Raw genomic sequence first — 115,343 nt, forward strand, 5'->3', positions numbered from 1 at the left:
CCCAAGTAAACGCTACGAGTCAGGGGTACGGCCGTGACGAATCACTCTTCCTGCTCATCGGTTGGTTCCAACGGGACCCTCGAAACCTCAATATTCTCGTAATCTTTCTCCGAGGAGAGCACGTCTAGTCTTCGGGTTTCTGCAGTTGCGGCGTGGAACGCGTCGAAAGGCGTCATTCCCTCGTCGTAGTAGTTTACGGCTTTGAGAACCACCTGCTTCTCCTCCTCGTCACGGACGGGAACTAATTCGAGCAGATTGGCCACGAGCGGAACGTAATCGAACTCGTAACGTTCCCGAGCGAGGACGAGTTCGAGATACGAGAACGCCGACGTTTCGACTTCGTGTTCGTCAAGCGCGGCTTCTGCCGACTCCTGTAGCCAATCGGTGTCTTTCGCGAGGGCAAGAAGAAAGTCCGTTTCGACGTACACCGTCATCTACCGCCCTCACTCCGAGCTTCCGCCTTCGCTTCGTCCTCGATATCCTCTCGTATCTCTTCGACAGAAGCATCACGGAGCTCACCTGCCGCTGCGCGGACAGCCGCGAGCGGGTCGTCTGCGACCGGAATGAGTTCGATTCTATCCTCGTAGGTCACGATGTGGTACCGTTCCCCGTACTTTTCTCGCACCTCTTTGGGGATGTAGAGGCGGCCCTGTTTGTCCGTCTCTGCTGACATAGATTAGAATTTGGTGGCATAGATGAAATATCTTTCCACCAAATCCAATATAATACCATTCGATGAAGGCGTCCGGCTGGTCTGTAGTGTGATGAACGGCCTTGTTGAAACCCTCACCCGGTGATAGGTTTCAGTAGTCCTGCCGAATACAGAGCGCTTACACAGCAAGTCGCTGATTGATAGGAACCGACTTATTCCCCACTTGTTGCAGTCCACGTCGCACTCGCCTCGACTGCGTTTTCGAATGTGAGTTGCGTCACTTCTGGAGGGGTATCCTCTCCACCTGCCGGGAGAAACTGGAACCGTATATCATCTCCTGTCGAGCCGAGTTGGGCGATGAGCATGACTATCTCACCCTGCTCAGCGGTGACAAACGCACGACGAACGACCGTCGTCCCGGCAGCGACATCAATATCAAGGGAGGCATCGTATTCATCTAACTTCGTCTCGACCGATACTGGGACAGCGTTGTTCCCTGTGTTCTTAATGACGAGTGTTCCCCCCGGATACTCGGGCTCTTGATTACTCCCCGGAAGGATTCCCGTGCAGCCTGATACTGATACGGCACCGAGACATCCCCCGATTGCACGTAGATATCGCCGTCTCTGCATACTCATGCTTCCGAACCGGCTGGTAAAATGTCTTCATCCACAACGATTACTGTTCGTTGGGTATCTCTCACCGATTCAACCGGTCTTTCTATCCAGACTCGAATCTACCGAAGCCGCTGTGTTGGATAGATTCTCTGTACCTTGCACGCCGATATTGTCGAGCGTTGAGGGTTTCAACAGAGCCAGATGAACGTATTCGTCCCGTTGGCAAACAATAGAGGACCACGCGGGGATTGCATAAGTGACTCCTTTGATTTTCTCTCTCAGCCACTCCGGTCGAAATGCTTAGCGGTCGGTGAGACGGGTTTCGAGGCGGTCGAGAATTCCCCAGAGCAACGGAACTGGCTGGAGGCTGTCGAAAGAGACCGCCTCGTACTCGTATTCATTGCCCGCGGAGAGACGTTCTTGATAGTGTGCCCATCCATCTACGTGCGGATTCGGCTCGTGGTGCCACCCACAGTCGAAGTTCGAGCTTTCGCTGTAATGAAAGGCGAACTCTGGGTCTGCGTCGGCAGTCTCGCCCGCGTACCACCGAAGGGTGAGTGTTCCCTCGTCCGCTTCGCTTCCGAGAATAGCCGGGTCAAGTGTCGCAACCACACGGATGAATTGGCCGGGGGGTTCCCCACTCGCATGTTGGACGGCAGGATGCCGCTCAATCGTGCGTCTGAGTTCAAGTAGAACCGTGTGCGATGCCTGTCCGGGGTCGTAGCCGCCGTCGAACGCGAACATCCGGTCAGGCAGGTGCCGGGGTACTTCCAGCGTAGTCAGAATAGTGTTCGATAGCGTCCTCTACAAGCTGGAGACGATACGCGAGGATGTCCCAGTCGTTCGCCGTCTGGCGCATCTCTCGCGTTGTCTCGGCGGTATCGGTATGTGCCGCCTGCTTGCGAAGGTCACTCGGTGAATCTGCGTCATACTCAGTCTGCCACTCCTCGACCTGCTCCTGTAGGTCGCCACGCAGTTCGAGAAGGTCGTCGCGGGTCCGGTTGTCGAGGAGGTCGCGGAGGGCTTGCATTCGCGTGTAGAGCGGGTCGGGCTCGTACTGGGTTGCGGTTCCTCCGGTAGTGGTTCGGAGAACGTTCATCTCGACGAGGCGCTGGAGATGGTCGCGCGCAGTATTTCCCGCGACGTGGGCCTGCTCTGCAATCCAGTCAGCCGGCTTGGGCTCGGAAACTGTAATGGCGACTGCGCGCACGCGGTCAAAGGCGCTCTGGTGCTCTTTCCAGAGTTCGGCCCCTGATTCATCGGTCATACGTAGCGGTTGACGCTGGACCACAATAATTCTATGGAGAAAACAAACTATTGAACAGGAACGACGGCAGAAGTGACGAGCTGACCGCGGGAGAGGCTGACGCGTTCTCCAGAAAGTCAAGCGTCAGTGGTTTTATTATGAACTACGGTAATCTTGACTCTAGTAAATCGCACGACGGAGGAGATGGGGATGACGTGGCATAATGAACTCTACTCCGAAATGGGAGAAGGGTTTAAATACACCTCGTCGCCGTCTGTTGACTCCTAGTGCCGCTTCAGCCCTGAACTGCTAGATTTTTCTCCTCAGCGCACCTCTTAGGAGTATCAGACGTGTTCTGAAGTCCATCATGCCACGAACCAAACAGTACGTTGTCGATCTGTCTGCCGATGAACGAGCTGAACTCGAAGCGATGCTAGCGGCTGGAACGCACAAAACACGCGTTCTCACGCGTGCACGGTGTCTCTTGCACGCCGATGACGGCTTGACTGACAAGCAGGTCAGTCAAGCCGTCGGCTGTCACCCCGGCACGGTTGGACGCATTCGGAAACGGTACGTGGAGGACGGCCTTGCGGCGATTAATCGCCGCGAGGCCGACCGTGTCTACGAGCGTAAACTCGATGGGCGCGAAGAAGCTCACCTCATCGCATTGGCCTGTAGCGACCCACCAGAAGGACGCTCTCGCTGGTCGCTTCACCTTCTAGCCGAACACCTCGTTGCCCTCAACGAGATCGACGTCGAGTCGATCTCTCACGAAACCGTCCGACAGGTGCTAAAAAAACACGGCTACACCCTCACCGATCAGAATCGTGGGTGATCAAACCCGAACACAACGCCGCGTTTGTCTGTCGGATGGAAGACCTCCTCGACCTCTACCACGAACCGTACGACCCAGTTCGTCCTGTCGTCTGCTTCGACGAGAGTAACAAAGCGCTTCACAAGCACGTCCGTGACCCGCTCCCGGCCCGTCCGGGAGCGGTCGCTCGGTACGACTACACCTACGAACGAAACGGCACACGGAACCTCTTCATGATGAGTGAACCGCTCGTTGGCTGGCGACACGTCGAGGTGACAAAACGCCGTCGCAAGCAAGAATTCGTCCAGCAGATGCAGACACTTTCCGATGAGCACTACCCGGATGCCGAGTGCATCCGGGTGGTGCTCGACAACCTCGATACGCACAAAGCCTACGCGTTCTACGAATTTCTCCCACCGAAGGAAGCACGCCGTCTGCTTGGGAAGCTAGAGTTCCATTTCACGCCCAAACACGGTAGCTGGCTCAACATGGCCGAAATAGAGTTCAGCGCACTCACTACCGAATGCCTCGATCGTCGTATTCCCGACGCAGCGACCCTCCGTGCGGAGGTAGCTGCGTGGGAGCGCACTCGAAATGAGGATAACTCGGCCATCGACTGGCAGTTCACCACCGAGGACGCACGTATCAAACTCCGTCAGCTATATCCAACAAATCACGCTTGAAGCGGCACTAGGTGTTATGCGGCAGGATGGGCGCTGCAGCAGATGACCAAGCTGCCTCCACCGAAGAAGTCGCCAGCATGATTGACCAGGTTGCAGATGCCGCGGAACAAGTAAGTGGTGAATCCGGGAACGTTTCTGCAGCCGCCCAAGAGCAGGCATCCTCGCTCACACAAATTGCACAGAACACGCAGACGCTTGCCGACCAAGCAGAGGAACTCCAAGGGCTGCTCTCGGGGTTCACGATTGGAGAAGCAGCGGCTGAGTCATCAGTGCACACATCCAAAACGGGTGCGATGGTGTCAACAGATGGTGGTATCCATCGCTAGACTGCAGATATTCATACGTCGACAGTTACAGCAACGGTAAGACAGACTTGATGAGTTCGCAAGCGTCGTCTCGCACGACCTGCGGAGCCGACTCTATGTCGCACAGGGACGGCCGATGCTCGTGGCCGAAGCGTGTGAGACTGCACATACGGAGCACTGTTGAAGTACTCGGTCGAATCAGGAGAGTATCGAAGATATGCTGACGCTTGCGCGACAAGGCGAGACAGTGGGCGAGACAACACGGGTTGCAGGCCCTAATTTCGTCGAGAGTTGCTGGGAGTTATCGGGAGCTGACAGCGCCACAGTCGAACTCGTTGATTCGTTCGATCTGTTCGGTGACCGGTCACGGCTCCGGTACGTCTTTGAGAACCTCCTTCGAAACACGGTCGAGCACGGCCCTGACGACGTCACTGTCCATGTCGGCCGGACCGGTGAGGGCCTCTACGTAGAGGACGAGGGACTGAGTATTCCCATAGACAAGCACGAGACCGTGTACCAGCCAAGTCACTCTTCGGCGTCCGGCGGGACAGGGTTTGGACTCAGTATTGTCCGCCGGATCGCTGAGGCACACGAGTCGGACGTGGACATCACCGAGCGTTCTGCTGGCGGTTCCTGATTCGAGTTCGGTGGCGTTCGGCTCGAACCCCGGTCGGATGACGCTGAGTTAGCGGCTCACGAGTGAACGCAGAAGCCGCTGCTCTACGGGTACGACACCACCAGCCGGCCAGTCAGCGCCGTTCGTCGCTCGACTGGTCCGTCGTGTCGCGGTAGAGCCACAGGTTCGCCGCGCCCTTGGGGAGCGTGTATGGGATATAATCGCGCTCGAGGGTCCGACCGTCTGCCAGCTGGAACCGCTCACCGTGCACAGGTTCTCGTCGGTCGAGGAGCTCCTCGATCCGGTCGACGAACCGGTCGGGGTCGGCGAAGAGGCCCTGCAATTCCGCGGCCGCCTGCGCACAATCGCGACCGATGAGGTCGTCACACGAGGCAGGCACACCGAACAGGCCACAGAGCGCGTCGTTCGCCACGATGATCTCCCGGTCGATGTTCTCGACGAGGACGCCGGTCGACAGTTCGTCGACGACCGTCTCCAGTACCGTGGCCGTCCGTGCGGCGTGTCGCTCGCGGCGTTTCCGCCCGGTGATGTCACGCCCGAAGCCGGCGATTCGTGTGACGGTCCCGCTGCCGTCGGCGATCGGGGTGGCCTGCACCCACACCCACCGGTGTGTCCCCTCGGCGGGTGTGACCCGGTACTCGATGTCGACCCGTTTGCCGTCCGAGGCGGTGGCCATCGCCGCCTCGACGTCGTTCCGATCCGCCGGATGGACTTGGTCGAGAAAGCTCCGTGGGTCGTCGAACAGGTCGTCGACAGGGTATCCCCAGATGTCCTCGTACGCGGAGTTGATGTAGAGCAATTCCTCCCAGTCGCTGTCGAACATCCAGAGCAGGTCCGACGTCGCCTCGGTCAGGTCTCGAAGCCGTGACTCGACTTCGGCGACCTGCGTCTCGGCACGGTATTGCGAAACCGCGTTCTGGACGCGGTTGGCCAGCAACTCATACTGCTCCGTGCCGAGCCCCTTCTGGAGGTAATCGGTGACGCCGGCGGAGATCGCGTCGCTCGCGACGTCCTCGCTCCCCTTCCCCGTGTACAGAATGAACGGCAGATCGGGGTGTCGGGTCCGGACCGTCCGGAGAAACTCGATGCCGTTCTGCCCGGGCATGTCGAAGTCCGAGACGACGCAGTCAAACGCCGCGAGGTCGAACGCCTCGAGTGCCTGCGTCGGGCTCGTCGCCGTCTCGATACCAATCTGATCGGACTCCCCTTGGAGAAACGTCGCGGTCAGATCGGTGAACGCGGGGTCGTCGTCGACGTGGAGGATCCGAGTCCGGCAGTCGGCCTGTCGGCGCTGGACGGTGATCCTCACGGTCGCTCCAGGGGTGTGCGGTGGGGTCGCATGCCGACCAGTGCGCGGGTGTCGGCACTCGACCGAGCGCCTGCTCCCCGCGCCGCGCCGGTGGAGCACCCTATCTGGCGGTCGCTCACTCCCACTCGAACCCGGTGGAACGTAGGCACGGGACTGTCACTCGTCGTCGCGCCGAGTCCGACCCGTGCAATCATTAGATCTCTTCGTCCATGCCTGCTGTTCTCATGCTATGCGTATCAGAATTGTCCGTCCGTATTGAATTCATGCCTCATTATCTTCACAGATAACTACAACCCCGATCACCGAGGGTCTCGCCCGGGTGGAGTGAAATCGAAGCGCACACCCCCGGACGCGCTCTCCGCGAGGCCGACCGACCAGCCGTGTGCGCCGGCGAGGTCGGTCACGATCGCCAGCCCGAACCCCGTGCCGTCGGGACTCGACGTGTAGCCGTACTCGAAGACCTCCTCACGTTTCTCCGGCGGGATCCCGGGACCGTCGTCTGCCACGTAGAACCCCGGTTGGTCCGTCAGTGGCCCGACGGTGACGCTCACGTCGTCGGGACCGTGTTCGACCGCGTTGCGAAAGAGGTTCTCGAACAGTTGCGTGAGCAGGCTCTCGTCGCCCTCGACCGTCGGGAGTCCTTCGTCGACGTGCACCGCCGCGTCCTTCGTCTCGACGTAGCTCCACGCGTCGCGAGCGACCGCACACAGCGCACAGTCGGTCGGGTCCTCGATCTCGGTGCCCGCCTTCGACAGGGTCAGCAGGTCGTCGACGAGCGCCTCCATCCGATCGAGCGCCGACGCCGTCTTCTCGAAGTACGCGGGCTCTCCCATCTCTTCGGCGAGTTCAAGATAGCCGTTCGCGACGCCGAGTGGGTTTCGCAGGTCGTGGGAGACGATACTGGCGAACTTCTCGAGGCGATCGTTCTGTGCTTCGAGCGCCCGCTCGCGGTCACGGAGGAGTGCCGTCCCTTCCGCGCGGGACAGCGCACCGGACAGCGCTTCGGCGAGGAGTTCCAGGACGGTCGTGTCGATCTCGTCGAAGTCGGCTGCATCGAGTTCGGAGACACCGATCACGCCGTGGGTTCCGAGCGGGATGGTCAGTGGCGTCTCCCTCGCCGCTGGGTCAACCGTCCCGCCGTCCGGAGATGTCTGTTTCCGAGCTACCTCGCCGGTCGACGTGTTTCGCGCGAACGCCGAGAGCGGGCCGGCCTCGGCCGCTCGTTCGTACGTCGTCACCGCTCGGGTGGTCGCCTCGTCTTGGGACGTGTCGGTAGCCCGTTGTGCGGGACCCTGCAGCTGGATCCGGCAGAAGTCCACCCCGACGACGTCGATCGCTGCGTCGACACCGATCCGGGCTGCTTCGGCCGCATCCGATACATCGATCAGTTGACTCGTGTACTGCTGAAGCTGTTCCAGCTTTCGCCTGTGCTTCTCGAATGGGGTGATATCAGCAGCGATCCCCGCGAGCTGCACGACCCTTCCGTCAGTGTCCCGGATCGGGTAGACCTGCGACCGAAGCCACCGCGTGCCGCGCTTGGGGTGCCGGACACGGAACTGCTGTACCTGTGGCCAGTCCGCATCCCCCGTCATTTGTCGCTCGATGTCTGTTTCCATCGCCTCGACATCGTCCGGGTGAATCTTGTCGAGCCACGCTTCCGGGTTCCGGCGCAGTTCGTGTTCAGAGACGCCGTAGAGGTCCTCGGCGGCAGAGTTCACGAACAACACTTCCGAGTAGTCCGGCCGCACGAGAAAAAAGCCCTGATCGACGTTCTTGGTGAACGTCTCGAACTGCTGTCGCGCCCGTCGCAACTCTCGTTCCCGGCGTTTCTGCTCGGTGATGTCTTGCATCACACCCCGCAGCACGGTGTTCGAGTCGTTGTTCACTACCGGATTGCCCCACGCCCGAACGTCTCTGACGTCGCCATCGACCCGGACGACGCGGAGGTCGAGTTTGTACGGGTCTCCCGTTTCGAGCGCTTGTTCGACGGCAGCAGTGATCGTGTCCCTGTCGTCGGGGTGGTAGAACTCGATCCCGTCGGTCAGCGTCGGCTCATCGCTCGGCTCGACGCCGTGGATGCGTCGGACGCCGCTGGACCAGTAGAGGTCGTCCGCCGCCGGATCGTACTCCCAGATCCCGATGTCGGCGAGGTCCTGCACGCGCTCGAAGAGGAAGCTCTGTCGCTCGAGTTCGGTGCGCCGCGTTTCCCGCGTGAGTTCCGCACCGATCAGTTCGGCCATGAGTTCCACGAGCGTGCGTTCGAACTCGTCGAACGGCTTGTCGCGGGCGCTCGGGCTCGAGAAGTTGAGCGTCCCAAACCGTTTCCCGTCGACGGTGAGGGGCACGCCAACGTACGCCTCTAGCTCGAACTCTTGATACGCGGGGTGTGAGCTCTTGCCGGCGTCGATCGCGTCAACGAACGAGCTGACGGTGTCCGTCCTGATCACCTCGTCACAGTACGTCGTAGACAGGGCGAACCGGTCGCCGGGTTCGATCGGTGCGTCCGGCGCGTACGCGCTGTCGACGGTGTACGTGTCGTCTTCGATCGCCGCGACCAGCCCGATGTCGAGGTCCAGCGTCTCACACCCGAGTTCGAGAAGCGACTCGACGCGCTCGTCGCTCGAGAGCGTCTCGTCGGCGACCACGGTCTGGACCTCTCGGAGCCGGTCGCGTTCGCGTTCGAGTTGCTGCTGGACCGCGTGTTGGTCAGTGACGTCCCGTGCCACGACGAGCACGTCCTGGTCCTCGCCGTTCTCCAGGGGTGCCAGCCGAACGTCGTACCACCGTCGATCCAGTTGCGTGTCGAGACTGAGCCGGAGGTCAAAGTCATACAACCCGGTCGCACCGCCGTCGCCCTCAATCTCTCTGCGTGTCTCTTTGACCGCTTGAGTGAACTCCGTCGCGTCGGCGGCAGAAACCATCCCTTCGACGAGAGTACCGAGCGACTCATCTTCGACTCGCGCCGCGGTGCGCCGGCCCAAGGCTCTGGCGGCGGCGGTGTTCGCGAACCGCACGGTGAGTGTGTCGTCGACGACGAACACCGCATCGTGCACGCTCTGGAGCACTGCCTCGTGTCGCTCGAGTTCCTGTTGTCGGTCTCGTTCACTGCTGATTTCTCGAGAAAAGACGGTGAGCCCGTCGGTGTCCGGGAAGGCGCGGGCACGTACCCAGGAGTCGAACGGCTTGCCGAGCCGTTTCTCGAACGAGACGGGGAATCCGGTCTCCATCGCAGTCCGGTACTTCTCTTCAATATCCGTTCCGACGATCGCGGGGAACTCCTCCCAGAGCGTGTTCCCGACCACGGCGTCGGGGTCACGACCGACGCGCTCGGCCATGGCCCTGTTCATGTACTCGATACGCCACTCCCTGTCGACCGCGTACACAGCGTCGGTTGTCCGTTCGATCGTCTGTCGAAATCGCGTTTCGAGTCGCCTCGTGTGCCGTCGTTCGCGCACGTCCCTGACCTGTGCCCGGAGACGATCGGCGAGAAGCGCCACCCCGTCGTCGGGCGTCTCATACGGGACGTAGCCGGAAACGCCCGCTCGGATGGCGCTTCGCGCCGTCTCGTCGCAACCGCTGTCGGTGAACAGCAGCACCGGAAGCGTCTCGTCGCGTTCTCTGATCGACGCGACGAGGTCGACGCCGGTCCGGTCCGGAAGTTCACTGGCAGTGACGACGCAGTCGACTCGCTCGGACGCGACCCGTTCGACGACGTCTTCGGCACGGCTCTCGGAGACGATATTGATGTCGCTGTCCCGTTCGAACTGGGACCGCAACGCCTCTTCGATCGCCGGCTCACCGCCCACGCACAGAACCCGTGCCGGTGCGTCTCGTTCGTCGACCGGTCCACGCATATCACCAGACTCCACGCAAAATCAGAAAATAAGCGTTTCCTGATATATTCAGAAGTGATAGCCATACCGTCGAATAACCGATACATACGGCTGGGCGTGACCTCCCGTCGGTGAGCCAGAGAACTCGTCACGTCCCGCGCTCCGGGTCGGCGGGAACGCGGCGACCGACGCGCGGAACCACCGTGAGGCGTGGCTCGCGACCGTCGAGTGTTCGCTGGCCGGGATTCGGCGAGGCGAACAGCGACTCCTGCTCACCAATATCCACCTTGCCGTCACTCGTCTGCGGCCGATCGTCGATGAAGCTCTCGCTCGTGGGCATATCAAGTCGAGTCGATCGCTGATGGCCCACCTCGATGCTGTGATCGGTGAGCGTGGTCTCGACCGCACCCGTCTCGACCTCCAGTCCCCCCGTCCCGAAGACTGCCTGACGATGGACCGAGAGACCGAGTCGTGAATGGTCGTCTGCCGGTTCGTGATCGGACGGCCGTGAATCGTCGGTGGGCATGAGGTCCCGAGGAAACTGGCGTTGCAGAACCGCCAGCTCCCTCGCCCCATTCGAGGCGGTAAATTTCGTCTGCCAGCAGTGACCTCCTGGAGTCGTTCTCCCATTTCGACTCGCCCTAGGCTGGCGGTCACAGGTCGGTCCTCGCGAACGCGCCTCCTCGGGGACCGTCTCCCTTGATGTACTGTCCCTCGAGGTGAACCTCCAGCGCGTCCGGTCGTCCACCGGTGAACTGCCCGGTCACGGTGTAGGGGGTGAGCCACGGCCCTCGTGCTTCGTCGTTGTCGTTCGTTCGGCACGCGTCGTTGGGAGCGGCTTCGACGTACACCTCGGCCGTTCGGTCGTCGACGAGGACGTGAGCGAGCGCGAATCCATCACAGTCCCACTCGAGGTGGCCTCGCCCGTCGACGGTGAATCGGTCGTCGGCGACGGTAATCGAGAGTTCGTCGGGCTCTGTCCCGAGGAAATCTCGAGTCCGGTCCGTCCCCACCGTGAGGGTCACCTCAGTCAATCCCAGTCCGTCAGCAGGATCGTCGACCCAGGGATGATCGTTGGTCGGGGGGCTGTCGACGGGGCCGTCGATAACGTCGACGCTGCGTTCCGACGGCTCTCGGCTGGTCTCCATCGCTGCCTGCCGTTGGCGATGAATCGACAGGGTTCGGGCCGGAGGTATCGGCAGTGTGGGCGTTCGGATCTTCGAGGACAGGTGTCTCGTCGAGGTCTTCGTCGAGCCGATCCGGGGTGATTGCGGGCTGATCGAGGGCGTCCTGGAACGGATCATCCGTTGCGCTCCGTTCGAACTGCGCGCGCTCGTCGCTCCTTACGTCAGTCCTCTCGTCGCTCGCTCGATCAGTTTGAGTTTCAGGACCAGCTGCTTCCGAGCCGTCCGAGTCCGGCGATAAGACGGAGTCCGCAGCAGTCTCTTGATTATCGCCCTCTGTTGGCGACTCGGAGGGTGCTTCGGAACGGTCCTCGAGGAGCGGGAGGGTCGCCGACTGCCAGGTCTCGCCGACGAGCCGAGCTCGCCGTACAGATGCGGTCTTGTCGTGGCTGTGGGTGACGTCGTCGCGTTCGGCGCTCCGGATCGCGAGGGCATTCCTTGCCAACCTCTGGAGCGCTTCCTGAACAGTATCGAAGCCCGTGGCATCCGCCTCCGACGCGAAGACGATCCGCTTGTCGTCTTCATCGAGGAGTACCTCCGTGATGCCCGTTGGATAGATCGACCATTCGTAGAGCGCGCTCGTCACGGCGTCCCAGAAGGAGAACCGAACCCGCTCTCCGTCGGGAATGTCATCGGGAACTTGCGAATGGATCCGGCGGGTGAGTTCGAGGCGAATCTCGGCGTTGTCACTGAAGTTCGCTCCTTCAACGGCTTCCTGTTCGATGGCTCCATCCTCGATGATGTTGACGAGATCGTGGACCTGCTGGCGATAGTCGGGATCGATCTCGGTTTCGAGGAGTTCTGCGATGGGGCCGATAGCCGTCTTGAGGATATGGAGCAGTTCGTGAAAGGCGAGCCCGAACTGGTGGGCGTGGTCGGCCGTCAGTTGATCGTTCACCGGGATCCTGTCTAGCGGCGCCGGTTCGGTCGTCACGAGAACGAGGAACTCGGCGTCGACGTTCTCGAGGAGCTGTTCGGCCTGCTGCCGCTCGAATTCAGTTGCATCGCTGGCCACGAGCGCATCGGGATTGGCAGGAAGGACCGCAGCGGTTTCGACAGCTGGCGTGAGAACGACCTCGACATCGATTCCCGGTGGCAGATGACCACGAATGAATGCACAGTCGCTCTGTTCGTCCAGATGACGTCCGCACTTGAGCAGCCACGTCATGGGCGAATTTCTGTGCTGTAGCTCCGATGGATGAAGTGGTGTCGAACGTGGTGATACACGAGAAGGCTACGCGCTTCTCGTTCATTTCCGAGTGATAAACTCCTCCGAAGAACGTAGCTCTCACCAAACCGAGCGAAATTATATCAGTCATGTATTATAACGGCCCGTGCAAGATGGAAGGCGCGTATCTCGCACGCCAGTTCTAGCAGCGTTCAGATAGGTTAGCCAGACCGTGCAAGATACAGCGCACCAATCTGGTGCTGAACTCCATAATATCTCATAGCAGATGGAATTCTACCACCGGAAACCGAACTTATCAGTTGACGATTTGGTTGCAAGCGACTTCGCACGAGACCGTCCTGAATCACCCCTCCGACAACGCAGATAACTCGGACCGATCCCACCGCGCAACTCCGTACTCCACTCAATCCTCCACTGATTCATCCCTTTCGTGGACCCAGACCGTCGAAATTCGGGTCCCATCAACGGCTGTGACCTCAAGGATGTAGCCCGCGACCTCGACGTGATCGCCACGTTGTGGCGCACGGTTGAGTTTTTCGAGTACCAGTCCACCAATTGTTTCGACCTCTTCACTTACGAATTTTGCTTCAAACGTGTCGTTGACCTTCGACAATGGGACGCCACCGTCAACGTCGTACCCATCATCGTCACGTCGGCGAATCGAGTGCTCGCGTTCGTCCACATCAAACTCATCTCGGAGGTCTCCGACGAGTGCCTCGACGACGTCTTCGACAGTCGCAATCCCCTCGAACGTTCCCCACTCGTCGATGACTGCGGCCATTTGCTGTTGATCATCTCTGAACTGTCTCAGTAGGTCGTCCAGTGCCATCGTCTCGGGAGCGATGACAATATCACGGGCGATGTCGCTTACTAACTCAGCATCTCCATCCTCCACCTCCGCCCGTAGCACGTCCTTGAGGTCAACGAATCCGATCACTTGGTCGCCATCGTCGGCATCGAGAACTGGATAGCGCGTATGACCCGCCTCGAGGATGATTGACTGGAGGTCAGAAAGCGAGGTATCAGCTGGAACGCTCACCACATCCGGTCGTGGAACCATTACCTCCCGCACCACGATGTCGTCGAGATCAAACACCCGCTCAATCATCGTCACTTCCGCAACGTCGATATCTCCTTCCTCGCCAGATCGAGTCAGTACTCGAAGGAGCTCCCGCTCGCCGAGCGTTTCATCCGTTTCAGAAGCGGGTGGCACGCCGAGTGCTCGCGTGAATGCATTGGCAGCTCCATTGAAGACGACGATGCCCGGATAGAGAATGTAATAGAAGATCTTCATTGGTGGGGCGAGGAACAGAGAGAGCCGCTCGGTTTGGGCGATTGCGAGTGTCTTCGGCGCGAGTTCACCGAAGACGACGTGGAGGAACGTGATGAAACTAAAGCCGATTGCAAAGGCGACGAGGTGGATGAGACCGCCAGGGAGAATCGGTGCCAGCACGGGTTCGATGAGCGACGCCACAGCTGGTTCGCCGACCCACCCTAACCCAAGAGAGGCGATGGTGATACCGAGTTGCGTCGTCGCAAGATAGTCATCGAGATTCACCATCACTTCTTGGAGTGTCCCCGCGCCGGGGCGTCCTTCCTCAGCAAGTTGTTCGACCGATGTCCCTCGTATCCGTACAAAGGCGAACTCTGCAGCGACAAAAAAGCCGTTGAGTACCACAAGAGCCAACGCTATGACGACCTGCGCCAGCGAGAGCACGACGTTTACCATCGGTGGCATTGGAAGCTACGGCTGCTTGATTGTTGGGTGTCCAGATTTCGGAATCTCGTTTCATTACTCAAAATGGTTAAATAATTTCAAACCAATATGTATTATTGTACCTATCGAACCCGTGTTGTAGATTTCCTGACAAAGGCTGTTCTGTGGAACATCTGCTGAATATACGCTCTGTATCTTGCACGGCAGTCCGTGACAATATTAGTAGGCTGATAGTTGGTTTGCCAGGTTAGGCAAGAGCCTCGGAAACAATTACAGATAGTCGTTTAGCGTCTCGTAGGTATCGTCGAGATACTGATTCGGCTCGGCGACTGCCCACATCTCGTTCTTCACCGCGGCCTTCGGGGAGGCGCCGTCCTCAACGTGCTCACAGAGAATCGTCAGATTTCGCGTCGAGAGTGTGGGCCAGTTCTCGTTCTGCCGGGTCTGGTGGGCGAACTGGACGATTTTCCGGAGTGTCCCCCGGTCCACGACCTCGTGACTGGTGTTCACCTGTGCATCCAGCGTCGCGACCTCCTCGTCGACGTCCTGAATGTAGGGCTGTTTGAGCGCTCGGAACCGACCACGTGTGGCCGAGTTCATCGGCTCGGAATCCCGGTACTCACGGGTCGGCGGGTTCATCGTGATCACAATTCGCGTCGACGGATGGGGTTCGACCAACTCGCCGTGAGCCTTCACGAGGAGCTTTCCCTCGTTGAGCAAGCGATGAAGCGACATCGCGGCGCCGGCTCGCATCACGGGGAATTCGTTGAGCACCAGCACCGACCCATTCAGCAGCGCTTGCTTGGCCGGGCCGTTCCGAGGCGCGATCAACCCGTCTTCAGTGGGCGTGAGCGGTCCGAAGAGGTCCTCCGTGTGGGTTGCCTCGTCACAGTCCACCGAGACGTAACCACGGTTCGTCCGGTGACACAGGTACTTAACGAGGTAGTTCTTCCCGGAGCCGCGTGGGCCAACCAAACGGACCGGAACCAGCCCACGGGCCAGTTTCTTCGCAAGCAGTTCACCTAGTGGAAGCTGGAGCCGCGGCTCCGTCGGAACCGCTGGTGGAACCACTTCCCCCGACACATCGACTGGCAGGGCATCGTCACCCGCCTCGGGATGGGTCGCAGCCTTCGGGACGTCAGGGTGATCGGGTTCGTCGAGGACGTGCAACCCGGTCGGCACCGGGTCCTGTTCGTTCCGTCCGATGTCCGAGACGTACTGGGCCTCGACAGCGTCCGGCTCGAGCCCCTCGGATCGATAACGGGGTTCGCCGACAGGTTCGGTGGCGGTGGTGATGTCGAGGATCCTGGCCGTCCCTCGGCCCGTCGTCGCGTCAACCCGACGACCGTATCGGACGTCAGCACTCCTGGCAAGCCACACGCCAACCGGGACGTGCCGGGGTGCCGCCTGGATGATGGCCTCCGCGCGGCTCTCGGTCAGTGTCCCGGTTAACCCGGCGAGGTCGTTGACGTCGGCGTCCGCGAGATCGGTGAACGTCGCGTAGCCGGCGTCACGGAGCGCGGTCGCGATGCTCTCGGTGACGACCTCGAGAGCCTGAAAGTCAGCAGTACCCGTCGCGTCAGCAGGGCCGCCGAAGGCCTCGGTGATCACAGCCGGCTCCGGTCCCTGTGGCGAAACCCCGACGATGGTCGTACTCCCACGGGACCCCCTGTCGAGACTGAAAATCCCCTCGGCAGCACCAGCATTGATGAGGTCGGCGGCTTCCTGGTCGCCGATGTCGACGTAGTCGCTGACCCGGAAGGTGACCCGTTCGAGCGGGACACTACCCCTCTCGCGCTTGAGCAGGCGATGGACGAGGTGCGACAGGACCAGGAGCGGTTCGGGGCGATCGACATCTGGATCTGGATCGGATGTAGACATGAATATGAGACGGAACCTGCGTGGGAATCCCGCCACCCGATTGTGGGTCGATAAATCAGCGGCGGACTGAGAATCCAGACAGAACACTCGATGAGGACCGCCCGGTCGACCTGAGTGGTTATGATGCGAGACGCGTTAGTAGCGCACAGAGGACACCAACGACTCATGGCTGGAACTGGGTCACAATCGAATTCGGATGGGACGATGCCGGAGATTGTGAAGACGGACGATATCCTGGGCGGAGACTCCCGAATCGAAGGGCACCGCATCGGCGTATATCACGTCTACCAGCGCTACGTCGACGGAGACGACACGCCGGAGGAGATCGCCACAAGTTACGATATCTCAGTCGTTGAGGTCCATGCCGCGCTCGCATACGCGTTCAGCCACCCCGAGGAGATGCGCGCCATTGAGGCTCGAAACCAGCCGATGTACGAAGAAAAGGCGGCGAACCGGCTCGTTCCTGACGAGACTGACTGAGAGTTCTCATCTAGAGCGGTAACTCAGCCCTCAAGCAGGGTTCCTTCCCGAGTTGAGCGGCTTGAGTGAGTCTGCACGATAGGCAGTCCGCCACAGTTTGAGCACTGCACGAGCCACTAGAAGGTCGGGTGACTGTTGGATACAGGACTCCTCGACATCGTTTGGGTCGGACGATGCATCTGGCGGCGGGTGGTAGTGCGCTAGTCCGGTGACGTGAACATAGTCGCCACCGTGAGGGTGTTTTCCCCAGCGGAGGTTGACGTTCAGCGTGTCCGTATAGTGGAATTTGTAGTCGTCTTGGACCGTCCACTGGATATCAAGGCGACAGGAGTCGGCACCACAGAGACCGTCGTCAAACCGTACTTCGAGCGTGGTGGGATTGAGAAAATCGTCTAACGTCGCCGTTGCAAGGGGTTCCTCGTCGTTGAAAATGTCACGGATGACGAGGAGTGCGGGTCTGTCGATGGCACCTCGAAGCGAGTGACGTTCACCCGAGTCACGGGGTCCGTTCATACGCTACGGTGTGGAGGTGTTCTCTTCGAGATGCGACGAGTCTCCGCCGACGAACCGTTCTGCGTTCGCGATAGAGAGCGCGGCGTTGGCGAACGCGAGGTTGCGCCGCGTTGTCTGCCACTCTTGGAGTGTGTCTGAGTCGATCTCGCGTTCGTGCTCCGACGCTTCAGAGAGGGTTTGGTTCGTTTGCTCGACCATCAGTTCCTCAGGCGATTCGACGCCGTACTCCGTCTGGAACTCACTGATGGTCTCACGCATGGCAGCGATACGGTTCACGAGTTCATCGACAGAGACGTGAGAGAGAATGTCCGCCGCCTGTTCCATGACGAGCGACTCCGGCGATCGACGATAGTACGTCCCGCCATGGTCTCCCGTCGACGTGGCGACGAACCCCTCCTCGGCGAGTGCCGTGAGATGTTTCCGAGCAGTCTTCGGTGACGTGCGTGCATCCGCTGCGACCGTCTCGGCCGAGCGTGGGGTATACTCGCGGCTAATGACTTCACGGACACGTTCATACGGCGTCGTCTCGGCCTCCCATTCCTCGCCGACTGCCTCGTTAACATCGTCGAATGTTCCGGGAGCGGCGGAGTCTGTCATATATCCGACCACGATTTGGAGTAGTATAGACTTTTGGCACGGTAATATACTACTTATCTCTCGCGAAGTAGCTGAAGTGAACGCGGATAGGTGTGAAGACCTACAGAGATTGTACTGCACGGCTCAGTCGAGGTCATCTAGGCGACGTTGAATCCGGTTATGGAGTTGCTGGGCTTGCCCGTCGGAGAGATCTGCTTCCGTATCGACCTCGATGCCCGGAACGTCGACGATGTCTTCCAGCACATCAGTCAGCCGTGGGAGAAAGTCGACGGGCAAAGCTGGGGGAATCCGTAGTGACAGCTCCCGATTGAGCACCCCATACGCCAGCCGGAACTTCCCACAGTCGACCCGAGCCGCCTCGGCGATCTCGTCGAGAAAGCGGGGCAGTCGGCGGCGGCGACACGCCGCGTACACCGCGGCGCTCGCCATCGATTCGAGGGACCGACCGCGAATCAGATCTGCCGACTGTGCCTCGCGAAACAGCTGACCAGCCTCCGCCTGTATGCTCTCGCCCACGCCCAGCGCCCCACCAATCCGACGGATCTCACCGAGACCATGCGCGAGGTTCTGGTCGGCCTTGCTCTCGAAGCGAGCCCGTCGGTTCCACCGGCGGAGTCGACGCAGGCGGGCCCGGGTCGCAGCCGGGAGTTCGCGACCGTGGCCGTCTCGGAATTGGCCTATCTCGGCAGAGACTCCCCAGTCGTGACGCATAGGGGGTCACTGGGCCGCCGACTCGACGCCGCTCTGCTTCGTCGTAGGGCGTCCACTCCGGGCCGTGGTCCAAGCCGGCATCCTCCACAATCAGACCGCAGTCGGGACAGTACGTCTCGGTGTCGTCGCTGACGAGCTGTACACCGTCACATTCTGGACAGCAGTCAGACGTGTTCGCCGGCGTTTCGTCGACGGCGTCGACGTGATGACGGGAATCGGTACACTGGTCGGTCGAGACAGTCGCGTAGCTGGGCGAATTGAGGGACATCTGGGAAAACAGCCCGGTGAGGGCCGAGGATTGGTCGTCAGTCAGTTAGTCGGGAGCGTGGTCGACGAGATCTGGCGGGAACGGTGGGTCGAACGTATCGTGGAAGGCGAGACAGACCCGGTCCTGCCAGGCAGCGTATTCGTCTGGCGGTGTCTGCTCGAATCGCTTCACGCCGATGCCGGACTCACGAGCGAAGGCCTCGAGATCGATCGCCTCGATGCTCGTAATGGCCCCCGGCGATGGTGTCGGCGTGGCTGCTGCTAGCGGTCGCTCGATCCAGCCGTCGAAACAGCCGTCGGTCGAACTAATCACCACGACACCGTCGGTCGCACCGACAAACAGCCGCGTAGTGATCCGGGCGAGGTTGCGATACAACCCGGGCGGGATGACGAGCACCAACTGGTCGGTATCGATTGTCTCGACCCGACCGTGCTCGATGACGCGCCCGTCGACCCGCCAGCGCTGGTGGTCGTCAAGCCAGCCACCGGTCTGGAGTCGGCCAACAGCGGTCTCCAGACACGCGAGGGTTCGGTACCGGATGTAGCCGGTCACTGTCGCATAGAAGCTCACTGCATCCTCCAAGAGTACTCCCGAGTGCCGCGGCTTACGCGCCCCTCGAACGAGGCAGGTCGGCTAGCCGAGCTGCGACTCGCCGTCGGCCGTTTAGTAGTGGACATCAGCGGGCACCACCCAGAGCGAATCGGTGTCTCGGTCCTCGACGTAGCGGTCGACCGCACTCCGGGAACGGAGCCCGGCACCGTGCTCGTCGTAGATCCAGACTGACGGCCCAGCGAACTGTCCGATAGCAGTCGTACCGGGCGAGGTCGACATCGTCCATCACCTCGGCCGGATCGAGCCTGTTGAGTTTCTCATGAAGCGTCCCAACAGTTTCGACGAACCACGTCGTCTGTGCCTCGATCGCATCGTCCAGCAGTTGTTCACCGGTCTCGGACGACAGCCGATAAGCGGAATCGAGCCCGCCATAGCGTGGGTGGTCGCGATACCGGGCGGTCGATTCGTCGAGCGTCTTGTAGTAGTCGAAGGCAGTACTCGCACCCTCACTGATCCCGATCAGTCGGTCGAGGGCGAGTCGAGCGACGCCGACCGCCTCGGTCGCGTCGGTTGCAGGGACGAGTACGCGTATGAGCATGTGCATGGTCGCCGTTCCTCGCCCCCCTTCGGGGCAAATAAACCGGAGCCCTCAGGAGAGGCGGTCGATCTGCACGGAGAGATACCCCTTGAGATCAGCCACTGTGGACTCGGAGACTGTCGACGCGCCGAAGTCGCTCCGAGATCCATGCCGAAGCTCGTCGCTCTCGAGGATCTCGACGCCACGTTCGAGTTGTGCGCGGAGCGCATCCGTATCCCCTCGGTGGAGATGTGGCGTCACCGCATCGAGATCGATCTCCTCGGCAATGGCGAGGACGTCACGGAGGTCGGTTTCGCGACCGCTGTGAAGTTTGGCAGCGACGAGGACTGCTCCATCGACCACGCGAGCGGTGGTCGTCGCGGTGCCACCGCTAATCTCCTGCTGAGCGCTGTGCTTGTGGAGATAGTCGAACGACCACTGCGCCTCTGTCTGTCGGCACCCGAGGCCGTTTACAAGGAGGTCAAACCCGATCGGTTGCTGTGGAGACAGTCGCTTCTCGTATTCGACCACTTCCGTATCGTAGACCCACTTCTTCGCGTGGCTATCGGTTTCCTCGAAGTCACGGGTTTCGAGGAACTCGACGAGCGCGTCTTTCTCCTCGGGCAGGACGACGATATCGAGATCCGTCGAGAACCGCGTGTTAAATGCTGAAACCGCGTAGCCACCGACGAGGACGTATTCGAGGTCGCTCTCGTTGAGTTCTTCGAGGAGTTCGATCAACGCGGTACTGCGGTCGTCGAAGCTCACGAGTGAACCCGCTCCGACTCGCGGTAGGCCACGTCGAGATCGAGGTCGTCGTACATGCGATCGAGCATCGACAGCGCCGACTTGAATCGCGAACTCGGGTGTCCGCTGTCGCTCCACAAATTCCACGTCAATCCACTCGGTAGGTTTGCTGAGGCGGTTGATTTCGGTCATAGAACATTCGAACTTCGACCGCCTCGTTCCTAACTTAACACGGCCGTCGCCCGAGCGTGTGGCTGATTGCGAGCGAGAATCGCCCGGAGGGTACGTCCCCCGTCCATCGGAAAGCCGGGGAGGAGATTGAACGCAGCGAGCACGATATTGAGAACGGTGAGATAGCCGAAGACGAAGCGGACGGGGTCCAGACTCGACGGTAGTGAGACGAACGCGACGTAGGAGCCAATACCGATGAGGACGCTCACGATTGGCCCGGCGATAGCAATCACCAGCTCGTGTCGCCAGTCTTCAGGGAATTCGGTGAAGCTCGCCACGCCGCCGAGCAACCAGAGGGTAATCGAATCGATCTCGTACCCGTACCGCAGTGCGACCAGCGAGGGGCCGAACTCGTGTAGGAGTACGCCGACAAAGAGTCCCAGAGCTGATGCCAGTGCAAGTATCCACGGGAGGTATCCGCTCGTCAGTTGCTCGGAGTCGATCGTTGCGGCAAATGTCTCGTTGATCACGAGCACCAATTCGGTGACGTCCCAGGCGATGAACGCAGCGAACAAGGGGAGGACGATCAGAAAGGTCCAGTTGAGCCTGATCGGGATCCCGAACGCCGAACCGATCCGAAACCCTCGCATACGTGAGTGATTGCGGTGGAATTGGTTAAAGAGCGTCTGTTGACAGAACGACCTGTGTCGGTGAGTTCGGGAATGTTGCTCTCGCCGCTTATCAAGGGTTCTGGTCAGGGATGCATCTATGACTATCTTGCCGAGTAGAGGACATCCCTACCTCTGGACAGCACCGAAACCATATCATCCGACGCTGAGTGGTCCTACTTCATGGGACCCCTCGGCTGGATTATTGGATCGACGGTTTTGATCAGCCTCCTCGCGTGGCTTGGGATCTTGACGCTCTTTCTGAATGACGAACTGTTGGATCAGATCCTACTGGTGCTCGTCGCGCTTGCCGCCGGTGGACTGATCGGGGGCGCATTCCTCCATCTCCTCCCTCGCGCCATTCAAGAGTACGGGACGACGGACACGCTGCCCCTGTTTCTGTCCCTAATCGTTGGCTTCTGTCTCTTCTATGTTCTCGAACAGTTCATTCACTGGCATCATCACCACACGGCAGTACAGGAGCACGAACCTGTGTCATATCTCGTGCTGATCTCGGATACGATTCATAACTTCATCGATGGGTTGGTCGTCGCCGGTGCGTTTCTCCTCGGTATTGACGTCGGCATTGTGACGGCAGCTGCGATCGCTCTCCACGAGATCCCTCAAGAGATCGGTGATTTCGGAGTGCTCGTCTACGGCGGATTCGACCGCATGCAGGCCCTCGTATTGAATTATCTGACGCAGGCTACCGTCATCCTCGGCGGAATCGTGGGGTACTATCTTGCCGGCGTTATCGAAGGAACGCCGGTACTGCTCCTTCCATTTGCAGCCGGGAATTTCATTTACATCGCCAGTTCCGACCTGATTCCCGAGATCAAAGAGGAGGAGGACGTTCGGAGAGCCGCCATCTATTTTATGATGTTCCTGACTGGTGTAGTGCTCATGCTGGGAATCAAGCTTTTCCGCCGAGGGGTCAGCTAACTGGCTGGGACCATTCGTTCAGGGGTGGCTGGATTTCCATCATATGAGATTGTGAGTTCGGTATTTTATCGACGGACGAGAAGAGAGTCACATGTCCGAGGGAATCATCGATACCGCCAGGCAGGTCGGGGGCGACCTGATCGTGATGGGAACGGAACGACGGTCGGAGGAGTACCGACGGATGCTCGGCAGTGTCAGCGAGCGCGTCGTCCGATTGAGTCCTGTCCCTGTTCACCTCGTCAAAGTCCACGCTGATAGCGACGCTGGAATCTCGATTCGAGAGGCGACGGCAACTGATGGTGACGCGATCCGGACGATCGCCAAGCGTTCGATGAACACGTCGCACAGTGCTTTTCTTACCGAGACGGAAATCGACGAGTCTATGCAGCTGACCTCTCGGACGTGTACTCGACGGTTCTGCAAACAGCGGTCATGCGAATCGAGCAGAACGTCAAAGGACTCTCCAAACTCAAGAATAATGGCTACGGTGTCGGCCAACTCAAGTGGAAGCCACCACGCGAGTTCCGCAGTTTCACCTACAGTCAGTCTGGCTTCAAGCTCGGCAAGAAGGGCGGTCAGACTGTGCTGTCTCTCTCGAAACTCGCGGACATCCCGATACGACTCCACCGCGCTATCCCCGACGACGCCAAACTCAAACAGGTCACACTCAAGAAGGAACCGACAGGCGAGTGGTTCGCCACCTTCGGGGTCCAAATGGACCATGAACCGCCCGCGAAACCCGAGAACCCCGAGAAGTGCGTCGGTATCGACGTGGGGATTCTCACGTACGCCCACGACACCGACGGCACGGCGGTTGGGTCGCTCGACCTCTCCGACGAGCGCGAACGCTTGGAGCGTGAGCAACGGAACTTTTCGCGGAAGCAACACGGGTCGAACAACTACGAGACGCAACGACGGTGCGTAGCGGAGTGTCACGCCGACCTCCGTCGAAAGCGCCGGGACTTCCTGCACAAGTTGTCGAACCACTACGCGAGAGAGTACGACCTCGTGGCGGTCGAAGAGCTGAACGTGAAGGGGGATGATGGAATCGCCATCGAACAGCCGCAAGACGGCATCTGCGGCGTGGCGAACGTTTCTCTCGGTGCTCGAATACAAGTGCAAGCGCGAGGGGACGCATTTCGTAGCGGTCAACCCGAGAGGGACGACCAAGGAGTGCGCGTCCTGCGGCGTCTCGACGGAGAAGCCGTTGTGGGTCCGTGAACACTCCTGTCCGGCCTGTGGGTTTGAGGCGGACAGGGACGCGAACGCGGCGTGGAACATTCTTTCTCGCGGCCTCGAAGACGTAGGAGTGGGATACCCCGAAGCAACGCCTGTGGTGACTGTGCTTCCTGTGGATACCTCGGTGTCTGCAAAGCGCGTCGTCGAAGCAGGAAGCCCCACCCTCAAGCAGTCTGCGTCAGCAGACGAGTAGGGTGGGGTAGTTCACACTGCAAGGCCTCTCCTACAAGCTCGGAATGCGTTGAGCGATCTCCAGTACTCGTAAGGGGAGACCGCGCGAACGAATACCATGCCCAAGTCCGAACCCTTCGAACGATACACCGAGCGATACGAAGGCTGGTTCGACACACACGAAGCCGCCTATCAGTCCGAAGTCGAGGCGCTCCAGCGACTAATTCCGCAGCCAGGCTTCGGGATCGAGATCGGTGTCGGAAGCGCTCGGTTCGCGGCCCCGCTCGGGATGCAAGTGGGGCTCGATCCTGCTGGCGACATGCTGGTTCGCGCTCGCGAGCGAGGGATCGACGTCGTCAAAGGCGTCGCCGAATCCCTCCCGTTTAGAAACGGGACATTCTGCGGTGTTGAATAGCGATCTAATCTGTCGATATCGCTGCTTTAGAAGGGTGAAGCCGAGGAATTCGATTCTGACTTATGGAAGTCGACCTCCTCGACTTCGTTGAACGGTGTCGTCACCTAGCCAAACAAGCTTTAGGAAAGCACGCGGGCGAGCCCGCCAGCGGCGGGTTCGCCCGCTGGATCCACGTCGTTCTACACTGCTTTTGGCTCGAAGAGGGCCATAGCTACCGTGAAACGCCGAATCGGCTGGAGTACATGGCTGAGATACGTGATGTACTCGGGCTTGATCGGGACGATCTGCCCGAGTTCAGCACGGTCTACAAGTCGTTCGATCGGTTCAAGATGTGGGTGTGGCGGGCGTTGCTGCGCGTTTCAGCGCAGCAACACCCGCACTCTGGGCACGCGGCTCTCGACAGCACATTTTTCGACCGACGCTCAGCCTCGTCGTACTACCGCCAACGATCCGGCAGCACCGTCCAGACACCATCCGTGTTCGGTTAAGACGTTGAATCGGGTGACTGCGCTCCACTGACGAAGCTATCGATGTAGACCGCGTGGGGAGAGAATGTGTTCAAGACGCTCTCCCCGAACCTCATACGACGGCGGCTCACTTCCCTGTTTCCAGCAGCGGTTATCGAAGACATCGCGCGCGAGCGCGATGTCGTCCAACGCCACCGGACAATCGACATCACGATGCTCGTCTGGACGCTCATCATGGGCTTCGCCGTCGACGGCGAAGCCCGCACTATCGCCGGGTTTCAGCGGGCTTACTCCGCAGCGACCAACCAGACTGTTGCCCGCTCCAGTTTTTACGACCGGTTCACACCAGCACTTGCGACACTGTTGAGCGACCTCCTCGAGCACGCTCTCGAGGAGGTCGCGGTTCCCCACACGATCGCTCCCCAGTTCGAGTTGTTTCGTGAGGTGTTGATCGCCGATGCAACCGTCTTCCGGTTGCATCGGCTCCTCAGCGAGTTTCCGGCGACTCACGCGGATCAGTCCGGCGCGAAGCTTCACCTCGTCCATAACGCGACGACACAGACGATCGAGCAGTTCCAGCTCACCGACGAATGCACCCACGAGAGCAGCCAGCTCCGCACGGGGAGCTGGCTGCGAGGCCGGTTGGTGCTGTTCGATCTCGGGTTCTACAATTTCCGTCGGTTCGCGTTGATCGAGGAAAACGGTGGGTTCTTCCTGACACGGCTGAAGTCGAACGCGAACCCGTTGATCGTCGGAGAACGGCGGAAATGGCGCGGGCGCGCCATTTCCTTGCCAGGACGTCGCCTCCAGGACGTCCTGAGTGACCTCACACGGGAGATAATCGATGTGACCGTGGAGATCTCGTTCAAGCGGCGAGCATACGCTGGGAAGGAGTCAACCGATTCGATGGAGGTTCGCGTCGTCGGTGTCCGCAACGAGGACACCGACGACTACCATCTGTACGTCACAAATCTCCCCGACGCGTTCACTCCGAGGCAGATCGCGGCCCTGTACGGGTTGCGGTGGGAAGTGGAGTTGCTGTTCCGGGAACTGAAGTCGCTGTATGGGCTGGAGAAGTTCCAGACGAGTGATCCAGCGATCGTCCACCTGTTGGTGGTGGCGGCTCTGCTGACACTGACGGTCAGCAGAGCCTTGCTCGGCGTGTTTCAAGAGCTGTTTCCAGAGACGGTGTTCCCCCGTGAGCGCTGGGCGAAGACCTTCCGGTCTTTCGCCCAGCTCATCCTCGAAGATCTGGCACAGTCGCTCGGACATCCACCGCCGAATCTGTCGGAGCTGATGTTTCGTGACGCCCGCCAACCAGAGAAATCGCGGCTCTTACTCAGCGAACGAGTGGCTGAGGCCTTCATGAGGCGATCCAATGCTTAACCGAACACCGATGCACCACAGTCCGGACACTGGCGCTCATCCATTGGTCTCAGCTCAGTATTGATACCAATTCATAAAAGGCCACATTCGGAATGTCACGCTTGGAAACACTGGGTGGGACCGAGCTTGGTCGACGTTTTTGAGTAGTCTGACGGACCCGGGAGTGCGAAATCCTCCGTGCCGATGGAACTGCAAGTCAGCTGTGACCGGATTGCACGGAGCTGTTTCTGAGATTGGAACAGTGGTCTGTGGTTGATACACTGGCCCTCCTATCACTACGGTATGACTCGGAGCCAACAGTTCGATACGGCAGAAGCTGGCGGCTGGTCACTAGCGAACCGTCTCTTCGGCGTCGGGTTTCGTCGTGAGACCTACGCGAACTTGGCGTATCTGCTCGCCCGGTTTCCGCTTGGCATCGCTTACTTCACGGTCTTGATAACCGGTCTTAGTCTGGGGGTGGGCCTGGTTCCGATGGTCGTCGGAATCCCGATACTGGCCGGTGTTCTCGCGCTTGGCGGCTGCATCGGGGTAGTCGAAGCGGAGCTCTTGACCCGACTCCGCGGGCGTGACGTGTCCGTCACCCTCGCCGACCCTCACGAACTGTCCATAACGGAGTATCTGAAAACCGTCGCAACCACCCCCCGCAACTACCTGCTTGTCGCGTTCGGGTTTGCGTCGTTTGTCGTCGGTATTCCATTGTTCGTTGCCATTACGGTCGTGTTTTCGATTGGGTTCACGCTCGCAGCCACACCCTTCCTCTACTGGATCCCTGGTGTCGAATACGAGTTCACAGGCCTCCGTGGTACCATTGAGATCGGGATGTTATCCGTCGACACCGGGTCTGTGGTCGGAGCCAGCATCAATACGCTTCCAGAGGCGCTGGCCGCGTCAGCGGTCGGTGTCGTCGTCTGTCTCGCAGGCCTGCACGCAGTCAACCTGAGCGCTTGGCTCCTCGCCGAGCTGACTGAGCGCCTACTCATGTTCCTGTCGGAGTGATCGTTCCCTGTCTTCATTTGGGACCGGTCTGTCGCCACACACGGCGGACTAACGTCATAGGTGCTCGACAGCTCGCTCGGCGAACACTCCGACGAGCGCGATGCTCCCGCCGATGACCGTGTAGAGCGCCAGGATCGCACTGATTCCGTAGCCTTGGAGATATCCGATGCTCGATAGCCAGAGCATCGCGAGAACGCCGCTCAGACCCCGGTGATGACCGGCGTCAGTTCCTCCGGTGAGGTGTTCACGTCCTCACAGACGAGTCGCCCGGGCAAAATAATTTGAGCACTCTACGTTCGTCAATCCTGATGCTGAAGCACCGTTTCGACAGCGTCATCCTGCAACCATACTCTAGCGGCCCCAATCGGAAGGACATACGCGACTAGAACGACAGGCCCCGATACTGTGTCGGGGAGGACAAACGCAGCTGTCAACACGACAACAGTGGTGGGTACAATCACGTACACGGCGATGATGACGAACGTAGCGACCGGTCGAAGGCCGAGTTCGAGTGCCTCTGCTGGCGATCGGTCTCGATACGAGTGATCGACGAGGAACTCGCGCCAGACGCGTAGTAGTTGTGAGACACAGATAGCGAGTATCACGAGGCCGGCCGTCGGAGAGAGCAACGACGATATGCTCCGATCCACGACTGATACAAACATAGCAACAAAAAACAAGAAGAAAACGGTGTACGCAAACATGTTATTCACGATCAGACCGATATTTCGCGGATATATCGGCGGGAGAATTGGAACCGGTTGCACTGGGCTCGTTTCTTCACGCCACTTGTCAGCGTTGTGATCTTCCACCGGCTGTGCTGCAAACAGTGCGGCGATCGCGAATAGAACAGCGACAACGACGATTTCACTCAGATAAATGAATATTAGCTCAACAACATCCCACTCGAGAAATAGGATCCCGATAGTAAGCAGTAGATGCATACCGATCGGCGAAAGGTAATCGGGAGGGATCCCAAGCCGTTCAGCTATCTCCGTTTCAGGCCTCCTCAACATAACTGCCCTGTCGTTCAGATAGCGACGCCGTACTGTTCATTTCGCTCGACGACGACGAACCCTTGAGCTTCGAGCGCTTCGTCCCGGTACCGTTTTGCAACGATCCGTTGAGGAATGCGCCGCAGGCCGAATCGCCGATCCGCCGTGTACTCGTACTTTACGACGGTCCCATCGCCCCGCTTGTCGACGGTGACGACGTACGTCGACCACGGCTGGCCGCCCACCGTGAGTTCCAACTCGATCCGACGGCCGCCCTCCGGCGTCCGATCCGTCCGTGTATCGACGGTCACCTCGACCGACCGCAAGCCGAACAGATACGAGAGCCGGTACGTGACCGTCCCGTCTCCAGTAAGGATCTCGTCAGTAATCCCCCATTGAAACACGAGGATCGGCGGTGTCGGTCCCGTGAACGACTCGGCGACGGATTCGGCGTCCTCGTCGGTTCGGAGACGGACGGTTCCGCGTGATTCGATAATCGGGGCCCGTGCGACGACGATCAGCAGTACCCCGACGACGACTGCGGGTACCAGCGATGTCGCAACGAACGTGCCGAGGAATCCAGCCGCGGCGAGCACGACGATCAGCGCACTCAGCGGTCGTTCACGTCTGAGATATCGCTTCGCAATGGCGAGTGCCTCCCGTGGCCGGTCGACGGGTCGTGTGGAGGGCATCGACAAATCATCAGTGTGGCGGTCAGTTAGTGGTGTTGGAAGCTTCTTCGCTGATTTGACCACCCGCATCGATCCGTGTGAATCCCCGGGCACTGACGAGTCGCGTCCACGGATGCCGGCGGAGAGCGCTACGCCGACTGGAATCGGCGTGAGACGTAGAGTAGAACAGCTCCGAACGTCGCAGTCACGACCGCCTCCGGAGTGACGACGGGCGGACAGAACTCCCCGGCCGTGCAAACCCGTAAACTGCCGACTATCTCGGTAACGATGAGAAACGCCCCACCGAGTAGCAGTATCGCCCGGGAGAGCCGGTCTAGATACGCTCGGAGTCGAGAGACGACGTCTGTACTCACACGATGTCGCTACACGGCTACGACACTTCAAGATTAGCGGCCGGTTGCACTCTCCGAGCAGCGACGACCACGCTGAAGTCGTCACGGCTCGTCACGGATGGGATCTGAGCAGTTCACCGGCACGTTCGGGGTCTGGAACGAACGCGATCGACGATCTCGGTTTCCGGGCGGACTCGCCGTCCCTGGAGTTGGAAATCCGATCGAAAAACACCGTTCCGGCGTCCAGCCAGAGCGGGCTACCGAACAGCCCGCGCTCGACCGAGACGTTCCGGACGCCGTCGTATGATACCGACCACTGTAGTCGTCCGAGGTATCGGTCGTACGCTACCAGCTTAGACTCGTAAAATTTGTACTCGACGGCTCTGTTGAAATCCTCAGAGAGTTACAGATTCCCCCGGTAGTCTGACTGGATGCAGACCCTCCCGAAGTCGCGGTTGCTCCGGTTTGTTGAGCAGGCGTATCACTTGGCTCGTCGAGCTGTCGATCGCTACTCTTCGAAGTTCTCGAAACGACGGTACACACTCCACCAGCACATCGTCCTGCTCTGTCTCAAGGTGCGGAAGAATACAACGTACCGAACCCTGCTTGACGAGCTGATCGAGATGCCTCGCATTCGGAGCGCCATCGACCTTGAGGAACTCCCGTCGCACTCAACGTTGTGTAAAGCGTTCAATCGACTCGATATGGCTGTCTGGCGTGTCCTCCTCAACCTCTCGATCACACTCCTCCCGACTAACGGTGTCGTCGGGATCGACGCCTCGGGATTTGACCATAGTCACGCTTCGAAGCACTACACGAAGCGAACGAAGTTGACGATTCAGCAGTTGAAAGTCACACTGCTGGCTCTGTTGAAATCCTCAGAGAGTTACATGTTCGTCCTGTAATTCCATGAGATGAAGACCCTCCCGAAGTCGCAGATTCTGCGTTTTACTGAGAAGGCGATCCATCTGGCACGCCGAGCAGTCTCTCGATACTCCTCGAAATTCTCTAAACACCGCTATACACTTCCGCAGCACGTTGTTCTACTGTGTCTCAAAGTTCGGAAGAATACGACCTACCGTGGACTGCTTGACGAGTTAATCGAGATGCCACGTATTCGTCGAGCTCTTGGATTAGCTGAACTACCTACGCCGTCAACGCTCTGTAAGGCGTTCAATCGGCTTGATATGGCTGTCTGGCGTGTTATATTGATTCTCTCAGCGACGCTACTTCCGACAAACGGTGTCGTTGGAGTCGATGCGTCAGGTTTCGACCGGAGTCATGCCTCGAAACACTACACGAAACGGGCTGAGCTTACGATTCAGCAGCTCAAAGTGACACTGCTGGTCGATACGAAAGTGAACGCAATTCTCGATCTACACGTAACAACGACACGAAAACACGATAGTCAGATCGCTCCATCGTTGATCAAACGCAACCCCGAGACCATCGATATTCTGCTCGGTGACAAAGGGTACGACGATCAAAAAATCAGACGACTTGCCCGTCACCACGAGGTTCGGCCACTCATTAAGCACCGTGAGTTCACATCACTCCACAAGGCATGGAACGCACGCTTAGACGCTGATCTCTATGGCCAGAGAAGTCAATCAGAGACAGTCAACTCAACGCTCAAACGAAAGTACGGTGCGTTCGTTCGCTCACGACGGTGGTGGAAGCAGTTCCGGGAACTCACTATCGCTTGTCTCGTTCATAATCTTGACCAGTCGCTCTGAGCGGTCTATACAGGGTATTCATCAAGTGCTTTGGTGTGCTTCCCCACGAGCTATTAAATTGTCGCTCATGTGTAGCAGATTGTTGATTTCAGAGAGTCGCTTCGACAGCGTGCTTGAGTGCTTGTCGACCGGGTTTTCTGAAGAGTTCGCTGCGTAGCTGGAAGGCGCGAAGATACTGTGTCAACTTGTCTTTCGAGATACCTCGATGGGGCGAGAGCCACCGTCGCGCCAGCGACGCGTGGCTCTCGCAGGTGTTCACGTGAACGTCTCCATCCGCGTATTCGCCGTCACCGTGGACGACGTATTCGCGGTCGAACTCGTCGTCGTCCTCTAGTGGGTCGTATGCCCGAAATCCATCGGTGTAGACGGTCAGCGACTCCTCCTCGTGTTCTTCAAGGAGGAGTCGCACCGTCGATTCGTCGGCGGATTTCGCGGGAACGACGTATCGCTGTCCAGTTCCACGGTCAACGAGTGTGAAGATCGGCGGCTTGTCTTGATCGTACCTTCCGCGTCCGCGTTGTGAGAGTCCACGCGAGCGCGACTCTTGGTCGCGCTCGCGGCCTTTCAGTCCGGCAGAGACGTACAGTTCGTCGATCTCAACCGGTCCAACAAGTCGAGACGAGGCGCGTCGAGCGCTCTGGTAAAGCGCTCGACGCGCCGATGCATCGTCTTGTAGGTCACTCCGATCTCTCGCTGAAGTTGCCGGAGACTCGTGTTGAATCGCAAGAACGCGTAGATCGAGAACAACCACTTGCGGAGCGCAACCTTCGAGTGAGCGAAGATTGTGCCCGTCTTATCGTTGAACGTGCGGTCGCAATCCTTACACAGATAGCGTTGAAACGCCCCATAGCTGCCGTTTCTGACCGTCCGGTCAGAACGGCAGCGAGGGCAAGAAACACCGTCACGCCAGCGAACCTGCTGTAACAGGTCCGCTGCGAGCGATTCCGAGCTAAACACATCGAGCGGAATCATTCGTGTCGGACACCGCTACGCGGTGTCCTTGCTCTCTTCGATTCCAGAGCGACAGCTGAACGCTATCAACAATCTCCTACTGAAGAGCGTAAATTGTAAGGTTATAGAGGATATTACTCTGAATCCCGAAGTAAAAGATAAATAACGATTACTAACAGCATCACATCAAGACCTACAATAACCGTCAGGGGTGTCCCGAATCCCCACTGCCACGCCCACTTGCTTTCACGCGATTTTGTATCCGTATACATCCATCGTCCGACAGTTGCCCAGAGAAACAGTAGCGCTATAACAACCAACAATTCGTTCTGTGCCACAACAACTCCCGGAAGGATCTCGTAGGTCGTTATCTGTATGATGGAGGGCCAGAGAGGCATACTGTAAATTAATTACACTGTATTTATAAAATACCTGTTAATTGAGCTGGTAATCTGCAGTTTTCATCGACCGGCTGTTTCAGAAGAGATTATGTCTGAAGAATAGGATTTCAACAGAGCCACACTGCTCGTGGACACGGAAGCGAATGCGATTCTTGATCTGCATGTGACGACGACCAGAAAACACGACTCACAAATCGCGCCGTCGCTCATCAAGCGGAATACCGGTGAGTAGCGATTCTCCTCGGTGACAAGGGATACGACGACCAGAAGATTCGCTCGTTAACTCGTAAAGAAGGGGGTCGTCCGCTCATCAAGCACCGCGAATTTTCTTCGCTCCACAAGGCATGGAACGCCCGGCTGGACACTGACCTCTACGGTCAACGTAGTCAGAACGAGACTGTGAACTCTCGGCTGAAACGGAAATATGGTGCATTCGTCCGCTCACGACACTGGTGGAAGCAATTCCGTGAACTCGTTGTCAGCTGTCTCACTCACAACATCGACAAGGCGCTCTAAACAGCGAATATCTACAAACGGTGAAGCGAAATGGACGGTAACATTTATCACGCTATCCGAATACTTCACTGCGATGTGATTCGTCCCGGCTGTACATTCGGATCGTGGTTTGGAAGTACCGCGACACAGTCCGAGCGGTCGGCCACGGAACGGACCCACTCCAGGGAGGTCCGTGCTGCTTCTCGGTCGGTTGTCAGACCAGGAATGGTCCCGTCTTGGAGTGACTGCTTTCCGTAGATGACGTCACTTGTCAGGAGAACCCAGCCCTCGGCTGTCCGTGCCAGAATCGCAATCTGTCCCTCGTCGTGGCCCGGTGTCCAGATCAACTGTACTGCCCCGTCACCGAAAAGATCGTGTGAGCGGCCGAACGGACCGAGACCATTCTCCTCGAACCCAAATGGTGCGAACTCGATTCCGTCCCACATGTGGCCGGCGAGGAACCGATTCTGCGAAAACCGGCTCGTTGCATCAGCTAATGCTCGCTCGCTCACGAGAATTTCTGGCGCATCTCGAACCAAGTCGAGTCCGCTGACGTGGTCTGAGTGCATGTGTGTGATAACGACAGAGGCGAGGTCTGCCGGTGTGAGTTCCCTAGCGGCCAACTGCTCAGTCACTGCTTCACCGTCGGGAAGTCGGGCGTCGAACATCGACGAGAGTACCCTGCCGAGATGACCGCGTTCGTCGGTTCGAACGTCGGTATGCCATCCAGTGTCAACCAGTACTGGACCTTCCGGGTGCGAGATCAAGTACGCCGACACCGGCACCCGGACCCGATTCGAGTCCGACCGAAACCAGCCCGTTTCCGGGGCCGGATGCCAGGTCTGTTCCTCGTATGCGAGTGCGCGGTCGATGGCTACTGATCCAGTGTGTAGGACGTCGACAGTCACGGTCGTCTGGTCGTGTTCAGTACTGGGAACTGCTGCCGCCTCTGGGATTGGTTCCATACGCTTTCCTATGAACCGACGTGTCATAAAATAGTCAGTACATCTACATGTAGCCACTACAGCTGCCAGTAGCGACAATACCATTATATTGGTTCGAGCAAGTAAGGAGGATATGGCCCACGAGCATCCGGAGTACGATCCGGCGGACCGTGTCGCCGAGGATGCCGAGTTGGCCGAGTTTTTCGACTTACTCGGTCGGCCACATACGACGGCGATCCTCCGTCGCTTCGCCTGTGAAGCCGGGCCGTGGCGCTACTCGGAGCTACAGGAGACACTCGATATCTCTCCGACGACGCTCTCGAACCGGCTGGCCGCACTCACTGAGGCTGGCATCATCGACCGTGAGTCGTACGACGAGATTCCACCGCGGGTCGAGTACTCGACTACGGCAAAGGGCGAAGCGCTTCGCCCGCCGTTCGAGGAACTGTTGGTCTGGATCGACAGCTACGACTGACCTATCTGGCGGGCCGTAGGTGGTTATTCAGATCGGTGGATCTAGTGCGTATGGTAGCTGTACGCACGGTAGAGCTATCCGAGGACGAACAATCACACTTCATTTGGATGGGACGGATTGATTGCGTATTGATCGGGCTCCCTCACTATCTCATCGACCCTACACAATTCGCGCTGTGTATTAATCACGGCTGGCGAAACCTGTCACCGATAGAGGGTTTCAACAAGGCCTTCGGATTCGTCATGCTGCATGACGAACTCGCTCAAGACCGAGCGTGTCTCCTGAGACAACAAAATCTAAAATACATAGATTTCGTACTACAAGTATGCCCACACTCACCGACCACGGCGGCACACCCTCAACTGAGGAAGCCAGTCCGAGGTCACTAGATGATCTCGACGGCTTACTCGCCGCCACAACGTTGCTCCAGAATTCGCGGCTGGCCCGCGAGTACGTGTATCTCTGCTACTACGGCCCGACGACGATTCAGGAACTCATCGAGGAACTCGAGATCGCTCGTGCGACTGCGTACGACGACGTCGAACGACTGGAACGGCTCGGCGTCGTCGACCGCGACGAATCGACGCGCCCACATCGACTCACAGCGGCACCGTTCGCGTTTGTCGACGGGCGCGACGTCGCGATCACACCGACACTGATCCACGCTGTCGCGCTCACCGAGTTCGACGACGACGCCGCATATTTCCACGACCGGCACGGACTGGGCACGCTCACAACTGCGGTCCAAGCGGCAGCGAAGTACTACGCGGGGGAACTCACGCAGCGGATGGCCGCGACAGAGATGGGCGTCCAGCCCGCCGAAGGGATGGCCGTTATCTACGCTCTCCGCCCGGTTCTCGAGGCTGGCCGAGAACACGATCCGTACTTCGAGCAGCTGATCTCGTGCGCTCCGGACGCACTAGTCTTCGATGGAGAGTGACGAACTCGGTCCCGGGGACGCCATCCTCGTCGATACGAACCTGTTCGTCGCTGTCGGTGGGGTAACCATCCGAAGTTCCAGAAACTTCGAGACTTTGCTGAGCGTGGACAACTCACGCTACTGGTTCCACAGCGAGTCAAACAGGAACTGAGTACGATGCACATCGCAGACCGGGTGGAGCGAGCAGTAGACGATGGGTGGGCAGAACTCATCGATCCGCCATCCCCGACGGACCCCGATGCAGTCGCAGCGATGGATTTCGTTCGTCGTGATATTGCGCGTCGGACGGGGAAGGAAGAGCATCGGGTCGAGAAGGCCGATACGGTGTTCGCGGGGCTGGCAATCGAGTTGTTGCGCGAGGGGAACCCACGAGTGGCTATTCTTACCGACGACCGGGTCGCTGCGGCGGCAATCGAGCGAGCGGTCGAACAGCAAGGGTACGACGAGTCAGTACTCGTGTTACGACGCGACGACATCGTCAACGGCGATGATGATGTCCGCGTCATTTGAATACCGTCCTGACGAATGGTGCATCCCAGGGACAAGGATTACACCTGATTCAAGTATCGTCTCCGTTGTTCCATTTTGTCGCGTTCTGTTCGCCGGTCGTAGTGTTCATTTAGAACCGCCATGGAGACGTTCGCTCTCGCACTGACGACCGGTTCGGGCACGTCCGAGTTCAACCAATGAGTAATCGCTCCGCGGCGGACAGTGGAGACACCGAAGACGGACATCCGAACGCTTGGCTCCGATCGGTTGTTGCCTCGCATTCGGATACTTCTCGGTCATGAGGACAGCTGGTGAACACGCAAGGACGTGTGATCGAATACACGTAGGCCTGTATAGTGGTGAGATGCGCTCGCCCCTTCGCAATAGAAAGCAGGGGGTGCTGACCATACTTGTCGACAGTATCTGGGCGTCGGTCCGCAATCCACGCATCCAGCACCGAACACGTCTCTGCTGAGAGGGCAATAAATCGCTCTCCATCGAATTTGTTCTTGATCGGGGTTTCAGTCTCCGGACGGTGGCGAACATCCAGTGACATCTCCTCAGCATCGTAATCAGCTACATCTAATGCATGAACTGCACCCCTCCGAAGCAAAGCGTGCCACATGAGAAGAAACGTCACGTGCAGCTCAGACGCATATTCGTCGGTCGAGAGATAATCGAGGATTCCGTCTGCGACTTCCGAGTCGATCATCACATCCCGTGAATTCTCACCGTCGGCCAGACTTGGAGAGACGACCTTCGACCAGAGGTCTGTGGGAACCGCGTCGATGGTTCCGCACCACCGGATGAATACTCGCAACGTGTCCATCTGTGATTTCTCGGATGGTGGCGCGAGGTCGCCATCTGCACGACGCCACAATCGGTACCGGTGCAGCGTCCGTCCGGTCAGTTCGTTCAGGTTGTCGATTCTCTGCTCGTCGCACCACCGAACAAAATGTCCTAAGCGAGAAGAATGGGCGTATTGGGTCGCGTTTGCTAGTTCGGGGTCGAGTTCGAGACCCCCTCTCCAAGCGGTTCCGGCCGAACGCTTATCCGAGGTTCCCGCTTACTTCGACACATGAGCACAGGCCGAGAGATTCGGCTCATCGAAGAAGACGACGGGTGGTCCGCCGTCGACGTCGAGACGAACGTCGCCAGCGGAGGCGACACTCGCGAGGAGGCGCTCGAGAACCTCGACGACGCGGTCGCGCTCCACCGCGGCGAAAAGGGTCGCCCCGTCACCGACGACGACCTCCGCGAGTGGGGAATCGACCCCGATGATGTCTCCGACGAGGTTTCGACGCCGGACGCTCCCTGGTTCGACGACGAGGCTGAATGACGCGGCGACAGTTCACGGGAGAGGAGGTCGCAAAGGTTCTCATCGGGATGGGCTACACGCCGGTTGACCGCACCGGGAGCCACCTGAAGCTCCGATACGAACATCCGAAGACTGGCGAAATCAGAAACGTCACCATCCCGCTCGGTGGCGAAATCCGAACTGGAACGCTCCGAAACATCGCCACACAGTGTGGCGCGAAGGATTTCGACTCCTGGTGCCGGTGGATCGACGAACATCGCTGACTCACTCGTCCCTCACGAGCGGCTGAAGCGTGTCGACGAGGTTCGGTACCCCTCCGTCGCGGACGAGCCGAGCTAAGACAGGAGCGACACAGGTCACACAGCTCGGTATCCGAAAGACAACGACCCGTATCGCATCTCTTCGGCCTCAACCGAACGCTCCTCGTGGTATCGGAAGTATCGGAAAGGGCACGGTTCTGATTAAGTAGCCTCGCACGACAGTGTGCAGGTGTGATCCAAGACGCCCGTGTGTTGCAGCCGGAGTTCATCCCGAAGGAGGTCGCACACCGGGATGCAGAGGTCAACCACCTCTCACGGGCACTCGACCCTCTCACAGACGGTGATCCAGCCGAAACACCGCTCTTGCTCGGTCCCTCGGGAACCGGGAAAACCTGCATCGCCCGCTTTACTGTCGACCGCCTCCGAGAGGCGATGCTCGAAGTCCAACACCAGTACGTGAACTGCTGGCAGGATTACACCCGCTTTCGCCTGCTGTACCGTCTCCTCGACGGAATCGGCCAGACGCTCGACGTCCACCGGCGCTCGACACCCAAGGACGAACTCCTCGACCGGCTCCACGCGTACGACGGGAAACCGTACGTCGTCATCCTCGACGAGGTGGATCAACTGGAGTCGACCGACGTGCTGTACGATCTCCACCGCATCCGTGGCGTCCATCCGATCCTCATCGCGAACCGCGAGCGTGACCTGTTCTCCCAGCTCGACGACCGGGTTCGCAGTCGCCTCCAGAGCTCCGTCCGAATTCGATTCGACAAGTACGGCGTCGACGAACTGGTTGCGATCCTCTCCGATCGCGTTCACTGGGGACTTGACGAGGACGTGGTCGACGAGGCGTGTCTACGGTACATCGCCGACGCCGCAGCAGGCGACGCGCGCGTCTCGATCGGGATCTTGCGAGCGGCCGCACGGGAAGCACAGGGACACGGACTCGACCACATCCCGATGGACATCGTCGAAGAGGCAGTCCCCGAGGGCAAATCTGAGCTGAAACGGAAGGATCTGGAGAAACTGACGCCCCACCAGCGGACGGTGTACGAGATCATCGCCGAATCCGAAGAAGTGAGTCCCGGGACGCTGTACGACGAGTACCGCGAACGGGTCGATGATCCGAAGACCAAGCGCACGGTCCGAAACTACTGCTCGAAGCTCGAACAGTACAACCTCATTCGCGCCGAGGGCCAGAAGCGGGGGCGACGATATCGACTCGCCCCACGAGCGCCCGACCCATCAAACTGAACTTATGCGAGCCTGCGTGGCCGAGTTCTACCCGATTACTCGCGGAGGCCAGCAAGCGCTGATCGAGCGGCATCGGGTCTCATCGGCTCGTTATAGATCGGAGAGCCTGGCTCCATGTGTGCACCTTCTTCGAGCGACCCGACATCGATTGGTGCGAAGCCGATCTCCTCGATGAGTCTCGCGACGGTCGCCTTCGCATCGGTATCGTCGCCTGCGATGAACAGAACCAGTCGCTCTTCGAGCGGTGCATCCGGGTTCGCGTCGTCCCGAAGAGTCTCATAATACATCGTAGTCAACTACCCCACCCTACTTCGCTCACCCTGGCGGGTTCGCTCGTGGAGGGTGGGGCTTGTCCATGAACTCGGCCTCGAACCCGTCTGGGTGGGCGGTGAACCCGCCGCTCAGCGTCACTGTTCCGGACTTCAGGGCAAGCTGACTGTTGCCCGTCCGCCGAGACGACTGTTGGCCCCGACGGACATACCGCATTCCGATGTTCTTCGCCGCGTTGTAGTCTGCGTTCGCTTCCGACCCGCACTTCACGCACTGGAAGTCATTGCGAGTTGGGCGATTCTCGTCTGCGGTAAATCCACACGCGGCGCACCGCTTCGACGTGTACGCCGACCCCACCTGTTTCACCGCGATGCCTTCCGGTTTGGCTTTATACTCAACTTGCTCGTAGAGCGTTCGGAACGCCCACTTGTGTCCCCACGACGCACCCGTGCGGTCGCGGATGTGGGTCAAGTCCTCGAACGCAATCACGTCGCACTCATAACGGCGTGCTTCGTTCACGATGGCGTTCGACGCTCGGTGGAGTACGTCGCGGATGTATCGCAGTTCTCGGCCACTCGACTGTTCGAGCGTTCGGTGAGCGCTTCGTGTGCCGGTCTGTTGGAGCCCGGCGCGAACTGTCTCGAACTCGCGGAGGTTGTGGGTCAACTCCCGCCCGCTGACGAATGAGGCGGTGCTGGTGACGGCGAGGTTCTCCATGCCGAGATCGACCCCGAGGACCGTTCCGTCCTCGGCGGTGTTCCGTTCGGTATCGGTCTTGGGTCGGCGGAAGCCGATATGTAAAAAGTAGTCGCCGTCGCGGGCAGTGAGCGTGCTTTCGGTGACGCTCCATTCGGCGGAGTCGAGATACTGCCGTTGGTAGCCATCGTCGGCGTCGGGCAGCGCAAGGTCACATCGGACGCGACTCTCCGTGGTGGAGAGGGACACCGTGTCGTCGTCGAACAGCGTCATGGTCCGCGTATCGTATTTCACGGTCGGTGCGGTGAAGGTCGGCTTGCTGACTTTCTTGCCGTTGGACCGGTGTTCGAGACAGCCAGTGATGGCCTCTGCGGCCTGGTGAGTGGCGAGAATCGTGTGCTGACTCCCGAGGCCGGTGTGTTCGCGCACGTCGTCGTAGGCGAGGGGCTGGACGTCGCTTTTCGCGTTGCACCTGCCCCACGCCATGTCGGTGGCGAGTTGGCACCCGCGTTTCCACTCGGAAATGGTCTCCTCGAGCAACTCGCGTTGCTCACCGTCTACCGAGAGGCGGGTTATTGCTGTCCGACGCACGTAGTCATCCGCCACAGTTTCAACGTAGATACGTGGCGATATGTAGATTAGTGGTTGTAGCCAATACGAACGCGCTCCTCCCCTCCCTACTCACTCGCTTCGCTCGTTCGCTGAGGAAGGGGACTCCGCGCTACCGCTTCAGTTGAATTGAATATCGTGTTCACCGGAAGCGTCGAGAACTGGACCCGGGACGAACTGGAGGAACTCGTTGAGCGCCACAGCGGTGACGCGACGGATAGCGTCTCCGGCAACACCGATTACCTCGTGGTCGGCGAGAATCCCGGCGAGACGAAACAGGAGGACGCCGAGACTAATGACGTCTCAGAACTCGACCCAGACGAATTCTTCGACTTGCTTGCGGATCGAGGCGTCGACCTCGAACGGGAGAACAGTTCATGATCCCAGAGCCAGATTCACGTTCTGCTGTCACTCGACCGTCGTCGATCTATTGGGCAATTAACGATCTCCTCGGGCACCACGTTCGACGTAATTCGTGGGAGAACCCCGACCTCGAGACACGATTACTTACCTGACGACTGCGATAGTCGGTGCAAGGAGGATCAGTTCGGGATGAAGAACCAGGAGATCGCCACTACGCTCCGCGAGATCGCGGATTTCCTCGAAATCCAGGAGGTCGAGTACAAGCCGCGCGCCTATCGGACGGCCGCACGGAATCTCGAGTCACTCTCGGAAGACATCGAAGACATCTACGAGCGCGGGGAACTCGAAGAGATCGAAGGCGTCGGGGAGTCGATCAGCGAGAAGATCGCGGAGTACCTCGAAACTGGGGAACTGGAGTACTACGAGGATCTCAAAGCGGACCTTCCCGTCGACATCGAGGCGATCACGAGCGTCGAGGGCGTCGGTCCAAAGACGGCCAAGAAACTGTACCTAGAACTCGATGTCCAGACGCTCGACGATCTCGAACACGCTGCCGAGGAGGGAGAGATTGCCGACCTCGAAGGGTTCGGCGAGAAGTCACAGCAGAACATCCTCGATCACATCGATCGGGCGAAAGAAAGCCAGGAGCGGATGCTTCTCGGTCGAGCGTTCCCGATCGCCCGGGACGTCGAAAGCCGGCTTCACGACGCCGACGCCTTCGACCAAGTGGACATCGTGGGCTCGTTCCGACGGCGTCGACCCACCGTCGGCGATATCGACATCCTAGCGACCGCGTCCGATCCGAAGACAGCGATGGAGCGCTTCTGCACGCACGACGACGTCAAGGAGGTCCTCTCTCGAGGCGAGACGAAGTCGTCGGTCGTCGTCTCTGGTGACCTCCAGATGGATCTTCGGATCGTCGACGAGACGGAATACGGCGCGGCACTCGTCTATTTCACCGGCTCGAAGGACCACAACATCACGCTCAGGAATCAGGCGATCGACCGCGACTGGAAGCTCAACGAATACGGTCTCTTCGACGTCAGTGACGTCGACGACGGAGAGGGCGAACGGCGCGCTGGCGAGCGTCTCGCCGGGGAAACAGAGGACGATGTCTACGACACGCTGGACCTCGACTGGATTCCGCCAGAACTCCGCGAGGACACGGGTGAGGTCGACGCGGCGGCCGCGGGAGACCTCCCGAATCTGATCGAACTGGACGAGGTTCGCGGTGACTTACAGCTGCACACCGACTACTCCGACGGCTCTCATAGCGTCCGCGAGATGGCCGAGGCCGCAGCCGAGCGAGACCTCGAATACATCCTCGTTACCGATCACGGGCCGCATGCGCCGATTCCCAGCACACTCGATCAAGATTCATTCGAGGAACAGCACGCGGACATCGAAACGGTGAACGACGACCTCGACATCACGGTTCTCAAGGGAATCGAGGCCGAAATCACCGACTCGGGATTGGAACTGTCTGACGACTGGTACGAGCACTGTGATCTGATTGTTGCGGGGATGCACAGCGATCCCTCCGATCCAACCGAGCGGGTGGTCACTGCGCTGCAGGATTTCCCCGTCGACATCTTTGCACACCCCTCGAACCGGTTGATCAACGAGCGAGAGCCGCTGGATCTCGATATGGAGACGGTGATGGAAACGGCTGCCGAGGAGGACGTCGCGATCGAGATCAACGCCCAGCCCGAACGGCTGGACCTCGATTGGGCGTCCGTCAAAGAATATCGCGATACTGTTTCGTACGTCGTCAGTACGGACGCGCACACGACCGGCGAACTGGATTTCATGCATCTCGGGGTCTCGCAGGCCCGTCGCGGATGGTGTGAGGCGGGGAACGTCCTGAATGCGCGCTCACACGACGATCTACTGCCGTTTTTCGAAGCGTGATCAGGGGAGAGTTGAGAAATCTGGGTCGCTACTTTGAACCGCATCGCCGACGTTGTCGGATTCGCTCATGATTCAGTCTTCTTTCGTTCGCCAGACAGTTAGTCTTCTTATCGTTTTGGAAAGACCCAGATCTGTTTTAAACGATATAAGCGTCATTCCACCGGTCGGTGACCCATGGTAATTCACCGATCAGATGAGATATCGGCTGGAGACAATCCCTCCATCTATATTGATTGCGAGAACCACGTCAAAAGTCGCGGGTGATTAACCTCGACCCGCATAATATCTAGTATCAGTACTTCACGAAACTTCCTCGGCTAACCACCTCTGAAGCTTAAGTTCCGTGTCGAATCGACTCCACTATCGATCTTGACGAGGGGGTCACCGGAAGATCAAGAGAAGATCGTCGCTGTCGGCGGCGATCCGCCGCCGACGCGACAGCCTTGCCACTCACCGCAGGGGCGTACTCGATCGGTCGTTACCGGACGAACCGGTCGTCCGGCGGTCGGTTTGCGGGGACGGCCCGACGCGTCGCGAGGGCCGTCCACGCTGCCCGTCGGATCATGTTGGTGAACTCCTTATACGACCACTCCCAGAGGCGACGCCCGCCTCGGCGGGGCGTCGCCACATACTCCCAGTGCAGATACCGCCACACGTTCTGTACAGCAAACTCACTACGACGTACAGCAGCCCGTACCGCCGGATCCTGTGTCGTAGTCGTCGCAATCGTTTGCTCGGAGAGTCGGTAGCTGGCCTCGATACCGAAAGCGTTTCGCGTAGTGGTATCGAGCGTCCGCGAGGAGAATTGATGAACGGCGCGTCAGCGGCGTAGCCGTGACGCGCCACGCCATGTTCGTCGTATCGTCCGTTCTGGTAGTACAGTCGATGTAGACGGGAAACTCGACGGTCCAGCTGTGACCGTCGAGTTTCGCCGTCATGTGTCGGTGAATCACGCGACTCCAGCCCTCGGAGAGTTCTTGCTTGATCGACTGACCCCACCGGATAATCGGGATGACGTACGCGTGGTTGTGCGCCTGCAGCAGCGTGAGACACTTGCTGTCGTAGAATTCTCGATCGAGGTAGACGGCCTTGACGCCGAGGTCAAGGCCGTCAAGGATACCGAGAAACTCGGCGAGGACGCTGCTGGCGGTGTCGCCGTCGACAAGACGGCGCACCGCCAGCGTGTGTAGCGTTTGTTCTTCACGCGTGCGTACAGCGTCGCGTACGCGTGGAATGCGGTTGTTCCACGCTTGGCTTCCGAGTGGTAGAGGCCCTCTGTGCCGTCTTCGTCACCGTAGTAGGGACGCAGGTGGAGGTCAGCGACGACCTCCACCTGCTTGGGAAGGGCATCGAGAATATCTCGCTGGAGGAGTGTGTTTCCGACTCGTTCGAGCTGTTCCAGCTCGAACTTCGTCCGAAGATGATAGAGGACGGCGTTGGCACGAGGGGAGTTAGCACTATTCTCACAAAGTGTCGAGATTGAGGTCCCGTCGGCGCACGCGCCGACGAGGACCTCACAGATCTCTTCCGACGTTATCTGAGCGTTCTCACCGAGAGTGATCGAAACTTCCTCGTCAAGGGTGTTGACGAGGAAGTTAAGAATCTGGTCCTCATGGAGTCTACTGTCTGCTTGCTGGGTTCTAAGCACACCTTCCGCAAGCAGACGTCTCAACTAACCGGCTTCGTGAAGTACTGAGTATGTTCAGGATCGGAGCACACGTTTCCATCTCCGATGGACTCGAGGCGGCCGTCGAACAGGAAGTCGAAGTGGGCGGAAACTGTGGGCAGATTTTCGTCGGATCCCCTCGGGGATGGGCGACCAGCGAGATTGACGAGACGGAGGCCGAAGCATTTCGAGACGCTGCTGACGAACAGGACGTCGGTCCGTGGATCGTCCACGGCACATATCTCATCAACCTCGCGACGCCGAAAGATGACCTCGCGAGCAAGTCTATCGACTGTGTTCAGGACGAACTCGATGTGGCGGCGAAGCTGGACATCCCGTACTACGTGTTCCATCCCGGAGCGCATACCGGCGCCGGCGAGGAGACCGGCATCGGGAATGTCGGTGAGCGACTGTCCGATGTCGACGTTCCGAACAACGTGACACTTCTGCTGGAGAACACAGCCGGAAAGGGCACCACTGTCGGCAAGCGACTCGAAGACCTCAATGACATGGTGGAGACATCAGCCTACGAGTACGGTGATCTCGGGATCTGCCTCGATACGTGCCACCTCTTCGCTGCGGGGTACGACTTCACCGACGAAGCAGCGATGGACGATCTCGTTGAGGAGGTCGATTCGACCGTCGGCATCGAGAACGTGCAGTATCTCCACCTCAACGACTCGAAACATCCGCTCGGCTCCGAGAAAGACGAGCACGAGCACATCGGCGAGGGAGAAATCGGTGAGGCGGGCTTTCGCCAGTTCGTCAACCATGACGCACTTCGCGAGAAGCCGATGGTTCTCGAGACGCCCGAAGACGAGAAGGGATACGCGTGGAATATAGAGAAGGTGACGGAACTCCGAACAGACGACTGAGGGGAACCTACATCCGTCTTTAGTTAGGAGACGAACCGCGTGACAGTAGCGGCTTATCGAGGCTACTTTTCGGAAGGAGTGAGGAGGAGAAGTCTGTGCACAACTCTCCGTCCTCACCTCGAATTATGCGTCGACTCACTACGCTTTTTCCATCTGAGTTCCTCGAAGAGCACGCCGAGGAACTCGGCGTGGTCGAACGCAACAGGAAAACACAGATGCCCGCCCTCGTGTGGTCGTTCGTGTTCGGCTTCGCCGCAGGCGAGAGCCGAACACTCGCTGGATTCCGTCGCAGCTACAACGCTACCGCCGATGAACCGCTCTCTCCCGGCGGATTCCATCAGCGGTTGACGCCGACGTTTGCGGAGTATCTGCGCGACCTCGTCGAGCACGGCCTCGACGAGGTCGCTGTTCCCGACGCTGTTGACGCTGATATCGACCGATTCAGGGACGTGATGATCGCTGATGGAACGGTGTTGCGGTTGCACGAGTTTCTCTCTGATGAGTTCCAAGCCCGTCACGAGGAGCAGGCTGGAGCGAAGCTCCACCTGCTCCACAACGCCACCGATGAGACGATTGAACGGATCGACGTGACAGACGAGAAAACGCACGACAGCACGCTGTTCAAGACAGGTTCGTGGCTACAAGGACGGCTGGTGTTGCTTGATCTGGCGTACTTCAAGTACCGCCGGTTCGCGTTGATCGACGAGAATGACGGCTACTTCGTGAGTCGGCTGAAGAAGAGCGCGAACCCGGTGATAACGGAGGAATTACGGGAATGGCGCGGGCGCGCCATTCCCTTGGAGGGCAAGCAGATCCACGATGTAGTCGATGATCTCTCGCGGAAGTATATCGACGTAGAGGTCGAAGCGGAGTTCAAGCGAGGCCAGTACGAGGGAACGCGCTCGCTGGATACGAAGCAATTCCGCGTCGTCGGCGTCCGCGATGAGGACGCCGACGACTACCATCTGTACATCACGAATCTGCCGCGAGATGAGTTCTTCCCAGAGGATCTAGCAACGTTGTATCGGTGTCGTTGGGAAGTAGAAACCCTGTTTCGTGAACTGAAGACGCAGTACGAGTTGGACGAGTTCGACACAAGCGACCCGGATGTAGTGAAAATTCTGCTGTATGCGGCGTTGCTGTCACTGCTGGTGAGCCGTGAGCTGTTGGATCTGGTTACCGAGCAGGCTGACGACGAGATCGTGTTTCCACCGGAACGCTGGGCGGCGACCTTCCGGTCGCACGCCCAGCTTATCCTCCACGAACTTGGTGAGTATCTCGGCTACTCGCCACCGCCGTTGCTGGAGCGGCTGATCGAGGATGCCCAGAAGATCCACCAGCAACGAACGATACTCCAAGAGACGCTCGCTACCGCTACGCAACCGAGGTGTGAGGTCTAACTAAAGACGAATGGGGGAACCTATTTGCGAACGTGTCACTGGAGAATACTCTAATATTTTCAGAGTATGAGGTGTGAGACCATGTCTTAATACAACACACAACATGCCTAGACGTATGGGATCACTCGATAGTGTCGCTGAAACCGTCCTCCACCGGCGGTATCTGCAACAGGACGAGGAGGGAACCGTGATCGAAACGCCGGACGAGATGTTTCATCGTGTCGCGTCAAATCTCGCGAGGGCCGAGGCGCAGTTCGGTGGTGATGTCGAAACGACTGAAGAGCGGTTTTACGAGGCGATCAGCAATCTCGATTTTCTCCCGAATTCGCCGACGCTAATGAACGCTGGAACCGAGCTCCAGCAACTCGCCGCCTGCTTCGTCCTGCCGGTCGAGGACTCGATTGAGTCGATTTTCACAGCCGTCAAGCAAACGGCGCTCATCCACCAGAGCGGCGGTGGCACCGGGTTTTCGTTTTCGCGTCTCCGTCCCGAGGGCGACATCGTGAAGAAAACCGGCGGTGTCGCGTCGGGCCCGGTGAGCTTCATGAAAATCTTCGATGCGGCGACCGAGCAGATCAAGCAAGGAGGACGCCGCCGCGGCGCCAATATGGGCGTGCTCGACGTTATTCATCCCGATATCGAGAAGTTCATCGCTGTCAAGTCGGACGATGACAACGATGACGTACTGCGGAATTTCAACCTCTCAGTGGCGACGACCGCCGAGTTCTGGGAGGCCTACGCGTCCGATGACTCCTACGAGATCATAAATCCAAGAACGGGCGCGGTTGTTCGACGAGCGGACCCTGACGCTATTCTCGATCAAATTTCCGAGGCAGCGTGGGAGGCCGGTGATCCGGGGATGTTGTTCCTCGATACGATCAACGAACACAATCCGACACCCCAGCTCGGGCGGATCGAAGCGACGAACCCCTGTGGCGAAGTGCCCGAACTCCCCTACGAGGCGTGTATCCTCGGATCGATTAACCTCGGCCACCACACGGACGGCGAGGAAGTCGACTGGGAGAAGCTCCGCGAGACTGTCCACCTCGCCGTGCGCTTTCTCGACAACGCCATCGAGATGTCGGAGTTTCCTGTTCCCGAGATCGAGGAAATGGTGACCAAAACGCGCAGACTGGGCCTCGGCGTGATGGGGTTTCAGGACATGCTCGTCGACCTCCGAATCCCCTACTTCTCCGAGGACACCGTCGAGTTCGCGGACGAGTTGATGACGTTCATCCACGAGGAATCGTGGGCGGCGTCTCGGCAACTGGCGGACGAACGCGAGCCGTTCCCGGCGTGGGAAGACTCGATCCGGGAGGGGCCGATGCGGAACGCAACCACCACGACGATCGCCCCCACGGGGTCGATTTCACTCATCGCGGACTGTTCGGCCAGTATCGAACCCATCTACAACGTGGCCTACACGAAACAAGTGATGGGCGGGCTGGAAATCATCAACGACCGCTTCGTCGACATTGCGACGGATCGAGGCTTCTACTCTGACGAACTCATCGAGGACCTCCACGGTCGAACTACGATCCAAGACGTCGAGGAGATTCCTGACGACGTGAAGCTGCTATTCCAGACAGCCCACGATGTCCCTGCCGACCACCACCTCCGGGTGCAAGCGGCGTTCCAAGAACACGTCGATAACGCGGTGAGCAAGACCGTGAACCTGCCCCAATCCGCATCCGTCGACGACGTCAAAGAGATTTTTCTGTCCGCCCATGATCTCGACCTCAAAGGCATCACTGTCTTCCGAAGTGGGGCGAAATCCGAACAGGTGCTCGGTGAAAGCCCGCTCAAAGAAGAGTGCGTGGGCGAATGTGACTACGTTGCACCTCGCCAGGAGTAGTGAGAAGAAGCCACGTTTTCTCTGGTGGAGGAACGGAGCTGTCACCATCCGTGGCTCCCGAGTCGACTCACAAAGCGACTCGATTGGGTCGGATGACGCCTCGGAGTGCGTTCGGAACACCATATAACGATCTCGTCTCACCGAGCGAAGGTATAGGCTGCTGGCACCTGTGATGTCTCACTATGGGTGACGTGAATCTCGATCGCGCAATCGATCGTATGGTCGCGTTTCTCAGCGACCAGTTGGAGGAGGCCGGGAGTGAAGGATACGTCCTCGGAGTCAGGGGCGGACTCGACTCGGCAGTGGGAGCCACGCTCGCCGTCGAGGCGGTCGGGAGCGATGCCGTCACAGGCTTGATTCTGCCAGGTGCGCCGAGCGACGACGATAATATCTATCGTGCCAGTCGTCGAAGGATTCCAAGAGCAGACGCCGTATAACGCGGAGCAGCTGGCAACGGGGAACGCTCGTGCTCGAACCAGGATGGTTTTCGAGTACATGGAGGCGAATGTGAACGACCTCCTCGTACTGGGAACCACGAACAAAAGTGAGCTGCTGCTGGGCTACTTCACAAAGTATGGGGACGGGAGAGTGGACCTGCGGCCGATGGCTGACCTGTACAATGACGATCCCGCGTGCGGTCCTCCTCTCTATCGGTATCACGACGCTCCTGTACGTACTGGTTGGATTATCGGCGGTTGCGCTAGTTGACTGGCGCGTCCTGGACCGTTCGGCGTCGCCACTGGCAGAGGTTGCCCGGATCGGTTGGGGACCACTCGGGTCAACAGTGCTCGGTGCAATCGCTCTCTTCTCGACCACAAACACTGGGCCTTGTTTAGACGGTTAGACTCGGTCAGCCTGAGGAGTATCTCACTGGTATCGCCATACTAGTAGCTTCGGAGAAGTACCAAATCTACTAGAGACTGAAGCGGGACGGATTGGGTGTGCAAAGGCTCTGTTGAAACCCTCTGTATCTCACACGGTAGTATTGTCAGCTACTAAGGATTTCAATATAGCCAGGGAGGTCCTCTCGTTACGCTGAGGGCTGAAACGGTCTGGTAGTACGGTACTCGACTGTCTTTAACCAACAACAGCTGGAATTTTGGGGTCCGTTGTTGGTTAATAGACTGTATTTCGTTCTCACATACGCCGTCCAACCGGAGTGTATGTAAGTATGATATATTGTGGCGAAAATGGTCTGAAAACGCCGTCGTCTCGCTCGCGAAGCAACGTAGCCGGACGATCTGATTAAGATGATTTCGGTACCACTGGGCGCTGCGTAACCGCTTCTCCGACTTCCCTCGCCGATAAAGCTATGTCACCGCCAGTCAGATTACGGTCATGTTAGATTTCGAAAATATATCCGAGGGCGGGCGGGTTCTGACCGACAGTGGCCTCGGCCGCAGGATCAACACGCGCGAACGCGACCGTACAGGGGTGGTGGGGCAGAAGGGGAGGCGGAAATGAGTGGAACAGTCGACGTGAGCACGCTCCCACTCGTTCTCGCGGGACCACTGCTCCGGCGTGTTGAGCCGACGAGCGTCGCAGTCTGGGTCGCCTTGCGGGAGCCACGGACGCTCACTCTCACTGTCTCGGACGGAACGAACTCGGTCCTTCAGGGCAACCCCCAGACGACGGTTCAGGTCGGCGAGCATCTCCACGTCGGTGTCATCACCGCCACGACCACCGTCAGTGGACCTCTCGACCACGGGACGGTCTACGAGTACGAGATCGCGTTCGGGAACGGACAGACGCTCTCCACCGCGAACGTGCTGACAGGCGGCCTCGAATCGATTACGTATAATGAACAGGCCGGCCCGACGTTCTCGCTGCCACCGCCGGATCCGAACGACCTCCGACTCGTCCACTCCTCGTGTCGGAAGCCACACGGCGAGGGATTCGACGCGCTGCCGGCGGTCGACAAGATGATTGAATCGACGGCCCACGATGCCACCGCGCGGCCACACCAGCTGTTCCTCACCGGCGACCAGATATACGCCGACGATGTCGCCGATTCGTTACTCGCCCATCTCATCCCGCTCGGGTCGGCACTCCTCGGTAAGACGGAACGGTTCGAGACCGCAGACGGCCAGCAGACGATCGCCGACTTGCAACCGGGACAGCGTGCGACCGTTGCCGAACGTGACTGTGGGTTCAGTTCCGGCGAATCGAAGAGTCACCTCTTCGGGCTGGCAGAGTACTACGCGATGTACCTCGCGTGTTTCTCCGAGACGACGTGGCCGACGACAGTTCCCACGCCGGAGGACGTCCTACCGGAGGAGTACGCGACTGCGATGCGGTTCATCCGCGAACTCGGCGACCCCTCGGCGTTCACCGACCCAGATGACTGGATTGAGAACGTCGGCCACATCGGCCACGTGCGGGAGCAACTGCAGAACGCGGGTCGATATGGTGACATGGTGTCATTCAGCACCGCCGCCTCAGAACTCGAAGAGTTCGCGGAGGCGAGACAGCGTGTCGAGCAGTTCGGGGCCGACCTTCCGAACGTCCGTCGGGCGCTCGCCAACGTCCCGACGTACATGATATTCGACGACCACGAAGTGACCGACGACTGGTTTCTCAACGGTGCTTGGACCGAGCGGGTGCTCGGGAAATCGATGGGCAAGCAGGTCATCCAGAACGGTCTCGTCTCGTACGCCGTCTGTCAGGCCTGGGGGAACACCCCCGAGCAGTTTGCGGCCGGAACCCGTGGCCGCACGTTACTCGACACCGTGACTGTCGACGGGAGTACTGCCGACCTCGATATCGACAGGGACGGGCTCGACGCCCTCCTCGACATCCCCTCGGTCGGCGGGGAGTCGTTGACCTGGCCGGCGGACCCGCTCGAGTGGCACTACTCGCTCTCGGGAACCGCCGACGGCAACGGCGACCTGGGCCACGAGGCACTGGTCCTGAACACCCGGACGAGGCGAGGGTTCGACCCGGACGACGGGCTGGCGCCACCGGAGATTGTCAGTGCGGCGGCGCTCCAAACACAGCTTCCGGACGCCGCCGCGACTGCGAAGGTGACCGTTGTCATCTCGGCCGTGCCGGTGTGGAACCCACCGGTCGTGGATTTCGCTCAGGACCTCGCGTATTATCTCGGTGGGGCGGAGGCGGCAGACTACGAGCACTGGCGCCTTCAGCATGCCGCGAGAGAGCGACTCATCTCACGGTTAGCCCTGCGACGTCAGGCGCTCGCTGACTCCCCAGCGAGGTCACGCGTAATCTCACTCTCGGGAGATGTCCACTACGGGTTCGGCACCCGCGTTCAGTACTGGGCAGAAAAACCGTACGAAGCAGCCGATCAAGCGGTCACTGACCTCGTTGTCGCCGCGTTCACGGCCAGTGCCGCGAAGAACCAGGACTTGAAAACCTCGCTCCTCAACTCCTTCGGCTATCAGGCCGCGTGGATACTCCTCTACCCGTTCGTCTTCCTCATCGAAGGTGCGGTTAACCTGATACCCGACGTCGACATCGACGTTCCGAAACGAGAGGCACTGCTGCTCGCATACCCCCTCGCAAAGCTCCTGGACGGGATGCCCGAAGAGGTCGTCTTCGGCTGGAACGAACGCCCGGAGCAACTCCGGCGATTTCTGCGTACGACTACCGAGGACCCCACGACGACACAGTTTAGCATGGATATCGGGACGTGGGAACTCGCACCAGCTCCGGAGCCCGACTGGCGCTACCGGGTCGATTACGTCGATGGCGCGACGTACTACGACGAGAGCGAGACGCCGGAGACCGGTGTTGATGACTTTGCGATTCCGGAACACGACGGCACGGACCCACAGACCCGCGAGAAGGCGATGGCGACCTACTACGAAGCGGTCGACTGGTGGCGGCAGTGGGTGTACAACGAGGACCCCGGGCCATCGGACCGGAGCGGCGAGTACGGTCACGGCGCCGAGATTGTCGGCGTGAACAACGTCGGCGAGATCGTCTTCGAGTGGGGGACGACAGACAAGCGGGCGATTCAGGCGCTCTGGTGGCGACTCGCGAACGACGAGGACCCTGACAAGCCCTTCCCATTCCCGTTCCCGCTGAGCAAGTACGTCGTCTCGCTCGAATACGACGATAGCGACCACCCGCGGCCGACGGCAGTGGTGGAGTCGTGAGTCCCGAGACAACGGCCCTCGAGGAGTTCCTCGCGCCGCTCAAACAGGCCATCGAGAGCGAACACGCACGCCATCGACTGTTCGGGACTATCGGCTGGGATGTCGAGGCGCTCCCGCAAGCGACAGTCGTGGAGGCGCTCGAGGCGGTCGTGACGGCCGCCGAGGACCTCGCCGGGTTCATCGAGGACCCACCGGATTCGCTCGGGGAGTTCCTCGACGCGCTTGAGGCGGCGTCGACGCTCGTCGACGCGATGGCCGGTCTGGAGGAGGCGCTCGACGACACTGCGGGCGTCCCCGTGGAGATATACGCGGCTTTCGGCGAAGACCTCTTCACCCTCCTCGTCGTCGGCTTCCTCCGGACACACCACCCTGTGGCGCTCCAGGTGGCCACGTTCCTGACGCTTCTCCGGCCCGCGACGCCGGCGACCCGCCCGACGCTCACGCTCGACGATGGGACCGTCGTCCGGTACGCCTCACCCGCTCTCGATTTCGACTTCGGCCACGTCGTCGACCTCCTCACCGACCCCGTAGACACGCTCAAAGCCGAGTACGGACTCACCGGGTCACTGGACGAACCCGACCTGCGAGAGCGACTCACCGAGGAGATACTTCCGATGCTCACCGCACTGTTCTACGCGACGGGGATGCCGGTCGAGTACGGCCCCGGATCGACTACCGAGGACCTCGAGCTCCCGTTCGCCGACCGTGGGACGGACCTGGGCTGGGTTCGTGTCCGGTTCGAGGCCGGTGAGGCCGAGTTCTCTGTTCGCGTCCACGTCCTCTTCGACGACGCCGACGGAGTCACGCTCGTGGTCGTTCCGAACGGGAGTACCGACGTCCCGATGCAGGTCGGACGGTGGGCGTTCACCATCGCGGCCGATTCGGACGGCGGAGCGCTCGCCATCGATACGGGAGGCGGCTCCGACGCCGTCACGTTCGACGGTGCCGACGGTCATCTGAACGTCTCGCTCACCGCCGTCAGACTCCCTGACGACTCCGGTGCCGCGTTCCGTGTCGGTGGTCGTGAGGGGACGCGACTGGAGGTTGGCCGTCTCGAAGTCGACGGCACCGCCGACATCAGCTCGACACAGGAGTACGGTGTCATGGCCCGTGCACGGGAGTCGACGTTCGCGCTCGAACCCGGTGACGGCGACAGTTTCCTGCGCAAGGTGTTCCCGGAGGGAATGGCGACTGACTTCGACCTCGGCCTCGGCTGGTCGACGAGTCGCGGTGTCCATCTGGAGGGGAGCGGCGCCTTAGAGTTAGAGCTCCCACTACACGTCTCGCTTGGGGAGTTCCTGTCGATGGACGGGCTGTCCGTCGGTGTGCTGCCCGGCGGGACCGGCGAGACCGACCCAGGCACTGACGGTCGGCGGGTGCCTGTCTACATTGGGACGACGGCGAGCGCCCAACTGGGTCCCATCGCGGCGACAATCGAAGGGGTCGGGCTCGAGGTATCGCTCTCGTTCCCCGAGGACGGGGACGGAAACCTCGGGCCTATCCACGCGGACATCGGATTCAAACCACCCAACGGGGTCGGCCTCGCGGTCGATGCGAGTGCCGTCGTCGGCGGAGGGTATCTCTACTTCGACCACGAACAGCAACGGTACGCTGGCGTTCTGACGCTCACCGTCGGGAGTCTCACCCTCAATGCCGTCGGGCTCTTGACGACGCAGCTCCCGGACGGCTCGGATGGGTTCTCCCTGCTGATCATCATCACCGGTGAGTTCCCACCACTGCAGCTCGGATTCGGGTTCACGCTGAACGCAGTTGGCGGACTCTTAGGGATCAATCGCGGAGCGCGTGTCGACCCACTCCGTGCTGGTGTGAAGGACAACAGCATCAAGTCGGTGCTGTTCCCTGACGACCCGATTCGGAACGCCCCGACGCTCATCAGCGACCTCCGTCGGTTCTTCCCACCCACACCGGACCAGCACGTCTTCGGCCCGATGGCCGAGCTTGGGTGGGGGACGCCGACCATCGTTCGCGCCCAGCTCGGGCTGTTGCTCGAACTTCCGTCGCCGGTCAGGTTACTGATACTCGGTCGGATACAGGCGGCGCTCCCAACACCGGAGGCGCCGCTTCTGTTGCTCCAGATGAACGCCCTCGGCGTGATTAACTTCGATGAGGGGACGGCGTCTGTCGACGCCAGCCTGTACGACTCTCGGGTCGTCGCCTACACCCTCACCGGCGACATGGCGATGCGGACCAACTGGGGTGACGACCCCGGGTTCGGGCTGGCTGTCGGCGGGTTCCACCCGAAGTTCCAGCCGCCACCGGAGTTTCCCCCGCTCGCACGGGTGGCTGTCGCGTTGGCGAGCGGCGACAACCCACGACTCCGGATGGAAGGCTACTTCGCACTGACGAGCAACACCGTCCAGGTCGGTGCGGCAGTCGACGCCTACGCCAAGGCCGCCGGGTTCTCGGTCAGCGGCCATCTCGGCTTCGACGCCCTCTTCCAGTTCGACCCGTTCAGATTCCTAATCGATTTCGCTGCCCACGTCAGGGTTCGGGGGATGGGGCTCTCGCTCGGGCTCGGCCTTGAAGGCTCGCTCGAAGGCCCGTCCCCATGGCGAGTCAAGGGGAAGGCGTACATCGACCTCTTCCTCTTCAGCGCGACCGTCAAAGTGAACGCGACCATCGGCAGCGCGGCGTCGTCGCCCGGTATCCCCCCGGCGGAGGTGTTCACCGAGTTCCGTGCCGCACTCAGCGAGCCGGGCAACTGGAGTGCACAGCTCCCCCGCGGCGGTGACTCACTCGTCACGCTCCGCGAGGTTGCGGCCGAGGAGACGCAGCTGTTGGCCCATCCGCTTGGCGACATCGAGGTGGTCCAGCGGGTGGTGCCGCTCGACGTCGCTATCGAGCGATACGGAAACGCCGAGCCCGCCGACTACGATACGTTCCGTGTCGGCGATATCACCGTTGCCGGCCAGACAATCGACGACGAGCGTCACGAACTCGACGCTCAGTTCGCCCCCGCACAGTTCTTCGACATGACCAACGCCGAGAAGCTCTCTGCGCCATCGTTCGAGCGGTTCGCGGCCGGTTATCGGGTGAGCACCGGCGCGCTGGCGTTCGGTGGGAAACCGACCGCGACGAACGAGTCGCTCGGTGACCAAATCGTCGAAGCGACCCTCGAGTACGAGAGCGTCTACGTCGACGAAGAGGAGAACGACGTCCCGTTCTACACGTTCATCTCACCTCGCGTCGTGACCGCACTCAGCGAGGTGAGTGCCGTCGCCACGAGCGACGCTCGGACGACAGGGTCGGTGAAGTTCACCGGGGGGACGAGCGATGCGGTCTCCGTTGAGGACACTGGCTACACCGTCGTCACAACCGACTCGTTCGAACACGTCTCCGCGACCGGTGTCGACGCCTCGGGAACCACCTACACACAGGCGAAACAGGCGCGCGACGCGTATCTCGCCGAGATCCCTGACGCCGACGTCCAGGTCGTCACAGCACACGAACTGGCCGGGGCCGACGGAGGTGGCTCGTGAGCCAGCGAGCCGAGTACCGGTTCGTCCCCTGGCTTCGACGCGGGTTCATCCCGTCGACGACGGACCCGCTCGATGGCCCGATAGCGGATCCGAGTCAGTTTGCCGTCCGTCTGACACCGGAGGCAGAGCGCAACGGGACCACGAGTCCTGAGACCCCGGAAACGGTCGACATCCGGATGTACGGCCCGGGAGACGTGCTCGGCTTCGACCATCGACAGGTCGTGCGAACCGAGCCTGAACCGCAGACACCGGAGTTCACCCCGAACTACTTCCCGATGGTCGAGTTCGACACGCCGACGCTTCCGTGGCTGTTCAGCCCGGCCAAGGCGACGGCCGAGGGGAAGCTCCGCCCCTGGATGACGCTCGTCGTCGTTCGCGAGCAGGACGGCGTCTCCCTGACGACTGGGACTCGGCGTGAGACACCCGTACTCGAAATCGCGGGTGACGCCGACCCCGCCGCGGAACTGCCGGACCTCTCGGAGTCGTGGGCGTGGGCGCACGTCCAGGTCGTCGGCGACCCGAGTTCGGGCGCAACTGAGGCGACCTGGTTGACCGACGAGCTAGCGCGTGACTCCGTCAGGACGCTCTCCAGGCTGGTCGCCCCACGCCGGCTCCAACCGGACACGTCGTACCTCGCGTGCGTCGTCCCGACGTTCGAACCGGGACGACGCGCGGGCCTCGGCCTGGAGCCGTATCCGAACACGGGCGACGACGAGACGGAAACCGGTTCCGTCACCCCGGCGTGGGAGATAGACGCTGCCCCCTCGTCCATCCAGCTTCCCGTCTACTTCTCCTGGCGGTTCTCGACCGGGCCAGCGGGGGATTTCGAGGCGCTCGTCCGTCGCCTCGACGCGGAACAGCTGACGTCAGTCGGCTTCCGCGACATCGATGCCACCGACCCCGGGCCCCCGGAGCTGTTCGATTACAGCCCGACAGACGTCCGAGTCGAGGGCGCGCTGCGAGCGATTGGTCTCGATCAGGTTCCCTACCCGAGTCAGAACCGCAGCGACCTGGCTGGCATCCTCGGTCAGGTCGACGAGTCGGCGACCCCTCCGACGTTCGGCCCGCCGGTGTACGGGGAGAGACACGCCGGTGTTCCGTTACCGTCCGTCGACGCGCGGACCGACGCCGGTGCGGTTCCGTGGCTTCGGGAACTGAACGTCGACCCGAGACACCGAATCGCCGGCGGCTACGGGACGCAGGTGGTCCAGCACGAACAGGAGGCGCTGATGCGGTCGGCCTGGGAGCAAGTGGGTGACGTCAGACGGGCGAACGAACTGCTCGCCCGGGCACAGTTGGCCCGCGCGGCGTCGGCCGGAATCCACGACGACCTCACGGCACTGTCACCGGCTGACTTGCTGACGGTCACCGGCCCGATGCACGCTCGCGTCAGCGACGAGGAGACGGTCCACGCGACTGTCGAGGCGAGCCGTGTCCCCCGCGGCGTGCTCTCGCTCTCGTTCCGCCGACTATCACGGCCTGGTGGCCCCCTTGGGAAGCGACTTCGACGAGCCGCAGGCGGAACGAACCCGCTTGCTCCGGCGTCGGTACTCGAAACCTTCGACCGGCCCGACGACCATCCAGGAGGCCCCTTCCTCGTCGAGTCGGAGAGCCCGCCGAATGGGACCGTCGTCATCGAACCTGGAACCAAGCGGCGCCCGGAGGTCACGGAACTCTGTACGGCTCTCGGCGACGCCATCTCCAAATCGGGCGGCCCCTGGCCACCGGCGTGGGCCCCAGAGCTCGAGGGACGTGACTTGCGTCAGAGACTAAATGGCTGGTGTGCGACTGCCGCCCGGTCGCGCGAACAGCTCCACGCGGCGCTCAAGCAACACGACACCGACAGTCTCGATAAGCGCTACCAGGCCGTTTTCGACCGGCTCCGTGACGCTCACCGCTGTCTCTGTGAGGACGGGCTGGAAACTCTCGAGGCGGCCCTCGACGAGAGCGACCCACGAGGAGAAGTCGCTGCGCTCGCGAGACTCATCGAGTGCTATCGCGACTACGAGACGGCACTCTCGGATCTGGACTACCTGCTCACCCTGACCGAGATGCAGGAGCAGGAACCGGTCGGTGAGGCCTTCGAAGCGCTCGAAGAGGTGCTGTCGGAGCTGGCCACCCTCCTCAGACGCCGGGCACTCACGCATCTCGACGAGGACTTCTGCCAGGTTTCGCTCGACCGATTCCGAGCCGTCGAGGAGCGCCCAGATATCAAGGAGGCACGTCTCACCGCGCTCAGAAACGTCTGCCGACTGCTGTGCGGTGACGAGGAGTCGGGAACGCCGGGGCTCGTCGCAGAGTTGCTCGTGTGGGTGCGGTCCAGTGGGTCGTCCGCGCACCGACTCTCGAGCGTCCTGTTCCGGGAACTCGTACGGATACTCACAGTCGTGGCTGACCTGCTTTCTCGTCTCGAGGCGTCGGTTGAGACGTCGGCTGACGACGGCGAGACGCGAAACGTCGTGCGAGCGCTCCGGTCGATTTGTGCCGACCTCGAACTGCTCGTCACGTTCCTCACCGCCGTGATTGGGGCTCCGGAAGACCCCGTGGCAGCCCGACATCGGTCGATAGTCTGTGACCCACGGCCACCGTTCCCGTCGGCTAGGCCCGATGCCAGACTCGGTGACCCCACCCTTGTCGAACCACTCTCCCCGCTCGCCGACCTCGTCTCCGGGGCTACCGACCCGGAGATGACCGTGACCGCAAGAGTCGCCGGCCGAATCAACGCCGTCGACCCGGACCGAACCGACGGTGACCCCCTCGACGTCATCATGGCCGCTCCGGAGTTCCCACAGCCGATGTACGAATCACTCCGTGACCTTGACGTCGAACACTTCCTCCCAGGGGTGGCTGACGTGCCACCTGACAGCATCGGCCTCCTGGAGACCAACCCCGAGTTCGTCGCGGCACACCTCGTTGGGCTGAACCACGAGATGGCCCGCGAACTCAACTGGCGAGAGTACCCCACGGATCGGCGAGGGACTTACTTCAAGCGGTTCTGGGACCGCCGTGGCGCCGTCCCGCCCAAAACAGGAAGTGACCTCGATGACATCGACGACATCCACACCTGGGGTATCGGCGACGACGCAACCGCGCTCGGCGATGACCTCCTCGGTGGGGGCGAAACCAGCGACGCTGTCGTGTTGCTCCGTGGCGAGCTACTCCGTCGCTATCCGAACACCATCGTCTACGCGGTGGGCGCTGAGATGGTCGATGGTACGCGAACGCCACTTCTCTCACCGGACAGCCCGACGCCAGAACCCGGGACACAGGGCGTCCGGTATCCGGTTTTCAGAGGGACGATTGACCCGGATATCACGTTCCTGGGATTCGACCGCACGGCCGAGCAGTTCAGAGACGGAGACGAGGATGCATCGGCGGGCTACTTTATCGTCATCGAAGAGCCCCCGGGCGAACCCCGTCTCGGCCTAGATACGGTCGTCGAGAACGGCCACGAAGACGGTCCGTTCGCGTGGGACGACCTGACGTGGACGGACGTCGCCCCCGGTGGCGACCCGGACGCGCTCTCGTACGTCCCGGTTCCGGCGACAGGCCCGCCCGGGGTCGACTCGCCCCCGATGACACCATTCGAATGGGGAAAGAACGGCGCCCACATGGCCGGGATTACCTGGCAACAGCCGTTCAGAATCGCGTTTCACGCGACTGACCTCCTCCCGGAGGACACCTGATATGCAACCGACACCGACAGCAGCCACCCGATGTAACACGGCCGAACCGTCAGCAAGTCAATCGAACCGACGCGGCGGAACGATTCCTGCCGAGAACGGGAGCGCACTGTGAGCGCGAGTACCCACCGGAGTGCGGTCCGCGAGGCCCGCGAACTCCGGGCGCGTCTGGAGGCCCAACGGCTCGATGCGACCGCCGCGTTCGAGCGGACCGAGGGGGCCGTCGCGTCGATTCGACGCGGGACTGGAAGTACCGACGGAACCGGAGCGACCACCGGCCTGGTCGACGCGTTCGAACCGCTCGAACGAGGAGCGTTCGAAGCCGCGGTCGAGTCGCTGTCGACACTCAGCGACGCGTACCGACCGAGTGCGATGGAGTCGGCGCGTGGGAAGGCACTCACTGCGTACGAGAAGCGCCCGATGCGCCGACGGCACGGGAGGAGACGGGGGAGAGTGCCATCGGAGCGCCGACAAGACGACAGGCAGTTCAGACAGGCGTTCGGCCGTATGGTCGATTTGTTCGGCGAGCGGCTTTCGGCTCAGGCTGAGACACGTCTCGAACTGCTCGTTCGACTCTACCGCACCACGACGGACGACCCCCGCTTCGAACAGACGCTCAAAGAGATCGATGAGGCCTACACGGCGGTGTTCACGGACGCCCTCGACGAACCGCTTGCGCGGGTTCGCGACCTGTTTGGTGACGAGGCTACAGGCGCCGAACCCGCCATCGAACGCTTCGAAACCGCATACCACGCCGACGATTCGGTCGACGCAGCCGAAGCGCTTGCTGACCTCACGGCTACCTTCGAGTCGGTCGTCCGGTCCGTCCTCGATGCTTGGCGGGCCGAGTTCGTCACGGCTATCGACGAGACCGATACCGTCGCTGTCGAGGCAGGATTCGACCGCCTCAGAGACCGACTTCGAGGGGCGAACAGCCGCCTCGAAGACGCCGAGAGACGACTCACGGAGGCGCTCGAACGATACGTCGAGCTGCTCCCGACTGACCCTGACGCGGTCCTGTCGGAACTCTCCGAAGCCGACCCGGTCGTCCTGTTCCCAGTTCAACTCGAGACCCGCTTTGAACGCGACGCCAGCGGTGACGTCTCGGCGTTACAGATTCGAGTGTACCCCGACGATATCCACGTCGAGAGCCACGAGCGGACGCTCACCGACGCCGAGCGCGTCCTCGGCGTCCGGTTCTGGGCACACTGCTGGTGGGCGTGCCACGAGACAGACGGTGAGAGCGTCGCACAGTTCGTCCCGGAATCGGGGGTTGTCGCGGATGCGTTCGCCGAATTCGACCTCGGGGTGCTCCCGAATGCCGCTGCCTCCCGGTACGACGCGGTGAAAGAGCGCGCCTGGAGCAACCTGGTCGACCGGCTCGGCACCGAACGAGCCGGATGGGTGAAGACAGCGACGGCACCGCCTGCCGGCGTCACATCGGTCCTGCTCGACGGGCCGGTCCCACCGGCCGAGGTTCCGGCTGTCGACTTCGAGATGCTCGGTGAGGACGTCGTCTCGAGTCCCGGCTCCTGGACGCAGGTCCCGCGAGCGCGACTCCTCCCGGACCGCTGGGTTGTCTCTGTGACGACAGAAACCGAACGCCGGACCGTAGTTGGGGCGACGATTCCAGAACCCCTCCCGCTAGGTCCCGACCCCGACCCCGTCGGGGCGGCTGTCGGCGACACGGAGACCGACCCGGCGACAGACACCGGCGGCCTCCACGACGACGACGGCGCCAAGTGGCTCGTCGACTTCGAACGGGCCAGGGCAGTCGGGATGGGTGTCGAACTCCCGATAATCGCCGCCGACGTTCCGTCTGAGGGGCTCGACGTTGTGGTCGTCGGCGTGAAGACGTCGATAGACGACGCGGAGAGTGCCGAGGCGCTCCGTGACCTCTTCGAGGACCACCACTACACGGACGGGTTGTCGATGCTCGCGTCGGGCACACCGACGAACGCGACAGCGGACGGGTCGCCGCCGTTCGCTACGAGCGACGACGCGACGGCGGCGCTCCCGGTCGAGTGTGGCCGGTCGCTCCTCGAGACGGAGTCGACCACGACAGCCCTCGATGGGGCAGTCGTTCCGGACGGAGCGCGACTCGCTCGCTTGCTCGCTATCGATGCCGACAGACTGAGTGGCGACACTGAAGCACACGTCTTCGCCCACGTCGACGGCGCCGGCGGGACGGCAGACGCCGATGCGCTCCACATGAACACCGCGCTGTGGTCCGCCACGTGGGGGACGTACGTGCCGAACATGCTGTTCCCGCGCGGGTGGGTTGGAAACGACTTCGGCGACTACGACACCGCCCTCGACTGGCTGGGCGGCTTCCGCGAGCACTTCCTCGAATACGTTCGCGCCGACGGGCCGTTTCCGACGCTCCGTGTTGGGCGGCAGCCGTACGGCGTTCTCCCGACGACGGCGCTTGGCGCGTGGAGTGACGCACCGATGACGCCGACACCGGAGCCGTTCCCCGGCCCAGAAGGTGGGTACGACTCGCGGCAGACGAGATATCCGGTTGTGACAGACACGCTCCGGGACATCCTCTTCGAGGACGGGCAGTTCGACGCCGGACTCCTCCCGTTCTGGGAGGCCTCCGTCGGTGGCGTCCCCCACGTCGAGGACGGGACGACCGGGTCGCTACTGGAGCTGTTGAGTATGAGCGCGACCGCGTACGGCTATCGCGGCCACAACCTGTTCAGCGTGCGGGGGCTCTGGCACTCGCTGACTGGGACGCCGACGCCACCACCTGACCAGTTCGCGACCGCCATTGGAAATCTCCTGTCGAGCCTCGAGAGCGGCGTCGCGGTCGAACTGATGACGGCGTTCGGCGTCGACGTGACGAAGGTCCCACGCATCGTCTCACTGCTCTACGGCCCGCCGAACCCCCGACATTACGGGGCGACGACAGGGCCGCTCGAACCGCTCGTCGGCCCCGAGATGGATGCGTGGTTCAGTCGCTTGCAAAACGGGGCAGTCTCGATCCTCTCGGGACTCCCGAGTGACGAGTCACCGCTTGAGGGACTCGACTTCGAGCTGAAACACTCGTTTTCCGAAGATCTCACGCGTCTCTACGGTTCTCTCTTCTACCAGTCCAGTCCCTCGTTGCTCGGGAAGCTCCTCACGTACGCGACGCTTCAGGAGTACGCCCTCGCCAGGGTCCGCCTGGAGAGCCGGTTCCGTCGAGAGACGACGGATGAACTCGGTCGCGATACGATGGCCCCGCTCTGGCGACTCCTCCCTGAGCCCGATGTGTACACCGACACCGAGGAGAGCCTTCTGGACAGACTCGACGACGAAGTCCCGCCGTTACTGGCACGGCATCCGGAACTCAGAGTCGACGACGAGGAGGCCAAAGAGAGAGACGTGGACTACCACGAGGCCCTCGAGGTTGCGAAGGCGGTGACCGACCCGGCGCTGGAGGTCGACGCCACGTTCCGCGAGTTCATGACCGCGCTCGCTTACTTCGAAGGCAGGGGCGCCGACCAGTCGACGCTCACTCACCTCTTCACCGGCACACTCGACCTCGCCACTCACCGTGTCGATGCGTGGGCGACATCGCTCGCGACACGTCGTCTCGACGAGATCAGAACGGCACAGGAACAGACGGGCGAAAATCCGGGCGTCCACATCGGTGGGTACGGAACGGTCACGGGACTCAGACCCGACGAGAAGGACTCGCTCGGCTACCTCCACGCGCCCTCGCTCTCGCAGGCGACGACCGGGGCCGTTCTCCGGAGCGGTTCCCTCTCCACCGACGGTGAGCGGCGCTCGATGCTCGACCTCGATCTCTCGGCCGAACGGGTTCGAAAGGCGACGACACTGTTCGACGGACTGCGGACCGGCCAGTCGCTCGGTGCCCTGCTCGGCTATCGGTTCGAGCGCGCACTCCACGAGCGTGGTCTCGACGTCTACGTCCCCGAGTTCCGCCGGCTTGAACCAGGGGTCGCCGGCAAACTCGATCGGTCGGGCGACGAACCAGACACCGAGCGGACTGCCGACACGGTCGACGGGGTGGCACTCGTTCGGCGTGCGGAAGGGTCCGGACAGTGGGCAGACATCTCCGCCAGCGACCGCATTCCGTGGGGGGAGGCCGTCGATTCTACGGTCTCTGAATCGACCCCCTTACCGCCGCGCCCAGGGCCGACAACCGACGAGGGAGACGCCGACCCCGACTACCTCGGTCTCAGCCAGGCGCTCGACGAACTCGTCGACATCGTCGACAGCGTTCGAGATGTCCTCGTCGCGGAGAGTGTCCACGGTCTCGTCACGGGCCGCCCGATGCAGGGAGGGGCCTCCCTCGACGCGCTCGCACGCGGCGAGGCTCCGCCCCAAGTGACGTTCACCCAGACACCGCGAAGCGGTGTTGGCATCACCCACCGCCTGCTGGTCCTGTTCGACGACCCGTCCACCCTCAGTGACGGCGATAATCCGACGACTCCATGGCCGGAGACGGCCCGGGCGGCCGCCGAACCGACGTTGAACGCCTGGTTCGCCACGCTCCTGCCGGACCCTGACACGACCGTCTGTCTGTGTGAGGTGGACCGAAACGATGGGACGCCGCCGACACCGCTCGTGATCACGCTCGGGGAACTAGCCGTGGCTCCGATGGACCTCCTCGTCACGGACGAGGCCGTGACCACGACGCAGCGCTCGGCGCTCGAAGAACGGATTCGCCACCGTGTGAGTCGCGCCCGGGGGTTGAGTGGCGACCACGAACTCCGCCTCCGATTCGACCGCCCGACGGCGTGGATTGAGACCTACTCCGCAGCGTCGTTCGAGCGGGCGGACCCCGCCCAGACAGTGCCAGACCTCACAGCCGCGACCGACCTCGGATCAGTGCTGGAACTCGTCCGCGTCGGGCACGAACTGGTCGCTGGCGGGCGGGCAGCCGATGCGACCGACCTGACGCTTCCGACCGCCGAGACGGAACACGGCGGCGTGGACGCGGCGGCGTTGCGCGCCCGGGCCGACACCGCGACTGCCCAGCTGTCCACGGTGACAACCGACCTCGACGAACCGTTGGAGTTCCTCCGGCCTCGCCGCCCGGACGAGGAGCCGGGAGACGGAAGGGCCACGCCCGAAGCGGAGCAGACGCCCGTCCCGACGGAGCCGAGTACGGTAGAGCGACTCGACGTGGTTGCCGACGCCCTGGGCGCGGTATCTACGCGGCTCGGAACGCTGGCAGATTCGAACGCACCCACCGCGGCGACGGTGTATGGCTCCGTCTCAGAGGTGGCGACAGCACTCGCGGGCGTCGACGAGGGGCACCTCTACGACGCCATCGACGAACTCGCCGGCGCGCTCGCGGGCCCCCTCGCGGTGTTCGCCACCGTCGGCGACCGGGTCGAACTCGAAGCGGTCGCCGGCCAGACGGTCTCAGGCGCGACCGTCGCCACAGAGGGGACGACACTCCGTATCCGACTGGGGGGGACCGACACGGAACTCCTGCGGACGGAGACGGCAACGGTAGCGGTCGATGGTACGTTCCAAGCCACGTTCGACCTGTCTGCCGTTCCGGTGGGGACGGCAGTCGACGTCTCCATCGAGACGGCGACCGAGACGCTCACGGCGGCCGACGGCGTCGTCGTCGACGCCATCACCGGGACGCTGTCGACACCGGCGCTCAGCCCGCCAAAAACGGAGCCTCTGGAGGCGTACCGTCGCCCGATGGCGACGCTGGTCGCGGTGGAGTCCGAACTTGCCACACTCGCGTCAGCGCTCGAAGCTGTCGACACCACGGCCTTGCGGTCGACGCTTGACGCACAGCCGTGGGCTGACCTCGCCACGAGGCCCGGCTGGCAGAACGACTGGTCGACCGACACGCCAGTCAGAGTCGAGACAACGCTCGAACTCGTCGACGCACGGCTGCCCGGGTTCGGCACACCGGAGACGACGAGCGACCCCTGGAACTCCCTCGTGGCGCTGGTCGACGTGCTGCCGGCCGAGGTGAACCTCGTCGAACTGTCGGCAAACGAGCGAGCCGAAATGGCGGCTCACCTCTCCGATGCGGTGGACGGGGACGACCGAGCGACGTGGACGGCTGCCGTCTCGACGCTCGATGCGGCGCTCGAAGCCGACGCCGCGTCGCTCGCGACGGGCATCGACGAGGGACCCGCGTCGATTGTGGCTGCCGGGTTCGCCCTCGTCGAAGCGGTCCGTGGCGCACTTGTCGACGCAGCGGCGTTCCTCGAGGACGGCCTGCCGGTCTCGGCGAACGGGGCCGCGACGGGTGGTGAACGGAAGGCACTCGTCAGGCAAGCCGTCTCGGTTGCCCAGACGCTGACGAGTCGGAGTGAGGCCGCAACGGATGCCGCCAGCGACGTGACCCCCGACACACAGCTCGCACGTCTCACCACGATATTCGGTGAGTCGTTCCCAGTACTTCCACCGTTCGAGACCGCGAACACGGCTGAACTCGACTTGGCGCTGACCGAGAGCCACCACCAGGTCCTTCGGGGTGACGACCCACTGGCGGCTGAGACGTGGGTCGACCGAGTTGGTCGCGTCCGCGATGCGCCCGCGACACTCGGGACTCTCCTGACATACGGGGACGCCGTCGGGACGACCGGCGGTGTCGGTGCGTCCCGATATCGGCTCGGCCAGCTGCCGTACGAGCCGACCGCGACGTGGATTGGCCTCGAATCAGCGACCGAGCGCCACCTCGGTGGGCGACTCTCTCTCGTCGTCCATCCGGCGCTCGGGACCGACGGAGACCCGTACGCCGGGCTGTTCGTCGACGAGTGGGTCGAAGTGATTCCGGAACCCCAGGAGACGACCGGCGTCGCGTTCAACTACGACAGCCCCGGGAACCGGCCGCCGCAGTCCGTTCTGGTGGCGGTTCCGCCCAACGACGCCGGCTGGTCGATTGGAACATTGGAGGAGACGGTCGTCGAGACGATGTCGCTCGCCCACTCTCGGATGGTCGATTCGGACGCTCTCGGTGAGTTGGGACACTTCCTCCCCGCGTTGACGTACGCACAACCCGACGACGCACCCGGGAGTCCGGAACGGGTCGCAGTCTCGTTCGACGACTTGATCGTTCCGGAGGCTGGCGCCGACGAGGGAGGTGAGTGAGATGCGCTCGCCCACCTCGTGGACCAGACTCGAACCACGGACCAGGGACCGTGAACTCAGCGAGGCGCTTCGTGCCCCCGTCCGTGACCCGCTGTGGCTGCTCGGCCGACAGTGGCAACTCGGCGAGTTCGCCGGCGAGGACGCCGGAACCCCGGTCCGGACAACGATGTCGATTCGACACCACCACCTCACGCGGTATCGACTCGGCGACGGAGCCGTAGAGCGGTATCAGACGGGAGGCCCGACACCATCCCCGCCCCTAGAGGCACTCGTCGAACGGCAGCAGGTCCGGCCGCCGGCAGCAGAGTCGCTCGATGAGGGGCGAGACATCAAGCTCGCTGCCGAGGCTGGCCAGCGGTTCATCGCCCTCCTCGCCGACGAAGGCATCGGGGCTGAGCCGACCGACTTCGCGGAGAGCGACCTGGGTGAGTATACCGACGTCGGCGTGACCGATCTCCTGCTGGACCCCGACCCGTCGACGCTCCGGGGCGACCCTGCGAGCGAGCGGTATCTCGCCGTGGTCGCCGGTCGGGTACTCGACGGCGACGCGCTGTATCGTGTCGTCCAGAAGGCGCTGCCAGCGGCGAGTGGGAGTGCCGACCCCACCGTTCCACTACCGGAGCCGACGCCAGGGCCAGTCGACGACCAGGCGTACCGACGAGCGTTCGAGCGCTTCCGTGACTGGTATGCGGACTGCTACAGCGAGCCCGAACCGTCGGCCGATGGCTGGGATGACGACCGCTTGGAACACCGGTTCGAGGTCGGAGTCGGTGACGCCACCGACGGCTTCGTGTTCGGCGCCGAGGAGTACCGTGGCGGTCGTCTCGACTGGTACGCCTTCGACCACGAGCCGACAGCGTCGCTGGCGGTTCCGCCGGAACTCCTGCTCGAGTCGGACGTCCTGCGTGACCTCCTCGAACGCTCCGGGTCACTGGCAGACCTCCTCGACAGCCCCCTCCCAACGGACGGGGGGTCTGACTCGATTGCGGCCGACGGAGACGGTGTCGAGACGAGTCTGGAAGATGCGACGACGGACGGCGGGACAACCGAAACGACGACCACAACGGAGGTGACAGTCGACACGACGCCGACGCGGCTCCGGTACAAGGGGATGCCCGCTCCCCGTTGGTGGGAACTCGAAGACGGCGCGGTCAACTTAGACCTCATCGACGCCGCCCCGGAGGACCTCTCACGGCTCCTCTTGCTCGAATATGGGGTCCTCTACGGCAACGACTGGTTCCAACTCCCGATCAACACCCCTGTCGGAACGTTCACCACAGTCGAGGAGATGCGCGTGACGGACTCGTTCGGCACCGAAACGGTCGTGGGGCACACCTCGGAGGCGACCACCGCAGAGACCGAGACAGACGCCGACACCGACGAGTCAGCCCCCTGGCGACTCTTCGAGTTCGAGACGTCGACCGGCCACGGGCTCCTCTTGCCGCCGGTCGTCGCGGGACTGCTCGAGAGCGACCCGGTCGAGGAGGTCCAGTTCGTCCGCGACGAACTCGTCAACGTCGCCTGGGCTCTCGAAGAACACGTCGAAGGCCCGCTCGGGCGACCGATTGATAGACACGAACTCGACCAGGAACGGGATGCTGAGCGTGGCGACGACCAGTTTGGACTCCCTGTCGCGTCGGTCGCAGACGTCGAGTACACGCTCGCAACGGACGTTCCGGACTACTGGCTTCCCCTGCTCCCCGTTCAGGGCCCGGATTCGCAGGTCGAACTCCGACTCGCGGAGTTGCTCGATGGCTCCGGCCGGACGAGTGAGTCGTGGGGACGACTGTTGGATGCCGACCTTTCGGTGCCTGAAGAGGAAATCCCACGCTCGGGGACGGCCGTCAGGCGGAGCTACCAGCTGGCACGATGGGTCGACGGCTCGACCCACCTCTGGAGCGGTCGTCGGACGGACCCCGGACGCGGAGAGGGGACGAGCGGGCTGAGGTTCGACATCACAGCGGATCGTGAGGGTCACTCGAACGGTGTCAGTCGAGCGGCGAGCGCAAGCGACGATGCTCCGGTCGCGGTCGTCTCGCTGCAGTCCCGCCCGCCAATGACTGTCCCGGACCGGCTGAACGAGGAGTACCTGGTCCTCCAGAACGTGAGCGGGCGCCCCCTAAACGTGACCGACTGGACACTCACGGACACAGCGAACCACAGCTACACGTTCGGACAGCGCACGCTGGCTCCGGCCGATATCGTCGTTGTTCGCTCCGGGTTGGGTCCGACCGACGACAGCGTCGTCCATCTGGACTCGCCGGGACCCATCTGGAACGACACTGCCGACGAGGTCCGGCTCTACGACGAGCGCGGCATGCTCGTACTCTCACAGTCGTACCCCGACCTCTCCGGTGTCGTCCCCGACAGTCCGGTCGCGGTCGAGCCAACACACGTCGATGCCAGCGGTGACGACCACGACTCGCTCGCGGACGAGTACATCAGCATCCAGAACACCACCGACCCGGACGGCGGCGAGACGGTCGATCTGTCCGGATGGGTTGTCCGCGACATCGCGGACCACCGGTACGTCTTCCCCGACGATTCCCACTCGGAACTCGCGCCCGGGAGCCGGATTCGACTCAGAACCGGCTCTGGAGTCGATACGGACGAGGACCGGTACTGGGGCCAGTCCCGTGCCGTCTGGAACAACCGAGACGACGCCATCCTGCTGTTCGACCCGGACGGACGGTTGATGGCCGGCGCGGTGTACTGAGCCCGGACGACTTCGGCTATGCAGCACCGAACGAGCCAACGAGAGACTCGCTGTGCTACGGGTCGCTACAGGTCTACTCAGTCGTCAGACATCACCAATCACCACTCGTGCGGTCGCCCTGTTCGGCGGTCGATCGGTCGACGATGGTCAGGGTGCTGTCCCGGCGGGTTTCGAACGTCGGGTCACCGTTGTACCATCGTTTCACGACATCCTCACATCGAACCACGTCACCCTCTCGCAGTTCTGGATGGCGGTGTGAACGGACCAGCGTCCGGCCGTCGTCCGTCGGGTCGGGCGTCGGTCGCGTCTCGTCCCACTCGCTCTTTTTCCAGATTGCGAACTTCATCACGCCGGTATCGTCGCTCAGTAGACCGGCCTGCTTGATCGCGGGATGGGTATTCTCGAACAATCGGAGGACGGTCCCCTGGGTCGAGAATCGCCCCCGCGTCGATTTCACAGCCGTGTACCGGACGTTGCCGACCGTCAGGACGTTCCGTGGGTCGGTCGCCTCGGCATCGGCCTGACGAAGCAGCGCCTGGGTCGGCTCGGCGCCGTTGTGGAGCCGCTTCGCGAGTTCGATTCCGAGCGTGAGTCGGGATTTGCGAATCTCGGCGACGTGGTCGAACTCGTCGCTCAGCAGTCGGTCAACCATCTGGGTGACCTGGTCGTGCTGGGCGGGGTCGAGTTCGACGAGCGGTCGGATTCGTTCGCGATACGCCGCAGCCGCGCGTTCGGCACGAGCGTCGGCGAGTTGGTCCGGCGACGGACGCAGTGACGCGTACTCGTCGTACCGGTTGGCCAGCCACTTCGCATGGCCCACGAGTTCGACTGCTCCTGGCTGGATGTCCGGGTCGGTCCGGGCAGTCAGGATGCCGTCGGTCACCCGGCGAATCTCGGCTGTGACAGCGAGGGAGTACTCGATCGATTCGGTCCCCCAAGACGGCGACCGGGAAGTTCGACAAGAAAGTGCTGAGAGAGGAGTACGCCGACCACGACGTCGAGCCACGCGACGAGGCCGCCCCGGAAGAGGAGTAGGGAACGGAAAGTAGAACAGTCCGAGGGCGTTTCGACGGCTGACGGGACGTCGATCCCTATCCAGACGTGTCCACTCGGAACACTTCGAGTCACGTCTGTTCCCACGATCCGACGTCCGACTTCCCAATATTCGAAACCGATACTGACTGCATTAGTTCTCAGGGGGTCGGTTATCAGCGAAAATAATTTTGAGGAGGCGTTTATATTGTTGTTCTCCAGACCCTCTAGAGATGTTTACAGTATGTACAATCCAACAACAGCCTCGAACGGACGTGCGGTCGGAACCGACGGCCGGGTGGGGCCCAGAGGGCCGAGCACCGGCATCACGGACCTGCCGGACGATCCACTGGGATGGTAACTCCCCCGGGGCGGGACCGTGAGCGCCGGGACACGGCAGTCGCTCGCGACGCTCGCAGTCGTCGCCGTGGTCGTCATCGCGAGCGTAGCTGGCGTCACGGCTGTCGCGAGCGCTGCCGACACGACACAGCCGACTGCGAGCGCGACCGTCGACGACGCGACGCTCTTCCTGGGGAGCTGGGCTGCGTTCGACGCCAGCGGCTCGACGGACAACGTCGGCGTCGACAGCTACTCGTGGGAGTTCGGTGACGGCACCACGGGAACCGGCCCGACGCCGAACCACACGTACACGAGTCCGGGCGAGTACACCGCGACGGTGACAGTGAGCGACGCCGCCGGGAACACGGATACGGCGACGGTGACGGTCACCGTAGAGAACACCAACCCCACCTACCACGGCGGGCCAGCGCGTCTCGGTAACTACCCGAACCAGCAGGGGCCATCGTCGACCCCAGAAGAAGTCTGGAACCTCACCGACGGGACGCCGCTGGTGATGCAGCCGACTATCGTGGACGGAACGCTGTACGTCGCGTTCCACGACGGCGGGAAACTGTACGCGCTCGAACCCGAAACCGGCGCAGAACAGTGGAGCGCCACGCCAGGCGGGTCGTCGGGCTCGACGTGGACCACGCCCACGTACGCGAACGGCGTGCTCTACATCGGTACCAACGACTACAAGCTCCACGCGATCGACGCCGCGACCGGCACCGAACTGTGGAACTACTCGACACAGACCAACGTTCGCTCGGCTCCGGCTGTGGTCGACGGTGTCGTCTACTTCGGCAGCAACGACGGCAACATGACCGCAGTCGACGCTTCGACCGGCAAGGAGCTGTGGTACTACACCGAGTACCAGCCTGTCCTCGTCGAATCGAACCCCGCGGTGGTGGACGGCGTCGTCTACTTCGGGAGCGACGCCGACAACGTCACCGCACTCGACGCCGACACGGGGGCGAAACTCTGGAACTTCTCTACGGTCGATGAGGTCCAGTCCGATCCGACCGTCGTCGACGGGACCGTCTTCATCGGGAGTGACAGCACGTCGGGCGAAACGTCCGGTGACGGCCAGGTGTACGCGTTGAACGCCACCGACGGTACCAAGCGGTGGAATCACACGATGCCTGGCGACGTCGACGCCGGTGTGGCGTACGCCGACGGCATCGTCTACGCCGGGAGCCGAGGGGGGACCCTCGATGCGTTGAACGCCACCGACGGCAGCGTCGAGTGGAGCGTCGCCGGGCAGGACTTCCGTGGCGCGCCGGTCATCGCGGGCGGCGTCCTCTACATCAGCGATTTCGGCAACAGCACGGTCCATGCGTTCGACGCGACGACCGGCGATGAGCTGTGGTGGTACGACTCGCCGACGGGTAACCTGTACGCGACGCCGCTGGTGTGGAACGGCTCCCTCTACTACGGGAGCGTTTCGCACTTCTACGCCCTCGGGTCGCCGCTGGTGTCGTCCATCGCCGTCACGAACCCCGAGAGTCAGAACGTCACCGTCACCGTCGAAACCGTCGAACAGCTGAGTTCGATCGACGTGTCGATCTCCGGTGCGGAGACGGCGTCAGTCGCGCTGGGCGACTTCACCGAAACCCAGAACGAGGGGACATACGTCTACACCCACACCCACGAGGGCAGCACGGACGGGACGTACACCGCAACGGTCGACAGCGCGTCGGGCACCGGAGGCAGTAGCGACAGCGGACAGTCCGACAGCGTCGCCGTCGACACGACGACGCCAGTGATTTCGGGGTTCAGCGCGACGAACGCCCCCGGGCGGGACGTCTCGGTCACGTTCGACTCGGACGAGTCGCTCGGCACCATCGCGGTCGGTATCTCGGGCGCAGAGACCGCGTCGCTCAAAACCGCCGACTTCTCCGAGAGCGGAAACGGCCCGTACAGCTACACAGCGACGTACAGCGGGAGCGTCGACGGCGACTACACCGCGACGCTCACGACCGCCACTGACGCCGCCGACAACGACGGTGCCGCCGCCCAGAGCGACACAGTCACGGTCGACGCCGGGGCTCCGGACGTCGCCAACTACAGCGTCGCCAACCCGACGGGCGCGTTCGTCAACGTGAGCTTCGACGCGAACGAGTCGCTCTCGACGATCTCGGTTTCGGTGACCGGTCCCGAGACGGAGACGCTCACGGAGACGTCGTTCTCCGAGTCGTTCGACGGGGAGCGGAACCGGTACAACTACACGGCGACGACCCAGGTCGGTACGAGCGGAGACTACACGGCGACGCTCGACAGCGCCGTCGACGGCGCGGGCAAGGACGGCGCCTCGGGCGAGTCGGGCACCGTCACGATCGACGCGAGCACGCCGACGATCTCGTCGTACACCGTCACCAATCCCTCCGCAAAGGACGTCCAGGTGTCGTTCGACGCCGACGAGCGGATCGACTCCGTCGGGGCCACCGTTTCGGGCGCGGAGTCGGCCACGCTCGGGACCGTCGATTTTACCGAGACGGACAACGGAGACGGGACGTACACGTACGCGGCGACGTACTCCGGGAGCGCGGACGGGAGCTACACGGTCACCCTCGACTGGGCGCAGGACGCCGCCGGTAACGACGGCGCCAGCGGGCAGAGCGACAGCGTCCCGATCGGACAGGCGGTCGTCTCGTCGAGCATGGCGTACGTCTCGGGGTCGAAGCCGACCATGAACGACCTCGCGCTCGACGCCTCGTTCTCCGGCGGGCTCCTGCAGGTGCAGGTGAAGAACGACACGGCGAGTGTGTTCGACTTCTCGACCGAGGAGGACTACGAACTCGCCGGCCACGGTGCCGACTCGACGACCGTGCTCCGGCTCAACCTCACCGTCTCGGGGTTCGTCCCGCGGGCGCTGATCGGCAGCGCCCGTAACGTGACGTGGACGCGGACGAACAACGGTGACGGCACCTGGAACGTCTCGATCGAAGGATCACCGGCGGCCGTCGAGTCGTACTTCGCCTCGGACGGGTCGACGCCGCAGACGTGGGACGGGACGATCCAGGCGAACGAGTCACAGGACGCGGCGATGACGTTCGCCGTCGACGACCTCGGCGTGATGAGCGCGACCTACCGCGAGCGGCTGAACGGGTCGGTCATGACGACAGACGCACAGGAGTTCGGTGCACCCGTCTACAACGCGACGGGATCGAACGACAAGGTCGAACTCCTCGTGAGCGCGCCGCACTTCGCGAAGGACGGCTCGGTCAACGACGGCTTCTTCGAGGCGTACCTTCCGCCGGCCATACTCACTGACTGGGGAGTCACCGCGGCGGACCTCACCGGCCAGTTCGACGACGCCGACCACGAGAGCACGGTCACGGCGACGAACGACGGCGGCGCGCGGGTCGACTTCGACATCCACTACTCCGAGGGGAACGCAGCGGTGACCATCGACACGACGCCCCCGACCATCTCGTCGTTCGCGGTCACGACGCCGGCGAGCGACGAACTCACGGTGACTCTTTCGGCGGACAGCCGGCTATCCACGCTCAGCGTGGGCGTGAGCGGCCCGGAGACGGCGACCCTCACGCTCGGCGACTTCACCGAGTCCGGGAGCGGCCCCTACACCTACACCGGGACGTTCACGCCGTCGACGAGCGGTGACTACACCGCGACGCTCGACACCGCTGCCGACGCCGCCGGAAACGACGGTGCTGGCGGCGAGTCGGCGAGCGCGAGTCTGACCGTGGCGTCGTCCTCGGCCGGGAGCAGCGGATCGAGCGACAGCGACAGTGGAAGCGGAGACGACACCGAGACAACGGAGTTCACCGACGACACGTCCAGCGGGACGACCGTGTCAGTCAGCGACGACACGTCCGGCGACGAGGCCACTGACAGTGACTCCGAGTCGACCGGTGACGAACCGGTCGCGTCCGAGTCGGCTCCCGACCGCAAGCGGATCGAGGTCAGCGGTGCTCGGGCGAACGTTCCGGTGCGTATCAAGCTCTCACAGGACGCCGCCGGTGAAGGGAACACCGGAGCAGCGTCCGACGAGGCACCACCCGACGGTTCCGCGGTTCCCGATGAGCCGTCGCGTCAGAACGTCCGGGCCGACGGCCTCGACCTGACGCTCACGCGCGGCCGCGACGCGTCGCTGACCGTCGAGACGCGGGAAGCGACGCCGCTGACGAGCGGCTCCGACGGGCAGGACACGACGGTGGACCGGACAACCGAGAAGTTCGACGACACGGACAGACGGTTCGTGACCGAGACGGGGGCTCGGCCGCTGGGGTACATCGAGGTCGGTCACGACGTGCCGGACACCGAGATCAGCGCCGTGACTCACCACTTCCGCGTCCGGAAATCGTACCTCGACGCCGCCGAGGTCGGGTCCGACGAGGTCCAGCTATACCGTGACGAGACCACCGGCTGGCGCGGACTGGAGACGAACGTCGTCGACGAGACGGACGAATTCTACGTCTTCGCGGCCGATTCGCCTGGCCTGTCCCTCTTCACCATCGGAGTCCGCACCGCGACGTTCGACCTCCAAGAGGTCGAGATCGTCGGAGACCGTGCTCGCGCGCCCGGCGACGAACTGGTCGTCGAGGCGACGGTCACGAACGTGGGTAACGAGGCAGGTAGCTACACCGCCTCGCTCGGTCTCGACGACGACTCCGTCGCGGAGACGACCATCGATCTCGCGCCAGGAGCGACCCGGACGATCCGACTGCGAACGACGCTCCCCGAGACGGTGGGGGACCGTGTCGTTACCCTCGGCTCCCGAGAGGTCGCGCGGCTGTCGATCGGCCGTCCCACGAACACCAAGAGGATTGAGACGGACATCTCGGTGACCGGTGGCACGGAGCCAACGCCCGATGGCGGGGCCGAATCAGTCGACGGCGACACCGGTCAGTCGGGGTCCATCCCGACGGTCCTCCTGATCGTCGTCTCGCTCGGGTCGCTCATCGGGGCCGGCTGGGCGTGGCGACGGCGCGAACGCAGTGAGTGATCGATCGATACACACACTGCACGAGACCGATCCAGCCACCGTCACGAACTGTTTTCACCGTCCACCCCGACGGACGGACATGGACCTCCTCGACGCCGCTCCCGTCCCCGAGCGCGCCCACGACGTCAAGCAGCGGGCCCGCGAGTTCGCCGCCGAACGGATCGAACCAGTGGCCGCCGACTACCCCGCCTCCGGCGAATACCCGTGGGACGTCCTCGAAACCGGCATGGACGCGGGGCTGGTCGCGGGGGACATCGGCGAGGAGTGGGGTGGAGAGGGCTTCGACCTCCTCGAACAGCCCGCCATCGCCAAGGAGACGTACCGGGCCGACGCGGGCATCGCGCTCACCCTCCATCTCGCGAGCTTCGGCTGTACTATCGTCGAGAAGTACGGCAGCGAGGCCCAGAAGGAGACGTGGCTCGAACCGGTGGCCGCCAACGAGCAGATTTCGCGGCCCGACGCTCCGAGACAAACGTCTTGATTGGCATCATCGTTTGTCGGGTGACGCGTGCTCACCTTCTCATCATCTGTTTCGGCGAGGAGACGGTCGAGGTCGTCCTCGCTCAAGTGACGGACGATCTCTTTGTTCCGATCTCCACTCATGGCTCACATGTCTTGATCCATGATTAAAAGTCACCTTGGTTACTAAAGGACGGTATTCTGTGTGGATGCACTTCAGAATAATCCGATTTCTATCGAAATCGGTGGTGAACCTCGAAAGTAGTGATATAGAGCATCTATTCAGCATTTTCGAGGTGGAGCCCCCGACTTCAAGGAGCGAACGGAGTGAGCGAGGAGGTCGGGGAGGAACCCGACATGGGACGACGCAACCGGCATATTCGCTCCTTTCGCTACGCTTCGGTTGCTCCTTGAGGCCGAAGGCTCCACCTCGAAAAACGATGAATCGCCGCCCGGAACGTTGACGGCGGACCGGTGGCGTCAGGCGTGTCAGACTCGTCTTCTTCGGACATCGATACCGTCTCATCATCCGGCGATTGATCAGGTGTCGGACCGTCTTGCGGACTGGTCGACGACGGATCGGCCGATGGATCTTCGAGTTCGTCGCTATCTGCGCTCTCTGGGGGTGTTTCTGTACTCATGGTTGATGGTAAGAGCAGCAACTAGGAGTGGGGAATAAGAGTCGATGGAATCGGTACCGAGTCGACTCCGACTCTCCCTCACCCCCTTCGGGACGGTAAATTCGCGAATACGACAGGATTAGCAAGAAGCCGCACTGCGACTGGTTTGAAGACCGATTACGAACTACCTCGAAACATGACCTGGGGAACACTGCGGGACACCTACGTCGCTGCGCTCCAGCACGACTTAGTAGACCTACCCGATCAAGCAGCCTTGGTCGGAGTCGTCAGATCGCCAATGCCCTGTCCCAGGGCGACCGGCTCAACGAGGCGGCACAGGCGGACAACCGGCGGTCGCTCCGAGACGATATCGTCGACGAGCTGGCAGCGATCGACGCCGGCGACCGACAGAAAACCGTGAGCGTGTGGGACGGCGATCTCGCAGCGTTCGTCGCGGTGCTCGATCGAGATACGAATGCTGAGCATCGCGCGGCGGTCGGGCACGCCCTGCGGGAGGCCCTGGGGCGCGACGACGACGACAGCGACGTCGATCGGAGTGAGGTCCTCCGCCTGGCGCTCCGACTCGGGTTCACCGAGGCAGCGCCCGAGTATCTCGACACGCTCCGGGAGGCGATCGGCGACCACGCCGCTGATCGCCTATAGGAATTCCTGTAGCACCGTAAATCGCGGCTCAGATTGCTTTTGGACTTCCTACAGGATTTCCTATAGACTCAAGAAACCTCGTGAATCGGAGATACAATCACTCACTGTGAGATAGAGAGAATGGGTTCAGCAGAACTGCCCGTTTCTGTCGGGGTCTGATGGACAAGCCGCATTCGAAGTCGGCAGCGGAAGAGCGACGTACGCTCTCTTCGGCGAGGATTCAAGACCCAGGAGTGCCTATTAGAATTCAATGGCGACCCAGCAGTATCGAATCGTCTCCGCCGAGGACTCAGAGATTCACGGGGAGCCCCACATAGAGGGGAGCCGCGTCACCGTCCGAGATGTGCATGGGCGCGTCGAAGAGCGCGGACTCGCCCCCGAGCGAGTCGCCGAGCGATACAACCTGGATATCGCAGACATCTACGAGGCGCTCGCGTATTATCACAACAATCCCGAGGAGATGCGGCGGGTCGAGAAGCGCCACGAGCGAGCCGCCACCGAAGCGAAAGCGCGGTCGTCACTCACGCCACCCGATCGCTGATCGATGGCGTATCGGCTCATCCTCGACGAAAACGTCGAACGTGAAGTGTTCCATCGGCTTGAGAACTACGGGCACGACGTCGAGCATGTCGATTTCGTGCCCGAGCTCGGGAAGGGGACTGCCGACCATCCGATCGCGCAGTATTCGCTCGACACTGATCGTGTGATTGTGACGTACGACGACGACTTCGTACCCAGCGCAGCCATCACGTCGACGATGGTCCGTGGGACGGTCTGATGGTCGTCCGGGAAGAACACCCGGAAGCGGGTACACGATTCCTGCGGTGGGACAGTCTCCCACCAGTCCTCGCTGGAGCCCCAGCTATCGAACATCGCCTCGTCGCTCCCGTAGCCGACCGTGACGCCGTCGATCGGCGACCAGTCAGTCGGCAGGTGGTCTGCCTGCCCTTCGAGTATCCGGAGAACGGCGTATCGAAGGTACTCGTGGGCCTAGTTGTCCGTCGTTCGAGCGATCTGATTGTGCTGCTCGGCGACGTGCTCGGCTTCCCCGAGGACCGTCGTGAGATAGGGTTCAGTCATGATTCGACAGAGGTCAGAATGTCCCTCCGCCCCTCAGCGGGCGCTGATAGACTTAACCAACATCGTCGGCTGAACCTCCGCTCTGTTGGTTAAAGATCGGGCTACCGAATCCGGTTCCTCCCGGTCGGCCATCAAAAGCGTCTACGACCTACGGCGACCCCTGCTGCGAGATCGTCGTGTCCAACCGTTCCCAGACCGTCTCGAACGCTGGCGGTTCGCCGGTGAGGTCCGGGAGTGTCGTCTCCCACTGCTGGCGGATCTCGTCCCGCTGGTCCTCCGGAAGTCCCCCCGACAGATCGACGGTGAGTCCATCGTGTTCGCACTTCGCCTCGAACGCGGGTTGAACCTCGGCAAAGTCAATTGTGACCGACTCGGTTTCGAGCAACTGGTAGAGGTCGTAGTAGTCGCGAGCAGCCCCCCGCTGGTAGATCGCGCGAAGCTTTTCCGCGAAAATTTCCTCAACGCTGTAGGCCTGCAAGTCGAACTCGGGGATGTCCTCGTAGGCGTGGGTATGCTGGACCGGTTCGAGGGCGACGTGCTTGTCGACCATCACGTCGATGCTGGTCGTGTTGGGATGGCCGAGGACAGCACGATACTGGATGCTGATGTCGACGTAGTGGGTTGGATAATGCTCCTGCCGGGATTCGTGATGCTCTCGAATCGTGAACTCGATTCCGGAGCGATCGGTGACCGTCTCAAGTAGCGCTCGCAACTCGCTCTTTGACCCCTGATACTGGCCTGCGACGCCGAAGTCAAGCTCCTCGGAGTACCGCCACGAGCGCGGGAAATACAGCTTGCTCAGCGCGGTACCGCCCTTGAACAGGAGATTGTCACCGTAGTCGCTGGTGAAGATGCCCCAGAGAAGCCAGGAGTTCACGTAGTTCTTCTCGGCGTACCCCTGGCGGACGCCGAGCTCACGAGCGAGAACCCGGAGCCGATCTTGGCTGATCATCGCGATCAGGACTCCGACGGCTCCAGCGCGGCTGGTTCGACGTTAACCCGGAGGTGGTACGTGCTGTCTGTCGATCCGGTCTCGGGACGCGTGGGATCCAGCAGAGAATAGCCACTTGTGAACGACGCGCCGAGCGCCTCTCGGGTGGGAAGGTCGATGCCGAGCTGGTCGGCGAGGTAAACGATCCGCTTGGTCGCGGCACCGTTGTCGAGGCGCTCGAGATACTCGCCGACGGTTTCCCAGGCACAGCCCTGCTCGTCGGCGGCGCGCATTGCGCTCGCGAGCTCGCGGATGCCGCCACAGAACTCGGGATGGTCCGCGCAATCGACGAGTGTCTTCTCCAGGTCGCTGACCTGGACGGTAGTCCCCTCGACGGAGGTCGGTGTCGTGCCGAAGAACTTCCGCTCGGTGACCGTCGTGACGCGGTACGGCACGCCGTGAATCTCCCGGCTCTGGGCCCGGGTTGGTGTCACGACGTAGACTGTCCGGGGTACCTGTTCGGTCAGCCCGTGGTGGCTGAGCGCGCTGTAGTAGCCGATGTACATTGGCTCGGCGACGTGGGCGGCGATGAGGTACTCATGGGTCGTGTACATGGACTTCTCGCCGGCCGCGAGCGGGATGATGAGGTATGTTCCCGTGAAGAGTCGGTCGAGCCACCCCTTCTCCGTGAGTCGGGACGCGATCTCCCGGGCGGCGTTCGGAGCTACTTCCAGGGTCGTCTCGATGTCGTCGGCCGAGATGATCTGGTGGCCCTCAGCGGCAAGCCGCGAGAGGAGCCGACTCTCCCGAGTTGAGAGCCCCTGCCGATTACTTTGCGTTTGTTCTATGGCTCCCATACCTGCGTTTCGTACATAGAATATACAACTATACCGACTTGAGTGTTGTGCCACCGCTCGCTGACGGGCCCAACCTGGTTAACCAACGGAAGGAGATTACGGGGAAGAATGTTGGTTAAGAGTTACTCTCTCGCTTCGAGTGTGTCGATGACTTCCTGCGCCGACGTACTGATCCGTCCAAGCCGCTCGCGAACAACCTCGGGATCGTCCGACTCCCAGGCTGCGAGGTAGAACGCCGAGCCGCTGGTATCGAGTCCGCAGTACCGCCCGACGACGTACGCGACGGCTTCGGCCTCGACTTCGCGTTTCGACCGCTCGGTGTCGTCGTCGACGTCGAAGTGGAGCAGGGCGTGCGCGTACTCATGAATCAACGTCCGGGCGAGATCAGCGTCGTTCTCCCGATCTCGAACCTCGACACGCGGCTGCATATCGACGAGACTCAGCTGCTCGCAGATGCCCTTTGCCTCACCGTGGGTCCACTTGTCGGCCGGAATGATCTGCGCCGTCACGCCGAGTTCATCCGCGGCGTCGGTCAGTTGACCAACGAGGTCGCCAGCGTCCCCAGTCGCCTCAGTGTCGAGGTCGGGGAGCGGCTCACCGTCGGTCTGGGAGATGTCAAACACCGGTGCGGGTCTGAATCCAACGAGCCCCTTCGACCACTCTTCAGGCGGTGTCTCGTCGTAGTCACAGTCGCTGCTCTTGTGGTAGCTCGGCGAGTTCTCGCACTCTGGGCACTGGTTCGTGATGATTGGTGCCCAGATCCAGATCGCGCTTTCGCCCTCCTGGACGTGCCGGTCAAAGTCTTCTTGCCATGTCCGATAGCCCGCCACGCGGGTCGCCTCGGGACACTGGCGCTTGATCAGGAGCGTATTTCGGTAGGAATAGTCGTGGAACCGGCTCTGGACATCGAGCCACTCCTGGAACTCCGTGCTGGATTGCGCCTCGTCGACGCCGGCGACGAGGTCGTTGATCCACTGTTCGATGGTGCTGTTCATCTCGTCCGATCGCGTGTCGGTCTCGTCGAAGGAGACCGACGAGTCACTGGTCGTAGCCATGATTTCACTGAATCGAGTTCACCGCAATCGCGTCAGTTTAGAACGCGCCGCACCCCTCTGGGGCGAACAAACAACCTCCCCTGAGTGTCACCGGAGTTCGTGTGGTTCGTCCGCGAACCCGACTGTAACGAGGTACTCGAGATACTCGTCGAACCGCTCGACGTCGCTGGGTGTGTCTGTCGCGAGGTGGCGTGCCCACTCGATGGCCCACTGGAATGCGGGGTCGGTCCCACCCTTTCCGTGGATATACCACCAGCGGGCCGCTTTCAGCACGACGAGCGGATTCGTCGGCGGATGCTCGCTTGCTAGTCCACAGGTGATCGACTGGATCTCCTCAGGAACGTCTGCTGGATCCACCTCGGACGTCTGGGTGTTCGGTAGGTCGATTGGAATCTGATCGATTGAGATGTCACTCGGATGCTGCTGTTGACTCATGTAGAATCACTCTCTTGTAGGCTCTCTTTCGAGCCCTCACCCCTTTCAGGGGACGAAAAACTAGCCGCTGTGTCGCTGTACTGCGAAGCACAGCCGCTCTACTCAGGACACGATTTGCGACATCGGCGAAATTGGTAAGTTCACAAGCAGATAATCACCAATTAGATGACCGCATCGAAGGCTGATTTGTGGACTACATGGCTTGACAATACCCTTCTTGAAGATATTCGTGACCCGAGTCGGCCGGATCCCGTTCCCTTCCTTACTGCGGTTGATGGAGGATTTGCCACCACCAATGCGCTCGACCGTTATCGGTATGGTAAGAATGATGGCGAATATTTGTATTTCATCTACTTAGCGGACGAGCCAATCAATATCCATGTCGTGAATCGTCGTGATACCAGCGTTGATGAGTCGGGTGTTTGGTGGTTCAAGACGCTGTTCCGGTGTGAGGCCGTCTGATTCGACGGAGAGATTCGACGAGTTACTCATTTTTGTTCGCCTCCGCTCTCTCAAGGCGACGATAAACAGCGGCCAGGCCACTCCCGATCGAAGAAATTCTTTGTCAGAACTCTAAGTTAGTTTGGACGGTAGTTCGCGTCAGTGTCGACGCTGTCGTATATGCGGCCGAGCATGTCGAGCGCCGACTGGAAGTGCGCATAGTGCTCGTTTGCGAACGCCACGGTTTCTTTGAGTGGGATGACGGGCCGTCCGTCGACCATCTCGTTCTCAATCTGTGGCCGCGGCTCGAGTACCACCTGTATCGCACCATTGAGGTCGTCGGCGGGCTGGCGTTCCTGTGCGGTCGGGATTCTGAACCGATCGAAGAACGCCGTCCAGGCCTTGAGATTGGACTCGTGAACGGCGATGAACAGCGGATAGTCCTCTGGGTCGCGAGCGACCTGGTAGCCACCGCGGGTCCAGACGTAGACCGCATCGATGCCAGTGTATGCATACTCCATCCCCGCGAACTGCGGGAGGACATACACCTCCGTGATGGATGGCGGCGAGATGTCTGCTGACGCCGTCAGGAATTCGAGACCAACATCTCGGAGCGTTTGATCGACGAGATGAAGCCCATCGTCGTACGCGACGTAGCCTGCATCCTCGAGGCGGTTCACGACGCGACGGATCGTCTCTCGGTTCTCGTCGATCTTCCGCGCGACGCCGGAGATGGAATCTCCTGGGTCAAGCGCGAGAATGACCTTGAGTTCCTTCTCACCACACACTTCGTACATCCTATGGTTACACAATTCTGTGCAATACTCAAAAGAAGTACTATTCGTGTGGGTCGGCTGGCTGGATCTGGCGAGCGTCCTCAGCGAGGTCGTGGATATACTCGCGGAGGGTTTCCATATCCTCGCGGGCATCTTCGAGCGTCTTGCCCTTCACTTTGGCCGTGATCTTGTCTTGATCGCGGGTGCCAGTACCGCGAGTGAGTTTGACGGTGAGTGAGACGCCGACATCGCTTCGCTCGACGTACTTGATTGGTGCCTGACGCTCACGGTTCTGCGGCGATTCTGCGCCCGTACGAGGCTGTTGGGTGTGTTCTGACATTGATTGCTCTCTGTGATCGTTAGTTGACGGACGGTGCGACTGGATCGTCGACTATCTCACAAAGGGCTGCATCTATCTCGCGTCCCGTGAGTCGCCAGCAGCCGTCAGGTCCTGTACACTTTAGCTGGCTCACTACTTTGGTCTTGAACGCCTTGTACTCCGCCAGTGCCACCTCCTCATCGTCAGTGTAATCGAGCAGAAGGGCGAGTGCGAGTTGGGCCGGCCCGCTGCCACCATATCCCCATTCGAAGCCCGAAGGACTGTGATTCGCCTGCTCGAGACTCCGCTCTGGCGTGAGCTGTTCTTGGTCCGATTGCTTCTCGACAATGGCGCGGCCTCGACGACGGTAACCGACGTAGATGACGTCGGGATCAGCTGAGGTCCGTGACTGTACGTGCGAGCGTGGGTCGCTGATTCCACTCATAGGTTAGTTCGCGGGAGGCTCGTTCGATCACCCCCGCACCCCTCTCGGGGGTTCAAAAACAACACGGGGCTGCGTTCGGCAACGTATTTGGCAGTTGCAACGTACTGTCCACATAATTCGGGATGGCTGTACTGGACGATCTCTCAGGGTTCGAGTTTGAGGACGTGATAGAGGACGTCTTCCGAAATCTCGGGTACGAGAACGTCCGTCAGGCTGAGCGAACCGCTGACGAGGGCCGAGACGTCATCATGGAGGAGGTCGTCGACGGCACCCGGCGCGCGATCATCGTGGAGTGCAAGCACACGGGGACGGTCGGGCGGCCGGTCGTTCAGAAGCTCCACTCCGCCATCGCGACGTTCGACTTCGACGGCCCGAAACGTGGGATGGTCGTCACGACTGGCCGGTTCACGAACCCTGCCCAGGAGTACGCCGACCGCCTCCAGCAGAACGACGACCCACACCCAATCGAGCTGCTCGACGGCGAGGACCTCCGGGAGATCGCCGACGAGATCGGCCTTGACCTCTACAACGGTCGCATCGAGATCCTCTGCGACGAGACGCTCCGCCCGTACGACCCGGCCGCCGACGTCGACGCGGCCGTCGCGGAGGCGTTCCGCGATATCGAGAACATCGAGGCTGCCGACCTCCCAGACCCACACTCATCGGTGACGTTCCGCCCGGTGGTCGCGGTCACCGCGGACACGAACGCCGTCTTCGAGACGTCGGTGGGCGTCATCCACCGGATCAACGACCGGACCCGATTCGTCGCCCACGCTGAACGCGGGCAGCCACAGGTTGTCGACGAGGACGTCGCGACGCTGGTCACCGAGAACCTCCACGCGACGGTCGATCTCGACGCCGAGCAGTCCGCGGAGGTTTTCGACGACGTCGAGGAGAACCGGTTCGACCAGACACAGACCGAGTACAAGGAGTGGGCCGTCGAGCGGCCGAGGGCTTTCAAAGAGTTACGCCTGCGGTTCCGTGTTCAGTTCACTGAGAACCTGCGTCGCGACCGTCCCGATCCGAACGCCATCGACTGCCGTGACATCGTGGTCTGCAGCGGCCGTCCGAAACGGGACGACGTCGACGAGGATCTGGTGGATGACCTCCCGAACGATTGCGTCCCCGTATCGATCGACAACCGTGGCCATCGTGCCATCGAGATGTGCATCCGAGTTATCTGTCCGGGGAGTAGCAGCTCGTTCGAGCATGCGCTCACAGACTGTGTTGACGGATGCGTGCCCGGGATTGCCAGTTCGTTCCCGGACGTCGTACACTGTCGCGTGATCGGTCATTCCTCAGCCGGTGGTTCCAGATAGTGCTTGAGCGCGTCGACGACGGTCTGGACGAACGACTCTTCGAGGCGACCCTGTCGTCGAACGATCGCGGCGTGCTTCGGCGACGCGACCACCCACGGTGAGGCGTAACTCTGTCGGGGCATCCCGCCCTCAACCCAATCAGCGTCATCCAGGGGGATCCCTTCGTCGTGGGGTGTCGTCGTCAGTGTGACCGTTATGTACTCCTCGTCGCCGAACGGGTGCCTGTCGTTGTTCAGAATCAGCCACGGACGCGGGTTCTCACCCGACTTGAACGGGTCCGGCCCCCAGACGACATCCCCGCGCTGATAGCTCATTCAGTCGCCTCGTCCTCGTCGTCGACGGCGTGTTCTAGCCATTCGTCCATGTCCTCCTCACCGAAGCGGTCGTTCGCGGCCCGCGTGCTCTCGACCATACTCGTGTAGGCGGCGACGTCGTCGGCCTCGCCGAGCGCCCAGTAGTTGCCTTTGTGGCGGACGAGCCCGCGATCTTCGAGACGTGAGAGGACGACGCTGATGCTCCCGGTGTTCACGTCGGTCGCGTCGCGAATTTCGCTCTGGGTGAACGCCTGGTCGGGATACGTGGCGAGGAACCGCATCACGCGGTCGGCGTTGGTCTCCCCATTGTGCTTGAGGCGGTCCTCGGGGGAGGCTTCGAAGGTCTCGATGTCGATGGGCATATGTATTTCTTTGTCGGTGAGTGTATTAGGTGTATTGGCGTATTTTCTGATCGAGTTGGCTGATGGATACCACTGGGGGAACTGAATCACCTACTGCTCGACCAAATGCGCCTCGAGATCGCGCGTCCAGTACGTCGCGAGCCCGCCCGGGCTACACCGCTCGCACAGCTGCAACGGGCCTTCAAGATGACCGAGTTCGACGCGGAAGCGCGTCAGCGCCGCGAGTGCTTCCCACGCCATCCGCCCGCCTGGAAGCCGCTCTTCTGACGCCTGCTTCAACAACGCCGCCGCGTCCGTCGTAACGAACCCCGGGAGTCCCAGGTTGCCCACGATCATCTGGATGTCACGGAGTCCCTCGTTGAGCCGGATCGCACGCTTTGACTCCATCTGGAACCGCTTGTGCCGACGCCGCAGCCGTCCGAACTTGTCCTTCTGCGCCTTCGTCAACGAGTTTCCGTACCCGTCCGACCCGAGAAAGAATGTCGTGTGCAGACCTCGATCGACGCGCAGTTGAGTCGTCCGCTCGAGACTCCACTCGACCGGGCCGTTCCCGACTTCGCCCTGCTTGTGCACACTCGGGCTCATCTCTCGTGCGATGGCATCCTCGTCGACCACGAGGCCACACGCCTCACACACCGTCTCGATCTGGACTCGCACCACCCGGCCACCGCATTCATCACACCGATCCGTCCGGCGTTCCGCGTTCTGTTCTCGCGCCTGTGCGTCCGAAACTTCTTGTCCGATAGCGTAACTACTACTCATTGGGTTACTTGCCCGAAGGCGCGTCCTCTACCGCGTCTTCACCGACACTCACCTCTACATGAGTTCCATCTCCGTCCAGCAGTTCTCGACACCGACTGCGTCTCGCTCGCGCCTTCGAGTGCCCCTCCGGGGCGCGAGCGAGACGCCTGATCGCGAGTGAAACCAACCAGCCGCGCGCACCGGAGGCGGGGACCTGAGCGGCCAGCGGAGTGAGGCTCGTCGCGTTCCGAGCAGTGCGCGGTTCGAGCGGTAGTGAGAACCGCGATGCGAGCGGCGAGAGCGCGGAACGCTGTTCCGCGGACATTCGAGCGGGCGGAGCCCGCGAGAAGGAGCCGCGAGCAAGCGCAGGAACCGACCGCCTCACCCGCTGGCGCACCGGAAAGGTGCGAGCGAAGCGAGGGACGAACAGCGTGAGTCCCTCAAAGCGAGCAGTGGAACCGCGAGCGAGGCGAGGTGCGAGTGTAACGAGCACGTCGGGAGTCCCCGTCTCGGGGAGGTGAGCGAAGCGCGGAACGAACGCAGTGAGTTCCGCGAGGCGAACGGCGAGAGCGCGGGACCCGCTTTCACCGCACCCCTTCCGGCTCGGACTCGTCCGAGCGGACTCTCGAGTCGCCAATTCCCTCTTACTCGTGGGTGGTGTACTGTTCCAGGGATTGGCGTTTGGGGCCTCCATAGACGGGGTAGCTGGATTAGTGGCTTGAGTGGTAGTTGCGCAAAATCCTAGTTCGGCTCAAGTCTCCTCTGGTAGCTGGCAGAATGGTGCTGCTGAATGCGCGGCGTAAGTCGGGTGTGTATGTCTCTGGGACGAACCCTATTCTTTGGCTCCTCCACCTTCCCTGGGCGCGAACGGTGTCCATATCGACCTGACTATGCACAATGGTGGATGGCTGTCGCGGGAAAGAGTCTGGAGCCAGAAGACTGATTACGCTCGTCAACATACAATTACAGTAGATTACAATGCCTGTCGATTTCGAGAGTTACCATCCGAGTAACCTTCCAAATGAGGGGACAAACGGGCGACGGATCCTCGAACACCTCGCACAATATCCCGAGCTCGGGTTCACGCCGAGTGAACTCGCCGACGAACTCGATATCTCCCGGGGAAGTGTTGGGACGACACTGAGTCGCCTCGAAGAGCGAGGACTCGTCCGACACAAAGGTGAGTATTGGGCGATCAATATCGAGGCGTACGACGCCCAAACAGCCAGTGAGATCGGCCTCCGGTCAGTTGCTGACCAATTCGAGGGCGATCACTATGATACGAACCCCGACTGGGACGCTGAACTCCCAGATGTTGACGCTGAGACGAGTGGCGAGTGATGCTTCGACGTGGAAGCATCGTCGTCGCATCCGATCCCTACGGACATACTCCTCGACGACCCTACCTCATCTTGAGCGACGAGACACACCCATTTGCGGGTGAGCAGTACATCGCCGCCGGTATCACGACGAAAGAGTACTCACCATCGATTTCGTTGGAGGGACGGTTCGTCGAAGGTGGCCTCTCGGAACAATCATTTGTCTCCCCCTGGGCTGTCGTCTCCCTTCGCGAGGCCGATATCGAGCGTGCCGTGGCAATTGTCGACCAAACGGTGACGAGAACCGCGGCGGAACAACTGGCCCGATTCGTTGGATACGACCCGACCGACTCGTAGTCATACGGTTCGGAGCGACAGGTGGCTCACGCTGGGCGGCGCCGCATATATCGCATCCAAAACACCGCGAAGATCCCGAGCACCAGCCACTCGACGAAGATCATCACGTTCGAAACTGCATCACTCAGATAGCCGACGACCTCGATCGCGTCAACGACGACCGAAGCGCTCGAAACGCTCACCGCCTGCGTTCGCAGGTAGTAGGTCGAATGCGACTCCCACCAGTCGTCGCCAGTGAATCGCGCCTGGACGATTGGGCTGTTGATGTCGACCGTCGCGGTGCCACTCGCGTCAGTGACCACAACGGGGACCGTTGCTCCATCGACGAAGATTTCTCGTCCGCTGACCGGATTGCCGTCCGTGTCGCTGAGGATGATTTCGGCGGCCCCTGCCCCGTCGTCGATCGTTACGTTCAGCACTGGCTCTTTGTAACGCGTGACCTGCCTGTCCGTCGTAACCGGCATTCCCCAGACGTCGACGGAACTGGCGGAAACTGATTCCCCGGTCACATCACCTGTACTCTTCAGCACCCCCGCGTACTGGTTGTACAGGGGAGTCGGGTTGGTGTTCTCCGTCGCGACGATCGTGGTCGGAAGCGGCGTTGCCGCGACCGACCCGCTCTCCGCGACTCGGGTAGTCTCCCACCAGATACGACGGTCTGCGGGCTGGTCGGCGAGGACACTCACGTTCGCGGGACTCATCCGGTACCGCAGCATCGCCGGGTACCGCCCCTTGTAAGAGTGTGATGCGGCGACCTCCGACGTCCCGCTCTCGCTTCGTTCCTCGACAGCAGTATTCCGTGAGACCGAAAAGAACCGCCACGGAGCGGTCACGTACACCGTCTTATCGCCGACCTGGACCTCGACGTACTCCCAGCCGGCTGCGCCAGCGGCCAGCCCCTGTTGCCCCGTGGAGTCCCGCGGGTGTTCGAGCGGGCCGTGCCCGCGAGATCGAGCCGTGAGCGCGGCGAGGCGTGGTCGTCGCACCGATCGAGAAGGGAGCGGCAGTTCGACATCCAACCGAGCGGTGCGCACCCGGTCAGCCGGGTGATTGACAGAAGCCTACACGGACGGGGTGGGACTGAACGGGGCCGGGCGGTCGACGACGGCGGGCGACGGAAGGACCGCAGCCGGAGGCGAGGACCGCAGCGAGCCCCCCGAGTCGAGCGACCGGGGGCGTTCTAAAGCGTGGGACGGCGAACCAGCTACAACTCGTCAGGGAGCGTCTCCTCGAGACGCCACTCGATGACTCGAGGGAGTGCGAGTCCAGCGGCGTACGCGACAGACCCCACGAGGGGCAGCAGTGAGCTGAGGACACCCGCCCATGCAGCAGTGACGGCGGCACTGACGTCCTGGACAACAGGGATGCGAATGGCCATCCCACGGGCAAACACGTGATACGACATCACGAGCCCGCCAGCAGCCATGACGCTGATCGCGATCATGAATACAGATTGACCGAACGCAACGGACTGACGTCCCCACCGTTTTGCGGTCGCGAGTTCTGTCCGGTAGACCGGCTCTTGTGGTTCGGAGTCGGCGAGTCGCCAGTGGTTCGGTCTCCCATCCGTCTCGAGGACGAGATACCCATCCTCGTGGAGCTCGTTCACATGATTTTGCATCGCCCGCTCGCCCACGGAGAATTCGGGGACGAGATCCTGGACCGTGAGCGTCGGTTTATCCGACTCGCGAAACACGTTCAAAATCTCCTCTCGGTGGGGCGACCTCGACGTGGATGACGCACTTGTGGGCATGACTCAGTTGAGGATGGCCCGGACAGCAGCGTAGAGCACTCCCGTCGTCAAGACGATGGCAGCGAGTAGATACAGTACGCCCCACAGTCGGAAGTCGAATAACGGGGATGCCGTTGTCCATCCCGAGAGGGCTTGGCCCATGACGATGAAAATGAATCCACCGAGGAGGAGTGCGACAACCCCCTCCGCTGCCTCAGCGAGGTCTGTCATCGCCTGCCCCCATCGGCTCTCTCCGGGAGGTCACATTCGTCGGTGCTATCGATCAGGTAGCCGAGCATGGTTAGTGAAACAGGAGGGGAGCCAGCATCTTATAAATAGAAGACGTTTTACGCGATTTTTCAAAAATATCTCCATTCGGTTTTCCGAATATAGATTTCTATTGCGTGATTCGGGATACAGAACCGGATTCTACACCGTCATCCTCACCACGCGACCAGCGTCAGTTCTCGAACGGTCCTCGACCACTCATCTAGCCCACCCGACGGGAACAAGATCCAGAATTCGGATCATCCAATTCACCTCCCTCATCGAGCAGTTTTTCTCTCAATAATGTACAGTACACCTACCCCTTTCTGTGGACAAGTATGATGGTGCATAGCATCCTCTGACGGCTGGAAAACTCACAAGAGTGCCGTCGGGCTCTTTTCTGCCGGTTGTAATCAGCTCGACGAGGTCCGAGCGATGGCTATAAAGCCAGAATGTGCGCGACGAGGGGGTGAACAACGGCAAATCACGGAGTACGGGATCGATCGGAGGGAACCGTCGGGCGATTCAGGGACCGATCAGCACGCGAGTCAAGGCGGATAGCGGCGTGTGAGGGGCTGACGACCCCGAACAATTGCTCGACGGGGAGCTCGGTTCGAGTCATCAAAATCCGAGACGAGCAAACGGATGAAAGACGTCGTCGAAGCGAGCTGCTCGGGAATCCAGAGGATCACTCACCCACCCCCCGATGGAGTAACGGGAGGTGCCCCAAAGACCGCGACGAACGCGTCCACAGCCTTGTTCTTGCGGCGTGGATGGACTACCCTTTCAACGAACGAGGTCACACGAGAACGGCTGTGGAACCCTGTCGTGTCGTGAGACGATGCGGGACTCCTCTTCTATCCGATCAGGTCATTACCCAGCCGAACAGCGCGGGGCAGAGCATACCCCAGAGCTGGGAGCGCTCCGAACAGTGTCACGAGAGACGACCGCGAGTCAGCCAGATGCAGTCGCGAAGTGTAGAAAGCATCTGCCAGATGTTCGATACGACACAGTCACCGGCATCTCCGATCGGCCCGCGTCGGGTCGACCGACCCGACCCCCAAACTGCCCCATCGTACGACCCTAAATCGGCTTCACATTCCATATACTCTCCTCTCCTTGCGGGAGACTATGCCGAATGTGGATCGATCTAGATCGTCCGAGAGCATCTATCCGACTCTTTGATTCCCTGATAGGGTCAAAACCCGATTTAGGTATACGAGCAAAAAACGCCGATAGTTGGCCATCGTCGCTGACGAAACGAGCAAATTCTGGGGTTTCGAGCCTTCTCGACGCTAAATCCGAATCAGGAAATAGCGGTCACAGACCAAGCGAAACTGAAGAGCGAGGAGTGCCGAAGAAGAGCCCGAGGAATAGTCAGCTTGCTGATAAATGTAACGAACAGCGCGGTTTCAAGATACGGACGCAGGCTGAGGAGGACTATCTCATGTAACAATCGAGCCCCGTTCACACGGGTGGTTACATAAGGTCAGTACTTCACGAAGCCGGTTAGTTGAGACGTCTGCTTGCGGAAGGTGTGCTTAGAACCCAGCAAGCAGACAGTAGACTCCATGAGGACCAGATTCTTAACTTCCTCGTCAACACCCTTGACGAGGAAGTTTCGATCACTCTCGGTGAGAACGCTCAGATAACGTCGGAAGAGATCTGTGAGGTCCTCGTCGGCGCGTGCGCCGACGGGACCTCAATCTCGACACTTTGTGAGAATAGTGCTAACTCCCCTCGTGCCAACGCCGTCCTCTATCATCTTCGGACGAAGTTCGAGCTGGAACAGCTCGAACGAGTCGGAAACACACTCCTCCAGCGAGATATTCTCGATGCCCTTCCCAAGCAGGTGGAGGTCGTCGCTGACCTCCACCTGCGTCCCTACTACGGTGACGAAGACGGCACAGAGGGCCTCTACCACTCGGAAGCCAAGCGTGGAACAACCGCATTCCACGCGTACGCGACGCTGTACGCACGCGTGAAGAACAAACGCTACACGCTGGCGGTGCGCCGTCTTGTCGACGGCGACACCGCCAGCAGCGTCCTCGCCGAGTTTCTCGGTATCCTTGACGGCCTTGACCTCGGCGTCAAGGCCGTCTACCTCGATCGAGAATTCTACGACAGCAAGTGTCTCACGCTGCTGCAGGCGCACAACCACGCGTACGTCATCCCGATTATCCGGTGGGGTCAGTCGATCAAGCAAGAACTCTCCGAGGGCTGGAGTCGCGTGATTCACCACGACATGACGGCGAAACTCGACGGTCACAGCTGGACCGTCGAGTTTCCCGTCTACATCGACTGTACCTACCAGAACGGACGATACGACGAACATGGCGTGGCGCGTCACGGCTACGCCGCTGACGCGCCGTTCATCAATTCTCCTCGCGACGCTCGATACCACTACGCGAAACGCTTCGGTATCGAGGCCAGCTACCGACTCTCCGAGCAAACGATTGCGACGACTACGACACAGGATCCGGCGGTACGGCTGCTGTACGTCGTAGTGAGTTTGCTGTTACAGAACGTGTGGCGGTATCTGCACTGGGAGTATGTGGCGACGCCCCGCCGAGGCGGGCGTCGCCTCTGGGAGTGGTCGTATAAGGAGTTCACCAACATGATCCGACGGGCAGCGTGGACGGCCCTCGCGACGCGTCGGGCCGTCCCCGCAAACCGACCGCCGGACGACCGGTTCGTCCGGTAACGACCGATCGAGTACGCCCCTGCGGTGAGTGGCAAGGCTGTCGCGTCGGCGGCGGATCGCCGCCGACAGCGACGATCTTCTCTTGATCTTCCGGTGACCCCCTCGTCAAGATCGATAGTGGAGTCGATTCGACACGGAACTTAAGCTTCAGAGGTGGTTAGCCGAGGAAGTTTCGTGAAGTACTGAAGGTCTGTCACGCTTTGCCGACGTACTCCGACCTGAGTTTGCCGTCCTCCCGGTAGTAGCGGTAGAGGTACGGACCGTGGCCTCGGCCGTCGTTACAGGTGCAGTCAGCACCACACTTCACACGCTCCTTCACCAGCGTCCCGTTCCCCTCATCGCCTTCATCGACGGGTTCGACGTCATCGGGGAGATCGGCCTCGTCGACGGGCTGGCTCCGATACTCGATCAACTCGTCGACGTACGCACGGACGTCTTCGAGCGTCTCCGTGTCCTGTTTTGGGAGTCCTTCGGCGAGGTACTTCGGGAGCGAATCAGGCGGATGTGGTGTGTCGGTCATTAGTCTCGTCTTATGTAACACATGCCTTCCAGTCAACATAGGTATTTACATAAGGTACGGAAGATTCTGACATCAGCGCCTGTAGCCCGGGAAGGCCGATTATGAATGTGAGTCGAGGTCATTCAGGAACGCCCGTCCCTCAACGACTGACGTGCGATCCGCGACACCGACCGCGGAGAGCACATCATCGATGGCTCGCTCGGCGATTCGATCGCTCACGAAGACAGTGACGTGGGACGACCCTTCTGCGACGTACTGATACGCCAGTCCGGCGAGAATCGTATCCGTCTTCTCGATCTCGTCTTCGGTGACGTCGTCTGCAGAAAGCGCGGCCATGCGGGTTCGGGTGTTGTCGACGACCTTGGACACACGGGGGACCGAAAAGTCGATCTGAGCGGGCGTCAACCAGCCGGCCTCCTGTGCGGCGCGGAGCCGGTCGCGTTGGTACTCGTACGCCCCGGGGCTCTCACCGAGTTCTTCGGCCACCTGTTTGGGGACAGTTACCGTGATGTTGTGCGTCCGAACGAAGCGCTCGAACGCCTGGTACTTGTCGTTCGAGGGGCCACCCATCGCGAAGAGGACGCTGCTGTCGATGATGGCGACGCTGTCGCTCGGAATCTCCACCGCCGACATTATTCAGGATGCTCCAGATACGGGTCGTAGGACGCGGCGTCCTCGACGACGTCCTGGAGTGCAGTGAACACGGTCATCCCCTCGACGGGGTGAACACCGAGTTTCGTCGCCGCCGTCCGCTGTGTGAGTTCGCCGTTCATCACGCGGAGCGTGTAGTGGAGTGCCGCAGCTAGTTTCGCGACCCCCTGGCGTTCGACGAATACCCGGATGTCGTCGGTCTCGAATTGTCGACCGACCGCGTCGACGAGGGTGGGTGTCGCAAGAACGTCACCATGCTCGGTGTCGAGTCGGAGGCGAATCGGGACGACGGTGACCGTCGTGGGTGTCACCTCGTCGTTTCGGGAGAGCAGGCCCATCTCCTCGAGCTGGCCGATGTACTTGTACGTCGTCGAGTGTGCCATCTCGAGGTCGGTCTTGATCGTCTCGATCTCGACGGGCCCGTGCTGGAGGATGTAGATGTAGAGCCGTGCGAGCCGCGGTGTGTTGAGGAGCTCAGCGTACGTGAGGAGATCGTTGAACGTCTCCTCGGGATTCGCCACTGTGGAGGGCTGGTCGTCCGTGGACATCATAATACATGTTCTATGGATAGTGTATTAACTCTTGGCGAGTAGTTGGCCATCAAGATGAGAACGCAAGATCTTAACCAACATCTGACGGCAAACTCCTCGTGTGTTGGTTACGAGTTCGCGAGAACTCTCGGAGAGAGTGATACAATTACCGGCATATATTACTGATAATCAGCGTGCGAGGAGTCCCAAATCACGTCACCTCATCGCAGTCATGCGGTTTTCTGTGGGGTTGGAATCGGAGATCATGTTTGGTATCTCGAGTTCTGACGTCGCTATCATTCCTCCTAATAATATGGCAGGCAATACTCCGAATAATCGATGCGTCTCGAAAGGATGAGCTGGTCATGTCAGTCAGAGTCGTGCCACAAATTCGTTAGTCGCTGAGGCGATTTGAAATGAAAGTGCCAAAGAGAAATCCGTGTGGAAACTTAGGGGTCGTCTCGCGAATTTCTCTCCGACAGAGGGGTGAAGAGTTCGAAATCGATCGATTGACCGCCTAATCGACGGCATCGACGCCGAACGCTCTTCATCCAGACCCGATCATGGCTATCGACCAGCACTCACAGCGAAGCGAGCGGAGCAATGACTCGACGACAAACATTGACACGCCGGACGAGAATCAACTGTCCGACAACGTCACCATCACGGCGCTTATCGCCGAAGAACACACGCTTCAATTCGCCGGCCTCGCCGATGGCGGTTCGGAAGCGATTCCAGGGGAAGGAAAGCATTCACCGGACGCCTGGTGTGGAGACGACAGCGTGACGGCACTTGAGCAGGCCATCGCGGTTCTGCCACGAGCCAGTTCCGGGGAAATCTGGGCGACCAACGAGTTCGTTGAAACCGACGGCGCCGTCGACGTCGCTGCTATCGAGTCGGTTCACGGGCTCGATACCGAGACGCTCGAACGGGCGACTGGGCACTCGCTGGACCAGCTAGCCGCCCGAACCGACGCCGAGCCGATCGTGCCCGTCGAGGATCATCAAGACATCGTCGACCGGCGACGGAAGGCGCTGTGTGCGCTGGGCTACGACGTTCGGTTCCGCTGGCAGATCGCCTCCGACCGCTACTCGATCATCAACCCACAAGAAGCTTACCAGCCGATCATCACTGCACTCCAGCGACGAGGTGAAACTGGGGTATTCGGCTGGCTGAGCTACCGCGACTGGGGCGGGGTGCTCAAGCTGTTCGTCGTCTGTCCCGGCCTCCAGCACGTCATCGGCCCGCCTGAGGAGGCAGTCGACATCGACGACGAGGACGATATCGAAGCCCTCGGGGGAAGTCGCGTTGGGGATACCGGGGCGGCGGATTCAGACGAGGAGCTGGTCGTGTACGGCGGCTTCGAGACGGGGTACGACTTTCGGGGAACCCAGACGCTGTGGGCGAAGCCGATTCTGTACTTCCCCGACAGTGAAACGGTCGTTCCGGATACGGGTCAACGCTACACGCGCCGGCACTATGGACAGGCGACCGATGCCGATCACGAACGGGCGAATGACCGGGTGCCCATCAGCGAGTGGTGGGCATCGATCTACGACGACGTCGAGACGCGAATGGTCGACGTCGACGAAACACTCCGGCGGGCCCGGGCGATCACCTACGATTTCGAGGCACTCCCGTTCTCGGCTGCCGACTGCTACCGATACTGGGGTATTGCCGACACGTATGCCGCTGTCGCGGCTGAGCGGGCGACCAGCCTCGCCGATCCCACGTCCCGACCGACGGTGTCCAACCTGCAGCTATCGTTGCTGATTGCGCTCTTGGAGGAGTACACCGGGTCGTGGGCATCAAACACGTATCAGGAGTATATCGAGGTCGCCGGCGAGTTGCTTCGGACCCCGGCGATGATGATCCAACTGGCCATGCAGGAACACGACCGGCAGGTCGAAGACGCGGCTGAACGGGTCCTCACAGAGGGCCAGCAGACGTTGAGCGACGCCCTCGAGGATATCGTCGATATCCCGGGCATCGACGTCGACACGGAGGCTGCGCTCTCGGATGGGGAAGCCCAGCGACTCCACGACCGGGTCCAGCAGCAGCTAGACGATATGTAAACTGCCCCACCTACTCCCTCGGCGCATACGCGCCTCAGTCCTTGAGGATGGGCTTTGATGTGGACTCCCGGCAATCAGTCCCCAGCAAGAGGCTGGTGACTCTCGCCGTTCAACGCCCCACCATTTATACGCACGTCTACTGGTGCGTCTCCGCTCCCCGACGTGGGCGAGGAACGGAGTCTGTGTGTCCGCTTCCGGACGTACCGTAGCCCGATGTTCTTTGCGGCATTGTAGTCCGCGTTCACCTTGTACCCGCACATCTGGCACTCGAAGTGTTCCCCGTGGCGGTTATTCTCATGCGTGAACCCGCAGTCCATCCGAGAACACTGTTGGGACGTGTGGTTCGGCGCGACTTGCTCCACGGAGACACCGCGCCCAGGAGCCTTGTAAGAGATGTACTCAAACAGGCGTCGGAACGCCCATACGTGGTGCCATTTCGCCTGCGGAAGTCGCTCACGAATGTCGGTCAAATCCTCGAACACGATAACGTCGCAGTCGTGTTCGATGGCTTCCGAGACGATCTCGTTAGCGACGATGTGGATGTACTGCTTTCGCCATGCGTCTTCGCGCTTGCCGAGGCGAAGTAGGCCGTTGTGCGCGGCTTGCGTCCCGCCCTGTTGCATTTCCCCGCGTCGCTTCTCAAACTCACGACACCAGTGGTCGTAGTCGTCGCCGTGCCAGAACGTGCCGGTCGAGGAGACGGCGAGACTGTTGACGCCGAGGTCAATACCGAGGACCGTTTGGTCGGGGTGCTCGGTATCTGCCAGAACCTCCGCGGCGTCGTCCTCAGAACGTGAAGCGTTCTCGTGTGGGGACGAGATGCACGTTTCGTCAACGCCGTCAATCCGTCGAGTCGAGATGTTGAGATAGAACTCGTCGGTCGCCGCGTCGTACCGAAGTGTACTCTCGCGGAACTCGTAGTCTTCGGAGAGTACGTACCGTTCGTAGGGCGTCGGGCTGTCTGCCGGGAGAACAAACGACGGTTCGACCCGGCCCTCAACAGTCGCCAGTGACACCTTGTTGCGGTAGGAGGTTGCGCTCCGCGTATCGTAGTCCATCGTTTCGAGGGTGTCATAGAACGATTAGCACACCAAAGAGCAGGGTGAACGCTGAGGTGGATGAGTTCAGCGACCCTGCAAGATGATCCTTCGGTAGACTCGTTCTTCAATGCCGTGGAGACAGAGACGCTAGCGCTGTTCGAGCACCTCTCTTTCGAGTTTCTCGAAGAGTTCGACGTGTTCGCCCCGGCGAAGACGGGGCGAACACGAGACCACGAACCACCAGAACTGATGCGTGGCTTTCTCCACTGCTACTACAAGGACATCTACGGCATTCGTCCCGTTGAACGAGAGCTTCGGAACACGGTCGTCTGGCTGAGCTGTGGATTCGATCGACCGCCGTCGAGAGACGCGGTCGATCGCTTTCTCACCGATCTTGAACACGTCGTTGACAAGGTGTTCGACCACCTCGTCGAGCAGGCCGCCCGGCGCGGCCTGCTCGACTTGACCTACTGTATCGATTCAACAGACGTGAGGGCGATGCCCGCCGATCCAGACGCCTCAAAGTGCTACGATCCAACCGACGACGAGTACTACTACGGCTACGGCTGTACGATCGTCTCGACCGGGCAAAAGATCCCGATCGGAGCGGAGTTCACCGAGAGTAAGCAAGCGCCAGAAGAGACGGCGATGCGCGTCACGCGTGACGCGCTCGCCGTCGCCACACCGATCTGGATGGTCGGTGACAGCGCCTACGACACGCTCGACTGGCACGACCACCTGCTGACCGCAGGGGTCGTGCCAGTCGCTCCATACAACGCCCGGAACGCTGATGACCCGAAAGACATTGAGTACAGGGTCGAAGACCGCATCACCGAACACGGCGAGGACGTTCAGTTGAAGCAGTCCACGTTGGATGAGACGTACAACCGCCGTAGTGGAGTCGAACGAACCAACGAATCAGTGAAGGACTGCGGCCTCGGGCGAACGCACGCCCGAGGCCGCGTCCACGCACGGGCGCAGGTATTTCTCGCCCTGTGCCTTCGCCTCGTCGTCGCAATCACCAACTACGAACGTGGAGACAATCCGGGAAGTACCGTGATCACGGTGTGAGAACTCTTCTATGACACCCTCTTTCGGCGGTAAAATTTGGGCAGGAGACGCGTTGTCCCTTCTTCCACCGTTCGATAACGCCTTTGATCGCTTCGACGGCGCGTTTGATGGCGGCTTGGACGAGTTGTGCCTGTAGCTCCGTCTCCTCACGAAGTTCGGAGTAGAGCGCGTCTCGGACTTGCCGTTTGTTGGTCTTGCACTCAGTGTAGGAGGTGTCCGACCAGCAGTAGTCGGCAGTTCGGTTTGCGCAGTACAGGTATTGGTCGGCGGTTCGGTGGAGTGCGTCACGTTGCTCGTCGGGAACAGCGAGTTTCACGACGGCGGTCCGACGCACGTCCATACTTCAGAGAGTACCTAATGGTAATTGAACATTCGGGAGTCGGCCGGTCGCAGTACGTCGGTTGTATCGTACCATGTCGTTTTCCTCTCCGGCCTACTCGCTCACTTCGTTCGCTCCTTGAGGCTGGAGGCTCCATCTTGAATTATGCTGAGTTGACCGAGCGTTGACTCGACGCGTGCCGATTTCTCGCTTCCAATCGAACGACGGAGACTCCGAGAAAGGCAGTGAGTGTGCCTCGACTCGGAGGCTCCAGAACGCACCCGTACCATGTCATCCACAACTAGCGACGACGCGGACAGCCAGCCCGACGAACAGGCCGTCTTGAGCCATCTCGTACGGCGACTCCTCCAGCGTGAAGGCGGCCAGATCCCGCTCGAACGAGTCACTCTCCGGGTGAGCGACTACGTCGACATCGGCGAGCAGGCCGCCGCAGACCTCATCGACGAGGGTGTCGACGCCGGAATCTACACGCTGGAGCGAGGTGCGGGTGGAACGACGACGATCACCGGCGTCACTCCCCACGGTCCCGAACCCGAAGTCATCGTCGCGGCCTTCGGGGCCGCGGTGGATACGCCCGACTTCACCATCATCAGCGTCGTCACCGAGAGCATCGATGAAGCCCTCCGGGAGGCGGGCTACGAGACGTTCGCGGACCTCGCTAACGCCGGTGTCGACGACCTCGTCGGGCTGACCGGGACGCTCACCGAAAGTCGGGCGGCAGCCATCCTCCAGGAGGCACCACAGCACGTCCCCGTCGGGACTCGTCTCGCATCTGCAGCCGCCCAGCGGTATGCCCGGCGGCTCGACAGCGAGACGGACCGTGGCGTGGCGCGGGTAGTCGACCTCGCGACCACCGATGTCGCCGTGGGCGAACCGGTCTACCGAACAGATGATCTCGATCCCGACGCTCTCGAGGCGCAGTACGTCAGCGCGATTGGTCGTAACGCCGACGATCCAGTAGCGACCGGCCTCCACCTCCTCGACGATCCAGATCATCCTGACGTGCCGAAAGCAGCGACTCACCCCGACGCCGGCGACGACGCGCTCTCCGTCGACGACGCCGGCCCGGTCGTCCCGCCGGCTGTTCCCATCGAACCGCGACTCCAACTCCCGCTCGATGAACTGCTCGCGAAGAAACTCGCTCGAGGGTTGGTCCCCGTCCGTCTCGTCGGGCCGCGCGGCTCAGGAAAGAACTACCTGATCAAGTACCTCTGCCACGAGACAAACCGGGGATACGTCTCCATCGACTGTGACGAGGCGACCCACACCGAGGACCTGTTCGGGCCGCTCACGCCGACCGAGGACGGGCTGATCGTCCCTCGAACCGGGCCCGCCAAGCAGGCACTGCTGAACGGATCGGTCTTGGTGCTCAACGAGTTCCCCGTGATGCGGGCCGGCGCCGCGATGTCGCTGCATCGCCTGCTCAACGAGGGGAAACTACTGGTGAAGGCTCACGGCGAGCTGGTCGAGCCACACCCCTCTGCGCGGATCGTGATCACGATGAATCCGCCGACGCGGGAGTACCGCGACTCAGAGCCGATGAACTCTGCCACCCGAGGGCGGTTCAGGGCGCTCGAACAGCCCTACATCCAGGACGTCGAGGTCGAACTCGACACGCTGGATGCTCAGGTCAACAGCGGCTCCATTGTGGTCGACAGAGGCACTCTCAGAAAAATCGTCCAGTTCGCCCACCAGACTCGCCAGAACGAGAACTGGCCGACGCTGTCGACCCGGAACCTCGTGGTCGTCTGTGAACACATCGAGGACGGCGCCGCGCCGAAGGCCGCGGTGAAAAACGAGGTGTGGGCGGTTGCTGAACCGAATCAGTATCCCGGAGATACCTACGAAACGCTCGACGATTATCTGTGACCTCCCGCAACCGCTCAGTTCTGTCGTTCTTGACTGATGAATACGATATAATCAGTATGAGTAAGAAACTATTAGTTCGCAGCTCCCGAAGGACAGCGCATGAGTGAGAAACAGCCGGCCTGGCCAGCGGGGATGGACGCCGCCGAGCGCGTCCGACACGTCGCGCTCACCCGGACGACGCCACGGAATGCCGGGTGGATCGCGACTGAAGCCGACGTCTCCCGCGATACGGCCGTGAAGTACCTCTCGCGGATGGCCGAGCAGGGAGATCTCGAGGTCGTCGAGACGGCCGAGGGGACCTGTTACAAGCCAGATCCCGTCACCCAGTTCCTCGACGAGGTCCGCGACCTCGCGGAAACACACTCGCAGGAAGAACTCACCGCGGAACTCCGAGACATCGCCGACGAGATTGACCGCTGGAAGCGCGAGTTCGACGTGGAGTCGCTCGCTGAACTCCGCCAGTCGGTCGGCAACGACGATCTCTCGGCCGAGCAACGCCGCGAGCGGCTCGACGTCGTCGAGGGATGGGAGTACGACGTCGAGGTGCGTGAGGCGGTCCGGCTGGCCATCGGGCTCACCGAGTCGCTCACCGAACTCGGCGCGGGGACGGACCCAGGATACACCCCAGACAGTCACCTCCAAGAAGGCTGAGGATAGATGGTCCTCTTTCTCGCGGGCGGCAGTGGGTACACCCGACGACAGGGACTTCGTCGAGTGAAAGAGCGATTGGAAAACGTCCCTGGGGCGTCGAATATCCGGTACGAACCCTCCGCGATCAAGCCAACAGCTGTTGTCGTCGTCGTCGACATCGAGATGTTCCTTGAAGAGCCGTTCCCGCGAGACACGGGGCGACTCGAAGTCGTCTGGCGGCCACGTGAAGCGACGGACCTCCAGCGCGTCCAGTGGATCGACGATGCTGTGAGTCTGGGCTGGCACAAGGACCGCGACCATTCTGACCTCGGGACGACGCACTTTCAGCACGAAATGAGCGACGGGGCCACGCCGCACCGGGAGCCGGCACACATCGAGGTAGAAGCCCCGGTGAGCTTCCTCGAGATCTGTCTCGACCGACTGCCGGACCGGATTCGGGTGACTAGCGACTGATCGTGTGTATGTGGAGTGGAAGTACGACCGCTCCCAAAGCAAGCATCTCGCTCGGGAGATCGAAGCCATCCCACACATCCGTGGCCACCGGGTCACTGTCCGCGTTGTCGAGAGGCTCGTCTACTCTCGCGGGTTTAGCGCTTACAAGAGAGCAGAGAGATTCAGTACCTCCCATTCCTCATCATGTCCGAGACCAACTCCGCCAGCGACTCGAGCGCCCTCGTCGAAACCTTCAGCTCCGATGTCCACGCCCTGGTGCGGGCGTCAGCCGGTCGGCGCGACCGGCTCCGGTCGTTCCTACAGGGCCATCTCCCGGCCAGCGTCGATGTGGAGGTCGTCCTCACCCCAGCAGTCCAGACGGCGGCGGTCCTGCCTGCCGACACCGACGCGCTGGTCAGCAGTGACGCAACCGACCTCGAACGGCGGCAGGCCACTCAGTTGCTCGAGGGCATCGACGCCGAATTTCTGGTACTCATCACGACCGCGCCGGCGCCGCTGGAGCGGGTGCCGCTGAACGATCAGCTCACCGCCGACCACGCCCACCAGTTCGGCCTCGCCTTTCACGAACTCCTCCACATCCTCAAGACTGCGATAGCCCCGATCGCCGCGCTGCTCGACGCCGAAGTCGACCCGGAATACCATCGCTACGTCCACGAACTGATCAACATCGTCGAGGACGGCGCAATCGAACACGAGGCGATCCGCGGCGCAAACTTCAGCGACACTGCCGAGATCCGACTCGAACTCACCCGCCGGATCCACTCCCAGACCCCCGACGATCTGGGAGACGGTCAGCAGGTACGCCTCTCGTTTTGGGACGCAGTCACCACCGGTCTGTACGATGCTGCGGTGTACCCGACCGGCACCACCGAAGTCCTGCTCGACGAGGGTGACGACCGCGTCGGGTTCGTCTCCGATGGCGACGAGATCGCCTTCGGGACGGTACGAGATCCGCTGGAACAACTCGCTGCTGATGCCCTCGCTATTCGGGGCGTCGACCTCGACGACGCAACCCACACGCACGACAAGACCGCCTCGGTCGAGCGAGCACGACGCGTCATCGACACTTGGACATCGACGCTCCAGCCGATCGTCGCAGGGACCGTCGGACCGACCGATGACTCGCAGGGGAACGAAGACACCGCCTCGGGGAACGACAGTCATGACTGCTCCCCGCCACAGGATGACCCGGCGGAAACCCCCGGGGAAGCTGGTGTCTCGCTCGATCGCGAGGCGACGGAGGACCCGTATCAAGACGTGTTCGACCACCCGACGGTGACGCCGGACCCCGACATGGATGATGCGAACAGCTCGGTGAGTTCTCCCACGTCAGATCTTGAGGAACCCACCGGCGACCCCGCATCGCCTCCAGTCGAACAGAAAGGGAGTGGCCAGAATCATGACGATCATCTGCCGGGAGCGGACGGCGACTCAGAATCAGGGTCGGAACCAGCCATCAAACCAGGCGAAGAGCTCGACGATCACCCATCGAGACCGCAAGCACTCGCAGTGGCTGCCGAGCGAGCTCGCGAAGACCGGGACGATCCGGGAAACGGAGGCAATCACTCGTCTCCGTTAGGTCCTCAAGATGGTCGGGCAGATGCCGACAAGGATGAAACCTTGGCGCAGACATCGCTCGAGGCATTTCAGTCTGGATCGGCAGCGTCCGAGCCCTCCGAGGAAGGCCCAGAAGACGACGGGATGGGCGACCCAAAGCAGTCCAGTGAGGACGAACCAATAGACGGTCGGGCTGACGATATCGATCACGAAGCAGCGGACGAGCCGTCGCCGGGGCCGGCTCACGGCGGCGACGAGCAGGTCGCACCGTCGCCGGCGGAGTACGAGCAGGCACTTGAGCACGATCGAGAGGCGGCCCAGCGCGAGGCAGCACGGGAGCAGGTCGACCGGGAGGCCGTCGAACGCGAACTTCAAGAGCTCAATGGCGTGCTCGACCGGCAGCAGCGGGACAGTGAACAGTACTCTGGTGACGGGCCCAAGTCCGCGGCTGAGACGCACGACGCGGGGGGAGCGGGGCTGGCCCAGAGAGCCTCGGCGACATCGTGTTCGCCCCGGTCACCGATGATCTCGTCTCACCTGGCCAGTGGGCTGCCGTCGAGGACGGCGCCGCCCGCGTTGCGCAGGTCCTTGAGAAGGAACTCACGCTCGAACGCCAGCAGGGAACCCGGACCGGTCTGACGGCCGGGAAGTACGATACCCGCGCCGGGCACCGGCTCGCCATCGGCGATCCGCGGGTCTGTGAGACCCCGACACCAGGCCAGGAGAAGCGTTACGCCTTGGTGCTCGTGTTGGACCGGTCGGGCTCGATGCGTAACGGCGATCCCCCGAAGATAGAGGTGGCCACCCGGGCGGTCGCCCGGCTCGCCGTCGCTGCCGAAGGCTTGGGGATTCGTGTCGCCATCATCGACTTCATCGACGGTCAGGCCCGTCTCGCGAAACCGTTCGCCGTCGAGACGCGTCACGTCCAGACGACGCTCCTCGATACCGACTGTGGTGGCGGGACGCCCCTGGCCGAGGCGATCGGCCTCGCCCGGACGATCGTGGACACCCAGCGTGACGAGCCGTTGATCATCACCATCACTGATGACCGCCCGAGCGACGTCGAGGCCGTCAAACGCGAACTCCGAGGCTCGTATGCGCCGGTGTGTTCGCTAACGGTCGCGACTGACTGTGGACCGGGGACGCTGGCACCAGATGCAATGGAGTTGGCCCCGTACTACGAGCGGCAAGCAGCGGTATACGATATAGACGCCATCGATGATCGCCTCGATCAGTTCGCGAGTCTCCTCACCGGAATATGAACCTCCTATCGTCGGTCGACGGCAGATTCCCGCGGATGTCTCGCTATGTGCAGTTCCATTTGTCACAAATGGTAAAAATAGACGTTTCTTATTGACCGACCGAGTAACCGTGGCTGGGTAAGACGGGACTCAGCGTTGCGGTGTGTTGGTGTCATATGCTGCCAAACACAGATCGTTGTGTGCCCGGGCGCCTGGCTGCCCACTGCTGGGAGCGGCCGGCCAACGGCAGTGGGTACCACTCATAGCAGGAACGCGAACACAGGGTATGAGGCGACAATCGCCAGCGACGGCGTCAACACCCACATCGTCACGATACGTTTGGCCGCCGCCGGGTTGAAGAGACTTCGCTCGTCGATATCTGCCGGTCCCTCAGCGCCGATATCTGGGATGTCCGGGGTTTCGTCTGGCTTCTTGGGCGATTCCTCTTCTCGAGCAATATCCCCAATGGTCGGGCTGGCAGGAGCATCCTCAGCGCGTGAGGTGACTAATGCGCCAGTCGAGACGTCTACTACCGGACCAGCTGGCGATGGCGTCGCCAACTCCGCCAAAGTCGCTGCCCGACTCGCTCGACCCCATCCGAGCCCAATGATCGTCGAGGTCGTACTGACGGCGAGACTCGCTGGAATTCCGAAAGACGAGAGAATGGTGATAACCGTTCCACCGACCACGGACACGATTAGTGAAGCGAGTATCGGTAGCTCCGTGATATCGTCTCCAACCGTTTCTAGCGTGCGACGGGCGATTGTGAAACTGCCCAATCCGAAGGCCCCCACCGCGAGCAGGACGCCCTGATTGACCGTCAGCGAACCTCCAGAACCGACGAGAGGGGCAACGGCGTTCGCAGCGTTCGACGCCCCAGCCGAGAACGCCATGTAACAGCCGATGATGACTACCGCGAGTGACCCGACGATATCCTGCAGTGATGCGTTCTGATTTATCGACGGCCGTGGAATCACTCCTGATCGGTCGAGTTGGATGAAGTGGAGATTGAACGTCGTAAACGCGATGTACCGGTCGAGATAGGGGTAAATATAGCGGCCGACCACGACCCCGATACACAAACAGATCAGCGGGGCGACGATCCAGGCTGAGACGATAACGAACATCAGCGCCTGATTGAGGGTGCCGGATGCAAGGCCCAATCCGACAATGGCACCTACAGCGGTCATCGAAGTCGAGGCTGGGACGCCATAGAGATTCGATATCAACAGTGATGCGCCGGTAAAGAACAGAACGGCGACACTGGCGATGGGGGTAAACTGGGCTGCCGGCACGATACTGCTGCTCATCGTCGCGATGACGTTCCGTCCGACGGTCCACGCCCCGAGAAAGCCAAAGCCAACGAACAACGCCCCCGCAGTTGTCTTCCGAATCAGGCGTGAGCCGACTGCAGGGCCGAATGCCACGCCCGTGGATGATCCGCCAATGTTGAACCCAACAAATACGGCGACAAGGATACCGACGACGGCCAGGAGTGCCACCATCGTAATTGCATCAACATTGCCAGGCTCCACTTTATAAGCTCTGACATCAGGTCCGGCTGACACCGGGTTTCAACGCTGAAGAGTGGTTGATGCGAGTCTGACCAATGGTTTATGATTCTGCCCGCCGTCCTTTACCCATGATTTCCCGCGTTCTTGTCCCGATGGACGAGTCCGAGATGGCTGAACACGCGCTGGAATACGCGCTTGAGGCGCATCCAGATGCGGAAATTACGGTCTTACATATCGTCGGTGAACCCTCAGCGATGATGGGAAAAGCGGTAGGACTTGCACTTGAAGACGATTTTGAGGAGGCAGTGGAGGAGCGCGCATCACAAGTCCATGAACGAGCGCATGAGATAGCGCAAACCTACGAGAAAGAGATAACCACGGACGTTGCGTGGGGGCGTCCAGCGAAAGCAATCATCAATCGAGCAGCTGATTTCGATACTGTTGTGATTGGTAGTCACGGTGGATCGCTTGCGGACCGGTTGTTCGTAGGTAACGTTGCCGAGAAGGTGTTCCGCCACTCACCGGTTCCGGTAACTGTTGTTCGATGACTCGTCTGTACTGACTATCAGCTATTCATCCTGATCAGCAATCTGGCGTGCTGCATATGCGCTGTGTATCTTGCACTGACCTACCTACCAATCTCCCGATATATTCCGCTGTTTCACTGGGCCTTGTTTAGACGCCAAATTTCGAGCGTAACAGGGGTTCTGACGCACTCCTAAAGGGATTGATGCGGAAAGTGTTGAGATGATGTTCTCCGCTCAAGCCGTTCATTCATCGGATAACGTCGGTTTGTGACCGATCTCGGATCGTCTATCGCTCCAGTTCGCCACTCTGTTTGAAGCACATTCGGGGGAGAAGACCTCTCCCACCTATTTTCGAGCGTCTAAACAAGGCCCAAACACTGTACTCATTCTGCCTTGTTGAACGCAAGACAGCGTCGGGGTGGGGTTGCTGATCTACAATTTTACGGCGCTAAAGACGGCTTCTCGCCCTCAGAAGATGCAGTAGCTGTCACTCACAGCGGTTGCTGATGAGTCAAAACTATGGTACCTTGCTCCATTGTTCCGGTGACGGCGGCGATGCCTCTCCCGGATACGTCCGGAGAAGGGGAGCAGACGGCGAGCCCTAACTCGCCGCCTGCGTCAGGTTATGCACGATGCACTTGCGAGTCAGCTCCCGGAACTGGCCATGCCAGCTCCGGGAGCGGAGCTTCTCGCCGTCGTCTTCCTTCAACTGCGAGAAACCTGTCTCGCTCATCCAGCGTTGGTTGTAGTCCTCGTTCATCCGGGCGTTGTGGGCCTTCTGCAACGGTGTCTGCTCCCTGTGCTTGATCAACGGTCGCGTTGAGTTGGAGCGACACTCCTCGCGGAGGTCGCTCCACGAATAGTTCGCATCAGCAGACAACACACGCAGGTCTTCCGCGTTCCGGCGGAAGACCTGCATCCCGATGTGGCCGTCCCAGGCTTTCTTCGTCGTGAAATGAACGTCCTTGATCGCCAGCGAGTTCACGTCGATCAAGATCGTCGTCTTCATCGACTGGAACGAGTAATTCGCGCGGTCGCGGTAGTGGTAGCTGGTTTGATCGCGCTGGAAGCCACTCGCGTCAATCGCGGCTTCACCACTCCAGCCCGCCTGCTCCGCCGAAGCGCGGAGCAGGCGGCGCAGGTCACGCATCCGGTACTCTTGTTCCCACCGGCAGAACGAACTGTAGTGCGGTGCCTCGTCAAGTTCGAACACGGCGAGGACACCGGGCATCTCGTTAAGATAGTCTTCAGTCTCACGGAGGCTCTTCTCCAACTCGACGCGGTACAGAATCAAGGCGATCTGCACCCATTTCGCGTACCCGCCCGCGCCGTCCGGCGCGGCGGGTACTTCCGGGTCGTCAACGTGCTGTTTGGCAAGATCTCGACACATCCGTGCTAGCCGTCTGAGCGATGCCATATCGCCAGACGGCGTCCAATTACGGGTTAGCGTGACGGAATCTTCCCGTGAGAGCGTCTGAAGCTGCCGTTAGTCGACCGCAAAACAAGGCAACTCATTCTCCAGATTTCGACCTCGCGTTTAGTCTACGGCGTGTCGAAATCGGAGTACCACGTGTTTCCCGAGGTCTTCTCTCGCGTTCACTCAACCCGGCAAACGCCCCACTATGCAGTGGTGGTAGTCGGACTCATTACGATTCCCTTCATTTTCCTCGGCGATATCGGAATCGTGGCCGGATTGGCCAACCTCATGCTGTTAATCGTCTTTGTGCTGGTGAATGCCGCGTTGTTGAAACTCCGGTATTCTCGGCCAGATTTAGAACGCGGGTTTCGAACGCCGCTTAACATCGGCCAACTGTCAATCACGGCGGTTGCAGGGCTTCTTTCGTCTCTCGGGCTGATCGCGTTCTACGTACTCACGTGGGAACGTGACTCCCAATTCGAACGAAACTCCGGAGACCCTGTCTTCTACGGGAAGTACAGCAGTGCTTGGTGATCGTGAAAGCAGGAACCGCTCCCCCAATCAACCCCAGAATTGACGTGATTCAACCGAATTACGGGAGGAGTGTGATCCCGTACATAATCATAACACGAGTACGAATAGTGGCTCGATTCTCAGGGTTGGGGGGAGGTGCAGTAGCCGAACCCACGACGGACGCTACGTACTCGCTTGGAATGCCTGTCGGCGACGATAAGGGCACTACTCTGAAGTCTGCTCAACGTTGTCTTCGATCCATCCTCCGCGGAGATCCCGATACTCATCGGGTTTAGGGTAGTGTGGTTTGATGTCGAGCACGGGCGTCCCATCTACCGTATCAAGCCCCTCGACGTGGAGCACGGCGTCGGTAATATCGGTCAACCGGACGACCGTGAGGGCGATCGGATTGGGCCGCTTCGGGCCGCGTGTCGCGAATATCCCAGGGTGGAGTTCATCGACGAAGGATGGCGACGTCCTGAGCGTATACCCCTCGATCAGGTGGAGGTGAGCCACGATGACGATGTGAGAGAATCCATCGAGTAGGGCGAGGCCGTCCTGATATTCCGCTTCCAGTTCGATCCGGCCAGTGGCGTCGACCGACCGACTCGGTTTGAGTGGCACGTCTTCGGGCGTGTCGAATGGCGAACGGACGACGCCGATCGGATGGTAGACGACCGGGTCCATGGCTATCGTGCCACCTCCCGTACGGCACCGACGTGCGTCGGAACGGTCACGCTCGTCTGCGCAACCAGAGTCGATAGCAGTCGGCCCGCGTCGAGCGTCTCAGCGACCATGCGTGTACCCCCTATCGGGAAGGGGCTCGTCATCGATCATCACGTCACGATCGGTGACGTTTCCGACGATTGAGATCGGGATGGGTGAAGCGTCTCGTGCGGCGTCGATCCGGTCGTGGGAAATCGTGAACACGAGTTCGAAGTCCTCGCCCGTATAGAGCCCGAATTCGCGTTCTTCCGCGTCTGTCGTCGCCAACTCGCTGACTGTCTCGTCGGGGGGGACTCGATCCCATTCGATCGCGAAGCCACAGTCGCTCGCGTCAGCCAACTGATGGAGTGACCGAGCCAGCCCGTCGCTCGAGTCCATCATCGCGGAGACGTACGGGGCGAGTGCCCGGCCAGCCGAGACGCGGGGTTCGAATTGAAAGAGGGCGTTCGCCCGCTCGTAAGCGTCTTGCTCGAACAGCCGCAAGGCCGCTCCGGTCCGTCCGAGCGTCCCAGTCACACAGACGACGTCTCCGGGGGAGGCCGTCGACCTGAGCGTGGGGGAGTCGGTGTGTCCGATCGCTGAGGAGGCAACCGTGAATTCATCGTGCTGGTCGAGATCACCACCGACGTATCGACTATCCGTTAGTTCGCACACGTCGCGGGCTCCCTCAATGAAGGCATGCAGTTCGTCGGGATCGAATTCGGGGGCTGCGTACACGGCGATGGCGGCGGTCGCGTCGGCTCCCATTGCGGCGATGTCGGACAGCGAGGCACCCACGGCCCGCCAGCCGGCAGTATATCGTGTCGTCCCCGCCGGAAAATCGGTCCGTTGGTGGAGCATGTCGGTCGTGAAGATCAGATCATCGACGACGGCAGCGTCGTCACCGGTATCGGGGAGCCACTCGTAAATCGCGGCGAGTGATTCACGTTCGTCCATACCCAGAGCACGGGTGCCACGATGGACTATTTTTCCCCGGGATACGTTGACAGCGATATACATGGGAAATCCCTCGTTTACGATTCAGCACCTCAATGAGAATCCAATCGCGTCGCGGTCGACAGAGTTCGTCGAACGGAAGGGGATCGGTCACCCGGACTCGATATGCGACGGCATTGCCGAGGCCATCTCGCGACGCCTGTCGCGACGATATCTCGACGAATTCGGACAGATTCTCCATCACAACACCGACAAGGTCCAGCTCGTCGCCGGATCGACGGAGCCAGCCTTCGGCGGCGGTGAGATCGTCGATCCGATCTACGTCCTGCTCGGCGGTCGAGCGACGAAAACCGTCGACGGACAGCGAATCCCGGTCGACGACATCGCCATCGACGCCGCGGGCGACTACGTCGACGACCACTTCCAGGAGTTGTCTCCCGACATGGTCGAGTTCGACTCGCGTATCGGAGAGACGTCAGCTGATTTGCAGTCACTATTCGATGCGCAAGGCACTCCCCGGGCGAACGACACCAGCGTCGGTACCGGCTACGCCCCGCTCTCCGAAACTGACCGGATCATCAACGGGCTCGAACCGGAGCTACGCGAACGAATTTCGGCAATCGGCGAGGATATCAAGCTAATAGGGTGGCGGACGGACGACGAACTTCGGATTACCGTCGCAGCTGCCGTCATCTCTCGATACGTTTCGGACATCAGCGAGTACGTCAATGTGAAAGAACGAATTGCGGATACCGTCACCCAATACGCGAACAAGCACACGGGGCGAACCGTGCACGTCGACGTGAACGCCGCTGATGATCTCGAAACAGAGACCGTCTATCTCACCGAGACCGGTCTCTCTGCAGAGATGGGGGACGACGGAAACGTCGGACGAGGAAATCGCGTCAACGGGGTTATCACACCCCATCGGCCGATGAGCCTCGAAGCATCGGCCGGGAAGAACCCGGTGAGTCACGTCGGAAAACTGTACAACCTCGTCGCCACGAACGCCGCAAAGCGCATTCATCAGACGCTCGGAGCGGCACACACAGAGGTCAAACTGCTTTCACAGATCGGAACTTCCGTCACGGAACCCGTAGCCGTCGATGTCGATACGACAGCTCGTGACGATGAAGAGATCCGACGAATCATCACCGCCGAGCTCGAAACCATCGATTCGCTCACCCGTGATCTCGTGACCGGGGACGTACAACTGTTTTAACGCTGAAAAGTCCGAACGAACCTCAGGTGCCGATATGGACCGCTCCCGATCAGGAGATCAGCATTCGATCGGAGCAGACTATCGCACTGATGGCCGTGGTTCAGTGGCCGGTGGTACGCTCGTCGGCCTGACGACGGAAGACGGCGTACTCATGGCGGTCGGCACCCGGACGAGCCGGGGAGTCATTGTTCGTAGCGAAGGGGTCCGGAGAATTCTCAGGTTCATCCGACCGCTGTCCTAGGGTCGCCCGATAATCTCGGTGCTGTGCAACCGTTCGTACGGGCGATCAGATCCGAAGCAGACCGCTACAAAACCTCCCATGATGAACCGATGGACATGACGGCCCTCAGTACCGTTGCCGTGACGAACCTCCGGGAGCGCTCCATGCCGGAAACGACGTTCCTCCTCGGTGGTATCGACGTCGACGGACCGCACCTCTTCACGCTCGGCACGGACGAGGGCGCTCTCGAGGACCCGTACGCCGCGGTCGGGAGCGGTCAGCAGATTGCCTATGGAATCCTCGACACGGGAGTTCCACAGTCGCTCACGACATCGAAGGCACGATTGATAGCAGCCCGTGCCATCCAGAGCGCAGCCGAGCGGGACGTGCAGATCGGTATCGGAGTTCACGTCGCTGAGATCTCGGACGACGGCGTGGACATTCACCCCTACGAATCCGTCGACGACCTCCTGGAAGGCCGTTAATCGCCTCTTCTGGCTTCTCGGCCGAGTCGTTCTTCGACGGCGGTGACTTTTTCGCTGGCACGCTGCTGAACCGTCCGCTTGTCGTCTATCTTCAACGTCGTAATCACTCGATCTTCGTCGACCGCCTCGTGTGCTGCCTCCGCCGCTGCGAACAGTTCGTGGACGTCGTTGGCCTCCAAGATCGTCCCCATCGGTGTGGTCTCATAGGTTACGTCGAACGGCTCAAGCGCTTCGACGGCCTTCGAGATTTCTCCCGACATGCTTCCTTTCCGAACAGGGATGACGTTCAGTTCGGCAATTGCCGTCATACGCTAGCAGATGTCGACCGCCGATATAATGGCGCGGTCGGATCGTCCCAGGTAAACGAGCGCGTCTCCAACAGTCGAGGCGATCCAGTACTGGGCCACAGCTGCTACATGGTTGCCTTGATCCCGACGAAGGACCCATCCCCATACCCTTCTTCGATCGGTTCAGGCTCGTCGATCTCGTCGGGCCAGTGGTAGATGGTCTGCACGAACTCGAACTCCGAGAACCCCGCATCTTCGAGCGCGTCGACGAGTTCGTCGGTCGAAACGAACACGGCCTCCCGATAGAACGGATTCTCCGACTTCTTCTCCTGGTAGATCCGACCGACTGGACTATCCTTGTCGATATAACCGATGACGAGCGATCCGTCCGGGCGCAGCACTCGCCGGGCTTCAGCCAGTGTCTGAGGGATGTCGTCGACAAAACAGATCGTCGTGACGATCAGCGCAGTGTCGAATGTCCTGCCGTGTTGAATAGCCTCTGAGTCATAGTCAGAGCGGCTCACAAAGCGGTTCTATGTTAGTGATGGCGAACATGAGGACGATTTCACGGAACTGCCGATACCAGCCAAGCGCTCGCACGGCGTCGCCGAGCGAGCGCTTCGTTGTCGAGTACGAGGTTTCGGCCATCCAGCGCTGAGAGTAGCCTTTTGTCCGGATGAACGCGTTATGACCTACCGTGAGCGGCTTCGATCCACGCTGTAAGATGAGTGGATCGACACCGAGTGCGTAGAACTCGTATTTCGTGATCCAGTTGTGGAAGGCTTTGTCAGCCGCCACGGACAGCAGGTCGTCCGCGTTCCGGCGGACGACCTGCGGCCCTGTCTTCGTATCGTGCTTCCACCGTGCCGAGATATGAACGTCGAGGACGGCAAGAGACTCTACATCGGTTAGCGTCGTCACTTTCAGTGTCTGGACCATCGGTGTTCGGTTAAGCATTGGATCGCCTCATGAAGGCCTCAGCCACTCGTTCGCTGAGTAAGAGCCGCGATTTCTCTGGTTGGCGGGCGTCACGAAACATCAGCTCCGACAGATTCGGCGGTGGATGTCCGAGCGACTGTGCCAGATCTTCGAGGATGAGCTGGGCGAAAGACCGGAAGGTCTTCGCCCAGCGCTCACGGGGGAACACCGTCTCTGGAAACAGCTCTTGAAACACGCCGAGCAAGGCTCTGCTGACCGTCAGTGTCAGCAGAGCCGCCACCACCAACAGGTGGACGATCGCTGGATCACTCGTCTGGAACTTCTCCAGCCCATACAGCGACTTCAGTTCCCGGAACAGCAACTCCACTTCCCACCGCAACCCGTACAGGGCCGCGATCTGCCTCGGAGTGAACGCGTCGGGGAGATTTGTGACGTACAGATGGTAGTCGTCGGTGTCCTCGTTGCGGACACCGACGACGCGAACCTCCATCGAATCGGTTGACTCCTTCCCAGCGTATGCTCGCCGCTTGAACGAGATCTCCACGGTCACATCGATTATCTCCCGTGTGAGGTCACTCAGGACGTCCTGGAGGCGACGTCCTGGCAAGGAAATGGCGCGCCCGCGCCATTTCCGCCGTTCTCCGACGATCAACGGGTTCGCGTTCGACTTCAGCCGTGTCAGGAAGAACCCACCGTTTTCCTCGATCAACGCGAACCGACGGAAATTGTAGAACCCGAGATCGAACAGCACCAACCGGCCTCGCAGCCAGCTCCCCGTGCGGAGCTGGCTGCTCTCGTGGGTGCATTCGTCGGTGAGCTGGAACTGCTCGATCGTCTGTGTCGTCGCGTTATGGACGAGGTGAAGCTTCGCGCCGGACTGATCCGCGTGAGTCGCCGGAAACTCGCTGAGGAGCCGATGCAACCGGAAGACGGTTGCATCGGCGATCAACACCTCACGAAACAACTCGAACTGGGGAGCGATCGTGTGGGGAACCGCGACCTCCTCGAGAGCGTGCTCGAGGAGGTCGCTCAACAGTGTCGCAAGTGCTGGTGTGAACCGGTCGTAAAAACTGGAGCGGGCAACAGTCTGGTTGGTCGCTGCGGAGTAAGCCCGCTGAAACCCGGCGATAGTGCGGGCTTCGCCGTCGACGGCGAAGCCCATGATGAGCGTCCAGACGAGCATCGTGATGTCGATTGTCCGGTGGCGTTGGACGACATCGCGCTCGCGCGCGATGTCTTCGATAACCGCTGCTGGAAACAGGGAAGTGAGCCGCCGTCGTATGAGGTTCGGGGAGAGCGTCTTGAACACATTCTCTCCCCACGCGGTCTACATCGATAGCTTCGTCAGTGGAGCGCAGTCACCCGATTCAACGTCTTAACCGAACACGGATGGACTGTGGTGTCCAGATGGCGAAAACGGCGGTAACCGCCGAAGGAGTCGGCGACCTCTACGTTGAAACCGATAGGGAAGGCAGTGTACTGGAACGCCTCGGCATCGGGTATCAGACGTCACTTTACGCGTTCCTTTGCCCGGAGTGTGGCCTGACAAAGCTGTATGCCGACCTCTAACACTCAAAGATCGACATGAAGAAACATCCGACCCCAAAACTCGGAACGAGCGGAGACGTGATCTGGCGCCGGGTACTCGCGTATATCATCGATTCGGTCCTCATGGGGCTGATCTGGGGTGTGACCGTGATCGCCGGGACGGCTCTCGGCGACACCGGGTCCATGTTGCTGGTGTTCGTGGGGCTTGTCGCAACGGTGGTCTACGGATTTTTGCTCGAGGGCTTGTACGGGTACACGCCCGGGAAGTACCTGTTGAGGCTGGTCGTCGCCAAGTCGGATGGCTCCAACTGTACAGTCAGCGCGTCGATACTACGGAACCTGCTGTGGATCGTCGACGCACTCCCGACGGCGAATCTGGTTGCGATGGTGCTGATACTGGTTACCGACGACAACCAACGGGTCGGTGACCTCGTCGCAGACACAGTTGTCGTGAAACAACAGTAGTCGAAGGCAGTCAGTG

Annotated in this window: 95 protein-coding genes and 20 pseudogenes; 54 read left to right on the plus strand and 61 right to left on the minus strand. The window is 61.1% G+C overall.

All coding sequences use genetic code 11. The annotated features are described in order from the left end of the window. Window positions 1-41: 41 nt before the first annotated feature. The 5 genes from NKJ07_RS21480 to NKJ07_RS21500 all read right to left on the minus strand — a co-directional run bounded on the left by NKJ07_RS21480 (window position 42) and on the right by NKJ07_RS21500 (window position 2,536). Complete coding sequence (locus NKJ07_RS21480) at window positions 42-434, minus strand: PIN domain-containing protein (RefSeq protein ID WP_318570596.1); 393 nt, start codon at window positions 432-434, stop codon at window positions 42-44. Further along, window positions 431-673, minus strand: coding sequence for an AbrB/MazE/SpoVT family DNA-binding domain-containing protein (locus NKJ07_RS21485; protein ID WP_251344018.1), 243 nt, complete (start codon window positions 671-673; stop codon window positions 431-433). Before NKJ07_RS21485 ends, NKJ07_RS21480 begins: the two co-directional genes overlap by 4 nt. Before the next feature lie 191 nt (window positions 674-864). After that, window positions 865-1,284 carry a hypothetical protein gene (locus NKJ07_RS21490; protein WP_318570597.1) on the minus strand — a complete coding sequence of 140 codons (420 nt, stop codon included), beginning with the start codon at window positions 1,282-1,284 and terminating at the stop codon, window positions 865-867. Between the two features lie 285 nt (window positions 1,285-1,569). Continuing rightward, on the minus strand, window positions 1,570-2,013 hold the full coding sequence (locus NKJ07_RS21495; protein WP_318570598.1) for a hypothetical protein: 444 nt from the start codon (window positions 2,011-2,013) through the stop codon (window positions 1,570-1,572). Window positions 2,014-2,017: 4 nt separating this feature from the next. Beyond that, window positions 2,018-2,536, minus strand: a complete 519-nt coding sequence (locus NKJ07_RS21500; protein WP_318570599.1) for a DUF7342 family protein — start codon at window positions 2,534-2,536, stop codon at window positions 2,018-2,020. A 346-nt stretch (window positions 2,537-2,882) separates the two neighbouring features. Here NKJ07_RS21500 and NKJ07_RS21505 point away from each other — a divergent pair. From NKJ07_RS21505 to NKJ07_RS21515, 3 genes are all read left to right on the plus strand, one after another. Next, a protein-coding gene (locus tag NKJ07_RS21505; RefSeq protein ID WP_318568060.1) for an IS630 family transposase occupies window positions 2,883-4,012 on the plus strand; the annotation gives its coding sequence in 2 pieces (ribosomal slippage) (window positions 2,883-3,318 and window positions 3,318-4,012; 1,131 coding nt in all). A 26-nt stretch (window positions 4,013-4,038) separates the two neighbouring features. Continuing rightward, a complete protein-coding gene (locus tag NKJ07_RS21510; protein WP_318570600.1) occupies window positions 4,039-4,338 on the plus strand; it encodes a hypothetical protein in 300 nt (99 codons plus the stop codon). Between the two features lie 196 nt (window positions 4,339-4,534). Beyond that, window positions 4,535-4,954: a sensor histidine kinase gene (locus tag NKJ07_RS21515; protein ID WP_318570601.1), complete on the plus strand. Its 420-nt coding sequence runs from the start codon at window positions 4,535-4,537 to the stop codon at window positions 4,952-4,954. Between the two features lie 112 nt (window positions 4,955-5,066). Here NKJ07_RS21515 and NKJ07_RS21520 read toward each other — a convergent pair whose 3' ends face one another. The 7 genes from NKJ07_RS21520 to NKJ07_RS21550 all read right to left on the minus strand — a co-directional run bounded on the left by NKJ07_RS21520 (window position 5,067) and on the right by NKJ07_RS21550 (window position 16,067). Further along, on the minus strand, window positions 5,067-6,263 hold the full coding sequence (locus NKJ07_RS21520; RefSeq protein WP_318570602.1) for a PAS domain-containing response regulator: 1,197 nt from the start codon (window positions 6,261-6,263) through the stop codon (window positions 5,067-5,069). A 299-nt stretch (window positions 6,264-6,562) separates the two neighbouring features. After that, on the minus strand, window positions 6,563-10,117 hold the full coding sequence (locus NKJ07_RS21525; RefSeq protein ID WP_318570603.1) for a PAS domain-containing protein: 3,555 nt from the start codon (window positions 10,115-10,117) through the stop codon (window positions 6,563-6,565). A gap of 127 nt (window positions 10,118-10,244) precedes the next feature. Continuing rightward, on the minus strand, window positions 10,245-10,622 hold the full coding sequence (locus tag NKJ07_RS21530; protein ID WP_318570604.1) for a hypothetical protein: 378 nt from the start codon (window positions 10,620-10,622) through the stop codon (window positions 10,245-10,247). A gap of 127 nt (window positions 10,623-10,749) precedes the next feature. Continuing rightward, a complete protein-coding gene (locus NKJ07_RS21535; protein ID WP_318570605.1) occupies window positions 10,750-11,121 on the minus strand; it encodes a hypothetical protein in 372 nt (123 codons plus the stop codon). A 19-nt stretch (window positions 11,122-11,140) separates the two neighbouring features. After that, a complete protein-coding gene (locus tag NKJ07_RS21540; RefSeq protein ID WP_318570606.1) occupies window positions 11,141-12,448 on the minus strand; it encodes a prolipoprotein diacylglyceryl transferase in 1,308 nt (435 codons plus the stop codon). Window positions 12,449-12,872: 424 nt separating this feature from the next. Further along, window positions 12,873-14,198: a hemolysin family protein gene (locus tag NKJ07_RS21545; RefSeq protein WP_318570607.1), complete on the minus strand. Its 1,326-nt coding sequence runs from the start codon at window positions 14,196-14,198 to the stop codon at window positions 12,873-12,875. A 258-nt stretch (window positions 14,199-14,456) separates the two neighbouring features. After that, a complete protein-coding gene (locus tag NKJ07_RS21550; RefSeq protein ID WP_318570608.1) occupies window positions 14,457-16,067 on the minus strand; it encodes an AAA family ATPase in 1,611 nt (536 codons plus the stop codon). Window positions 16,068-16,232: 165 nt separating this feature from the next. Here NKJ07_RS21550 and NKJ07_RS21555 point away from each other — a divergent pair, with 165 nt between their 5' ends. Beyond that, window positions 16,233-16,547: a DUF433 domain-containing protein gene (locus tag NKJ07_RS21555; RefSeq protein WP_318570609.1), complete on the plus strand. Its 315-nt coding sequence runs from the start codon at window positions 16,233-16,235 to the stop codon at window positions 16,545-16,547. Between the two features lie 30 nt (window positions 16,548-16,577). On the opposite strand, the gene NKJ07_RS21560 is transcribed toward NKJ07_RS21555, so the two are convergent. From NKJ07_RS21560 to NKJ07_RS21590, 8 genes and pseudogenes are all read right to left on the minus strand, one after another. Further along, window positions 16,578-17,060, minus strand: a complete 483-nt coding sequence (locus tag NKJ07_RS21560; RefSeq protein ID WP_318570610.1) for a toxin-antitoxin system TumE family protein — start codon at window positions 17,058-17,060, stop codon at window positions 16,578-16,580. A gap of 3 nt (window positions 17,061-17,063) precedes the next feature. After that, window positions 17,064-17,657: a DUF7342 family protein gene (locus tag NKJ07_RS21565; RefSeq protein WP_318570611.1), complete on the minus strand. Its 594-nt coding sequence runs from the start codon at window positions 17,655-17,657 to the stop codon at window positions 17,064-17,066. A 123-nt stretch (window positions 17,658-17,780) separates the two neighbouring features. Continuing rightward, on the minus strand, window positions 17,781-18,368 hold the full coding sequence (locus NKJ07_RS21570; protein ID WP_318570612.1) for a transcription initiation factor IIB family protein: 588 nt from the start codon (window positions 18,366-18,368) through the stop codon (window positions 17,781-17,783). A 64-nt stretch (window positions 18,369-18,432) separates the two neighbouring features. Continuing rightward, window positions 18,433-18,636: pseudogene (locus tag NKJ07_RS24485) on the minus strand (TFIIB-type zinc ribbon-containing protein); the annotation flags it as partial. Window positions 18,637-18,681: 45 nt separating this feature from the next. Next, complete coding sequence (locus tag NKJ07_RS21575) at window positions 18,682-19,206, minus strand: hypothetical protein (RefSeq protein WP_318570613.1); 525 nt, start codon at window positions 19,204-19,206, stop codon at window positions 18,682-18,684. 93 nt (window positions 19,207-19,299) lie between these two features. Continuing rightward, window positions 19,300-19,792, minus strand: a pseudogene (locus tag NKJ07_RS21580) (DUF7995 family protein). 45 nt (window positions 19,793-19,837) lie between these two features. Continuing rightward, window positions 19,838-20,533, minus strand: coding sequence for a hypothetical protein (locus tag NKJ07_RS21585; protein ID WP_318570615.1), 696 nt, complete (start codon window positions 20,531-20,533; stop codon window positions 19,838-19,840). 215 nt (window positions 20,534-20,748) lie between these two features. Next, a pseudogene (locus NKJ07_RS21590) lies at window positions 20,749-21,333 on the minus strand (site-2 protease family protein); the annotation flags it as partial. A 201-nt stretch (window positions 21,334-21,534) separates the two neighbouring features. Between NKJ07_RS21590 and NKJ07_RS21595 the strand changes: the two are divergent. From NKJ07_RS21595 to NKJ07_RS21625, 7 genes and pseudogenes are all read left to right on the plus strand, one after another. Further along, entirely contained in the window at window positions 21,535-22,293 is a 759-nt protein-coding gene (locus NKJ07_RS21595) for a ZIP family metal transporter (RefSeq protein ID WP_318570616.1), read from the plus strand. Between the two features lie 91 nt (window positions 22,294-22,384). Beyond that, window positions 22,385-22,525 (plus strand): annotated as a pseudogene (locus NKJ07_RS21600) (universal stress protein); the annotation flags it as partial. A gap of 158 nt (window positions 22,526-22,683) precedes the next feature. Next, window positions 22,684-23,725 (plus strand): annotated as a pseudogene (locus NKJ07_RS21605) (RNA-guided endonuclease InsQ/TnpB family protein); the annotation flags it as partial. A 96-nt stretch (window positions 23,726-23,821) separates the two neighbouring features. After that, complete coding sequence (locus NKJ07_RS21610; RefSeq protein ID WP_318570617.1) at window positions 23,822-24,118, plus strand: class I SAM-dependent methyltransferase; 297 nt, start codon at window positions 23,822-23,824, stop codon at window positions 24,116-24,118. A gap of 62 nt (window positions 24,119-24,180) precedes the next feature. Further along, window positions 24,181-24,597: pseudogene (locus tag NKJ07_RS21615) on the plus strand (IS5/IS1182 family transposase); the annotation flags it as partial. 75 nt (window positions 24,598-24,672) lie between these two features. Further along, the gene (locus NKJ07_RS21620) at window positions 24,673-25,971 is read left to right on the plus strand and encodes an IS4 family transposase (protein WP_318569445.1); all 1,299 of its coding nucleotides are present in this window, start codon (window positions 24,673-24,675) and stop codon (window positions 25,969-25,971) included. Window positions 25,972-26,253: 282 nt separating this feature from the next. Further along, a complete protein-coding gene (locus NKJ07_RS21625; protein WP_318570618.1) occupies window positions 26,254-26,967 on the plus strand; it encodes a sensor domain-containing protein in 714 nt (237 codons plus the stop codon). A 54-nt stretch (window positions 26,968-27,021) separates the two neighbouring features. On the opposite strand, the gene NKJ07_RS21630 is transcribed toward NKJ07_RS21625, so the two are convergent. From NKJ07_RS21630 to NKJ07_RS21645, 4 genes are all read right to left on the minus strand, one after another. After that, window positions 27,022-27,153 carry a hypothetical protein gene (locus NKJ07_RS21630; RefSeq protein WP_318570619.1) on the minus strand — a complete coding sequence of 44 codons (132 nt, stop codon included), beginning with the start codon at window positions 27,151-27,153 and terminating at the stop codon, window positions 27,022-27,024. Window positions 27,154-27,266: 113 nt separating this feature from the next. Beyond that, the gene (locus NKJ07_RS21635) at window positions 27,267-27,983 is read right to left on the minus strand and encodes a DUF6498-containing protein (protein ID WP_318570620.1); all 717 of its coding nucleotides are present in this window, start codon (window positions 27,981-27,983) and stop codon (window positions 27,267-27,269) included. 14 nt (window positions 27,984-27,997) lie between these two features. Further along, window positions 27,998-28,654, minus strand: coding sequence for a hypothetical protein (locus tag NKJ07_RS21640; RefSeq protein ID WP_318570621.1), 657 nt, complete (start codon window positions 28,652-28,654; stop codon window positions 27,998-28,000). Between the two features lie 128 nt (window positions 28,655-28,782). Next, window positions 28,783-29,007 carry a hypothetical protein gene (locus NKJ07_RS21645; RefSeq protein WP_318570622.1) on the minus strand — a complete coding sequence of 75 codons (225 nt, stop codon included), beginning with the start codon at window positions 29,005-29,007 and terminating at the stop codon, window positions 28,783-28,785. Between the two features lie 410 nt (window positions 29,008-29,417). Between NKJ07_RS21645 and NKJ07_RS21650 the strand changes: the two are divergent. Continuing rightward, a pseudogene (locus NKJ07_RS21650) lies at window positions 29,418-29,849 on the plus strand (transposase); the annotation flags it as partial. 51 nt (window positions 29,850-29,900) lie between these two features. After that, window positions 29,901-30,722 (plus strand): IS5 family transposase, encoded by an 822-nt coding sequence (locus NKJ07_RS21655; protein WP_318570623.1) that lies wholly within the window; start codon window positions 29,901-29,903, stop codon window positions 30,720-30,722. A gap of 88 nt (window positions 30,723-30,810) precedes the next feature. Here the strand turns inward: NKJ07_RS21655 and NKJ07_RS21660 are convergent. After that, window positions 30,811-31,694 (minus strand): annotated as a pseudogene (locus NKJ07_RS21660) (IS1595 family transposase). A gap of 113 nt (window positions 31,695-31,807) precedes the next feature. Then, window positions 31,808-32,071, minus strand: coding sequence for a hypothetical protein (locus NKJ07_RS21665; RefSeq protein ID WP_318570624.1), 264 nt, complete (start codon window positions 32,069-32,071; stop codon window positions 31,808-31,810). 115 nt (window positions 32,072-32,186) lie between these two features. On the opposite strand from NKJ07_RS21665, the pseudogene NKJ07_RS21670 reads away from it, so the two are divergent. Then, a pseudogene (locus tag NKJ07_RS21670) lies at window positions 32,187-32,590 on the plus strand (transposase); the annotation flags it as partial. Window positions 32,591-32,655: 65 nt separating this feature from the next. Here NKJ07_RS21670 and NKJ07_RS21675 read toward each other — a convergent pair. After that, a complete protein-coding gene (locus tag NKJ07_RS21675; protein WP_318570625.1) occupies window positions 32,656-33,534 on the minus strand; it encodes an N-acyl homoserine lactonase family protein in 879 nt (292 codons plus the stop codon). Window positions 33,535-33,646: 112 nt separating this feature from the next. Between NKJ07_RS21675 and NKJ07_RS21680 the strand changes: the two genes are divergently transcribed. The 4 genes from NKJ07_RS21680 to NKJ07_RS21695 all read left to right on the plus strand — a co-directional run bounded on the left by NKJ07_RS21680 (window position 33,647) and on the right by NKJ07_RS21695 (window position 35,438). Then, window positions 33,647-33,988 carry a winged helix-turn-helix transcriptional regulator gene (locus NKJ07_RS21680; RefSeq protein ID WP_318570626.1) on the plus strand — a complete coding sequence of 114 codons (342 nt, stop codon included), beginning with the start codon at window positions 33,647-33,649 and terminating at the stop codon, window positions 33,986-33,988. 325 nt (window positions 33,989-34,313) lie between these two features. Further along, window positions 34,314-34,928, plus strand: coding sequence for a DUF7437 domain-containing protein (locus NKJ07_RS21685; protein ID WP_318570627.1), 615 nt, complete (start codon window positions 34,314-34,316; stop codon window positions 34,926-34,928). Next, window positions 34,918-35,079, plus strand: coding sequence for a hypothetical protein (locus NKJ07_RS21690; protein ID WP_318570628.1), 162 nt, complete (start codon window positions 34,918-34,920; stop codon window positions 35,077-35,079). Before NKJ07_RS21685 ends, NKJ07_RS21690 begins: the two co-directional genes overlap by 11 nt. Beyond that, the gene (locus NKJ07_RS21695; RefSeq protein WP_484593995.1) at window positions 35,049-35,438 is read left to right on the plus strand and encodes a PIN domain-containing protein; all 390 of its coding nucleotides are present in this window, start codon (window positions 35,049-35,051) and stop codon (window positions 35,436-35,438) included. The genes NKJ07_RS21690 and NKJ07_RS21695 overlap by 31 nt, the downstream gene beginning before the upstream one ends. Window positions 35,439-35,607: 169 nt before the next feature. Here the strand turns inward: NKJ07_RS21695 and NKJ07_RS21700 are convergent, their stop codons facing one another. Further along, window positions 35,608-36,246: a hypothetical protein gene (locus tag NKJ07_RS21700; protein WP_318570630.1), complete on the minus strand. Its 639-nt coding sequence runs from the start codon at window positions 36,244-36,246 to the stop codon at window positions 35,608-35,610. Window positions 36,247-36,495: 249 nt separating this feature from the next. Here NKJ07_RS21700 and NKJ07_RS21705 point away from each other — a divergent pair, with 249 nt between their 5' ends. The 3 genes from NKJ07_RS21705 (at window position 36,496) to NKJ07_RS21715 (ending at window position 38,252) form a co-directional block, all read left to right on the plus strand. After that, window positions 36,496-36,756, plus strand: a complete 261-nt coding sequence (locus NKJ07_RS21705; RefSeq protein WP_318570631.1) for a type II toxin-antitoxin system HicB family antitoxin — start codon at window positions 36,496-36,498, stop codon at window positions 36,754-36,756. Next, window positions 36,753-36,998 (plus strand): type II toxin-antitoxin system HicA family toxin, encoded by a 246-nt coding sequence (locus tag NKJ07_RS21710; RefSeq protein ID WP_318570632.1) that lies wholly within the window; start codon window positions 36,753-36,755, stop codon window positions 36,996-36,998. Before NKJ07_RS21705 ends, NKJ07_RS21710 begins: the two co-directional genes overlap by 4 nt. A 228-nt stretch (window positions 36,999-37,226) precedes the next feature. After that, window positions 37,227-38,252 (plus strand): Cdc6/Cdc18 family protein, encoded by a 1,026-nt coding sequence (locus tag NKJ07_RS21715; protein WP_318570633.1) that lies wholly within the window; start codon window positions 37,227-37,229, stop codon window positions 38,250-38,252. A gap of 35 nt (window positions 38,253-38,287) precedes the next feature. On the opposite strand, the gene NKJ07_RS21720 is transcribed toward NKJ07_RS21715, so the two are convergent. Next, window positions 38,288-38,548 (minus strand): NAD(P)-binding domain-containing protein, encoded by a 261-nt coding sequence (locus NKJ07_RS21720; RefSeq protein ID WP_318570634.1) that lies wholly within the window; start codon window positions 38,546-38,548, stop codon window positions 38,288-38,290. Window positions 38,549-38,567: 19 nt separating this feature from the next. Next, window positions 38,568-39,824 carry an RNA-guided endonuclease InsQ/TnpB family protein gene (locus tag NKJ07_RS21725; RefSeq protein ID WP_318570635.1) on the minus strand — a complete coding sequence of 419 codons (1,257 nt, stop codon included), beginning with the start codon at window positions 39,822-39,824 and terminating at the stop codon, window positions 38,568-38,570. A 132-nt stretch (window positions 39,825-39,956) separates the two neighbouring features. On the opposite strand from NKJ07_RS21725, the pseudogene NKJ07_RS21730 reads away from it, so the two are divergent. Beyond that, window positions 39,957-40,208: pseudogene (locus NKJ07_RS21730) on the plus strand (BRCT domain-containing protein); the annotation flags it as partial. A gap of 171 nt (window positions 40,209-40,379) precedes the next feature. Continuing rightward, window positions 40,380-42,101 (plus strand): DNA polymerase/3'-5' exonuclease PolX, encoded by a 1,722-nt coding sequence (gene polX, locus NKJ07_RS21735; RefSeq protein WP_318570636.1) that lies wholly within the window; start codon window positions 40,380-40,382, stop codon window positions 42,099-42,101. A 478-nt stretch (window positions 42,102-42,579) separates the two neighbouring features. On the opposite strand, the pseudogene NKJ07_RS21740 reads toward polX, so the two are convergent. Beyond that, window positions 42,580-43,749, minus strand: a pseudogene (locus NKJ07_RS21740) (ISH3 family transposase). Window positions 43,750-43,799: 50 nt separating this feature from the next. On the opposite strand from NKJ07_RS21740, the gene NKJ07_RS21745 reads away from it, so the two are divergent. The 9 genes and pseudogenes from NKJ07_RS21745 (at window position 43,800) to NKJ07_RS21785 (ending at window position 68,994) form a co-directional block, all read left to right on the plus strand. Further along, complete coding sequence (locus NKJ07_RS21745; RefSeq protein ID WP_318570637.1) at window positions 43,800-44,642, plus strand: deoxyribonuclease IV; 843 nt, start codon at window positions 43,800-43,802, stop codon at window positions 44,640-44,642. Window positions 44,643-44,767: 125 nt separating this feature from the next. Beyond that, window positions 44,768-46,042 (plus strand): IS4 family transposase, encoded by a 1,275-nt coding sequence (locus tag NKJ07_RS21750; RefSeq protein WP_318570594.1) that lies wholly within the window; start codon window positions 44,768-44,770, stop codon window positions 46,040-46,042. 115 nt (window positions 46,043-46,157) lie between these two features. Next, entirely contained in the window at window positions 46,158-47,897 is a 1,740-nt protein-coding gene (locus NKJ07_RS21755; RefSeq protein WP_318570638.1) for an adenosylcobalamin-dependent ribonucleoside-diphosphate reductase, read from the plus strand. Between the two features lie 218 nt (window positions 47,898-48,115). After that, window positions 48,116-48,605, plus strand: a pseudogene (gene nadE / locus NKJ07_RS24490) (NAD(+) synthase). A gap of 752 nt (window positions 48,606-49,357) precedes the next feature. Beyond that, on the plus strand, window positions 49,358-52,015 hold the full coding sequence (locus tag NKJ07_RS21765; RefSeq protein WP_318570640.1) for a metallophosphoesterase family protein: 2,658 nt from the start codon (window positions 49,358-49,360) through the stop codon (window positions 52,013-52,015). Next, on the plus strand, window positions 52,012-55,515 hold the full coding sequence (locus NKJ07_RS21770) for a DUF6603 domain-containing protein (protein WP_318570641.1): 3,504 nt from the start codon (window positions 52,012-52,014) through the stop codon (window positions 55,513-55,515). Before NKJ07_RS21765 ends, NKJ07_RS21770 begins: the two co-directional genes overlap by 4 nt. Next, window positions 55,512-59,201: a hypothetical protein gene (locus tag NKJ07_RS21775; RefSeq protein ID WP_318570642.1), complete on the plus strand. Its 3,690-nt coding sequence runs from the start codon at window positions 55,512-55,514 to the stop codon at window positions 59,199-59,201. Before NKJ07_RS21770 ends, NKJ07_RS21775 begins: the two co-directional genes overlap by 4 nt. Window positions 59,202-59,309: 108 nt before the next feature. After that, the gene (locus NKJ07_RS21780; RefSeq protein ID WP_318570643.1) at window positions 59,310-66,278 is read left to right on the plus strand and encodes a BGTF surface domain-containing protein; all 6,969 of its coding nucleotides are present in this window, start codon (window positions 59,310-59,312) and stop codon (window positions 66,276-66,278) included. A 1-nt stretch (window position 66,279) separates the two neighbouring features. Further along, window positions 66,280-68,994, plus strand: coding sequence for a lamin tail domain-containing protein (locus tag NKJ07_RS21785; protein ID WP_318570644.1), 2,715 nt, complete (start codon window positions 66,280-66,282; stop codon window positions 68,992-68,994). Between the two features lie 91 nt (window positions 68,995-69,085). Here the strand turns inward: NKJ07_RS21785 and NKJ07_RS21790 are convergent, their stop codons facing one another. Then, a complete protein-coding gene (locus NKJ07_RS21790; protein ID WP_318570645.1) occupies window positions 69,086-69,877 on the minus strand; it encodes a hypothetical protein in 792 nt (263 codons plus the stop codon). A 528-nt stretch (window positions 69,878-70,405) separates the two neighbouring features. Between NKJ07_RS21790 and NKJ07_RS21795 the strand changes: the two genes are divergently transcribed. From NKJ07_RS21795 to NKJ07_RS21815, 5 genes and pseudogenes are all read left to right on the plus strand, one after another. Beyond that, window positions 70,406-75,334: an outer membrane protein assembly factor BamB family protein gene (locus NKJ07_RS21795; protein WP_318570646.1), complete on the plus strand. Its 4,929-nt coding sequence runs from the start codon at window positions 70,406-70,408 to the stop codon at window positions 75,332-75,334. A 79-nt stretch (window positions 75,335-75,413) separates the two neighbouring features. Continuing rightward, window positions 75,414-75,785: pseudogene (locus NKJ07_RS21800) on the plus strand (acyl-CoA dehydrogenase family protein); the annotation flags it as partial. A gap of 931 nt (window positions 75,786-76,716) precedes the next feature. Then, the gene (locus NKJ07_RS21805; RefSeq protein WP_484593996.1) at window positions 76,717-77,076 is read left to right on the plus strand and encodes a DUF8115 family protein; all 360 of its coding nucleotides are present in this window, start codon (window positions 76,717-76,719) and stop codon (window positions 77,074-77,076) included. A 250-nt stretch (window positions 77,077-77,326) separates the two neighbouring features. After that, window positions 77,327-77,617: a DUF433 domain-containing protein gene (locus NKJ07_RS21810; RefSeq protein ID WP_318570648.1), complete on the plus strand. Its 291-nt coding sequence runs from the start codon at window positions 77,327-77,329 to the stop codon at window positions 77,615-77,617. 3 nt (window positions 77,618-77,620) lie between these two features. After that, on the plus strand, window positions 77,621-77,854 hold the full coding sequence (locus tag NKJ07_RS21815) for a DUF5615 family PIN-like protein (protein WP_318570649.1): 234 nt from the start codon (window positions 77,621-77,623) through the stop codon (window positions 77,852-77,854). Here NKJ07_RS21815 and NKJ07_RS21820 read toward each other — a convergent pair. From NKJ07_RS21820 to NKJ07_RS21860, 9 genes and pseudogenes are all read right to left on the minus strand, one after another. Continuing rightward, a pseudogene (locus NKJ07_RS21820) lies at window positions 77,809-78,156 on the minus strand (hypothetical protein); the annotation flags it as partial. The gene NKJ07_RS21815 and the pseudogene NKJ07_RS21820 overlap by 46 nt on opposite strands. 148 nt (window positions 78,157-78,304) lie before the next feature. After that, window positions 78,305-79,108, minus strand: coding sequence for a nucleotidyl transferase AbiEii/AbiGii toxin family protein (locus NKJ07_RS21825; RefSeq protein ID WP_318570650.1), 804 nt, complete (start codon window positions 79,106-79,108; stop codon window positions 78,305-78,307). Window positions 79,109-79,113: 5 nt separating this feature from the next. Then, on the minus strand, window positions 79,114-79,944 hold the full coding sequence (locus tag NKJ07_RS21830) for a type IV toxin-antitoxin system AbiEi family antitoxin domain-containing protein (protein ID WP_318570651.1): 831 nt from the start codon (window positions 79,942-79,944) through the stop codon (window positions 79,114-79,116). A 122-nt stretch (window positions 79,945-80,066) separates the two neighbouring features. Beyond that, window positions 80,067-80,999: an ImmA/IrrE family metallo-endopeptidase gene (locus tag NKJ07_RS21835; protein ID WP_318570652.1), complete on the minus strand. Its 933-nt coding sequence runs from the start codon at window positions 80,997-80,999 to the stop codon at window positions 80,067-80,069. Window positions 81,000-81,086: 87 nt separating this feature from the next. Beyond that, window positions 81,087-81,434: a DUF8013 domain-containing protein gene (locus tag NKJ07_RS21840; protein ID WP_318570653.1), complete on the minus strand. Its 348-nt coding sequence runs from the start codon at window positions 81,432-81,434 to the stop codon at window positions 81,087-81,089. A gap of 375 nt (window positions 81,435-81,809) precedes the next feature. Next, window positions 81,810-81,926, minus strand: a pseudogene (locus NKJ07_RS24615) (DUF8129 domain-containing protein); the annotation flags it as partial. Between the two features lie 86 nt (window positions 81,927-82,012). Beyond that, complete coding sequence (locus tag NKJ07_RS21850) at window positions 82,013-82,672, minus strand: helix-turn-helix domain-containing protein (protein WP_318570654.1); 660 nt, start codon at window positions 82,670-82,672, stop codon at window positions 82,013-82,015. 40 nt (window positions 82,673-82,712) lie between these two features. Beyond that, window positions 82,713-82,991: a DUF7389 domain-containing protein gene (locus NKJ07_RS21855; protein WP_318570655.1), complete on the minus strand. Its 279-nt coding sequence runs from the start codon at window positions 82,989-82,991 to the stop codon at window positions 82,713-82,715. A 19-nt stretch (window positions 82,992-83,010) separates the two neighbouring features. Then, window positions 83,011-83,415, minus strand: a complete 405-nt coding sequence (locus tag NKJ07_RS21860) for a DUF6166 domain-containing protein (protein WP_318570656.1) — start codon at window positions 83,413-83,415, stop codon at window positions 83,011-83,013. 122 nt (window positions 83,416-83,537) lie between these two features. Between NKJ07_RS21860 and NKJ07_RS21865 the strand changes: the two are divergent. Continuing rightward, a pseudogene (locus NKJ07_RS21865) lies at window positions 83,538-84,362 on the plus strand (restriction endonuclease); the annotation flags it as partial. An 18-nt stretch (window positions 84,363-84,380) separates the two neighbouring features. On the opposite strand, the gene NKJ07_RS24620 reads toward NKJ07_RS21865, so the two are convergent. From NKJ07_RS24620 to NKJ07_RS24495, 4 genes and pseudogenes are all read right to left on the minus strand, one after another. Then, complete coding sequence (locus tag NKJ07_RS24620; protein WP_318570897.1) at window positions 84,381-84,710, minus strand: DUF8158 family protein; 330 nt, start codon at window positions 84,708-84,710, stop codon at window positions 84,381-84,383. Continuing rightward, window positions 84,707-85,048 carry a type II toxin-antitoxin system PemK/MazF family toxin gene (locus tag NKJ07_RS21875; protein WP_318570657.1) on the minus strand — a complete coding sequence of 114 codons (342 nt, stop codon included), beginning with the start codon at window positions 85,046-85,048 and terminating at the stop codon, window positions 84,707-84,709. Before NKJ07_RS21875 ends, NKJ07_RS24620 begins: the two co-directional genes overlap by 4 nt. After that, entirely contained in the window at window positions 85,045-85,410 is a 366-nt protein-coding gene (locus NKJ07_RS21880) for a MarR family transcriptional regulator (protein WP_318570658.1), read from the minus strand. Before NKJ07_RS21880 ends, NKJ07_RS21875 begins: the two co-directional genes overlap by 4 nt. A 90-nt stretch (window positions 85,411-85,500) precedes the next feature. Then, window positions 85,501-85,641 (minus strand): annotated as a pseudogene (locus NKJ07_RS24495) (DUF7558 family protein); the annotation flags it as partial. Window positions 85,642-87,129: 1,488 nt separating this feature from the next. Here NKJ07_RS24495 and NKJ07_RS21890 point away from each other — a divergent pair. Together NKJ07_RS21890 and NKJ07_RS21895 are read left to right on the plus strand one after the other, a co-directional pair. Continuing rightward, a complete protein-coding gene (locus NKJ07_RS21890) occupies window positions 87,130-87,492 on the plus strand; it encodes a MarR family transcriptional regulator (RefSeq protein ID WP_318570659.1) in 363 nt (120 codons plus the stop codon). Window positions 87,493-87,563: 71 nt separating this feature from the next. Continuing rightward, complete coding sequence (locus NKJ07_RS21895) at window positions 87,564-87,827, plus strand: hypothetical protein (protein WP_318570660.1); 264 nt, start codon at window positions 87,564-87,566, stop codon at window positions 87,825-87,827. A gap of 26 nt (window positions 87,828-87,853) precedes the next feature. On the opposite strand, the gene NKJ07_RS21900 is transcribed toward NKJ07_RS21895, so the two are convergent. From NKJ07_RS21900 to NKJ07_RS21910, 3 genes are all read right to left on the minus strand, one after another. Then, window positions 87,854-88,813, minus strand: coding sequence for a DUF8186 domain-containing protein (locus tag NKJ07_RS21900; protein ID WP_318570661.1), 960 nt, complete (start codon window positions 88,811-88,813; stop codon window positions 87,854-87,856). 218 nt (window positions 88,814-89,031) lie between these two features. Next, entirely contained in the window at window positions 89,032-89,580 is a 549-nt protein-coding gene (locus NKJ07_RS21905) for a hypothetical protein (RefSeq protein ID WP_318570662.1), read from the minus strand. A gap of 3 nt (window positions 89,581-89,583) precedes the next feature. Beyond that, a complete protein-coding gene (locus NKJ07_RS21910; RefSeq protein ID WP_318570663.1) occupies window positions 89,584-89,790 on the minus strand; it encodes a hypothetical protein in 207 nt (68 codons plus the stop codon). Between the two features lie 1,573 nt (window positions 89,791-91,363). Between NKJ07_RS21910 and NKJ07_RS21915 the strand changes: the two genes are divergently transcribed. After that, complete coding sequence (locus NKJ07_RS21915) at window positions 91,364-92,530, plus strand: ISH3 family transposase (protein WP_318567202.1); 1,167 nt, start codon at window positions 91,364-91,366, stop codon at window positions 92,528-92,530. A gap of 193 nt (window positions 92,531-92,723) precedes the next feature. On the opposite strand, the gene NKJ07_RS21920 is transcribed toward NKJ07_RS21915, so the two are convergent. The 3 genes from NKJ07_RS21920 to NKJ07_RS21930 all read right to left on the minus strand — a co-directional run bounded on the left by NKJ07_RS21920 (window position 92,724) and on the right by NKJ07_RS21930 (window position 94,252). Beyond that, entirely contained in the window at window positions 92,724-93,050 is a 327-nt protein-coding gene (locus tag NKJ07_RS21920; RefSeq protein WP_318570664.1) for a DUF6788 family protein, read from the minus strand. Window positions 93,051-93,149: 99 nt separating this feature from the next. Then, the gene (locus NKJ07_RS21925; protein WP_318570665.1) at window positions 93,150-93,674 is read right to left on the minus strand and encodes a PIN domain-containing protein; all 525 of its coding nucleotides are present in this window, start codon (window positions 93,672-93,674) and stop codon (window positions 93,150-93,152) included. An 8-nt stretch (window positions 93,675-93,682) separates the two neighbouring features. Next, window positions 93,683-94,252 (minus strand): DUF7437 domain-containing protein, encoded by a 570-nt coding sequence (locus NKJ07_RS21930; RefSeq protein WP_318570666.1) that lies wholly within the window; start codon window positions 94,250-94,252, stop codon window positions 93,683-93,685. A 542-nt stretch (window positions 94,253-94,794) separates the two neighbouring features. On the opposite strand from NKJ07_RS21930, the gene NKJ07_RS21935 reads away from it, so the two are divergent. Beyond that, entirely contained in the window at window positions 94,795-96,306 is a 1,512-nt protein-coding gene (locus NKJ07_RS21935; RefSeq protein WP_318570667.1) for a hypothetical protein, read from the plus strand. Between the two features lie 74 nt (window positions 96,307-96,380). Here the strand turns inward: NKJ07_RS21935 and NKJ07_RS21940 are convergent. After that, a pseudogene (locus tag NKJ07_RS21940) lies at window positions 96,381-97,376 on the minus strand (RNA-guided endonuclease InsQ/TnpB family protein); the annotation flags it as partial. A 48-nt stretch (window positions 97,377-97,424) separates the two neighbouring features. Here NKJ07_RS21940 and NKJ07_RS21945 point away from each other — a divergent pair. Beyond that, window positions 97,425-98,417 (plus strand): transposase, encoded by a 993-nt coding sequence (locus NKJ07_RS21945; RefSeq protein ID WP_318566693.1) that lies wholly within the window; start codon window positions 97,425-97,427, stop codon window positions 98,415-98,417. 22 nt (window positions 98,418-98,439) lie between these two features. Here NKJ07_RS21945 and NKJ07_RS21950 read toward each other — a convergent pair. Continuing rightward, window positions 98,440-98,757 (minus strand): annotated as a pseudogene (locus NKJ07_RS21950) (RNA-guided endonuclease TnpB family protein); the annotation flags it as partial. Between the two features lie 267 nt (window positions 98,758-99,024). Between NKJ07_RS21950 and NKJ07_RS21955 the strand changes: the two are divergent. The 5 genes from NKJ07_RS21955 to NKJ07_RS21975 all read left to right on the plus strand — a co-directional run bounded on the left by NKJ07_RS21955 (window position 99,025) and on the right by NKJ07_RS21975 (window position 104,549). Continuing rightward, complete coding sequence (locus tag NKJ07_RS21955) at window positions 99,025-100,626, plus strand: AAA family ATPase (protein ID WP_318570668.1); 1,602 nt, start codon at window positions 99,025-99,027, stop codon at window positions 100,624-100,626. A 99-nt stretch (window positions 100,627-100,725) separates the two neighbouring features. Next, entirely contained in the window at window positions 100,726-101,277 is a 552-nt protein-coding gene (locus NKJ07_RS21960) for a DUF7342 family protein (RefSeq protein ID WP_318570669.1), read from the plus strand. 6 nt (window positions 101,278-101,283) lie between these two features. Further along, window positions 101,284-101,730, plus strand: coding sequence for a hypothetical protein (locus NKJ07_RS21965; protein WP_318570670.1), 447 nt, complete (start codon window positions 101,284-101,286; stop codon window positions 101,728-101,730). 183 nt (window positions 101,731-101,913) lie between these two features. Next, on the plus strand, window positions 101,914-103,926 hold the full coding sequence (locus NKJ07_RS21970) for a hypothetical protein (protein ID WP_318570671.1): 2,013 nt from the start codon (window positions 101,914-101,916) through the stop codon (window positions 103,924-103,926). A gap of 107 nt (window positions 103,927-104,033) precedes the next feature. Continuing rightward, window positions 104,034-104,549: a VWA domain-containing protein gene (locus NKJ07_RS21975; RefSeq protein ID WP_318570898.1), complete on the plus strand. Its 516-nt coding sequence runs from the start codon at window positions 104,034-104,036 to the stop codon at window positions 104,547-104,549. A 239-nt stretch (window positions 104,550-104,788) separates the two neighbouring features. Here the strand turns inward: NKJ07_RS21975 and NKJ07_RS21980 are convergent, their stop codons facing one another. Then, window positions 104,789-106,033, minus strand: a complete 1,245-nt coding sequence (locus NKJ07_RS21980; protein WP_318570672.1) for an inorganic phosphate transporter — start codon at window positions 106,031-106,033, stop codon at window positions 104,789-104,791. A 137-nt stretch (window positions 106,034-106,170) separates the two neighbouring features. Here NKJ07_RS21980 and NKJ07_RS21985 point away from each other — a divergent pair, with 137 nt between their 5' ends. Then, complete coding sequence (locus tag NKJ07_RS21985) at window positions 106,171-106,590, plus strand: universal stress protein (protein WP_318570673.1); 420 nt, start codon at window positions 106,171-106,173, stop codon at window positions 106,588-106,590. A 580-nt stretch (window positions 106,591-107,170) separates the two neighbouring features. Here the strand turns inward: NKJ07_RS21985 and NKJ07_RS21990 are convergent. After that, window positions 107,171-107,986, minus strand: coding sequence for an IS5 family transposase (locus NKJ07_RS21990; protein WP_318566907.1), 816 nt, complete (start codon window positions 107,984-107,986; stop codon window positions 107,171-107,173). Window positions 107,987-108,091: 105 nt separating this feature from the next. Here NKJ07_RS21990 and NKJ07_RS21995 point away from each other — a divergent pair, with 105 nt between their 5' ends. Then, window positions 108,092-108,520, plus strand: a complete 429-nt coding sequence (locus NKJ07_RS21995; protein ID WP_318570899.1) for an amino acid permease — start codon at window positions 108,092-108,094, stop codon at window positions 108,518-108,520. A gap of 204 nt (window positions 108,521-108,724) precedes the next feature. On the opposite strand, the gene tsaA is transcribed toward NKJ07_RS21995, so the two are convergent. Both tsaA and thiL read right to left on the minus strand, forming a co-directional pair. Continuing rightward, on the minus strand, window positions 108,725-109,186 hold the full coding sequence (gene tsaA / locus NKJ07_RS22000) for a tRNA (N6-threonylcarbamoyladenosine(37)-N6)-methyltransferase TrmO (RefSeq protein ID WP_318570674.1): 462 nt from the start codon (window positions 109,184-109,186) through the stop codon (window positions 108,725-108,727). Window positions 109,187-109,285: 99 nt separating this feature from the next. Continuing rightward, on the minus strand, window positions 109,286-110,161 hold the full coding sequence (thiL, locus tag NKJ07_RS22005; protein ID WP_318570675.1) for a thiamine-phosphate kinase: 876 nt from the start codon (window positions 110,159-110,161) through the stop codon (window positions 109,286-109,288). Between the two features lie 61 nt (window positions 110,162-110,222). On the opposite strand from thiL, the gene NKJ07_RS22010 reads away from it, so the two are divergent. Beyond that, the gene (locus NKJ07_RS22010; protein WP_318570676.1) at window positions 110,223-111,383 is read left to right on the plus strand and encodes a methionine adenosyltransferase; all 1,161 of its coding nucleotides are present in this window, start codon (window positions 110,223-110,225) and stop codon (window positions 111,381-111,383) included. 264 nt (window positions 111,384-111,647) lie between these two features. After that, window positions 111,648-112,088: an Ntn hydrolase family protein gene (locus NKJ07_RS22015; protein ID WP_318570677.1), complete on the plus strand. Its 441-nt coding sequence runs from the start codon at window positions 111,648-111,650 to the stop codon at window positions 112,086-112,088. Here the strand turns inward: NKJ07_RS22015 and NKJ07_RS22020 are convergent. The 4 genes and pseudogenes from NKJ07_RS22020 to NKJ07_RS22035 form a co-directional block, all read right to left on the minus strand. After that, the gene (locus NKJ07_RS22020; protein WP_318570678.1) at window positions 112,085-112,396 is read right to left on the minus strand and encodes an MTH1187 family thiamine-binding protein; all 312 of its coding nucleotides are present in this window, start codon (window positions 112,394-112,396) and stop codon (window positions 112,085-112,087) included. The genes NKJ07_RS22015 and NKJ07_RS22020 overlap by 4 nt on opposite strands. A gap of 104 nt (window positions 112,397-112,500) precedes the next feature. Then, window positions 112,501-112,899: a class I SAM-dependent methyltransferase gene (locus NKJ07_RS22025; protein WP_318570679.1), complete on the minus strand. Its 399-nt coding sequence runs from the start codon at window positions 112,897-112,899 to the stop codon at window positions 112,501-112,503. Further along, a pseudogene (locus NKJ07_RS22030) lies at window positions 112,886-113,311 on the minus strand (transposase); the annotation flags it as partial. The gene NKJ07_RS22025 and the pseudogene NKJ07_RS22030, both read right to left, overlap by 14 nt. Window positions 113,312-113,324: 13 nt before the next feature. Beyond that, the gene (locus tag NKJ07_RS22035) at window positions 113,325-114,623 is read right to left on the minus strand and encodes an IS4 family transposase (RefSeq protein WP_318569445.1); all 1,299 of its coding nucleotides are present in this window, start codon (window positions 114,621-114,623) and stop codon (window positions 113,325-113,327) included. A gap of 98 nt (window positions 114,624-114,721) precedes the next feature. On the opposite strand from NKJ07_RS22035, the gene NKJ07_RS22040 reads away from it, so the two are divergent. Both NKJ07_RS22040 and NKJ07_RS22045 read left to right on the plus strand, forming a co-directional pair. After that, window positions 114,722-114,883 carry a hypothetical protein gene (locus NKJ07_RS22040; RefSeq protein WP_318570680.1) on the plus strand — a complete coding sequence of 54 codons (162 nt, stop codon included), beginning with the start codon at window positions 114,722-114,724 and terminating at the stop codon, window positions 114,881-114,883. Window positions 114,884-114,898: 15 nt separating this feature from the next. Further along, the gene (locus tag NKJ07_RS22045) at window positions 114,899-115,327 is read left to right on the plus strand and encodes an RDD family protein (protein WP_318570681.1); all 429 of its coding nucleotides are present in this window, start codon (window positions 114,899-114,901) and stop codon (window positions 115,325-115,327) included. The last annotated feature ends 16 nt before the right edge of the window (window positions 115,328-115,343 follow it).

Origin of the sequence: Salinigranum marinum (genome assembly GCF_024228675.1) — an archaeon.
Lineage (GTDB): Archaea > Halobacteriota > Halobacteria > Halobacteriales > Haloferacaceae > Salinigranum > Salinigranum marinum.

Bases quoted from the DNA above. Each gene is read 5' to 3' on its own strand.
- NKJ07_RS21920 (WP_318570664.1), bottom strand. From the start codon at position 93,050: ATGACCGACACACCACATCCGCCTGATTCGCTCCCGAAGTACCTCGCC.
- NKJ07_RS21530 (WP_318570604.1), bottom strand. From the start codon at position 10,622: ATGCCCACCGACGATTCACGGCCGTCCGATCACGAACCGGCAGACGAC.
- NKJ07_RS21685 (WP_318570627.1), top strand. From the start codon at position 34,314: ATGCCCACACTCACCGACCACGGCGGCACACCCTCAACTGAGGAAGCC.
- NKJ07_RS21705 (WP_318570631.1), top strand. From the start codon at position 36,496: ATGAGCACAGGCCGAGAGATTCGGCTCATCGAAGAAGACGACGGGTGG.
- NKJ07_RS24620 (WP_318570897.1), bottom strand. From the start codon at position 84,710: ATGACCGATCACGCGACAGTGTACGACGTCCGGGAACGAACTGGCAAT.
- NKJ07_RS21755 (WP_318570638.1), top strand. From the start codon at position 46,158: ATGGGATCACTCGATAGTGTCGCTGAAACCGTCCTCCACCGGCGGTAT.
- NKJ07_RS21890 (WP_318570659.1), top strand. From the start codon at position 87,130: ATGCCTGTCGATTTCGAGAGTTACCATCCGAGTAACCTTCCAAATGAG.
- NKJ07_RS21850 (WP_318570654.1), bottom strand. From the start codon at position 82,672: ATGTACGAAGTGTGTGGTGAGAAGGAACTCAAGGTCATTCTCGCGCTT.
- NKJ07_RS21480 (WP_318570596.1), bottom strand. From the start codon at position 434: ATGACGGTGTACGTCGAAACGGACTTTCTTCTTGCCCTCGCGAAAGAC.
- NKJ07_RS21630 (WP_318570619.1), bottom strand. From the start codon at position 27,153: ATGCTCTGGCTATCGAGCATCGGATATCTCCAAGGCTACGGAATCAGT.
- NKJ07_RS21815 (WP_318570649.1), top strand. From the start codon at position 77,621: ATGGCGTATCGGCTCATCCTCGACGAAAACGTCGAACGTGAAGTGTTC.
- thiL (WP_318570675.1), bottom strand. From the start codon at position 110,161: ATGGACGAACGTGAATCACTCGCCGCGATTTACGAGTGGCTCCCCGAT.
- NKJ07_RS21490 (WP_318570597.1), bottom strand. From the start codon at position 1,284: ATGCAGAGACGGCGATATCTACGTGCAATCGGGGGATGTCTCGGTGCC.
- NKJ07_RS21960 (WP_318570669.1), top strand. From the start codon at position 100,726: ATGAGTGAGAAACAGCCGGCCTGGCCAGCGGGGATGGACGCCGCCGAG.
- NKJ07_RS21990 (WP_318566907.1), bottom strand. From the start codon at position 107,986: ATGGCATCGCTCAGACGGCTAGCACGGATGTGTCGAGATCTTGCCAAA.
- NKJ07_RS21510 (WP_318570600.1), top strand. From the start codon at position 4,039: ATGGGCGCTGCAGCAGATGACCAAGCTGCCTCCACCGAAGAAGTCGCC.
- NKJ07_RS21930 (WP_318570666.1), bottom strand. From the start codon at position 94,252: ATGATGTCCACGGACGACCAGCCCTCCACAGTGGCGAATCCCGAGGAG.
- NKJ07_RS21955 (WP_318570668.1), top strand. From the start codon at position 99,025: ATGTCATCCACAACTAGCGACGACGCGGACAGCCAGCCCGACGAACAG.
- NKJ07_RS22020 (WP_318570678.1), bottom strand. From the start codon at position 112,396: ATGACGGCAATTGCCGAACTGAACGTCATCCCTGTTCGGAAAGGAAGC.
- NKJ07_RS21625 (WP_318570618.1), top strand. From the start codon at position 26,254: ATGACTCGGAGCCAACAGTTCGATACGGCAGAAGCTGGCGGCTGGTCA.
- NKJ07_RS21525 (WP_318570603.1), bottom strand. From the start codon at position 10,117: ATGCGTGGACCGGTCGACGAACGAGACGCACCGGCACGGGTTCTGTGC.
- NKJ07_RS21905 (WP_318570662.1), bottom strand. From the start codon at position 89,580: ATGCCCACAAGTGCGTCATCCACGTCGAGGTCGCCCCACCGAGAGGAG.
- NKJ07_RS22045 (WP_318570681.1), top strand. From the start codon at position 114,899: ATGAAGAAACATCCGACCCCAAAACTCGGAACGAGCGGAGACGTGATC.
- NKJ07_RS22040 (WP_318570680.1), top strand. From the start codon at position 114,722: ATGGCGAAAACGGCGGTAACCGCCGAAGGAGTCGGCGACCTCTACGTT.
- NKJ07_RS21860 (WP_318570656.1), bottom strand. From the start codon at position 83,415: ATGAGTGGAATCAGCGACCCACGCTCGCACGTACAGTCACGGACCTCA.
- NKJ07_RS21560 (WP_318570610.1), bottom strand. From the start codon at position 17,060: ATGAACGGACCCCGTGACTCGGGTGAACGTCACTCGCTTCGAGGTGCC.
- NKJ07_RS21750 (WP_318570594.1), top strand. From the start codon at position 44,768: ATGCGTCGACTCACTACGCTTTTTCCATCTGAGTTCCTCGAAGAGCAC.
- NKJ07_RS21635 (WP_318570620.1), bottom strand. From the start codon at position 27,983: ATGTTGAGGAGGCCTGAAACGGAGATAGCTGAACGGCTTGGGATCCCT.
- NKJ07_RS21945 (WP_318566693.1), top strand. From the start codon at position 97,425: ATGAGTTCAGCGACCCTGCAAGATGATCCTTCGGTAGACTCGTTCTTC.
- NKJ07_RS21690 (WP_318570628.1), top strand. From the start codon at position 34,918: ATGGAGAGTGACGAACTCGGTCCCGGGGACGCCATCCTCGTCGATACG.
- NKJ07_RS21810 (WP_318570648.1), top strand. From the start codon at position 77,327: ATGGCGACCCAGCAGTATCGAATCGTCTCCGCCGAGGACTCAGAGATT.
- NKJ07_RS21545 (WP_318570607.1), bottom strand. From the start codon at position 14,198: ATGGTAAACGTCGTGCTCTCGCTGGCGCAGGTCGTCATAGCGTTGGCT.
- NKJ07_RS21675 (WP_318570625.1), bottom strand. From the start codon at position 33,534: ATGGAACCAATCCCAGAGGCGGCAGCAGTTCCCAGTACTGAACACGAC.
- NKJ07_RS21745 (WP_318570637.1), top strand. From the start codon at position 43,800: ATGTTCAGGATCGGAGCACACGTTTCCATCTCCGATGGACTCGAGGCG.
- NKJ07_RS21495 (WP_318570598.1), bottom strand. From the start codon at position 2,013: ATGTTCGCGTTCGACGGCGGCTACGACCCCGGACAGGCATCGCACACG.
- NKJ07_RS21595 (WP_318570616.1), top strand. From the start codon at position 21,535: ATGGGACCCCTCGGCTGGATTATTGGATCGACGGTTTTGATCAGCCTC.
- NKJ07_RS21880 (WP_318570658.1), bottom strand. From the start codon at position 85,410: ATGCCCATCGACATCGAGACCTTCGAAGCCTCCCCCGAGGACCGCCTC.
- NKJ07_RS21825 (WP_318570650.1), bottom strand. From the start codon at position 79,108: ATGATCAGCCAAGATCGGCTCCGGGTTCTCGCTCGTGAGCTCGGCGTC.
- NKJ07_RS21855 (WP_318570655.1), bottom strand. From the start codon at position 82,991: ATGTCAGAACACACCCAACAGCCTCGTACGGGCGCAGAATCGCCGCAG.
- NKJ07_RS21985 (WP_318570673.1), top strand. From the start codon at position 106,171: ATGATTTCCCGCGTTCTTGTCCCGATGGACGAGTCCGAGATGGCTGAA.
- NKJ07_RS21965 (WP_318570670.1), top strand. From the start codon at position 101,284: ATGGTCCTCTTTCTCGCGGGCGGCAGTGGGTACACCCGACGACAGGGA.
- tsaA (WP_318570674.1), bottom strand. From the start codon at position 109,186: ATGGACCCGGTCGTCTACCATCCGATCGGCGTCGTCCGTTCGCCATTC.
- NKJ07_RS21710 (WP_318570632.1), top strand. From the start codon at position 36,753: ATGACGCGGCGACAGTTCACGGGAGAGGAGGTCGCAAAGGTTCTCATC.
- NKJ07_RS21515 (WP_318570601.1), top strand. From the start codon at position 4,535: ATGCTGACGCTTGCGCGACAAGGCGAGACAGTGGGCGAGACAACACGG.
- NKJ07_RS21910 (WP_318570663.1), bottom strand. From the start codon at position 89,790: ATGACAGACCTCGCTGAGGCAGCGGAGGGGGTTGTCGCACTCCTCCTC.
- NKJ07_RS21665 (WP_318570624.1), bottom strand. From the start codon at position 32,071: ATGCCTCTCTGGCCCTCCATCATACAGATAACGACCTACGAGATCCTT.
- NKJ07_RS21840 (WP_318570653.1), bottom strand. From the start codon at position 81,434: ATGAGTCAACAGCAGCATCCGAGTGACATCTCAATCGATCAGATTCCA.
- NKJ07_RS21700 (WP_318570630.1), bottom strand. From the start codon at position 36,246: ATGGACACGTTGCGAGTATTCATCCGGTGGTGCGGAACCATCGACGCG.
- NKJ07_RS21970 (WP_318570671.1), top strand. From the start codon at position 101,914: ATGTCCGAGACCAACTCCGCCAGCGACTCGAGCGCCCTCGTCGAAACC.
- NKJ07_RS21500 (WP_318570599.1), bottom strand. From the start codon at position 2,536: ATGACCGATGAATCAGGGGCCGAACTCTGGAAAGAGCACCAGAGCGCC.
- NKJ07_RS21640 (WP_318570621.1), bottom strand. From the start codon at position 28,654: ATGCCCTCCACACGACCCGTCGACCGGCCACGGGAGGCACTCGCCATT.
- NKJ07_RS21555 (WP_318570609.1), top strand. From the start codon at position 16,233: ATGGCTGGAACTGGGTCACAATCGAATTCGGATGGGACGATGCCGGAG.
- NKJ07_RS21570 (WP_318570612.1), bottom strand. From the start codon at position 18,368: ATGCGTCACGACTGGGGAGTCTCTGCCGAGATAGGCCAATTCCGAGAC.
- NKJ07_RS21655 (WP_318570623.1), top strand. From the start codon at position 29,901: ATGAAGACCCTCCCGAAGTCGCAGATTCTGCGTTTTACTGAGAAGGCG.
- polX (WP_318570636.1), top strand. From the start codon at position 40,380: ATGAAGAACCAGGAGATCGCCACTACGCTCCGCGAGATCGCGGATTTC.
- NKJ07_RS21875 (WP_318570657.1), bottom strand. From the start codon at position 85,048: ATGAGCTATCAGCGCGGGGATGTCGTCTGGGGGCCGGACCCGTTCAAG.
- NKJ07_RS21540 (WP_318570606.1), bottom strand. From the start codon at position 12,448: ATGACGTGGCTGCTCAAGTGCGGACGTCATCTGGACGAACAGAGCGAC.
- NKJ07_RS21765 (WP_318570640.1), top strand. From the start codon at position 49,358: ATGAGTGGAACAGTCGACGTGAGCACGCTCCCACTCGTTCTCGCGGGA.
- NKJ07_RS22010 (WP_318570676.1), top strand. From the start codon at position 110,223: ATGGGAAATCCCTCGTTTACGATTCAGCACCTCAATGAGAATCCAATC.
- NKJ07_RS21830 (WP_318570651.1), bottom strand. From the start codon at position 79,944: ATGGGAGCCATAGAACAAACGCAAAGTAATCGGCAGGGGCTCTCAACT.
- NKJ07_RS21835 (WP_318570652.1), bottom strand. From the start codon at position 80,999: ATGGCTACGACCAGTGACTCGTCGGTCTCCTTCGACGAGACCGACACG.
- NKJ07_RS21680 (WP_318570626.1), top strand. From the start codon at position 33,647: ATGGCCCACGAGCATCCGGAGTACGATCCGGCGGACCGTGTCGCCGAG.
- NKJ07_RS21935 (WP_318570667.1), top strand. From the start codon at position 94,795: ATGGCTATCGACCAGCACTCACAGCGAAGCGAGCGGAGCAATGACTCG.
- NKJ07_RS21550 (WP_318570608.1), bottom strand. From the start codon at position 16,067: ATGTCTACATCCGATCCAGATCCAGATGTCGATCGCCCCGAACCGCTC.
- NKJ07_RS21785 (WP_318570644.1), top strand. From the start codon at position 66,280: ATGCGCTCGCCCACCTCGTGGACCAGACTCGAACCACGGACCAGGGAC.
- NKJ07_RS21485 (WP_251344018.1), bottom strand. From the start codon at position 673: ATGTCAGCAGAGACGGACAAACAGGGCCGCCTCTACATCCCCAAAGAG.
- NKJ07_RS21565 (WP_318570611.1), bottom strand. From the start codon at position 17,657: ATGACAGACTCCGCCGCTCCCGGAACATTCGACGATGTTAACGAGGCA.
- NKJ07_RS21980 (WP_318570672.1), bottom strand. From the start codon at position 106,033: ATGGTGGCACTCCTGGCCGTCGTCGGTATCCTTGTCGCCGTATTTGTT.
- NKJ07_RS21610 (WP_318570617.1), top strand. From the start codon at position 23,822: ATGCCCAAGTCCGAACCCTTCGAACGATACACCGAGCGATACGAAGGC.